We start from the raw sequence: 113,731 nt of genomic DNA, 5'->3' as shown, positions 1-113,731 counted from the left end.
ACGTCGCAATCCACACCGAACCCGGAAGGCCCTCACCCGTTCAAGACCTCTCAGCCGAGACCTGGCTCACCTGTCCACAACCTCCCCGGACAGAAAACCTAGGCCTCCCTCCGCACCTCCACCATCCGGAAGCGGTTGGCCACGAAGGCGCTGTCGGTGAGGGCCGCGTTGGCCGCGGGGTTGCCGCCGGAGCCGTGGAAGTCGGAGAAGGCGGCCGTCTGGTTGACGTACACCCCGCCGGTCAGGTTCAGGGAGAGCTGGGCCGCCTCCTCCAGGCAGACCTCCTCGACGGCCTGCTCGGTCGCGGCGTCCGTGGTGTACGCGCCGACCGTCATGGCGCCCTTCTCGCGGACGGTGCGGCGCAGCAGCTCCACGGCGTCCGTCACCGAGTCGACGGCGACCGCGAAGGAGACCGGGCCGAAGCACTCGCTCGTGTACGCCGCCTCGTCGTCCGGCTTGGCGCCGTCCAGCTTGACGATGACGGGGGTGCGGACCACCGCGCCCGGGAACTCCGGGTTGGTGATCTCACGGGAGGCGAGGGCGACCTCGCCGAGACCGGCCGCGGCCTCCAGGCGGGCCTTGACGTCCGGGTTGACGATCGCGCCGAGCAGCGCGTTCGCGCGGGCGTCGTCGCCGAGCAGGCCGTCGACCGCGCGGGCGAGATCGGCGGTGACCTCGTCGAAGGTCTTGTGCCCCTGGTCGGTGGCGATGCCGTCGCGGGGGATGAGCAGGTTCTGCGGGGTGGTGCACATCTGGCCGCTGTACAGGGACAGCGAGAACGCCAGGTTGGACAGCATGCCCCGGTAGTCGTCCGTGGAGTGCACGATCACCGTGTTGACGCCGGCCTTCTCCGTGTAGACCTGCGCCTGGCGGGCGTTGGCCTCCAGCCAGTCGCCGAACGCCGTGGAGCCCGTGTAGTCGATGATCTTGACCTCGGGACGCAGCGCGAGGGTCTTCGCGATGCCCTCGCCGGGGCGCTCGGCGGCCAGCGCGACCAGGTTCGGGTCGAAGCCCGCCTCGGCGAGCACGTCCCGTGCGATCCGGACGGTCAGCGCGAGCGGCAGCACCGCGCGGGGGTGCGGCTTGACCAGGACGGCGTTCCCGGTGGCCAGGGAGGCGAACAGGCCCGGGTAGCCGTTCCAGGTCGGGAAGGTGTTGCAGCCGATGACCAGGCCGATGCCGCGCGGGACCGCGGTGAACCGCTTGGTGAGGACCAGCGGGTCGCGCTTGCCCTGCGGCTTGGTCCACTGCGCCTGCTCCGGTGTGCGGATCTGCTCCGCGTACGCGTACGCCACCGCCTCCAGGCCGCGGTCCTGGGCGTGTGGGCCGCCCGCCTGGAAGGCCATCATGAACGCCTGGCCGGAGGTGTGCATGACCGCGTGTGCGAACTGGTGCGTGCGGTCGCTGATCCGCTTCAGGACCTCCAGGCAGACCGCGGCCCGCAGCTCCGGGCCCGCCTCCCGCCAGGCGCGCTGCCCGGCCCGCATCGCGGGCAGCAGCACGTCGATGTCCGCGTGCGGGTAGGCCACGCCCAGCTCGATGCCGTACGGAGAGACCTCCCCGCCCACCCAGTCGTCGATGCCCGGCTGGTCGGCGAGGTCCAGGCGGTTGCCCAGCAGGGCGTCGAAGGCGGCCTTGCCCGCCGCCGCGTCCAGGCTGCCGTTCTCGCCGTACGCCTTCGGGTGCTCGGGGTGCGGGGACCAGTACGCGCGGGTGCGGATCGCTTCCAGCGCCTGGTCGAGCGTGGGCCGGTGCTTCCGGAGCAGCTCGTGGGCGGTCGGTACGGCGGCCATGCGGGACCAACTCCTCGTCTGGAGAGCCTCTTCGTCGAGTCCGTGACCTGGGCAGCGGCTGCCCGTCAGAGCTAGAGTAACCGAACGATCGGTCGGGACAAGGGGGTCCGGCGCATCTGTGGAAAACGTCGTGCGGGAGGATCGCGCACATGACAGGACTCGACCTCAGCAGCCCCGTGGCCGTCGTCGGCACCGGCACCATGGGCCAGGGCATCGCCCAGGTCGCGCTGGTCGCCGGCCATCCCGTACGGCTGTACGACGCCGCTCCCGGGCGGGCCCGGGACGCGGCCGGAGCGATCGGCGCCCGGCTCGACCGGCTCGTGGACAAGGGCCGGCTCGCCGCCGGCGACCGGGACGCGGCCCGCGCCCGCCTCACGCCCGTGGACGGCCTCGCCGAGCTGGCCGGCTGCGGACTGGTCGTGGAGGCGGTCCTGGAGCGCCTGGACGTCAAGCAGGGGCTCTTCGGCGAGCTGGAGGACATCGTCGCCGAGGACTGCCTGCTGGCCACCAACACCTCCTCGCTGTCGGTGACGGCGATCGGCGGCGCGCTGCGCCACCCGGGCCGCTTCGTCGGCCTGCACTTCTTCAACCCGGCGCCGTTGCTGCCCCTGGTGGAGGTGGTCTCCGGCTTCGCCACCGACTTCTCGTCGGCCACGCGCGCGTACGAGACCGCCCGCGCCTGGGGCAAGACCCCGGTGGCGTGCGCCGACACCCCCGGCTTCATCGTCAACCGCATCGCCCGGCCCTTCTACGCCGAGGCGTTCGCCGTCTACGAGTCCCAGGCGGCCGACCCGGCCACCATCGACGCGGTCCTGCGCGAGTCGGGCGGCTTCAGGATGGGCGCGTTCGAGCTGACCGACCTGATCGGCCAGGACGTCAACGAGTCCGTCACCCACTCGGTGTGGCAGTCCTTCTTCCAGGACGTGCGCTTCACCCCGTCCCTGGCCCAGCGGCGCCTGGTGGAGTCCGGCCGGCTCGGCCGCAAGAGCGGACGCGGCTGGTACGACTACGCCGACGGCGCCGAGCGGCCCGAGCCGCACACCGCCGACAAGGAGCGGCCGCCCGCCCACGTCGTCGCCGAGGGCGGCCTGGGCCCGGCGGCCGAGCTGCTCACGCTGATCCGGGAGGCGGGCATCCAGGTCCGCGAGGAGGACGAGAACCAGGGCACCCGCCTGGTGCTGCCCGGCGGCGGGGACCTGGTGCTGGCCGACGGCCAGACCTCCGCCGAGTTCGGCGACGTCGTCTACTTCGACCTCGCGCTGGACTACCGCAGGGCCACCCGGATCGCCCTGTCCGCCTCCCCGGACACCTCGCCGCGGACCCTCGCCGAGGCCACCGGGCTCTTCCAGGCACTCGGCAAGGACGTCAGCGTCATCGGCGACGTCCCCGGCATGATCGTCGCGCGCACCGTCGCCCGGATCATCGACCTCGCCCACGACGCCGTCGCCAAGGGCGTGGCCACCGAGGAGGACATCGACACCGCGATGCGCCTCGGCGTCAACTACCCGCTCGGCCCCTTCGAGTGGGACCGCAGGCTCGGGCGGGACTTCGCCTACGACATCCTGGACGAGATGCACGAGCGCGACCCTTGCGGACGCTACGCGCCGTCCCTCGCGCTCTACCGGCACGCCTACGCCAACGACCGGCGGGAGAGCACCTCATGACCACCGCCCGACGCGACACCTACACTCCCGAGACGCTGCTCTCCGTCGCCGTGCGGGTCTTCAACGAGCGCGGCTACGACGGCACTTCCATGGAGCACCTGTCCAAGGCCGCCGGCATCTCCAAGTCGTCGATCTACCACCACGTCAGCGGCAAGGAGGAACTGCTGCGCCGGGCCGTCAGCCGCGCCCTGGACGGGCTGTTCGCGATCCTGGACGAGGAGCACGCGCGCGCGGGGCGCGCCGCCGACCGGCTGGAGCACGTGGTGCGCCGCATGGTGGAGGTGCTCACCGCCGAGTTGCCCTACGTCACGCTGCTGCTGCGCGTGCGCGGCAACACCGAGACCGAGCGGTGGGCGCTGGAGCGGCGCCGCGACTTCGACCACCGGGTGGCCGGGCTGATGAAGGCGGCGGCGGACGACGGGGACATACGCGGCGACGTGGAAGTGCGGCTCGCCACCCGGCTGGTCTTCGGGATGATCAACTCCATCGTGGAGTGGTACCGGCCGGACGTGCGCGGCGCCAGCGACCGGGACGTGGCCGACGCCGTCGTCCAGCTGGTCTTCTCCGGGCTGCGCCGGGGCTGACCTCAGCCGTCCGGCTCCAGGTCCTCCTCCTCGAATACCAGCAGCGTGCGGGTGCTGAGCACCTCGGGGATCGCCTGGAGCCGGGTCAGCACCAGCTCGCGCAGCGCCCGGTTGTCGGGCGTGTGCACCAGCAGCAGCACATCGAAGTCGCCGCCCACCAGGGCGATGTGGGAGGCGCCGGGCAGCCGGCGGAGCTGCTCACGGACCGTGCGCCAGCTGTTCTGCACGATCTTCAGCGTGATGTAGGCGGACGTGCCGTGGCCGGCCCGCTCGTGGTCCACGCGGGCGCCGAACCCCCGGATCACCCCGTCCTCGACGAGCCGGTTGATCCGGGCGTAGGCGTTGGCGCGCGAGACGTGGACGCGCTCGGCGACGGAGCGTATCGAGGCGCGGCCGTCCGCTTGGAGGATCTTCAGGATGTCCTGGTCGATGGCGTCCAGCGGGCGCGGCGGCGGCAGCGCGCCGCCCTCCCGCGGCCCGTCGGCCATTTGTTCAGGCGCCATGTCCCCCCGCTTCCTCGCCGTGGACGTCCTGCGTTCATTCCAGGCTGTGCAGAACCGTTTGTCCACAGCCGGGGGGTGCCTGTAGCCAAAATGTGCCGACGACCGAACAATCGGTAGGTGAGACGGGTCACAGCCGACCCGTCTCCGTAGCCACTCCCACGAGGAGGTGCCGTCATGACGGTTCTGGAGCAGCGGGGCGCGTACCGGCCGTCGCCGCCGCCCGCCTGGCAGCCCCGTACGGACCCCGCGCCGCTGCTGCCCGACGCCGAGCCCTACCGCGTACTCGGCACCGGGCCGGCCGCCAGGACCGCCCCCGACCTGCTGCTGCGGCTCTATACCCAGCTGGTGCGCGGGCGCCGCTACAACACGCAGGCCACCGCCCTGACCAAGCAGGGCCGGCTCGCCGTCTACCCGTCCAGCACCGGCCAGGAGGCCTGCCAGATCGGTGCCGCCCTGGCCCTGGAGGAGCGCGACTGGCTCTTCCCCAGCTACCGCGACACGCTCGCCGTCATCGCCCGGGGCGTGGACCCCGTCGAGGCGCTCACCCTGCTGCGCGGCGACTGGCACGGCGGCTACGACCCCTATGCCCACCGGGTGGCCCCCCTCAGCACCCCGCTGGCCACCCAGTTGCCGCACGCCGTCGGCCTCGCCCACGCCGCCCGCCTCAAGGGGGACGACGTGGTGGCGCTCGCCATGGTCGGCGACGGCGGCACCAGCGAGGGCGACTTCCACGAGGCGCTGAACTTCGCCGCCGTGTGGCAGGCCCCGGTCGTCTTCCTGGTCCAGAACAACGGCTTCGCCATCTCCGTGCCGCTCGCCAAGCAGACCGCCGCGCCCTCCCTGGCCCACAAGGCCGTCGGGTATGGCATGCCGGGCCGGCTGGTCGACGGCAACGACGCCGCGGCCGTGCACGAGGTCCTCGACGAGGCCGTTCGGCACGCGCGCGCGGGCGGCGGTCCCACCCTGGTGGAGGCGGTGACGTACCGCCTGGAGGCCCACACCAACGCCGACGACGCCACCCGCTACCGGGAGGACGCCGAGGTCGCGGCCTGGCGTGCGCACGACCCGGTCGAGCTGCTGGAACGCGAGCTGACCGGACGCGGACTGCTGGACGAGGCCGGCATCGAGGCCGCCCGGCAGGACGCCGAGACCATGGCCGCCTCCCTGCGGGAACGCATGAACCGGGACCCCGAGCCGGACCCCATGGCGCTCTTCGACCACGTCTACGCGGAGAGCACCCCCCAACTGCGCGAGCAGCGCGCCCTGCTGCGGGCCGAGCTGGAGGCCGAGCGGGAGCAGTCCGGCGGATCCGGCGAGGAGCCCGGCGCGCGGGAAGGCGGCGCCCGATGACCACCGTCGCCGTCAAGCCCGCCACCCTGGCCCAGGCGCTCACCCGCGCGATGCGCGACGCCATGGCCGACGACCCCGCCGTGCACGTCCTGGGCGAGGACGTCGGCACCCTCGGCGGCGTCTTCCGTGTCACCGACGGACTGGCCAAGGAGTTCGGCCAGGACCGCTGCACCGACACCCCGCTCGCCGAGGCCGGCATCCTCGGCACCGCCGTCGGCATGGCGATGTACGGCCTGCGCCCGGTCGTGGAGATGCAGTTCGACGCCTTCGCCTACCCGGCGTTCGAGCAACTGGTCAGCCACGTCTCCCGGATGCGCAACCGCACGCGCGGCCGGGTGCCCCTGCCGATCACCGTGCGCGTCCCCTACGGCGGCGGCATCGGCGGCGTCGAGCACCACAGCGACTCGTCCGAGGCCTACTACATGGCCACCCCGGGCCTGCACGTCGTCACCCCGGCCACCGTCGCCGACGCCTACGGCCTGCTGCGCCGGGCCATCGCCTCCGACGACCCGGTGGTCTTCCTGGAGCCCAAGCGGCTCTACTGGTCGAAGGACGCCTGGAACCCCGAGCGGCCCGAGGAGGTGGCGCCCCTCGGACGCGCGGTGGTGCGCCGCCCCGGCACCAGCGCCACGCTGATCACCTACGGCCCCTCGCTGCCGGTCTGCCTGGAGGCCGCCGACGCCGCCCGGGCCGAGGGCTGGGACCTGGAGGTGATCGACCTGCGCTCCCTGGTGCCGTTCGACGACGAGACGGTCTGCGCGGCCGTCCGGCGCACCGGCCGCGCGGTCGTCGTCCACGAGTCCACCGGGTTCGGCGGGCCGGGCGGAGAGATCGCGGCCCGCATCACCGAACGCTGCTTCCACCACCTGGAGGCACCCGTGCTGCGCGTGGCCGGCTTCGACATCCCCTACCCGCCGCCCATGCTGGAGCGGCACCACCTGCCCGGCGTCGACCGCATCCTGGACGCCGTGGCCCGGCTGCAGTGGGAGGCGGGGAACTGATGGCCCGGGTGCTGGAGTTCAAGCTGCCCGACCTCGGCGAAGGACTCACCGAGGCGGAGATCGTCCGCTGGCTGGTCCAGGTCGGCGACGTGGTCACCGTCGACCAGCCGGTGGTCGAGGTGGAGACGGCCAAGGCGATGGTGGAGGTGCCCTGCCCCTACGGCGGCGTGGTCACCGCCCGCTTCGGCGAGGAGGGCACCGAACTGCCCGTCGGCGCCCCGCTGCTGACGGTCGCCGTCGACGAACCGGAGGGCGGCCCGGAGGGCTCGGGCAACGTCCTGGTGGGCTACGGCACCCAGCCACCGGCGGCCCGCCGCCGCCGGGTCCGGGCGGGCACGGCCACCGCCGACGGGCAGCCCCGGCGCACCGCGGCCGCCGGGACGGCGCCCCACGCGCGCGTGGCCGCACCGAAGGCGGCACCGACACCCCCGCCCGTCGAGGGACCGGTCCCCGTGATCTCCCCGCTGGTGCGCAAGCTCGCCCGGGACAACGGCGTCGACCTGCGGCAGCTGAGCGGCTCCGGCCCGGACGGCCTCATCCTGCGCGCGGACGTCGAGGACGCCCTGCGCACCCGGGGCGCCCCCGCGGGTGCGGCCACCGGCCGGGCGGCGCCGGCTTCCGCGGGGAGCGAACCGGCCGTACCGGTCGCCGCGGCGGTTCCTCGCGGCGAGGACGGGGTGCGGATCCCGCTCAACGGCGTCCGAGGCGCCGTGGCCGACAAGCTCGCCCGCAGCCGCCGGGAGATCCCGGACGCCACCTGCTGGGTCGACGCCGACGCGACCGGACTCCTGCGCGCCCGCGCCGCGATGAACGAGGCCGGCGGCCCCAGGATCTCCCTCCTCGCGCTGCTCGCCCGGATCTGCACCGCCGCACTGGCCCGGTTCCCCGAGCTGAACTCCTTCGTGGACACCGGGGCACGCGAGATCGTCCGGCTCGACCGCGTCCACCTCGGTTTCGCCGCCCAGACCGACCGCGGACTGGTCGTGCCGGTCGTCCGGGACGCCCACGCCCGCGACGCCGAGTCCCTGACCGCCGAGTTCGCCCGGCTCACCGAGGCCGCCCGCACCGGCACGCTGACCCCCGGGGAACTCACCGGGAGCACCTTCACGCTGAACAACTACGGCGTCTTCGGCGTCGACGGCTCCACACCGATCGTCAACCACCCCGAGGCGGCCATGCTCGGCGTCGGCCGCATCGTGCCCAAACCGTGGGTGCACGAGGGCGAGCTGGCCGTCCGTCAGGTCGTGCAGCTCTCGCTCACCTTCGACCACCGGGTGTGCGACGGCGGCACGGCGGGCGGCTTCCTGCGGTACGTGGCGGACTGCGTGGAACAGCCGGCGGTGCTGCTGCGCACCCTGTGAGGGACGGGCGTGCGCATCCTGTGACCCCCGCCCGGTCCGCAAGGAGGGGGCGACGGGACATACTCGTGGGGTGACCGACGCCGCACCCGCCGCACCCGGGACACCCGCCACGTACGACGCCGTCGTCCTGGCCGGCGGGTCCGCCCGGCGGCTCGGCGGGGCCGACAAGCCCGGCGTCCGGGTCGGCGGCCGGGCCCTGCTCGACCGGGTGCTCGCGGCCTGCGCCGACGCCCGGACGACCGTCGTCGTGGCCGCGCCCCGGCCCACCGCCCGCCCGGTGCGCTGGACGCGCGAGGAACCGCCCGGCGGCGGCCCGCTCGCCGCGCTGGCGGCCGGACTGCGGCACACCACCGCCGACCGCGCCGTCGCCGACCGTGCCACCGCCGCCCGCGCCATCGCCGACCGTGCCACCGTCGGGCGCACCACCGCCGACCGCACCGTCGCCGAGTACACCGCCGTCCTCTCCGCCGACCTGCCCTTTCTCCGGTCCGCCACGATCGGGCGGCTGCTGACGGCCCTTCGGGGCACCGGCGCCGACGGCGCGCTCCTCACCGACGCCGACGGCCGCGACCAGCCGCTCGTGGCCGTCTACCGCACCGCCGCCCTGCGCCGCGAGCTGGCCGCCCTCGCCGCCGCCCCCGACGGGCTCACCGGGCTGCCCCTGCGCCGGCTGACCGGCGCCCTCCGCCTCACCCGCGTCCCGGATCCCCTCGCGTCCTTCGACTGCGACACCTGGGACGACATCGCCGACGCCAGGGCACGCATCAGGGAGCATGGGCACGTGTTGGATGAATGGATCTCCGCAGTCAAGGACGAGCTGGGCATCGACCTGGACGTCGACACCGGCGTCCTGCTCGACCTGGCCCGGGACGCCGCCCACGGCGTGGCCCGCCCGGCCGCCCCGCTGACCACCTTCCTCGTCGGCTACGCCGCGGCCCGGGGCGCGGGCGGCCCCGAGGCCGTCGCCGAAGCCGCCCGCAGGGCCGCCGCGCTGGCCCTGCGGTGGCAGGAGGAGAACGACGGCGACGGCAAGAGCGCGAGCGGCGGGGGCCCGAGCGCCCCGGACGCCGGATGACCGCCCCCGGCACCCGGGCCGCAACGCCCGCCGACGCCGACGACACCGACGACCTCGACGTCGAGGAGGCCCTGGCGCTGGTGAGGGAACCCCACAGGGAGCCCGGGGACGACGGCCCGGCAAGCGGCCCGCCCGCGGGTCCGGCCGCGCGGCAGTCCGGCGGGCCCGCCGATCGGCACACGGCCACCCCCTGGCCCCACGCCCGCGAGATCGCCGCCCGCGCCGCCCGCACCGCGCGCGCCCACGGCCGGGACGACCCGGCGGACACCCCGGCCGGACCCCGGCGCGCCCCCGTCTCCGCGGCCCTCGGCGACGCCCTCGGGCTGGTCCTGGCCGCCCCCCTGGACGCCCTCGCCGACCTTCCTTCCTTCGACACCTCCGCGATGGACGGCTGGGCGGTCGCCGGCCCCGGCCCCTGGCAGGTACGGGAGGAGGGCGTCCTCGCCGGGCACGCCCTGCCAGAGCCGCTCACCGACGGCGAGGCGGTCCGCATCGCCACCGGCGCCCGCGTCCCCGCCGACACCACCGCCGTCCTGCGCACCGAGCACGGCCGGACCGACGCCCAGGGGCGGCTGCATCCCACCCGCGAGATGTTCCACGGCCAGGACATCCGCCCCCGGGGCCAGGAGTGCCGCACCGGCGACCAGCTGCTGCCCGTCGGCACCCTCGTCACCCCCGCCGTGCTGGGTCTCGCCGCGGCGGCCGGCTACGACACGGTCACCGTCGTTCCCCGCCCGCGCGCCGAACTCCTGATCCTCGGCGACGAATTGCTGGCCGAGGGCCTGCCGCACGACGGGCTGATCAGGGACGCCCTCGGCCCCATGCTGCCGCCCTGGCTGCGTGCGCTCGGCGCCGACGTCATCGCCGTGCGCAGGATCGGCGACGACGCCCGGGCGCTGCGCAAGGCGGTCACCGGTTCCCGGGCCGACCTCGTCGTCACCACGGGCGGCACCGCCGCCGGACCCGTCGACCACGTCCACCCGGTCCTGGAACGCATCGGCGCCGAACTCCTCGTCGACGGCGTCAAGGTGCGCCCCGGCCACCCCATGCTGCTGGCCCGCACCAAGGACGGCCGGCACCTCGTCGGCCTGCCCGGCAACCCGCTCGCGGCCGTCTCCGGGCTGCTCACGCTCGCCGAGCCGTTGCTGCGGACCCTCGCCGCCCGGCCCGCGCCCGAGCCGTACACCCTGCCCCTGAAGGAGGCGGTGCAGGGGCACCCGTACGACACCCGGCTCATCCCCGTGGTGCTGCGCGGGGACCATGCCGTGCCGCTGCGCTACAACGGTCCGGCGATGCTCCGCGGCATCGCCGCCGCCGACGCGCTGGCCGTCGTGCCCCCGGGCGGGGCCCGGCAGGGCGAGGAGGCGGAACTGCTGGACCTGCCATGGGCCAGCGCCGGAATCGGGGTGTGTTTCACGTGAAACTTCCGGGCCACGACGCCATCGCCCGCCAAGCGGACGAGCATCTGGTGACCCATCGGGTGAAACTCCCGAGGAAAGTGATGGAACGCCCGGTCCGCCAGGTCGTCAAGCGACTGGTCATGGCCCTGGTGGTGCTGGTGGCCACCGCGCTGATCGTCTACTTCGACCGCGACGGCTACCACGACAACGCCGACGGCTCCGTCGACCTCCTCGACGCCTTCTACTACGCGACCGTGACCCTCTCCACCACGGGGTACGGCGATGTCACCCCGGTCGGCGACGGGGCCCGGCTCGCCAACATCCTGCTCATCACGCCCCTGCGCGTGCTGTTCCTGATCATTCTGGTCGGCACCACGCTGGAGGTCCTCACCGAACGCACCCGTGAGGAATGGCGCCTGAACCGCTGGAGGTCCACCTTGCGCGATCACACCGTCGTCATCGGCTTCGGCACGAAGGGGCGGTCGGCCGTCCAGACCGTCTGCGCGACCGGGCTGAAGAGGGAGCAGGTCGTCGTGGTCGACCCCAGCTCCAAGGCGATCGACGCCGCGAACGCCGAGGGCTACGCCGGGGTCATAGGCGACGCCACCCGCAGCGACGTGCTCAAGCGGGCCGAGGTGCACAAGGCCCGGCAGATCATCGTCGCCCCGCAGCGCGACGACACCGCCGTCCTCGTCACCCTGACCGCCCGCCAGCTCAACCGCGGCGCCAAGATCGTGGCCGCCGTCCGCGAGGAGGAGAACGCCCCGCTGCTGCGCCAGTCCGGCGCCGACGCCGTCATCACCAGCTCCGGCGCGGCCGGCCGGCTGCTCGGCCTGTCGGTGCTGAGCCCGGCCGCCGGCATGGTGATGGAGGACCTGATCCAGCAGGGCAGCGGACTCGACCTCGTGGAGCGGCCCGTGGTGCGCGCCGAGGTGGGCAAGACGCCGCGCGAGACGGACGACCTGGTGCTGAGCGTCGTCCGCGGCCACCGGGTGCTCGGCTACGACGATCCGTCCGTCGGCACCCTCCAGCTGACGGACCGGCTCATCGCCATCGTCCGGGCCACCCCGGGCAGCCAGGTCACCCCGGACACCCGCCCCCTGCCGCACGGCTGACGGGGCCGGTGGGGAGTAGCGTCACCCGCATGCATGCGATCACGATTCCCGAACCCGGTGGTCCCGAGGCACTGGTGTGGGCGGAGGTCCCCGATCCGGTGCCCGGCGAGGGCGAGGTGCTGGTCGAGGTGGTGGCCAGCGCCGTCAACCGCGCCGACATCCTCCAGCGCCAGGGCGCCTACTCCCCTCCGCCCGGTGCCTCCCCCTACCCCGGCCTGGAGTGCTCCGGCCGGATCGCCGCGCTCGGCCCCGGCGTCTCCGGCTGGGCCGTCGGCGACGAGGTGTGCGCGCTCCTCGCGGGCGGCGGCTACGCCGAGAAGGCCGTCGTACCGGCCGGACAGCTGCTGCCGGTGCCCGAGGGCCTCTCCCCCCGGCAGGCGGCGGCGCTGCCCGAGGTGGTCTGCACGGTCTGGTCCAACGTGTTCATGGTCGCCCATCTGCGTCCGGGCGAGACGCTGCTGGTGCACGGCGGCTCCAGCGGCATCGGCACCATGGCGATCCAGCTCGCCAAGGCCGTCGGCGCCAGGGTCGCGGTGACCGCCGGCACGCGGGAGAAGCTGGACCGCTGCGCCGAGCTGGGCGCCGACGTGCTCATCAACTACCGCGAGCAGGACTTCGTCGCCGAGATCAAGCAGGCCACCGACGGCGCGGGTGCCGACGTCATCCTGGACAACATGGGGGCCAAGTACCTGGACCGCAACGTCCAGGCCCTCGCCGTCAACGGACGCCTGGCCATCATCGGCATGCAGGGCGGTGTGAAGGGCGAGCTGAACATCGGCGCGCTGCTGAACAAGCGGGGCGCCATCAGCGCGACCTCGCTGCGCGGCCGCCCGCTGGAGGAGAAGGCGGCCATCGTCGCCGCCGTGCGCGAGCACGTGTGGCCGCTGCTCGCCGACGGGCACGTCCGGCCGGTCGTGGACCGGGAGGTGCCGATGCCGGAGGCGGCCGAGGCGCACCGGCTGGTGGAGGACAGCGGTCACATCGGCAAGGTGCTGCTGGTCGCGCCGTAGCGGCCCGCCGCCCCCGCGCGGTTCGCTCAGCTCCTGCGCAGTCTCAGGCCCAGCAGGGCCAGGCCGAGGCCCAGCCCGATGAGCACGAGGCCGCTGCCCAGCGGCAGGATCCTCAGGACCGGCTCCGTGGCGGCCTCGCTCCGCGGGGCCGCCTGCCGGGTGCCGGTCCGCGGCGCGGGCGGGGCGGAGTCGGCACCGGCCTCCTCGGGCGGCTCCTCGGAGGCGGCGGGCACGTCCGTGGTCTCCGGCTCCGCCGGCTGGACGGCCGGGGTGGCGGCGGCGGAGTCGTCCTCGTCCTCCGCCTCGGCCGGGGGCCCGTCCGGCCGGCCCGGACGCATCCGCCCCTCCCCGGGCCTGCTGCCCGCCCGGGTGGGCTCGGTCCAGGCGAGGGAGCGATAGGGGTGGACCGACGCCGACGCGGAGCCGGGCGGCACAGGGACGGGGGCGGCCGAGCCCTCCAGCGCGAGCCCGGCGGACGGGGAAGGCCCCCGGCCCGGCCGGCCGTGGTCCGGTCGGTCCCGGTCCGGATGATCGCGCCCGGGATGTTCCCCCTCGCCGGCGCCGCGCCCGGTGTCCGGAGGGCCGGTGTGCGGACGGGCCGCGGCGGAACGGGTCCCGGCCGAGTGGCCCGGGGCCGGGTGCCCCGGCAGCGACCACGCCGGCGGCGCGTCCCGCGCGGGTCCCGGCCGCTGCTCGCCGTAGTGCGCGGACGCGGCGGCGGGGCCCGGCTCGGCGGTGTGCGCGGGCGGGCTGCCGTACACGACGGCGATGCCGTACCACGGCAGCGCCGCCGCCGTGAGCACGGCCGGAAGCCGCAGACAGCGGAGCGTGAGTCGCAGGCGTGGAGTCACGTCGGTGACCTCCCGGAGCCCAGGTGTCGTGACCGATGGATAACCGACCGGAACCAGCCTCACATCCGATCCCGCAGAGGGCATGCCGGATTGGGCCGATGGGTCGAAGCGGCCGGACGGCGCCACGCGGGGGCGCCACGATGCCGAGGTGGGGGCGTGCGAGAGAATGTCGGCATGGAGATGCCGAGGAACGAACGGTCGCCGGAGAATCCCCAGATCCTCGTCGTGGGTCAGGACGGGATGACACTCGGCGGCGGGGACGAGGACTCCCGCGAGACCCCGGTGACGGAGCAGGTGGAACAGCCGGCCAAGGTCATGCGGATCGGCAGCATGATCAAGCAGCTGCTGGAGGAGGTGCGGGCGGCTCCCCTCGACGAGGCCAGCCGGGTGCGGCTGAAGGAGATCCACGCCAGCTCCGTGAAGGAGCTGGAGGACGGTCTGGCTCCCCAGCTGGTGGAGGAGCTGGAGCGGCTCTCCCTGCCGTTCACCGACGACGCCACCCCGAGCGACGCGGAACTGCGGATCGCCCAGGCACAGTTGGTGGGCTGGCTGGAGGGCCTCTTCCACGGGATCCAGACGACGCTGTTCGCCCAGCAGATGGCCGCGCGGGCCCAGCTGGAGCAGATGCGCCGCGCGCTCCCGCCCGGCGTGGCCGGTCCCGAGGGCGGCGACGAGCACCACGCGGGCGGCCGTTCGGGCGGCCCGTACCTGTAATCCGCGCCCGAAGCGCTCACCCGACCCGACTACGACACGAAGGGGCCCGGCGGACGACCGCCGGGCCCTTGTCCTGTCCCGTGGCCGTGGGGCGGGCGCGCGAGGGCCGCGCCCCGGCCGCCGGTCACTGCGGGGGATTGCCCGTGGACACGTTCAGCTGGATGGTGCCCACGTCGTCCGGGTCGACATCGGCGCCCTGCTCGGGGAACTGCTTGAGGACCGTGCCCTCGCCCCAGGTGTTGTCGTCCTCGTGGCCGATCTTCCACTTCCAGCCCGCGGCCTGGAGGCACTGCTTCACGGAGGCGATGTCCTTGTACCGGAAGTCGGGCAGCTCGATCTTGTCGGAGTCGCGCCAGGACTCCTGCGGGTCGGTGCACGCGCTCTTGTCGATCCGCCGCGTGGGGTCCGGCCCGCGGTAGCCCGCCCGGTGGGACGCGGACGCCGACGCCGAGGCACCGGTGCCCCCGGCCTCGGCGTCGCCGCCGTCGCGCAGCGTCAGCGCGACGACCACCCCGGCGACCACGATGGCCGCCACCGCGACCGAGGTGATGACCGCCGGCCGTCTGCCGCGCCCCGGCCCGGCGGACGGCCGGTTCTGCCGGGGCGGCTGGGGCGACATGGTGTACGGCGGCGGGGTCGGGGCGGTGCCCTGCGGGCCGTAGGCGGCGGGCGGGGCCTGGTAGCCGCCCTGCGACGGGTAGCCGTAGGCCGGGGCGGGGGCCGGGTGGCCGTACGGGTGCGGGGGCGGGGCCGGCTGGTACGGCGTCCGGACCTGCCCGTGCGGGGCGGGGGCCGCCTGGTCGACCGGCGGGAACACCGCGGAGCCGACGCCGGAACCGCTCTGCCGCGGCCCGGCGTCCGGCACGATGCTCGGCGGAGCCGCCCCCAGGGAGGCCGCGACGCGCAGGCACTCGTCGCGCATGGCCTCGGCGGTCGGGAAGCGTTCGTTCGGGTTCTTCTTCAGCGCGCGGGCCACCAGCGCGTCCACGGCGGGCGGCAGCGAGCGGTTGACCGAGGAGGGCGCCACGGGCTCCTCCTGCACATGCGCGTACGCGATCGCCAGCGGCGAGTCCGCGTCGAACGGCAGCCGCCCGGTGACCAGCTGGAAGAGCATGATGCCGACCGAGTACAGGTCGGAGCGTGCGTCCACGCCACGGCCCAGGGCCTGCTCGGGCGAGAGGTACTGCGGGGTGCCCACGACCATGCCGGTCTGGGTCATCGAGGTGACGCCGGACTGCATGGCGCGGGCGATGCCGAAGTCCATGACCTTGACCACACCGCGCTTGGTCGTCATCACGTTGCCCGGCTTGATGTCGCGGTGGACCAGCCCCATCTCGTGGCTGATCTCCAGGGCGGCGAGCACGTCGGCGGTGACCTTCAGCGCCTTGTCGGCGGGCATCGCGCCGTACTGCCGGACGTCCTCCTCCAGGACCGAGCCCAGCGGCCGGCCCTCGACGTACTCCATGACGATGTACGGCGTGGCCATGCCGTCCAGCTCGTCCTCGCCGGTGTCGAAGACGGAGACGATGTTGGTGTGCGTGAGCTTGGCCACGGCCTGCGCCTCGCGGCGGAAGCGCTCGCGGAACGCCGGTTCCCGGCCGAGTTCGGTGTGCAGGGTCTTGATCGCGACCGGACGGTCCAGCACCGTGTCGTGCGCCAGGTGCACCGAGGCCATGCCGCCCTCGCCGAGCAGGTCGCGCAGCTGGTAGCGGCCCTGGGCCAGGGCCTGCCCCGCGTACCGGCCCCGTGCGCCGTGCTGGCTCATCTCTCCGCGTCCCCCAGTGGCCGTCCGGCGCCGTGATCCAGCGAACAGGCCTTGATCGAATGTCTCATTCCCGGCCAAGTCTGCCCGAGGGCACCGGCACGTCAAGCTCGGTGCCCGTTCCGTGACCGTACGCGCAAGAAGCGTCGCGCAAGCGTTACAGGGGACGTACGACCAGCACACGGAATTTGCACGACAGCGCGTGCTGGGGGTTTCATGACCGGTCCCGTCTCGGGTCCGTCCCGGTCGCGGTTCCGGACCGGCGGCCCCCACGAAGGCTGTAGCGTGGCCGACGGAGACCGTAACAACACCGCGCGCACCGCGGGCAGAAACGACGGCGAGGACTGATGGCACAGACGCAGCGCTCTCAGGGCCCGTCCGACCCCGAGGCGACTGGCGGCGGCATGTCGGACGCGCCGGAGCTGTGGGGCAACGGCGGGCTCGTCGGAGACGGCCGGTACCGGCTCACGCACCGCCTCGGCCGGGGCGGCATGGCCGAGGTGTTCGCCGCCGAGGACGTCCGCCTGGGCCGCACGGTCGCGGTCAAGTTGCTCCGCGCGGACCTGGCCGAGGACCCGGTCTCCAAGGCGCGCTTCACCCGCGAGGCACAGTCCGTCGCGGGCCTCAACCACCACGCGATCGTCGCCGTGTACGACTCCGGCGAGGACACGGTGGGCGGTCAGTCCGTGCCGTACATCGTCATGGAGCTGGTCGAGGGCCGTACCATCCGCGACCTGCTGCTGAACGCCGAGGCGCCGGGCCCCGAGCAGGCCCTGATCATCGTCTCGGGGGTGCTGGAGGCGCTCGCCTACTCGCACCAGCACGGCATCGTGCACCGTGACATCAAGCCGGCGAACGTCATCATCACCCACAGCGGCGCCGTCAAGGTGATGGACTTCGGCATCGCCCGCGCCCTGCACGGCGCGTCCACGACGATGACCCAGACCGGCATGGTCATGGGCACCCCGCAGTACCTCTCCCCGGAGCAGGCGCTCGGCAAGGCCGTCGACCACCGCTCCGACCTGTACGCCACCGGCTGCCTGCTGTACGAACTGCTCGCGCTGCGGCCCCCGTTCACCGGCGAGACCCCGCTCTCCGTGGTCTACCAGCACGTCCAGGACATTCCGGTGCCGCCGTCGCAGGTCACCGACGGCACCTGCCCGCCGGAGCTGGACGGTCTGGTGATGCGCTCCCTCGCCAAGGAGCCCGACGACCGGTTCCAGACGGCCGAGGAGATGCGCGGCCTGGTCCAGTACGGCCTGCAGATGCTGTACGAGCAGGGCGCCCACACCGGCACCTGGAACACCGGCCCGGTGGAGGCGCACGACGGCCGGCACACCTCGTCGGCCGGCTTCGCGGGGACGACCGTCATGCCGCACCCGGTGGACGCGGGCGGCACCGCGCAGATCCCGCAGCCGATCCTGCCCACGGGCTACGGCACCGGCGACGACGGCGGCTTCGAGGGGCACGGCAACAAGGGCGGCGGCCGCGGAAAGCTGTGGATCCTGGCCGTCCTCGCGGTCATCGCGATCTCGGCGGGCGTGGCGCTGGCGCTGCACAGCGGGGGCGGGGGCGACGGCGGCAAGGGCACCGACACCAAGCCGACGACGACGCACTCCAAGGACACGAAGAAGGAGTCGCCCTCCCCGACCCCGACCGAGGAGGACACCGAGGACTCGCCGGACGTCTCCACGGACACCGGTGGTTCGAACAACACGGGCGGTGGTGGCGGTTCCGGCTGGCCGCCGGCCACCACACCGTCGTATCCCCGGTCGCACACGGCCTCCTCCACCCCGAGCACCCAGCCGTCGAGCCCGCAGACCACCCAGTCGCAGCCGACGGACCCGGTGAACGGCGGGACCGACGCGGGGACCGGGGACGGCGGCACGGACGCCGGTACGGCCGACGGCGGCACCTCGGAGGGGACCACGACCGACGGAGGCACCTCGGAGGGGACCACGACCGAGGGCGGCGGCACCACCGGCGAGACCACCGGTTGAAGCGAGCCCGCGGAGAGCGGCCCGGCGTCACCCTGAGGTGACGCCGGGCGTTCACCGCCCGCCGGCCGTTCACCCGACGCCGGGCGTCCACCGCCCGCCGGCCGTTCACCCCGCGAACGCGTCGCACACCGCGTCGTACTCGCGCGTCCACCACACCGCGAGCGCCGACGCGGCCGGGAACTGGCAGTCCGCGCGCGTGTCGCCGCGCTCGTAGTGCCAGCGCAGCATCCAGAAGTCGTTCAGCCGCTCCCACCACACGCGGTGCACGGCCGCCGCCAGCTCCGAGGGCGTGGCACCGGCCGCGCGCCGGTACGCGCGCGCGTAGGCGCGCACCTTCGGCAGGTGCAGCCGCCCGGAGGGCCGCACGAAGAAGAGGGCGGCGGCGCGGACGGCCTCCTCCGCGCGCGGCTGCACCCCGAGCCGGTCCCAGTCCACGATGGCGGCCGGGGCGTCGTCCTTGTAGAGCAGGTTGAACGGGTGGAAGTCGCCGTGCACCCAGCCCACCGGGCCGCCGCGCGGCGGGCGCCGGTCCGCGTGCCGCTCCAGCAGGGCGCGGCGCTCCAGCAGCCGGAGCCGGGCCAGCTCGTCGAAGGCGTCGGCGGGCCGGTGCCGCCGCACCCGCGCGAGCAGGTCGTCGATGAGGGCGAAGGTGCCGGCCGGGTCGGCGCTCTCCACGGGGTGCGGGCTCGTCGCCGGGCGGGTGCGGCCCTTGGGCGGCATCACCCGCTCCAGACAGGCGTGGACGGCCCCCAGGAGCGCGCCGAGGCGGGCGCTCTCCGCGCGGGTGAGCTGGCCGCCGTCGCGGTGTCCGCCGTCGATCCAGGGGTGCAGGGCATAGGCGTGGCCGCCGACGACCGCGACCGTGCGGCCCTCGCGGTGCACGAGCGGCGGGGCGACGGGGACGCCGAGGTCGGCCAGGCGCTGGGTGGCCCGGTGCCGGCGCTCGATGGCGGCCGGGTCGGCGGTGTCGGGATCGAAGTGGTGCTTGAGGAAGTAGCGGCCGCGGGTGGTGCGCAGCCGGTAGCCGCGGTTGAGCAGCCCCTGGTCCACCGGCTCGCAGGTGAGGGCGGTACCTGCGGCATACAGGCGCAGCAGGGCGCCCAGAGGGGGCGCGTGAGGCACGGAGGGTGGTACACATGAGCGCGGCACGCGCCAGATGGTAGGACACATAAGGCGGCTGTGAGCTGGGCGTTGTCACAGCCTGTCATCGCTGGTCGCTTTCGGGTACCGTTCGGGCTTTTCCTCGTGCATTTGGGTGACGGTGACGGCCGCCCGGTAACGCCCCCGCACTCCGCATTCCGCTGACCGGGCGGTAATAACGGGATTTCTCCCGCTTTGTGTACGAGTCCCGTTTCACATGAAACCCTTCCCGTGACCTGGGTCGGCGGGATAACGTGCGCTTGCTCGGGCCTGTCGCAAGGCTGTGACCAGCGCGCTTTCCCACCACCTGCATTTACTTGGAAATCCAAGCAAAATCGCAGGTCAAACGGGGTTTCACAGAAATGTGGGGCACTGGGTAACGTGATGGTTGCAGGGCGCTCGCCGGGGCACCTGTCACGCCTGTTCCCGGCCGAGTGGCACCCACCCCGTGCCCGGTGGTCGAAACAGGTGAGCCGCACTGGCCTACCGGCAACCCCGGGGGCCGGAACGACGGAGGAGCACACGTGACCGTGGAGAGCAGTGCCGCGCGCAAGCCGCGACGCACCGCCGCAGGCAAAGCCGGCACCACCGGCAGCAAGACCGGAGCCACCGGCACCCAGCGCACCACCCGTACCACCCGCAGTACCGCGAAGAAGAGCGCCGACCCCGACCTCGTGCAGCTCCTGACCCCGGAGGGCGAGCGGGTCGAGAACGCCGAGTACGACGGCTACGTCGCCGGCATCACCCCCGACGAGCTGCGCGGCCTGTACCGCGACATGGTGCTCACCCGCCGCTTCGACGCCGAGGCCACCGCCCTGCAGCGCCAGGGCGAACTGGGCCTGTGGGCCTCCCTGCTGGGACAGGAGGCCGCCCAGATCGGCTCGGGCCGCGCCACCCGTCCGGACGACTACGTCTTCCCGACCTACCGCGAGCACGGCGTCGCCTGGTGCCGCGGGGTGGACCCGACCAACCTGCTCGGCATGTTCCGCGGCGTGAACAACGGCGGCTGGGACCCGAACGGCAACAACTTCCACCTGTACACGATCGTCATCGGCTCCCAGACGCTGCACGCCACCGGTTACGCGATGGGCGTGGCCAAGGACGGCGCGGACTCGGCGGTCATCGCCTACTTCGGCGACGGCGCCTCCAGCCAGGGCGACGTGGCCGAATCGTTCACCTTCTCCGCGGTCTACAACGCCCCCGTGGTGTTCTTCTGCCAGAACAACCAGTGGGCGATCTCCGAGCCGACCGAGAAGCAGACCCGCGTCCCGCTGTACCAGCGCGCGCAGGGATACGGCTTCCCGGGCGTCCGGGTCGACGGCAACGACGTGCTGGCCTGCCTCGCGGTCACCAAGTGGGCACTGGAGCGCGCCCGCAACGGCGAGGGCCCCACGCTGGTCGAGGCGTACACCTACCGCATGGGCGCCCACACCACCTCCGACGACCCCTCCCGCTACCGGGGCGACGAGGAGCGGCTGGCCTGGGAGGCGAAGGACCCGATCCTGCGCCTGCACCGCTACCTGGCGGCGTCGAACCACGCGGACGAGGGATTCTTCGCGGAACTCGAGGCCGAGTCCGAGGCGTTGGGCAGGCGAGTGCGCGAAGCGGTCCGCGCCATGCCCGACCCGGACCGGTTCGCCCTCTTCGAGAACGTGTACGCGGACGGACACGCGCTCGTGGACGAGGAGCGCGCCCAGTTCGCTGCCTACCAGGCGTCGTTCGCCGATGAAGGGGGTCACTGAGATGGCCGAGAAGATGGCGATGGCCAAGGCCATCAACGAGTCGCTGCGCCGCGCCCTGGACGCCGACCCCAAGGTCCTGGTCATGGGCGAGGACGTCGGCAAGCTCGGCGGTGTCTTCCGGGTGACGGACGGCCTGCAGAAGGACTTCGGCGAGAGCCGGGTCATCGACACCCCGCTGGCCGAGTCCGGCATCGTCGGCACCGCGATCGGCCTGGCGCTGCGCGGCTACCGCCCGGTGGTGGAGATCCAGTTCGACGGCTTCGTCTTCCCGGCCTACGACCAGATCGTCACCCAGCTCGCCAAGATGCACGCCCGCTCGCTGGGCAAGGTCAAGATGCCGGTCGTCGTCCGCATCCCCTACGGCGGCGGCATCGGCGCGGTCGAGCACCACTCGGAGTCCCCGGAGGCGCTGTTCGCCCATGTGGCCGGCCTGAAGGTCGTCTCCCCGTCGAACGCCTCGGACGCGTACTGGATGATGCAGCAGGCCATCCAGAGCGACGACCCGGTGATCTACTTCGAGCCCAAGCGGCGCTACTGGGACAAGGCCGAGGTCGATCCCGAGGCGATCCCGGCGCCGCTGCACAAGGCGCGCGTCGTCCGCGAGGGCACGGACCTGACCCTGGCGGCCTACGGCCCGATGGTGAAGCTCTGCCAGGAGGCCGCCGCCGCGGCGGCCGAGGAGGGCCGCTCCCTGGAGGTCCTGGACCTGCGCTCGGTCAGCCCGCTGGACTTCGACGCCGTCCAGGCCTCGGTGGAGAAGACCCGCCGCCTGGTCGTGGTGCACGAGGCGCCGGTGTTCTTCGGCTCCGGCGCGGAGATCGCCGCCCGGATCAGCGAGCGCTGCTTCTACCACCTGGAGGCACCGGTCCTCAGGGTCGGCGGCTACCACGCCCCGTACCCGCCGGCCCGCCTGGAGGAGGAGTACCTGCCCGACCTGGACCGCGTGCTCGACGCCGTCGACCGCTCGCTGGCGTACTGAGGAGAGGGACGTGACGACGATGACGGATGCGTCCGTACGCGAGTTCAAGATGCCCGACGTGGGCGAGGGACTCACCGAGGCGGAGATCCTCAAGTGGTACGTCCAGCCGGGCGACACGGTCACCGACGGCCAGGTGGTCTGCGAGGTGGAGACGGCGAAGGCGGCCGTCGAACTGCCCATCCCCTACGACGGCGTGGTCCGGGAACTGTGCTTCCCCGAGGGCACCACGGTGGACGTGGGCACGTCGATCATCACGGTCGCCGTGGCCGGCGCCGCCGCGCCCGAGGCGCCCGCCGAGCAGCCGGCGGCGGAGCCCGCCCCGGCCGCCCAGGAGCCGAAGCAGGAGGCCCGCCAGCCCGTCCTGGTCGGCTACGGCGTGGCCACCACCTCCACCAAGCGCCGCCCGCGCAAGGGCCCGCAGACCGGTGGCACGGGACCGGCGCAGGCGATCCAGGCCGAGCTGAACGGCCACGGCGGCACGGTCGCCGAGAAGCCCCGCCCGCTGGCCAAGCCGCCGGTGCGCAAGCTGGCCAAGGACCTGGGCGTCGACCTGACCGCGATCACCCCGTCCGGCCCGGACGGCGTGATCACCCGCGAGGACGTGCACGCCGCGGCCGTCCCGCGGGCCGCCGAACCGGTCGCCCAGGCCACGGCCGCGCCCGCCCCGGCCACCCCGGCCGCCGCACCCGCGGCCCCGGCGCCCGTGGCGTCGTACGACACCGCGCGCGAGACCCGCGTCCCGGTCAAGGGCGTGCGCAAGGCCACCGCTCAGGCGATGATCGGCTCGGCGTTCACGGCCCCGCACGTCACCGAGTTCGTGACGGTGGACGTGACCCGCACCATGCGGCTGGTCGACGAGCTGAAGCAGGACAAGGACATGCGGGGACTGCGGGTCAACCCGCTCCTGCTGATCGCCAAGGCCCTGCTCGTCGCCATCAAGCGCAACCCGGAGATCAACGCCTCCTGGGACGAGGCGAACCAGGAGATCGTGCTCAAGCGCTACGTCAACCTGGGCATCGCGGCGGCCACCCCCCGGGGGCTGATCGTCCCGAACATCAAGGACGCGCACGACAAGACGCTCCCGCAGCTGGCCGAGGCACTGGGCGAGCTGGTGACGACGGCCCGCGAGGGCAAGACCTCGCCGGCCGCGATGCAGGGCGGCACGGTGACCATCACCAACGTCGGCGTCTTCGGCGTGGACACGGGCACCCCGATCCTCAACCCGGGCGAGTCGGCGATCCTCGCGGTCGGCGCGATCAAGCTCCAGCCGTGGGTCCACAAGGGCAAGGTGAAGCCGCGTCAGGTCACCACCCTGGCCCTCAGCTTCGACCACCGCCTGGTCGACGGCGAACTGGGCTCGAAGGTGCTGGCGGACGTGGCGGCGATCCTGGAGCAGCCGAAGCGATTGATCACCTGGGCGTGACCGCCTGCGCCGGGTAGTCCGCGATACCTCAAAGGGGCGGCCGCGACTTCGTGTCGCGGCCGCCCCTTCGCCGTGAAAGCTTCAGTCGGCGTCGGCGTCGGCCCGGGCGCGGAGCGCGTTCAGCAGGGCAGCGCCCCGTTCCGCGTCGTCCACGCTCACCGCGAAGTCGCTTCGCCGTCCCCGGCGCCGTATGACGAGGCAGTCGCCGGCGCGGAGCATGACCGTCGTGCCGAGGCCGCTGACCCGGTAGCCCCAGCCGCCGACCTGGGACGGCAGCCGGTGCTCGACGCGGACGGACTCGATGGCGGTGGGTGCCCAGCGGCGGGCGGGCCAGCCGAGCGGGCCGAAGGACACCTCCAGGCCCGCCTCGGACACCTTCGCCCGGACCGAGGAGACGGCGGCCACGGCGAGGGACGTGACGGCGGACACCGCGCACACCGGCCCCAGCGCGTCGGGCTCCCCCAGCCCGGTGGCCAGGGCGATCAGCGCGACGGCGGCCACCAGCCCCGCCACCGCCGCGAACAGCCGCAGCCAGGGGTTGGCCGTGCGGGAGAACCACACCAGCCGTGCGCCCTCGGGCAGTTCCAGCGCGGGAGCGGTCGCGGCCGGTGCGGGGGCGGGCCGCGGGGTGAGCCGCCAGGCGGCCACACCGGCGACCACCGCCAGCGCCCCGAGCAGCACCACCGTGAGGACCGGCTGACGGGCCTGGTGCCAGTCGGTGTGGTCCAGGTTCACCCGGACGACGGACACCTGGGCGCCGACGAGCACCGCTCCCGTGGGTGCCAGCGCCATCGCGCGCCAGGGGCGCGCGGTCACTGGCGAACGGCGCGGGCGCACGTTCGTGGCGAGGGCCACCAGCAGCCAGACGCCCGCCGGGACCAGGGAGGCCGCCCACAGGGGCAGTGAGCCGTCGGGGGAGCCGCCGCCGCTCCAGTGGGTCGCCAGGCGGTCGGGGAGCCGGTGCCGTGCGGCCCACGGCAGTCCGGCAAGCACGGCCGTGACGGCGATCGTCGCGCCGAGAGGCCACCACCGCGCCGTACGGCCCCGGGGCGCCGGCCCGGTCTCCCCGCCCGTCATGCCGACCCCCGGATCATGTCGATGAGATCGGTGCGGCTGTAGCCCAGCCGGGTCGCCTCCGCCACCAGCTCGCGCACCCTGAGCTGCATCCCCGAGCGCCGGGTCGCGCCCTCGGCGACGGTGATGCTCCGGCCGCGCCGGAACTCCAGCAGGCCCTCGTCCCGCAGCTCGCGCAGCCCGCGCAGGACGGTGTTGACGTTCATGTCCAGGGCGGTGGAGAGATCGCGGGCGGAGGGCAGGCGGTCGCCCGCGCGGCATTCACCCTCGGCGATGGCCCGCCGGATCGCCGCGGCGACCCGTTCGTGCAGCGGGCGGGTGTCGGTCGTGTCCCAACGCAGCAGCATGGTGCCCATGAAACCAGCACCATTGGTGTCATCGGGGAACCGGGAACGCCAAGGGGCCCGCCGCTCGTCGCGACGGACCCCTCCGGGAACGAGTGCGCGTCAGCCGAGGCGCGCGAAGCCGTAGTTGAGCAGCTTCTTGGCGTCCGCCTCGCGGTTGGCGATGGAGGAGGAGGCGAGGACGGTGCCGATGACCGTCTTGTTCTTCCGGGTCGCGGCGAAGACCAGGCAGTACTTGGCCTCCGGGCCGGAGCCGGTCTTCACGCCGATGGTCCCGCTGTAGCTGCTGAGCAGCCCGTTGGTGTTCTTCCACGGCGCCATCGTGCGGGTGCCGCCCGACTTGGTCTGGGTCTTGGCGGTGTACGACTTGGTCTTGACGATCGTGCGGAACGTGGAGCTCTTCATCGCGCTGCTGGCGATCTTCGTCAGGTCGCGCGGCGTCGAGTAGTTCTTGCCGTTGCCGATGCCGTCGAAGGAGTCGAAGTGGGTGTTCTTCAGACCCAGGTTCTTGGCGGCGGTGTTCATCTTGCCGATGAAGTTGTTCACGCGCGCCGTCCGGGTCGAGCCGGAGCCGTACTTGTCGGCGAGCGCGTAGGCCGCGTCGCAGCCGGACGGCAGCATCAGCCCGTACAGCAGCTGACGGACGGTCACCCGGTCGCCGACGATCAGGTGGGCCTGGGAGGCGTTGTTCTTGACGACGTAGTCGCTGTACGCCTTCTGGATCGTGACCTTGGAGTCCAGGTTGAGGTTCTTCTGCGCGAGCACGACCTTGGCGGTCATGATCTTGGTGGTGGAGCCGGTGGCCAGCCGGGTGTCCGCCTTCTTCGTGAACAGCGACGAGCTGTTGGCGTTGTTCATGAGGTACCCGCCCTTGGCCACGATCGAGGGCGCGGTGACGGCCTGTGCGGGCGCCGCGGTGAGGGCACCGGTGGCGGCGAGCGCGCCGGCGGTGACGGTGACGACGGCGGCTTTGCGAAGACTGGTGCCCTTGATGCCGGTAATCAACTGATGTACCCCGAATGTGTTGAATGCCCCTGGTGTGCGGCCGAGTTGAGGTGGGTGCGGAAAAGGGGCCGCATGTGTGTGACACGTAAGTAGCACAGAAGGTTGTGCGGTTCCCGGGTGAGGGGTGATGAATCGCCACGTCCGCATGATGGACGGCTCCCCCGCTTGCGTACGTGTTGTATCTATCCTGTGGGCATGAGAACGGCCGTCGAGCACTCCGCGCCCCAGTCCCTCAAGCAGCCACCCGCCGCCGAACGCGTGTACGCCCATGTCAAACAGGGCGTGCTCGACCGCCGCTACGAGGGCGGCACCCTGCTCACCGAGGGCGAGCTGGCCGAGGCCGTGGGGGTCTCGCGGACGCCCGTCCGGGAGGCGCTGCTGCGGCTGGAGGTCGAGGGCCTGCTCCGCCTCTACCCGAAGAAGGGCGCCCTGGTCCTGCCGGTCTCCGCGCAGGAGATCGCCGACGTGGTGGAGACCCGGCTGCTGGTCGAGGAGCACGCGGCCCGCAAGGCCGTACCCGCCCCGCCGGGCCTGCTGGAGCGGCTGGCCGAGCTGCTGGAGCGGCAGAAGGCACAGGCCGCCGCCGGTGATCTGGCCGCCGCCGCGGTCACCGACCGCTCCTTCCACGCCGAGATCGTGCGCAGCGGGGGCAACGAGATCCTCTCCCGCCTCTACGACCAGCTGCGCGACCGCCAGCTGCGGATGGGCGTCGCCGTCCTGCACTCCCACCCCGACCGGATCGCCAAGACGCTCGCCGAGCACGAGGAGATCCTGAACGCGCTGCGCGCCGGGGACGCCGAGGCGGCCGTCGGGATCGTGCACCGTCACGTGAGCTGGTTCTCGCACCTCGCGCGGGGTGAGGTCCGATGAGCGCGACGGCGCGCGATGCCGCCCTTCCGGGTGACCCTCCGGGGGGCCGCCGGGCGGTCGCCGTGTGGTCCACAGGCGTGGCGGTCTACTTCGTCGCCGTCATCTTCCGTACGTCCCTGGGGGTGGCCGGCCTCGACGCGGCGGACCGCTTCCACGTCAACGCCTCCGCCCTGTCCACGTTCTCCATACTCCAGCTGCTGGTCTACGCGGGCATGCAGATACCCGTCGGCCTGCTGGTCGACCGGCTCGGCACCAAGAAGGTGCTGAGCATCGGCGCGCTGCTGTTCACCGCCGGACAGCTGGGCTTCGCCTTCTCCCCCTCCTACGGCACCGCGCTCGCCTCCCGGGCACTGCTGGGCTGCGGCGACGCGATGACCTTCATCAGCGTGCTGCGGCTGGGCACCCGCTGGTTCCCGGCCCGGCGCGGTCCGCTGATCGCGCAGCTCGCGGGACTGATCGGCATGGCGGGCAACCTGGTCTCCACCCTGCTCCTGGCCCGGCTGCTGCACGGCATCGGCTGGACTCCCGCGTTCGCGGGCAGCGCGCTGGCGGGCGCGGTCGTCCTGGTGCTGACCCTGCTGTTCCTCAAGGACCACCCCGAGGGACAGGAGCCGGAACCGTCCCCGCACCGGGGCGGCGCCTACGTCCGCGGGCAGATCGCCGCGGCCTGGCGGGAGCCGGGCACCCGGCTGGGCCTGTGGGTGCACTTCACCACCCAGTTCCCGGCGATGGTGTTCCTGCTGCTGTGGGGCCTGCCGTTCCTCGTCGAGGCGCAGGGCCTCAGCCGCGCCACGGCCGGTGAACTGCTCACCCTCGTCGTGCTGTCCAACATGGCGATCGGTCTGGTCTACGGCCAGATCGTCGCCCGGCACCACGCGGCGCGGCTGCCGCTGGCACTCGGCACGGTGGGCGCGACCGCGCTGCTGTGGGCGGCGACCCTGGCCTACCCCGGGCGGCACGCGCCGCTGTGGCTGCTGGTGACGCTGTGCGCGGTGCTCGGCGCGTGCGGGCCGGCGTCCATGCTCGGCTTCGACTTCTCCCGGCCCGCCAACCCGCCCGAGCGGCAGGGCACGGCGTCCGGCATCACCAACATGGGCGGCTTCGTCGCCTCCATGACCACGCTGTTCGCGATCGGCGTGCTGCTGGACGCGACCGGGGACGACTACACCGTGGCGTTCGGCTCCGTGTTCGTGCTGCAGGCGCTCGGGGTCAGCCAGATCCTGCGGCTGCGGGGGCGGGCGGCCCGGCGGGAGCGGGAGCGGCTGATCTCGAGCCGTGTGGAGACGGTGCACGTTCCCGCGTAGGCGCCCGCCGCGCCCGGTGGCGCGGCCGGGGGCGGGGCTACGGCGTGACCGCGAAGTGGCGCAGGATCGCCGCCGCCAGTTCCTGGTCGCCCTCCGTCTTCACCCGGTCCCCCACCGCCTCCGGGGAGACCCGGCCGCAGGCCAGGCGGACATAGGTCTCCCAGTCCAGGGTGAGCGTGGCGGCGGGGCCGAGGGCGGGGACGGTCTCCACCGTGCCCCGGCCCTGGATGTCGACGCGGACCGTGCGCAGGAACTCGACCGGGCCGTGCACGTCGAACACGATCGCCGAGCTGCGCGGGGCGTCGGCGTCCCGCGCGACGACCTTGGGCAGCGCGTCCAGCAGCACGTCCCGGGTGACGTACGCGCCCGGCGAGTCCAGGTTGCCGGGGCGGCCGAGGGCCGTGCGCAGGTCCTGCTCGTGCACCCACACGTCGAAGGCCCGCATCCGGTAGGACTGCTCCAGGGTGATCTCCTTGCCGAGCGGTCCGCGCACCAGGGTTCCGGGGTCCCGGGACTCGCCCCGGAGCTGGCGGTTGCGGCGGATGACCGTGTACTCCAGCTCGGCCGTCATCTCCGGCGCGGTGTGGTGGCGGCGGACGTCGACCTGCATCTCCATGTAGCGCTGGTGCTCGGTGGCGACGTGGAAGAGGTCGCGCGGCAGGGCGTGGATGGGGCGCGGGTCCCCGAGCATCTCGCAGTCCATGCCGATGACATGGGAGACGATGTCGCGCACCGACCAGCCGGGGCACGGGGTCCGCCGGTTCCACTCGCCCTCGACGAGCGACTGCGCCATCTCGGATATCGCTTCGATGGAGTGCGTCCAGGCGTCGGCGTAGGGCTGGAGAGTGGGATGCAGACTCACGGAACGGGACCCCTCGGCGGTCGGTACACGGGCGGGTTTGCGGCGGCGTTGCCGGCGGACGGCGGCTGCACTTCGGCGGGTGTCTTGAGACGCTAAGTTACGCTGCGGAAAGGCACCCCGGCAGTGCTTTCGTGTGACGATCGTAGGCCCGTGTGGACGACTCGAAACCCAGGACGGTGGTAGTGTGCGCGCCTCGCTGATCCAGACAGCCGTGGACGAGAGGGAGCCGGTCGACTCCCGACGGCAGCGCGTGGCCGCGCTGGTGCGGGAGCAGAGCGGCGCCGACCTCGTCGTCCTGCCGGAACTGTGGACCACCGGAGCCTTCGCCTACGAGGAGTTCGGCCGCGAGGCCGAGCCGCTCGAAGGGCCGACGTACGAGACGATGGCCAAGGCGGCGAGCGACGCGGGCGTGTGGCTGCACGCGGGCTCCATCCCGGAACGAGACCCCGAGGGGCCCCTCTACAACACCTCTCTCGTCTTCTCCCCCTCCGGTGAACTGGCCGCGGCCTACCGCAAGATCCACCGCTTCGGCTTCGACAAGGGCGAGGCCGTGCTGATGGGCGCGGGCCGGGACCTGGTGACGGTCCGGCTGCCCGGCACCACCATCGGCGTGGCCACCTGCTACGACCTCCGTTTCCCCGAACTCTTCCGCTCGCTGGTCGACGCGGGCGCCGAGACGCTGGTGATCCCGGCGGGCTGGCCCGAGCGGCGACGCGCGCACTGGACGCTGCTGGCCCGGGCGCGGGCGGTGGAGAACCAGGCGTTCGTGCTCGCCTGTGGAACGGCCGGGACGCACGCCGGAGTTCCGCAGGCGGGTCACTCGGTCGTGGTGGACCCGTGGGGCGAGGTGCTCGCGGAGGCCGGCTCCGGCGAGGAGGTCCTCACGGTCGACATCGACCCCGCGAAGGTGGCCGCGACCCGCGAGCAGTTCCCCGCCCTGAAGGACCGGGTCCTGGGCCTGGAGCCGCCCCGGCACCGCGGCTGAGCACCCTCGCCGAAGCCGCGTCCGGCCGGGGTCAGTCCTCCTCGCCCTCCTTCTCGGCGAGGTGGATGACGCACACCGCCACCGCGATCAGCAGCGCCGGGTCGGCGTCCTCCCGGACGACGTCCACGCCGTAGGTGTCGCGGAGGGTCAGCCAGCGGCGGGAGATCACCGCGAGGAGTTCGCCGTCGTACTCGACGGCGAACTCACGGTCCAGGATCCTGCCGCTGACGTCCAGCTCGGTGCCGTCCACCAGGGCGACCCGGTAGTGGTGGCGCAGCAGGGACAGCCGCTTGCGCCGGATCCGGGCCAGGGCCTCGCCGTCCCGTTCGATCACCATGGTGTCGCGCAGCGCGAACATCTTCTGGTGGATGTCGATCAGGACCCGCCCCTCGGTGTCCTTCAGCTCGAAGGTGTCCCGCAGCCGCATGGCCTTGCCGTCGACGAGGTAGACCTTCCGGCCGTGCTCGTCCTCGATCCACCAGTCGTCACCGATGCCGAGGATCCGGTCGCGTACGAGGAATCTCATACGGAAGAGGCTTCCCCGGCGAGGGGCGATCGTCACAAAGCCGTCATACCCGCCGGCGTCCGCGCGCCGCGGCCGGGCGCCGCGCGCTCCGCGGCGAGCCGGCCGGCGGGGCCGTGCCGCGCCCTCGGGCGGCCGGCCGGTGGAATCCGGCGGGCCGTGCGGTGACGGCCGGATGAACTTCCCGTGCGCATCGCGCAGTTGCCCAACCGGAGGGGTGGGAACCGAGTCGGAAGGTACGTAAGGCGCACGACCGCGCCCGTCCTCCCGGAGGTTTCCCATGCCCGTTCGTCCCGCCCGCCGCCGGGCGCTCCGCGCCGTCCCGGCGGCGATGCTGGTCCTCGGCACGGCCCTGGCCGTCCCGCTCACCCTGGCCGGCGCCGCCGGCGCCGCCACGGCCCCGGCCACCGCCGAGGTCAACGAGTACGACTGGCAGCTCACCTACCAGGCCGCCGCCGGCCAGACCAACAAGGCCACCGTCACCGCGACGCTCACCGCGGACCGCACGGGCATCACCTATCTGATCGACGACGTGGTGCCGGTCGAGGCGGGCCACGACTGCGGCCATCCCGTCGCCGCGGACCGCACCAAGGTCTCCTGCACGGTCACCAGCGTGGACAGCCAGGACCCCTACGCCGCCCTGGTCATGAACCTCGGCGACCGCGACGACACGGTCGCGTACAAGAACGGCACCGACCAGATCTACTCCTACGCCCAGATCTCGCTGGGCGCCGGCAACGACAGGGCGGCCGACTCGGGCCGCCTCGACGGCGCCTACGTCTCGGGTGACGCGGGCAACGACACCCTCACGGTCGGCAAGGAGGGCCTGGCCTGGGGCGGCGACGGCAACGACACGATCAACGCGTCCGGCGGCGGCAACATCGCGCAGGGCGGCAAGGGCGACGACACGCTGCACGGCGGCTCCGGGGGCCAGTACCTGTCCGGCGACGACGGCAAGGACACGATCACCGGCGGGGCCGGCGCCGACAGCCTCTACGGCGGCAAGGGCGACGACGTGCTGTACGGCAACAGCGGCAACGACACTCTCTACGGCAACAGCGGCGACGACCGGCTCTACGGCGGCGCGGGCCGCGACACCCTCTCCGGCGGCCCCGGCCGGAACGTGGTCCGCCAGGACTGACGACCCGGGCGGTCATCCCCGGCCGGATCCCGCCGGGCCGGGTCGTCCACAGGCGCCCGAACGTCCGTCGGCGCCAGGTGGCACCCTTGGATCCATGACCGACTCCGCACCCCGACGCGCCCGAGTACGCGCCCCCGAGCTGATCGGCAAGGGCGGCTGGCTGAACACGGGCGGCCAGCAGTACACCCTCGCCGACCTGCGCGGACGCATAGTCGTCCTGGACTTCTGGACCTTCTGCTGCATCAACTGCCTGCACGTCCTGGACGAGCTGCGCGAGCTGGAGGAGAAGCACCGGGACACGCTGGTGGTGATCGGGGTGCACTCGCCCAAGTTCGTGCACGAGGCCGACCACCGGGCGGTCGTGGACGCCGTCGAGCGCTACGGCGTGGCGCACCCCGTCCTGGACGACCCGGAGCTGGCCACCTGGAAGCAGTACGCGGTGCGCGCCTGGCCCACCCTCGTGGTGATCGACCCCGAGGGGTACGTCGTCGCGCAGCACGCCGGCGAGGGCCACGCGCACGCCATCGAGCGGCTGGTCGAGGAGCTGGAGGCCGAGCACGGGGCGAAGGGCACCCTGCGCCGCGGCGACGGCCCCTACGTACCTCCGGAGCCCGAGCCGACGACGCTGCGCTTCCCCGGCAAGGCGCTGCTGCTGCCGTCGGGGAACCTCCTGGTCAGCGACACCACCCGGCACCAGCTGGTGGAGCTGGCCGAGGACGGCGAGACGGTCGTGCGCCGGCTCGGCACCGGCACGCGCGGCTTCGCCGACGGCGGCCCGGACCGGGCGTCCTTCAACGAGCCGCAGGGCCTCGCCCTGCTGGACGACGGCTCGGTGGTGGTCGCCGACACCGTCAACCACGCCCTGCGCCGGCTGGACCCGGCCACCGGCGAGGTGACCACCCTGGCGGGCACCGGCAGGCAGTGGTGGCAGGGCTCGGCGACCTCCGGCCCGGCCCGCGAGGTGGACCTCTCCTCCCCGTGGGACGTGGCGGTCTTCGGCGGCAAGGTGTGGATCGCGATGGCGGGCGTCCACCAGCTGTGGACGTACGACCCGGCCGGCCGGACGGTCGCGGTGGCGGCCGGCACCACCAACGAGGGCCTGGTGGACGGTCCCGCCGCCGAGGCGTGGTTCGCGCAGCCCTCCGGCCTCGCGGCCACCGCCGACCGGCTGTGGCTCGCCGACTCCGAGACGAGCGCCCTGCGCTGGGTGGACACCGACGGGCGGGTGCACACCGCCGTCGGCACCGGCCTGTTCGACTTCGGCCACCGGGACGGCGCCGCGGAGCAGGCCCTCTTCCAGCACCCGCTGGGCGTCACCGCCCTGCCGGACGGCTCGGTCGCCGTCGCCGACACCTACAACCACGCGCTGCGCCGCTACGACCCCGCCACCGGCGAGGTCACCACGCTCGCCACCGATCTGCGCGAGCCGAGCGACGCCGTCCTCGTCGGCGAGGACATCGTGGTGGTGGAGTCGGCCCGGCACCGGCTGACCCGGCTGCGGCTGCCCGAGGAGGCGGTGCGCGTGGAGTCGGTCGCCCACCGCACCCGGCGGGCGGCCACCGAGGTCGCCCCCGGCCGCCTGGCCCTGGACGTGATCTTCCAGGCCCCGGCCGGCCAGAAACTCGACACCCGTTACGGCCCCTCGACCCGTCTGCTGGTCTCCGCCACCCCGCCCGAGCTGCTGCTCAAGGGCGAAGGGGCGGACACGGACCTGTCCCGCGAGCTGGAACTGAACCCGGCCGTGCCCGAGGGCGTCCTGCACGTCTCCGCGATGGCCGCGAGCTGTGACGACGATCCCGCCAACCCCTACCCCGCCTGCCACGTGCACCAGCAGGACTGGGGCGTCCCGCTCCGCCTGGCGGCGGGCGGGACGGACCGCCTTCCGCTCGTCCTGGCGGGCATGGACGAGCAGTAGGCGAAGTCCGTCAGACGCCGTAGCCGTCCGTGTAGCCGTCGACGCGGTGGTGGTGGCGGTGGGGCTCCTCCTCCACCACCGGTGTCGTCGGCGGGACGACCACGCGGCGGCGGCGGGCGATCCCGCTGAACGTCGCGACGCCGATCAGGCCGACGGCCATGAGGATCAGGCCGACGACGGTGACGTTGACGCCCTTCATGTGCCAGTCGGTCGCGAACGTCAGAATGGCCCCCACGCCGATGAGGATGATGCATCCGCCGAGACCCATGAGACCTCGCCTCCCCTTCCGGTTCCGGAATCTCCGGTGCCGTCCGGGTACCCGGCGGGGTCGCGGCTAGGCCCTGCCGCCGAATCCGGTGCGCACGGCGGGAGTTCGACGACGGGTCCTAGCCCTCCAGGAAGGCCGTCAGGGCGTTCGCGAGGAGGAACGGGTCGTCGGCGCCGCACAGTTCGCGCACGCTGTGCATGGAGAGGATCGCCACGCCGATGTCCACCGTGCGGATGCCGTGCCGGGCCGCGGTGATCGGGCCGATGGTGGTGCCGCACGGCATGGAGTTGTTCGAGACGAAGGTCTGGAACGGCACGCCCGCCTTCTCGCAGGCCGCGGCGAACACCGCGCGTCCCGAACCGTCGGTCGCGTAGCGGTTGTTGACGTTGACCTTGAGGATCGGGCCGCCGTTGACCCGCGGGTGGTGCGTCGGGTCGTGCCGCTCGGCGTAGTTGGGGTGCACGGCGTGACCGGTGTCGGAGGACAGGCAGACCGAGCCGGCGAAGGCGCGGGCCCGGTCCTCGAACGTGCCGCCGCGCGCGAGCACCGAGCGCTCCAGGACGGAGCCGAGCAGCGGGCCGTCCGCGCCGGTGTCCGACTGGGAGCCGTTCTCCTCGTGGTCGAAGGCGGCCAGCACCGGGATACGGGGCAGCGGGGCGCCGGAGGCCGCGACGGCGGCGAGGGCGGCGGCACCGGCGTGCACGGACAGCAGGTTGTCCATGCGCGGACCGGCGACCAGCTCCCGGTCCCGGCCGAGGTAGGCCGGCGGTTCCACCGGGTGGGTCATCAGGTCCCAGCCGGTCACCGAGCCCTCGGCCAGCCCGGCCTCCCGCTCCAGGAAGGCGATGAGGTCCCCGTCGCGCACGTCGTCGCCGAGGCCCCACACCGGCTGCAGATGCCGCTGCTTGTCGAGCTTCAGCCCCTCGGAGCCGACCGTCCGGTCCAGGTGGATGGCGAGCTGCGGCACCCGCAGCAGCGGCCGGTCCACGTTGACCAGGACCGGGGAGCCGTCGCGCAGGGACAGCCGGCCGGCCAGCCCGAGGTCGCGGTCCAGCCAGGAGTTGAGCAGCGGGCCGCCGTAGATCTCCACGGCGGCCTGGCGCCAGCCGTGCGCTCCGCTGTCCGGGCGCGGCTTGATCCTCAGGCTCGGCGAGTCGGTGTGCGCGCCGACGATGTGGAAGGGGGTGTGCGGCTCGGCCCCCTCGGGCACGTACCAGGCCACGATCGCGCCGCCGCGCAGGACGTACTTGCCGCCGTGCGTCCCGTCCCAGGCGTCCGTCTCCGCGACCTGCCGGAAGCCCGCCTTCTCCAGCCGCTCGGCGGTGTTCGCCACGGCGTGGTACGGCGACGGGCTCGCCGCCAGGAAGGACATCAGGTCGTCGGTGTGGCCGCGGTCGAAGCGGGCTGGTGCGCTCATGGGATTCACCTTAACGACGTGCACGGGCCCGCTCCCGGAAAGAGAGCGGGCCCGCGCGAGGAATCGACGGGGACGTCCGGAACGTCGGAAAACCGGACGCCCGGAACGCCGGGACCTAGAAGGCGGCCTCGTCCAGCTCCATCAGGTCCAGCTCGACGTTGCCGGCGACCTTGCGGGCGAGAGTGACGCCCGGCAGGACGTTCGCCGCGAAGAACTTCGCCGCGGCGATCTTGCCGGTGTAGAACGCCTTGTCCTTCGCCGGGGCGGTGGCCAGCTTCTCGGCGGCGATCGCGGCGCCCTTGAGCAGGAGGTAGCCGACGACCACGTCACCGGAGGCCATGAGCAGCCGGGTGGTGTTCAGGCCGACCTTGTAGATGTTCTTGGTGTCCTGCTCGGTGGCGGCGAGGTCGGTCAGCATCACGCCGACGATCGCCTCCAGCTCCACGGCGGCCTTGGCCAGCTGCTCCCGGGCGCCGGCCAGCTCCTCACCGCCGGTGCCGAGCGCCAGGAACTTCTTGATGTCCTCGGCGAGGGAGTTCAGCGCGGCGCCCTGATTGCGGACGATCTTGCGGAAGAAGAAGTCCTGGCCCTGGATCGCCGTGGTGCCCTCGTACAGGGTGTCGATCTTGGAGTCCCGGATGTACTGCTCGATCGGGTACTCCTGCAGGAAGCCGGAGCCGCCGAAGGTCTGCAGCGACTGGGCGAGCTGCTCGTAGCCCTTCTCGGAGCCGTAGCCCTTGACGATCGGCAGCAGCAGGTCGTTCAGCGCGTGCTCGGCGGAGGCGTCCTCGCCGTTCGCCTCCTTGATCTGGATGGCGTCCTGGATCGAGGCGGTGTACAGCACCAGGGCGCGCATGCCCTCCGCGTAGGCCTTCTGCGTGATCAGCGCGCGGCGCACGTCGGGGTGGTGGGTGATGGTGACCTTGGGCGCGGTCTTGTCCATGAAGTTCGCCAGGTCCGGACCCTGGACGCGCTCCTTGGCGTACTCCAGCGCGTTCAGGTAGCCGGTGGACAGCGTGGAGATCGCCTTCGTGCCGACCATCATGCGGGCGAACTCGATGATGCGGAACATCTGGCGGATGCCGTCGTGCTTGTCGCCGATCAGCCAGCCCTTGGCGGGGTGCCGGTCGCCGAAGGTCATCTCGCACGTGTTGGACGCCTTCAGGCCCATCTTGTGCTCGACGTTGGTGGCGTAGACGCCGTTGCGCTCGCCCAGCTCGCCGGTCTCGAAGTCGAACAGGTACTTCGGCACGAGGAAGAGGGACAGGCCCTTGGTGCCGGGGCCGGCGCCCTCGGGGCGCGCGAGCACGTAGTGGAGGATGTTCTCCGACATGTCGTGCTCACCCGAGGTGATGAAGCGCTTCACGCCCTCGATGTGCCAGGAGCCGTCCTCCTGCCGGACCGCCTTGGTGCGGCCGGCGCCCACGTCCGAGCCCGCGTCGGGCTCGGTGAGCACCATCGTGGAGCCCCACTGCTTCTCGGTGGCGATCTTCGCGATGTGCTTCTGGACCTCGTTGCCCTCCTCGAAGAGGATGCCGGCGAACGCGGGGCCCGAGGAGTACATCCACACGGCGGGGTTGGCGCCCAGGATCAGCTCGGCGTAGGCCCAGATCAGGGAGCGGGGCGAGGTGGTGCCGCCGATCTCCTCGGGCAGGCCGAGCCGCCAGTACTCGGAGTCCATGTAGGCCTGGTAGCTCTTCCTGAACGACTCCGGGACCGGCGCGGTGTTGGTCTCCGGGTCGAAGACCGGCGGGTTGCGGTCGGCGTCGGCGAAGGACTCGGCCAGCTCGTTCTCCGAGAGGCGGGTCATCTCCTCCAGGATGCTCTTGGCGGTCTCGACGTCCATCTCCTCGAACGGGCCGGTGCCGTACACCTTGTCGCGCCCGAGTACTTCGAAGAGATTGAACTCGATGTCGCGGAGATTCGACTTGTAGTGCCCCATGGCGACGGCTCCGTAGAGGGATCGGCGAGGCACTGACTCCTCGCACCTAGTTCACGTACCAACAAGTAGCTACGATGATGCTACCCGCCGGTAATAAGACGCAACCCCGATCCGGTCATCTGTGACGCGTCTCAAGTACCGCCGCGGGTGCCTTGTACATGCCAGGTGCATGCCCCTTCGGGGCGCGCCGTGAACGCCTTCGGGGGCGAGGTTTCGGCGCCGTGGCCCACCCGGGGGGCGGGGTGGCTCGGTACGCTTCTGCCCATGTACGGCTACGACCAGAACGTGGGCGCCCAGCAGCAGTACGCCCCGCCGCAAGCGCAGATGCCGGGCGGGTACGGCCAGCAGCCGCCGCTCTATCCGGAGCCGTCCCCGCCCTCGCTCGCGGACGCGGTGCGCGCCTTCACCACCGGGCAGATGGCCGCCGAGGACTTCCAGCAGATCTTCGCCACCTCCAAGGTGTACTGCCCGCGCGGCGACACCCCGGGCTTCCTCGCCCTGCACAACACCCAGCAGCCGGTGATCCCGATGTTCACCTCGCTGAAGGAACTGCGCCGGTACGCGGGCAAGGAGTCCAAGTACTTCGTGATCACCGGCGCGGAGGTGATCGACCTGCTGCCGACCGGCTACGGCTTCGTCCTGGACATGGAGGGCGAGCACCGGATCGTCTTCGACGCCAAGGCGGTCGAGCAGATGGTCGACTTCGCGATGCGCCGCATGTACGGCGGCGGCTGAGCCGTCACCCGGACGCGGGCCCGGAGGGAATTCCCTCCGGGCCCGTACCGTTGTGGGTGACAGAAAGTTCAACGCTCAACTAAAGTGGGCGTACCAAGGAGGTACCCGCCATGCCCGCAGTGACCGTCGAGAACCCGTTGACGCTGCCCCGTGTGACCGCTCCCGCCGACGCCGTGGCACGTCCCGTGCTGACCGTCACGACCGCCCCGGGCGGTTTCGAGGGGGAGGGATTCCCGGTGCGCCGGGCGTTCGCGGGGATCGATTACCGCCACCTCGACCCGTTCATCATGATGGACCAGATGGGGGAGGTGGAGTACGCGCCGGGCGAGCCCAAGGGCACCCCCTGGCACCCGCACCGCGGCTTCGAGACCGTCACCTACATCATCGACGGCGTCTTCGACCACCAGGACTCGCACGGCGGTGGCGGCACCATCACCAACGGGGACACCCAGTGGATGACGGCCGGCTCCGGCCTGCTGCACATCGAGGCGCCGCCGGAGTCCCTGGTCGTGTCCGGCGGTCTCTTCCACGGCCTCCAGCTGTGGGTGAACCTCCCCGCCAAGGACAAGATGATGGCCCCGCGCTACCAGGACATCCGCGGCGGCACCGTCCAGCTGCTCGCCTCCCCCGACGGCGGCGCGCTGCTGCGGGTCATCGCCGGCGAGCTGGACGGCCACCAGGGCCCCGGCGTCACCCACACGCCGATCACGATGATCCACGCGACCCTCGCCCCCGGCGCGGAACTCACCCTGCCGTGGCGGGAGGACTTCAACGGACTGGCGTACGTGCTGGCGGGCAAGGGCTCGGTCGGTGCCGAGCGCCGTCCGATCCACCTGGGCCAGACCGCGGTCTTCGGCGCCGGCGGTTCGCTGACCGTCCGCGCGGACGAGAAGCAGGACGCGCACACCCCCGACCTGGAGGTCGTCCTGCTCGGTGGCCGGCCCATCCGGGAGCCGATGGCCCACTACGGCCCGTTCGTCATGAACACCAGGGACGAACTGGTGCAGGCCTTCGAGGACTTCAAGAAGGGCCGCTTCGGGCGGATTCCGGCGGTGCACGGCATGACCGAGGGCGGCATCTGATCCCTCCCTGCGTCCGGACGGGCGGACTTCGCCCGTCCGGACCCGTGCGGCGGGACAGCCGGCGGCCGGCGTGATCGGCTGGGACCGTGCTCCTGCTGCCCGAACCCGTGCGCCGGCTCGCCGCCTGGTGCGTCGTCCTGCTGCTCGTCGCCGCGGTGGGCTGGGTCGGCGTACAGCTCTGCGGCGAGCTGCGCACGGCCGTCACGCCGGTGCTGCTCGCCCTGCTCGGCACCGCGCTGCTCGGGCCGCTGTACCGGCGGCTGGTGCGGGCCCGGGTGCAGCCCTCGGTGGCGGCCGGGCTCACCTGCGTCGCCGTGGTGGCGGTCGTCGGCGGCGCCGTCTACATCGTCGTCGCCGCCCTCGTCGACACCGGCGCGCAGATCCTCGCCTCGCTGCGCAGCACCGCCCAGGCCGTCGCCCGGCACTTCGGGGCCTCCGGTACCGGGCTCGACGACCTCGCCTCCCACGCGCGCGAACTGCTGCGCAGGTTCGGCGGGACGGCCGCCTCCAACGTGATCAGCGGGGTGAGCCTGGTCGCCGAGAGCATCGCCATGGCCGTGCTCGCGCTGCTGCTCGTCTTCTTCTTCCTGCGCGACTCGCACCGGGCCCTCGCCGCCCTGCGCGCCCTCGCGCCCGGCGACAGCGCCGACACCGCGGAGGCCGTCGCCCGGCGGGCCTTCGCCGCGGTGGAGGGGTTCATGCGCGGCACGACCCTCATCGCGCTCATCGACGCCGTGTGCATCACCGTCGGCCTGCTGGTCCTGAGGGTGCCCGGCGCGATCGGGCTCGGCGCGCTCGTCTTCGTCGGCGCCTACATCCCCTACCTCGGCGCCTTCATCTCCGGCGCGGTGGCCGTGCTGGTCGCCCTCGCCGACCGGGGCTTCGTGATCGCGCTGTGGGCCTTCGGGGTGGTGCTCGCGGTGCAGGTGCTGGAGGGGCACGTGCTGCAACCGGTGATCCAGAGCCGGACCGTGCAGATGCACCCGGCCCTGGTCCTGGTGGCGATCACCGCGGGCGCCTCCGTCGCGGGCATCCTCGGCATGCTCCTCGCGGTACCGGTGACCGCGGCGGCCTTCGGGGTCTGGGCCGAACTCCGGGACCGCCGCGGCGAACGGCCGGCCGACGGCCCGGGCACCACGTGACGCGACCCGGGCGTGCCGGGACCTAGGGGACGTACGACCCCGGCGGTCTGCCGGGCGCCCCCGCGCCCGCGCCCTCCCGGAGTTCGAACCAGATGCTCTTCCCCTCGCCCCTGGGGGCCACCCCCCACGCGTCCGCGAGGAGTTCGATCAGCATCAGGCCGCGGCCGGAGGAGGCCAGTTCGCCGGGGCGGCGCTTGTGCGGGAGGTCGTCGCCGGTGTCGAAGACCTCCACCCGCAGCCGCCGCCCGTCCTCGCCGCGGAGCACCTCGGCGAGCAGCAGCGCGTCGGCGTCGGTGTGCACCAGCACGTTGGTGACCATCTCGGAGACCAGCAGCACCGCCGAGTCCACCTGCTCCGCCGAGGCCCAGTCGTGCAGCAGCTCGCGCAGGTGCTGGCGGGCCTCGGCGATCCGGTCCGGCTCGTCCTGGGCCACCGACAGCAGGGTGCGCCGCACCGGCGGTCCCTCCGTGACGGTGCCGCCGGGCCCGCGGCCGGCCGCCGGCCGGCACAGCAGCAGGAGCGCGATGTCGTCCTCGCGCCGGTCGGCCAGCGGGCCGGGGGTGTGGTGCGAGGACGGCCCGTGCACCGCCTGCACCAGGGCGTCGGCCAGCGCCTCCAGGTCCTCCTGGCGGTACTCGCCGGCCCGGTGGTCCTCCAGCGGCTCGCGCAGCCTGCGCCAGCCGCTCTCCAGGTCGTGCCCGCCGGTCTCGATCAACCCGTCGGTGCACAGCATCAGCGTCTCGTCGGGTTCGAGCGTGAACCGGGTCGTCGGGTAGTCGGCGTCCGGGTCGACGCCCAGCGGCAGCCCGCCCGCCGTCGGCCGCATCATCACCGTGCCGTCCGCCATCCGGATCACCGGGTCCGGGTGCCCGGCGCGGGCGATCTCCAGCATGCCGGTCACCGGGTCGGCCTCCACGTACAGGCAGGTCGCGAACCGCGGGTCGGCCAGGCCGTCGGGCCCGCTGCCGTCCGTGACCCCGTGCAGGAAGCGGGCCGCGCGGGAGAGGACGGCGTCCGGGCGGTGTCCCTCGGCGGCGTAGGCGCGCAGCGCGATCCGCAGCTGGCCCATGATCCCGGCCGCGCGCACGTCGTGCCCCTGGACGTCCCCGATGACCAGCGCGAAGCGGCCGGAGGGCAGCGGGATCATGTCGTACCAGTCGCCGCCGACCTGGAGTCCGCCGCCGGTCGGGATGTACCGGGCGGCGATCCGCATCCCCGGGATCTCCGGGCCCAGCGACGGCAGCATGGAGCGCTGGAGGCCCTCCGCCAGCTCCCGCTCGGACTCGGCGGCGCCGGCCCGCGACAGCGCCTGGGCGAGCATCCGGGCGACCGTGGTCAGGACCGCGCGCTCGTCGGGGGTGAACGCCACCGGGTAGGTGAACGCGGCCATCCAGGCGCCCCTCGTGCGCCCGGCGGCCGTCAGCGGCAGGAACGCCCAGGAGCGGCGGCCGAAGCGCCGGGCCAGCGGCCAGGCGGCCGGGTAGCGGTCCCGGTACTCCTCCGGGGAGGACAGATAGACGGCCCGCCCGGTGCGGACCACCTCGGCGGCCGGGTAGTCGGTGTCCAGCGGCATGTGGGAGAAGGGGCCCATGTCGCCGGGCTGGTGTCCGTGCTGGCCGGTGATCGTCAGCCGGTCGCCCTCCACGCCGTAGACCACGAGCCCGTCCGGGGAGAAGCCCGGCATCGACAGGCCCCCCGCCACCCGCAGCACCTCGGCCGTGGACCGGGCCTCCGCCAGCGCCCGGCCCGCGTCCAGCAGGAACGCCTCCCGGGAGCGGCGCCAGTCGCCGGTGACCGCGCTGCGGGCCGCCGCCGTGCCCGGGGCGGGCTCGGTCACCTCCTGGAGGGTGCCGATCAGTTCGTAGGTGCGCCGCTCGGGGTCGAAGGAGGGCTTGGACCGGCTGCGGACGACCCGCAGGATGCGGCCGTCGGCGTCCATGACCCGGATGCGGACCTCGGCGAGGGTGCCCTCGGCGACCGCGAGCCGTACGACCCCGTTGATCTCGTTCCAGTCGACGGGGTGCAGCCGGGCCCGGACCCGCGCCTCGGTGAGGGTGCTCCGCTCGGCGGGCAGCCCGAGCAGCCGCGCCGCCTCCGCGTCCAGGGTGACCAGCCCGGCGGCCGTGTCCCAGTGCCACAGCCCGGTCGCGAGGGCGGCGAGGACCTCCCCGACGGACGGCAGGGGCTCGCCTGTACGCATTGACCCACTTTATGGAGAGGTGAGCGATGGGTGCCACCTGATGGGACGACGGCTGCCGTCCGGCGGGCGGGCGGTAATGATGGGGAGCCGTTCTTGGGGTGGCCGGTACCCTTGGGATGGCCTAGGCCGTACCCGCCTGGCGACACCCGATCCGCACAGACTGGATGAACGACGATGCATCGGTACAGGTCCCACACCTGCGGCCAGCTCCGCGCCTCTGACGTCGGCACCGACGTCCGGCTGAGTGGCTGGCTGCACAATCGGCGCGACCTGGGCGGCATCCTCTTCATCGATCTGCGCGACCACTACGGCATCACGCAGCTGGTCGCCCGCCCCGGCACCCCGGCGTACGAGGCCCTCGACACGATCTCCAAGGAGTCCACGGTCCGCGTCGACGGCCGCGTCGTCTCCCGCGGCACCGAGAACGTGAACCCCGACCTGCCCACCGGCGAGATCGAGGTCGAGGTCGCCGAGGTCGAGCTGCTCGGCGCGGCCCAGCCGCTGCCCTTCACGATCAACACCGAGGACGGGGTCAACGAGGAGCGGCGCCTGGAGTACCGCTTCCTGGACCTGCGCCGCGAGCGCATGCACCGCAACATCATGCTGCGCACGGCGGTCATCGGCGCCATCCGCCAGAAGATGACCGCGCTCGGCTTCAACGAGATGGCCACCCCGATCCTCACGGCGACCTCCCCCGAGGGCGCCCGTGACTTCGTGGTCCCCTCCCGGCTCCACCCGGGCCGGTTCTACGCCCTGCCGCAGGCCCCGCAGCAGTTCAAGCAGCTGCTGATGATCTCCGGCTTCGACCGCTACTTCCAGATCGCGCCCTGCTTCCGCGACGAGGACGCCCGCGCCGACCGCTCGCCGGGCGAGTTCTACCAGCTCGACGTCGAGATGAGCTTCGTCGAGCAGGAGGACGTCTTCCGGCCCATCGAGCAGCTCATGACCGAGCTGTTCGAGGAGTTCGGCGGCGGCCGTCACGTCACCTCCCCCTTCCCGCGCATCCCGTTCCGCGAGGCGATGCTCAAGTACGGCTCCGACAAGCCGGACCTGCGCGCCAAGCTGGAGCTGGTGGACATCACCGACGTCTTCGAGGGCTCGGAGTTCAAGGCGTTCGCCGGCAAGCACGTGCGCGCCCTGCCCGTGCCGGCCGTCCAGGACCAGCCGCGCAAGTTCTTCGACCAGCTCGGCGACTTCGCCGTGTCGCTGGGCGCCAAGGGCCTGGCCTGGGTCCGCGTCGGCGAGGACGGCACGCTGTCCGGCCCGATCGCGAAGTTCCTCACCGAGGAGAACGTCGCCGAGCTGACCAAGCGCCTGTCGCTGGCCCCCGGCCACGCGGTCTTCTTCGGCGCGGGCGAGTTCGACGAGGTCTCCAAGATCATGGGCGCGGTCCGCGTCGAGGCCGCCAAGCGCGCCGGCCACTTCGAGGAGAACGTCTTCCGGTTCTGCTGGATCGTCGACTTCCCGATGTTCGAGAAGGACGAGGAGACCGGCAGGATCGACTTCTCGCACAACCCGTTCTCGATGCCGCAGGGCGGCATGGAGGCGCTGGAGTCCCAGGACCCGCTGGACGTCCTGGCCTGGCAGTACGACATCGTCTGCAACGGCGTGGAGCTGTCCTCCGGCGCGATCCGCAACCACGAGCCGGACATCATGCTGAAGGCGTTCGAGATCGCGGGCTACGACCGCGAGACCACCGAGCGCGAGTTCGCGGGCATGCTCCGCGCGCTCCGTTTCGGCGCCCCGCCGCACGGCGGCATCGCCCCCGGCGTGGACCGCATCGTCATGCTCCTCGCGGACGAGCCCAACATCCGCGAGACGATCGCCTTCCCGCTCAACGGCAACGCCCAGGACCTGATGATGGGCGCCCCGACCGAGCTGGAGGAGTCCCGCCTGCGCGAGCTGCACCTGGACATCCGCAAGCCGCAGCCGAAGTAAAAGGACCCACGGGGCTCAGCCGCCCTGCTCGTCGGACGGCGCGTCCGGGGACGCGCCGTCCTCCAGCAGCCGTTCCGCGATGTCGTCGGACCACTGCTGGGCCCAGACGCGCAGGGCGGCGATGTCGTCCCCGGACAGGCCGTACCGGAGGAAGTCCCGGTCGGCGTAGAAGTCCGTGCCCGTCAGCCGCGACTGGAGGGTGGGCAGGTCGAACGGGTCGTGGGCGTGCCGGCGGCCCAGTTCCTCCAGGTCCGGCAGCGAGAACCGGGCCGCGCAGGCGCGGGCGTCGACGAGGTCGACGGCCGCGCCCCGGTCGTACAGCGCCCGGATCTTCGTTCCCACGGCGTCCGCGAGGCAGAGCGCCGGCCCGTACCCGGTCCGCTCCGGCGGCTGCCAGAACGTCTCCTTGTGCAGCGCGAGCGCGCACGGCTCGCCGGTGGGCGGGTCGGTGACCGTCAGCCGCGCGGTCAGCGCGGTGACCGCGCCGGTGTCCACCCGCCGCCCCCGTTCCTCCAGGGCCGCGCCGACGGCGGCGGCGAGCCGCTCCATGGGCTCGGGGCTCTCGGTGGCCAGGTCCACGTCGGAGTGCGGCCGGCCGAGCAGTCCGTGCGCCTGGAGGGCGTAGCCGCCGGCCAGCACCAGACCGTACGGGCCGCCCGCCCGGGCGGCGTCCGCGAGGAGCCGGCGATGGGGTTCGGGGATGTCCACACGGACGATTCTGCGGCCTTCCGCCCCCGGCGGGCGACGCCCGGCCGCCGGTCGCGGAAGATTCCCGCGGCGACGGCAACCTCCGGGCTCCCGGCGGCCACTGAGGAGTCGTAAGGCATGTACGACAGAACCTTAAGGACTCCTCCGTGGCAGCTCCCTCCCACCGCCGGTCCCTCCGCAAGCGGCGCGCCCTCGCCGTGTCCGCCGCCGTCGTGGCCGCGGCCGCCGGCGCCGGGGTGTTCGTGCTGAACGCGAACGCCGCCGCCGTCGACCTGTACCACCAGACCCTCGCCGCCGAGGACGGCTGGGCCGCCTCGGGCACGGGGACCACCGGCGGCGCGAAGGCCGACTCCGCGCACACCTTCACCGTCTCCACCCGGGCCCAGCTCGTGAAGGCGCTGGGCTCGGTCTCGGACACCACGCCCCGCATCGTCAAGGTCAAGGGCACGATCGACGCCAACACCGACGACAGCGGCAGGAAGCTGACCTGCGCCGACTACGCCTCCGGCACCGGCTACTCGCTGTCGGCGTACCTCAAGGCCTACGACCCGGCCGTCTACGGCCGCTCCAAGCTGCCCTCCGGCACCCAGGAGAAGGCCCGCGCCGCGGCCCAGGACAAGCAGGCGAAGAACATCGTCTTCAAGGTGCCGGCCAACACCACGATCGTGGGCGTGCCCGGCACCGGCGCCGGGATCACCGGCGGCAGCCTCCAGGTGAAGAACGTCGACAACGTCATCATCCGCAATCTGGCCTTCTCCGCCACCGAGGACTGCTTCCCGCAGTGGGACCCGACGGACGGCGACGACGGCAACTGGAACTCCGCGTACGACTCCGTCACCCTGCGCGGCGCCACGCACGTCTGGGCGGACCACAACACCTTCACCGACGCGCCCCACTACGACAAGGCCAACCCCGAGTACTACGGCCGCGAGTACCAGATCCACGACGGCGCCCTCGACATCACCAACGGCTCGGACCTGGTGACCGTCGAGCGCAACCGGTTCACCGACCACGACAAGACGATGCTGATCGGCTCCAGCGACAAGGACAGCACCGGCAAGCTGCGGGTGTCGATTCACCACAACGTGTGGAAGGGCATCGTGCAGCGGGCCCCGCTGGCGCGCATCGGCCAGATCCACCTCTACAACAACGTGTACGACACGACGACCGTCGACGGGTACGCGCCCCTGTACAGCATCAATTCCCGCGCCAAGGCGCAGGTCGTCGCGCAGGCCAACTACTGGACGGTGCCGTCCGGGGGCAAGGTCGCCAAGCTGCTCAGCGGCGACGGCACCGGCTCGGTCGCGGGCAGCGGCAACCTGGTCAACGGCACGGCCACCGACCTGGTCGCCGCGTACAACGCCGCCGGCTCGAAGAAGATCAAGACGACCGTGAACTGGACCCCGGCGCTCACCGCGGGCCTGGAGCCCTCGGCGAAGAACCTGCCGGCACAGCTGGCGGACACGACCGGCGCGGGCGTCCTGAAGTAATCCCGTTTCACGCGAAAGGGTGCCGGGCCCGAACGGCCCGGCACCCTCCGCACGCGGACGGGAGGCGGCGGGGTCAGCCCTCCTCGCCGCCGAAGCGCTCCTTGTACGCCTGAAGGTCCTCGTCCGTCAGCTTGGCGAACAGGACCGGCGGCACCGTGAACGGGGTGCCGGCCGGGACGGCGGTCAGGGCCCTGGCCTCCTCGGCGGTGACCCAGGCGGCGGTGTCGTCCGGCAGGGCGAAGGCGGCGCGCATCGCCGCCGAGGTGGCGGGGATCAGCGGCTCGGAGACCACCGCGTACAGGTGGATCAGGTTCATCGCCGTACGCAGGGTGAGGGCCGCGCCCTCCTTGTCCGTCTTGATCTCCAGCCAGGGGGCCTTCTCCTCCAGGTAGGAGTTGCCGGCCGACCACAGGGCGCGCAGCGCGGCGGCGGCCTTGCGGAACTGGAGGGCCTCCATCTGCTCCTCGTACTCGGCGAGCAGGCGGGCGATCTCCTCGCCGAGCCGTGCCTCCGCCTCGCCGGGCTCGCCGCCGGCCGGGACCTCCTCGCCGAACCGCTTCTTGCTGAAGGACAGCACGCGGTTGACGAAGTTGCCGAGGGTGTCGGCGAGGTCCTTGTTCACCGTGGCGGTGAAGTGCTCCCAGGTGAAGGACGAGTCGTCCGACTCCGGGGCGTTGGCGATCAGGAAGTAGCGCCAGTAGTCGGCGGGCAGGATGTCCAGCGCCTGGTCGGTGAAGACGCCCCGCTTCTGCGAGGTGGAGAACTTGCCGCCGTAGTACGTGAGCCAGTTGAACGCCTTGACGTAGTCGACCTTCTTCCACGGCTCGCGCACGCCCAGCTCGGTGGCCGGGAACATCACCGTGTGGAAGGGGACGTTGTCCTTGGCCATGAACTCGGTGTAGCGGACGGCGTCGTCGGCGTCGTACCACCACGCCTTCCAGTCCCGGTTCTCCGGGTCCTGGCCGGCCCACTCCTTCGTCGCGCCGATGTACTCGATCGGGGCGTCGAACCAGACGTAGAAGACCTTGCCCTCGGCGGCCAGCTCCGGCCAGGTGTCCGCCGGGACCGGGACGCCCCAGTCCAGGTCGCGGGTGATCGCGCGGTCGTGCAGGCCCTCGGTCAGCCACTTGCGGGCGATGGAGGAGGCGAGCTGCGGCCAGTCGTCCTCGTGCCGGGCGACCCACGCCTCGACCTCGTGCTGGAGCTTGGACTGGAGCAGGAAGAGGTGCTTGGTCTCGCGGACCTCCAGCTCGGTGGAGCCGGAGATCGCCGAGCGCGGGTTGATCAGGTCGGTCGGGTCCAGCACACGGGTGCAGTTCTCGCACTGGTCGCCGCGGGCCTTGTCGTAGCCGCAGTGCGGGCAGGTGCCCTCGACGTAGCGGTCCGGCAGGAAGCGGCCGTCGGCCGGGCTGTAGACCTGGCGGATCGCCCGCTCCTCGATGAAGCCGTTCTCGTTCAGCTTGCGGGCGAAGTGCTGGGTGATCTCGACGTTCTCCTGGCTGGAGCTGCGGCCGAAGTAGTCGAAGGCGAGCGCGAAGCCGTCGTAGACCGCCTTCTGCGCGTCGTGCGCCCGGGCGCAGAACTCCGCCACGGGCAGGCCCTGCTCCTTGGCGGCCAGCTCGGCGGGGGTGCCGTGCTCGTCCGTCGCGCAGATGTAGAGCACGTCGTGGCCGCGCCGGCGCAGATAGCGGGAGTAGACGTCCGCCGGGAGCATGGACCCCACCATGTTGCCCAGGTGCTTGATCCCGTTGATGTACGGAAGGGCGCTGGTGATGAGGTGTCGAGCCATCGTGGCTGCTCCCAGGTCGCTGCTTTTCTGCGGTTTCGAACCTTCAAATCGTAGCCGACACGGGTGGGCCGCCCGCTTCCCGTTTCGCGGGGTGGGAAGGGGCGGCCAGGTGACTACGGTCCGTTACGGGCGCCAGTCCGCGAGGACGCCCTCGTACAGCTCGGCGTCCGTCAGCTCGCGGGGGGTGGGGCCGGCGTGGAAGAACGACGCGTTGGGGGTCTTCAGTCTGCGGAGGTAGTCGAACGCCTTGTTGTCGTGGTCACCGAAGGCGACGAAGGAGAAGAAGACGCCGGGGTGGGTCTCCGCGGCCTGGGTGAGGGCCTGGGTGGCGGGGGTCTTGGCGTCGGGGGCGCCGTCGGTCTGGAAGACGACGAGGGCGGGGGCGCGGGTGGCGTCGTTGCCGCCGTGATGGCTGTCGTGGTGGTCGAGTACGGCGGTTACGGCGGCGTGGTAGCTGGTGCGGCCCATGCGGCCGAGGCCGGCGTGCACGTCGTCGATCTTCGTGTCGTGGCCGGGGGCGAGGGTGAGGTCGGTGGTGCCGTCGACCTCCGTGGAGAAGAAGACGACGTGGACCGTGGGGTCGGGGTCGAGGTGGGCGGCGAGGGCGAGGGCCTGGTCGGCGAGGGACTGGGCGGAGCCGTCCTTGTAGTACGGGCGCATGCTCGCGGAGCGGTCCAGCACGAGGTAGAGCTTCGCTCGGGTGCCGGTGAGGTTCTTCTTCCGCAGGGTGGTCGTGGCGGCCTTGTAGGCGGCGGTGAGGGCGGGGGCGCGGGACTTCACCCTGCTGAGGGGGGTGGCGGGTGTGGGCTTGGGCGCGGTCGCCCCGCCTTCGGCGTCCGTGTCGTTGCCGCCCGCACCACCCGTGCGGGTCTCGTCGGCGGCGGCGTGCGGGTCGTTGTCGGCCGACGCCTCGGCTTCGCCTTCGGCGTCCGTGTTCCCACCCGCACCACCCGTGCGGCTTTCGCCGTCGGGTGCGGGTGGCCCCTGTGGGGCGTCCTCGCCGTCGGCGGCCCGCGGGTCCGTCTCCGCCCGCGATCCGGACTCCTGCTCCACGGCGGGCTCCGCGTCCGCCTTCGGCTTCGCCGTGGGCTTCGGTTCCGCGGGGGGTTCCGCGTCCGCCTTCGGCTCCGCCGTGGGCTCGGCGTCCGCCTCCGGCTTCGCCGTGGGCCCCGGTTCCGCCGTGGGCTCCGCGTTCGCCTTCGGTTCGGACCCGGCTGCCGCGTCCGCCTGCGGCTCAGGCCTGGCTGCTGCCTCCGGCTTGTGCTCCGGTCCGGCCTCTGCTGCCGGCTCGGGCTCCGGGTCGGTCGCGGCTGCCGGCTCGGGCTCGGGTGCGGTCTCCGGGGTCGCCTCCGGTTCCGGGGCGGTCTCCGTTGCCGCTTGCGGGTCCGGATGGGCGGGGGTCGGCGTGCCCGGTGCCGTTTCCGGCTCCGCAGCGCTCTCGGGCGCCGACTCCGGTGCTGCCTTCGGCTCCGGGGCGGGCTCGGTTACTGCCTTCGGCTCCGCCGTCACCGGCTCTGCCGGCTTCGGCGCTGCCAGCTTCAGCTCTGCCGTCACCGGCTCCGGTGAAGGGGGGTCCGTCGGTTCCGGAGGGGTCTGGTGGGGGACCTTGACGTGGTCGAAGGCGGCTGCCACCAGGTCGTGTTCCTCGGTGGGGGACTGGCGGGGCTCCGGGGCGGGCGGCTGCTCGGGGGTCTCGGGGGCACCCTCCGGCTCGGTGGCTCGTGGCTTGCGTGAGCGGCCGAACGCGTTCCGCAGGAGAGTGAGAATGCCCATGTGCGCAACCCTTCGCATGAGTTGTAGCCCGTCGATCGCTGGCCAGGACGGACACGTAAGGTTAGCGGCCCGATGGTGCGGGACCGGTCAGCGCGGGGACGTGATCGAGCGGGCCGCCGCCACCTCCTGGCGCAGCGGCTCCAGCACACTGTCCGCGGGCCCGGTGAGATCGGTGCGGACGGCGGTCAGGGTGCGGGCTCGCCGTACCCCGTCGGCCAGCTCCCGCAGTTGCAGGGTCACCTGCGTGATCTCCGCCGGTGACGGGGGCGCCGCGCCGTGCTTGACGCGGACCCGGGCCGCCGTCGTGGCGTCGACGATGCGCTCCACCGCCACCACCAGCGGCCACCACGCGGCGGCCCGCCGCCCGGTCGGCGGCGGTTCGGTCAGGGCCCGCTGGAACTCCGTGCGGACGACGGACAGGTCGCGGTAGAGCCGGCGGCGCATCCGGGCCCGCGCGGCCGGGTCGGTGCCGGGGCCGAACGCCTCCTCGACGTAGACCGCCGTGTCGGCCACCGCGTCGGCCAGCCGGTCGCCCACCCGGGTGTGCCAGCTCTCCGGCCAGCACAGGTAACCGGCCGTCAGGGCGATCGCGCAGCCCAGCAGCGAGTCGTTCAGCCGGGGCAGCAGCAGGGCCGTGCCCTGGCGGTTGAGGACGTCGGACAGCAGGAGGATCACCGGGGTGATGGCCGCGGTCTGGTAGCCGTAGCCCCGCGGGGTCAGGGCGGGGATCAGCGGCGCGAGGAGGAACAGGACCGGGACGTCCCACCAGCCCAGGGGCACCTCGGCGAGGACCACCGCCGCCACCACCAGGCCGGCCACCGTGCCCAGGGCGCGCAGGAGGGCGCGGGAGAACACCGAGCCGAAGTCCGGCTTGAGGACGAAGGTGACGGTCAGCGCGACCCAGTAGGAGCGCGGGACGGGGACCAGCGACACCAGCGCCTGGGCGAGGCCGATGCAGACCGCCAGCCGGACGCCGTAGCGCCAGGAGTTGGCGGACAGCATGACGTTGCGCGCGGCGCGGGCCGTGCGGATGCCGAGCGTGGCCGGCCGGCCCAGGCGGTCGTCGATGCCCCGGGGGTCCACGTCGGGCGCGGCGACGACCTCGGCGGTGTGGCGCAGGGCGTGGTCCACCGCCCGGGCCGTCTCCGTGGTGGGCACGGGGAGGTCCAGGGCGGGCAGGGGGGCCGCGTCCGTCGCCACTCGGCGGGCCAGGGCGCGGACCGCTTCGGGGATCCGCGCGGGCAGCGGGCGGCCCGCCAGATGGGCGGCGGGGGCCGCCTCGATCACCGGGGTGATCGCGTTCAGCCGGGCCAGCAGGCGGGTGAGGTCCGGGCTGCGGCCGTGGTGGCGGGCGCGCCGGGCCAGGATCAGGTCGTAGGAATCGTTCAGCGAGCGGGTGACGGCGCGGCGGGCCTCCTCGTACGCCTCGGCGCGGTCCGTGCCGGCGGTGGCGAGCAGGTCGGCGACCGCGCGGTAGGTGGCGGCGACCGCGGTCCGCTCGGGGATCCCCGCGCGAAGCGGCCAGGCCAGCAGGGCGAGGAGCAGCACCAGCAGGCCGCCGCCGGTCATCAGGGCCGGGGCCAGCCACCAGGGGGACGGCAGCGGCAGGCCCGCGCCGACCACGCAGTTCAGGAGCAGGAGCAGGCCCGACACCGAGGCCACCGCGCCGATCGTGGAGATCATTCCGGAGACCAGCGCGACGCCGGTGACCGCGGCCACCGCGTACCAGCCGTGGCCGTACGCCAGGGTGCCCAGCGTCACCCCGACGGCGCCGAAGAGCTGGGGGACGGCGATGTTGAGGATGCGCATCCGGTAGGCGTCGGCGGTGTCGCCGATGACCCCGGACAGGGCGCCCATGGAGGCGAGGGCGCCGTAGGCCGGGCGGCCCGCGGCGAGGCCGGCCGCCAGCGGGAGGGCCATGGCGACGGCGGCGCGGATCACGGCGGACCGGTTCGCCGGTGCCTGCTGGGGTCTGAGGTTCGCCACCAGCCAGTCGGGAGGGGTCAGGCCGACGGGGAACTCTCGGGGCATGTGCCCATTATGGGTGAGTGGTGGATTTCGGGGGGTTTCCGGGCGACGGGTGAGGGCGGGCCCGGCCAGGGCCTACGCGTCCTCGTCCAGCCGGGTCAGGAACGCGGCGAGGTGCCGGTTGAACTCCTCGGGGCGCTCCAGGCTGGGCAGGTGGGCGGCGCCCTCGACGACGTGCAGGGTGGAGTCGGGCAGGGCCGCGTGCATCTCCTCGGCGTCGGTGACGGGGGTGTAGGTGTCGTCGGCGCCGACCAGCACCAGGGCGGGCACGGTGACCTTCGTCAACAGCGCGCGGTAGTCGGGGCGTTCGGCCCGGCCGCGCAGGGACGCCGCGGCGCCCTCGGGCGGGGTGGCCGTCATCATGCGGTGCACGTGCGCCTTGACCTCGGGGTCGGCGTAGGGGGCGACCATCTTCTCCAGCACCTCGTCGGCGTAGCCCCGCATGCCCTCGGCCAGCAGCCGGTCGGCCATGGCGTTGCGGCCCCGTCTGCCCTCCGGGGTCTCGGCGGCGGGGAAGGTGTCGGCGAGGACCAGGCCGCGGATCCGGTCGCCGAAGCGGTCGTAGCACTCCATGACGATCTGGCCGCCCATGGACAGGCCGGCCAGGACGAAGGAGTCCACGGAGAGGTGGTCCAGGAGGTCGGCGATGTCCTCGGCGTGGCGGGAGAGCGGGACCGTTCCGGGGGTCACGGGGGAGGCGCCGTAGCCGCGCAGGTCGGGGGCGATCACCCGGCGGCCGGCGGAGAACTCCGCCAGTTGCGGGTGCCACATCGTGCGGTCGAAGGGATGGCCGTGGACGAGGACGAGGGGAGGCCGGGAAGAGTTTTCGGGGCCTTTGTCCTCGAATGCGAGGAAGGGGGGCATGGTCACGACCCTAGGCGCGGGCGCTTGCTCGGCGCAATAAGATCTTTGCCCTCGGTGCAATTCAACGCGCCGGAGAACAGGGGTGCTTGTGGACGACTACCGGCGCATCGCGGACCGGATCGCGGCCGACATCACCGGCGGGCGGCTCCGCCCCGGTGAGCGGCTGCCCCCGCAGCGCGCGTTCGCCCGGCGGCACGGCATCGCGCCGTCCACGGCCGGCCGGGTCTACGCCGAACTCGTGCGCCGGGGGCTGGTGGTGGGCGAGGTCGGGCGCGGCACCTTCGTCCGGGCCACCGCGCCGGACGGGCAGCCGGGGCTCGCCCTCACCGAGGCGGCCGGCGCCCCGCTGGTGAACCTGGAGCTGAACTACCCGTCCGCGCCCGGCCAGGCCGAGCTGCTGGCCCCCGCCCTCGCCGCCCTGCTGCGGCCGGACGCGCTCGGCCAGGCGCTGCGGCCGGCCGCCGCCACGGGCACCCCGGCGGCCCGGGAGGCGGTCGCCGCGCTGCTGGCCCGGGGCGGGCCGCGGTGCGGGCCGGAGCGGATCGTGTTCACCGGCAACGCCCGCCAGGCGATCGCCGCCGCGCTCGCCTCGCTGGTGCGGCCCGGCGGCCGGGTCGGGGTGGAACCGCTGACGTATCCGCTGGTCAAGGAGATCGCGGCGCGTCTCGGCGTGCTCCTCGTGCCGCTCGCCACGGACGCCGAGGGGCCCGTGCCCGAGTCGGTGGCCGACGCCCACCGCGCCGCGCCGCTGTCCGCCCTCTACCTCCAGCCCGCCCTGCACAATCCGACCTCGCTGACCACGAGCGCCGGGCGGCTGCGGCAGCTCGCCGACTGTGTCCACAGGCTGGGGATACCGGTGGTCGAGGACCGCATCTGGGCCTTCCTCCAGCCGGGCGGCACACCCGCGCTCGCCGCGCTCGCGCCCGGCCTGGTGCACCTCGTCGACAGCCTGTCCAAGCGGGTCGCGCCCGGGCTCACCGCCGGATTCGTCGTCGCGCCCCCGGGCCGCGTCGAGGCGGTGGCGCGGGCCGTCCGGTCCGGCGGGTGGAGCGCGGGCGGCTTCGCGCTGGAGGCGGTGGTGCGCTGGCTCGGCGACGGCACCGTGGACCGGCTGGTGGCCGCGAAGCGGCAGGACGCGCGGCGGCGGCAGCGGCTGCTCGCCGAGAGGCTGGCCGGGTTCTCCGTACGCTCCGACCCGGCCGCCTACTTCGCCTGGTGGGAGCTGCCGGCGCCGTGGCGGGCGGACACCTTCACGGCCGCCGCGCTGGACCGCGGGATCGCCGTCACCCCGGGCACGGCCTTCGCCGTCGGCACCGGCCGGGCCCCGGACGCGGTCAGGCTCGGCCTCGGCTCGGCACCGGAGCGCGAACTGGCACGGGCACTGTCGACGCTCGCCGGTCTCGCGCGGGAGGGGGCGGGCGCGGGCGGCGGGTGAGCCGGGGGGAGAGGCCGAGGCTTCGGTGCGGTCGTGGGCGGGTGCGGGTGACGCTCGCCGGTCCCGCGCGGGAGGGGGGCAGACGCGGCCGGCGGGTGAGCCGGGGGGTGAGGCCGAGCGGCGGGTGTGGTCGTGGCCGCCGTGTCGGCCGGCGAGCGCTGTCACTCCGGGGACGGCCTTCGCGTGCGGACCGGCGGGCTCGGGCGCGGTGGGGCGAGGGTCGTGGGTCCGGCGCGGGAGGGGTGGGCGCGGGCGGTGTGTGAGCCGGGTGGGGGCGTGGGCGTGGCTGTGGGGTCGGCGGGGGCGCGTTGTGGCGCCGGAGACGGCCTTCGCGTGGGGACCGGTGGGCTCCGGGCGTGGGCGGGTGCCGCGGGTCCGGCGCGGTGGGCGCGGGCGGTGTGTGAGCCGGGTGGGGGCGTGGGCGTGGCTGTGGGGTCGGCGGGGGCGCGTTGTGGCGCCGGGGGACGGCCTTCGCGTGGGGACTGGTGGGCTCCGGGCGTGGGCGGGCGTGGGCGGGGGTCGCGGGTCCGGCGCGGTGGGCGCGGGCGGTGTGTGAGCCGGGTGGGGGTGTGGGGTCGGCGGGGTCACCGTCGCGGTGGGCGGTGGGTGGTCAGGCCCGGGCCCGGGTCGGGGCCGGGGTGGGTGCCGGCGCGGGGGACGGTGACGCCCGCCGGTCCCGGGCGGGGCGGGGCAGGCGCAGCCGGCGGGTGAGCCAGGCGGCGAGGGCGACGGTGAGCCCGAGGCCGAGCAGCAGCCAGGCGGCGTCGCGCAGCGGAGCGGTCAGGGCGTCGTAGACCGCGCCCGCGGCGGCGCCGTGCGACACCCCGGCGGGCAGGTCGGCCAGGGTCAGGGCACGCCCGACGCGGAGCGCGAGGACCAGCAGCACGCCGCCCAGGGCCGTGCCCAGGGCGGTGGCGGCCACGGCCCGGCGCCGGCGGACGGCGAGCGCGATCCCGCCGGCGGCGAACGCCACGGACGCGGCCGGCAGCCAGGAACCGGCGACTTCGAGCACGTGGTACCCCTTCCGGAGGGCGGTCAGCCGGCCCGCCGGGAGCACGGCGACCATGGTGTGCTCCACCGGGATGCGCGCGGCGAGCGGCACGTGGTCGTGCGTGAGCTGGCGTTTGACCTGCGCGGTGACGGGGGCCAAATCGATGGTGACGGCGCGTTCGTCCCGCCCGCGCAGGGCGCGCAGCACGGCGTCGTGGGTGACCCGGTTGCCGGTGTCCCAGCCCAGCCGGAAGGCCCGGGTGTGGGTGAAGGAGCGCACCGCGTCGCGCACGTACGGGCGCACCGCGTCGCGCACGAACGGGCGCACCGGGCCGGGCGCCGGACGGACGTCCAGGTGCTGGTCGACGGCGCGCAGGAGGCCGTCGCCGACGGTGTCCGCGACGGCCTCCCGCACGGCCGGGTCGGCGGCGAGCGGCGCCATGGCGGTGACGTACCGGCCCGTGTCGGCCAGCCCGTACGCCGCCCAGGCCGCCAGCGCGCCGAACGGGACGAGGAGGCAGGACAGGGCGATCAGTACGGCCGACAGGGCGCTCCTGAGGCGTCGTGGGGGCACAGGTCCAGGCAAGGCCCTCCGGGGCCCGCGCGCGAGCGGGAGCACTGCGTTCGGGCGGCGCAAGGACCCGCTTGGCGGAACGGGGACCCCGCTCGGCGCGAGGGAGCGTTCCGCGCCCGGGCGTACGCCGACGTACGCCGACCCGCGGGAACGCCGACGTGCGCCGCACGCACGCCGGCGTGAGCCCGGGCGCCGCCGCTCAGCGGACCCGGCGCCCGAAGGCGTCCTCCCGCGTGTAGTAGCGGTAGAAGAACGCCATGAAGGTGCCCGCCGCGACCAGCAGGGACATCACCAGGGAACGCAGCACCGGCTTGCCGGTCTGGGCGTACAGGAAACCGAACGCGCAGCCGACGAACGCCGTCCACAGCAGCGCGTGCACCTCCCGCGGCATCCGGGGCGCCAGCGCCAGCAGCGCCATGCACAGCACCGCGAACACCAGCGCGCTGACGAAGCCGAGCAGCAGGTTCCAGCCGGTGATCGGGCCGCCGGAACGGTTGTTGGCCGCCACCCAGTAGCCGTAGACGAGGCCCAGCACGACCGGCGCGGCGAGCCGGGCCAGCCGGTGGGTGCGGGCGTCGAAGACGTCGGGCGGGCGGGCGCGGACATCGGTCGCCCGGCCCTCCACCTCGGGCGTGCGGCCGGGCCGGGACATGCCGCCGGGCGCGGGTGCCGCTTGAGCCATGAGGGCACTCCTCTCTCCTCGCCCCCGATCCGCCCCCGCTACCAGGGCACACCGGCGGACAGGGCACGGCAACTCGGCCAGGAGGGTGGACGGTGCCCGGATGCGTGCGGATCTCCCCCGTGCTTCGCTGAGGACATGGAGGGCTGCCGGCCGTGACGTGGATGGAGTACGGGCGGCGACCGCTGCTGCGGGTGCGCGGACGGAGCGTCGCCTGGCTGCTCCCGCTGCTGCTCCTCACCGGCGTCGTCCTGCTGGACTTCGCCACCGGGGAGAGACTGCGGATGATCTCCTGGATCGTCCTGGTCCCGGGCATCTCCTCGGCGATCTGCGGGGCCTGGACGACGGCCGGGTACGGGCTGCTGGCCGTCGCGGCGTACGTGCTCGTGGACAGTGCCTGGCCCGAGCAGTACCAGGCCGGGCTCGGCGACTTCATCCTGGTCGCCGTCGGCGGCGCCCTGGCCACCCTCGCCGCCGCCGTGCGCGTGCGCCGGGAACGGCAGGTCGTGCACATCCGGGACATCGCCGACACCACCCGGCGCACCGTGCTGCGCCCGCTGCCGCCCGACTGGGCCGGGCTGGAGCAGGCCGGGGTGTATCTGGCGGCCGACGTCGAGGCCCGGGTCGGCGGCGACTTCTACGACATCCAGCCCAGCCCGCACGGCACCCGTGTCCTGGTCGGCGACGTCCAGGGAAAGGGCCTCGGCGCGGTGGAGGCCGCCGCCGCGCTGCTCGGCACCTTCCGCGAGGCCGGCTACCACGAGAAGGATCTCGCGACCGTCGCCGAGCGGCTGGAGACCCGGATGCTGCGCCACCGCTCGCACACCGTCGCGCTCGGCGGGGCCGACGGCGACCGGTTCGCCACGGCCGCGCTGATCGCGTTCCCCGCGGACACGCCCGGGACCGTCGAGATGGTCAACTTCGGCCACGAACCGCCGCTCGCCGTCGGCCCGCACGGGGTGCGCGAGCTGCCCAGCGGCGACGGGATGCCGCTCGGCTGCGCCGACCTCGCGGGCGGCCTGCCGCCCGTGCGGCGGGTGCCGCTGGCCCCGGAGGAGACACTGCTGCTGGTCACCGACGGGGTGACCGAGGCCCGCGACGGGTCCGGCGACTTCTACGACCTGACCCGCGAGGTCGCCCGCGCGGTCCGCGCCGACCCGCGCCGGGCCGCCCCGCACCGGCTGGTCCGCCGGGTCCGCGACGGCGTGCTGCGGCACGGCGGGGGCCGGCTGGCGGACGACACCACGATCTTCGCGGTGCGGCGGCTGGCGGGCGGCGGCGGCCCGCCGGGCGAAGACCTCGAACAGGGGCGTTTGCGGTACTGAGGCCCCGGTGCGCGGCGCCAGCGGTTACGGTGCTGGCTGGAGAGCGGATCTACGAGGGCCTCGGGACCGGAGGGCCCCACGGGCTCCGCAGGGTGACAGGGGGAGGCACGATGCCCGGAACCGTGCTGCTGCTCGCGGCCTCGCCGGTGGGCCGCGGGCGCCTGGTGGACGCGGCCGGTGTCCTGCCGGTGCTGGCGGCCGTCGCCCCCGCCGTGCTGTCCGGCACCGACACCGCGAACGTCGTCGAACTCGCCGACCCGCTGGAACCGCAGGCCGTCCTCACCCGGCTGCGGGCCGCCGCGGCGGCGCCCGGGCCGCTCACCGTGTACCTCACCGGGCAACTCCACCTGGACCGGCGCCAGCACCGGCCCCATCTGGCCCTGGCCCGCACCACCGCGGCCACCGTCCGCTACACCGCGCTGCCCTGGCACTGGATCCGCGAGGAACTGCGCCTGCGCTCGGCCGCGGACACCGCGCTGATCGTCGACCTGCACGCCGACGCCGAGACCTGGCGGCACATCACCGAGCGCGGCCTCGACTGCGGCCCCTCCACCGCCGTGTACGGCCGGGTCGCCCCGCCGGCCGGCCGGCGCCTGGCCGAACCGGCGTACATGAAGACGGTCGCCACCCTCCTGCGCAGCGGCCGCCGCCCCCCGCTGGGCACCCTCCACGAACAGGCCCTGAGCCGCGTCCCCGAGGAGACCAGGGGCAACCTGCTGCTGGCGCACCCGGGCGGTCACGCGGCGGGCCCCCTGTTTCCGCCGGACCGGGTGCCGGTGGCCCCGGCGCCGTGGGGGCCCGCCGGGGAACCGCCCGGCGCGGTGGCCGGTGGTGTGCCGGGCCGCGCGGCGGAGCGGTCCGTGCCCGCCGACGGCCCGCCCGAGGCGGCTCCCGCCGATCCGCACGCCGCCATCAGCGCGGCCGTGCGGGACGGGCGGCACCGGGAGGCGGACGGGCTGGCCGCGCGGTACGAGGAGGACGCCGTGCGGGCGTACGGCGACGGCTCCGAGCAGGCGCTGCACTGGCGGGAGGTCCGGGCCGACCTGGCGATGTTCGCCGGGGACCCGGTGCGCAGCTGCCGGGCCTGGCTGGCGGTGGCCGAGGCCCGCCTCGCCGCCGGCCAGGCGGCGGACGCGCCCGCCGTGGAGGCGGCCGTGGACCGCGCCCACCACCAGTGGGGCCGCATCGAGGACACGGCGCGGGCCCGGGAGATCGGACCCGCGCTCGCGGAGCTGCGCCTCAGGGTGCCCGGACGCCGCAGCGGCGCCCTGGAGAACATCCGGCGCCAGCTGGGCCGCCTCCAGGCCGCCCCCTAGGCCCCGTCGTCACTTGGTGAAGGTGAAGTACTGCCAGGCGCCGTGCGTCGTGGAGTTCACCGTGTCACCGGACGAGCCGTTGACGTACGACGAGCGGACCCGGAAGCGCCAGCCGACGTCCTCGCCGTGGTCGCCGGTGATGCTGACCTTGGACACGCCGTCGGAGCCCAGCTTGAAGTACGCCGGGTCGCTCGGGTACCAGCGGCCCTGGTAGTACACCTCGAACTCGAACTTCTGCGCCCGCTCCCGGTAGTACGACATCCTGGTCGTGACCAGCGGGTTCTTGTTCTTGTGGAAGAAGTGGTACGTGTGGCCCCACGTCGACTTCTTCTTGTAGTGACCGGAGAGCGAGGTGGACACGCCGACCTTGGCGCCGACCGTGCTGGACGCGGCGGCCGACGTGTACCGGGAGTCGCCCGAGAACTTGGCGGTGACCTTGGTGTCCCGCTTCAGGTCGAGGGTGACCGACAGGTTGCCGTCGGCGTTGACCTTCCCGGACTTCACCAGCTTGTTCGGCTGGTCGGAGCCGAAGGGGTCGGCCCAGATCTCCACCGTGCGGTTCTTGTACGTCTTGCCGAGGTGCGCGGTGAACTTGACGTCCTTGCCGTACGCGTACACCTTGCCGTTGTTGTCGACGGTCAGCGCCGGCTTGGCGCGGGAGACGTTCACCGAGTCCGAACCCGAGCCCGCCGTGTGCCCGGCGTCGCCCGCGTAGGCCACCGTGTACTTCACCTTGCCGCCGGCCGGCGGGGTGTCGGTGAAGGAGAACGTGCCGTCGGCCTTGGTGACCGCCGCAGGCAGTGCCTTGCCCTTCGGGGACTCCAGGTCGGTGCGGGTCACGGTCAGCTTCGTCCCGGCGGGCAGGGCGGTCTTGGCGGTGGCCTTGCCCTTGACGGCGAGCTGCTTGGCGCGGGTCGCGGTGGCCGGCGCGTCCACGGTGACGGTGGTGGCCGCCTTGGCGGGCGAGGTGAGCACGCGCAGCGAGATCACGCCCCGGCTGTCGGTGGTCACCGCGAACAGCCGGGAGCCGTCCGGGGCCCAGGCCAGACCGGCGCGGACCAGCAGGTCGGAGCCGGAACCGGTGCCGGTGTTAGGGAAGTCGTAGGTGCGCACCGCCTCGCTGCTGCCCGGCCGGAAGATGTACACGTCCGGGTCGTATGTGCCGTCGATGCCGGCCGCGACCGTGCCGTCGGGCGCGATGGCGACCGAGTTCGGGTACGCGTCCGTGACGTACTTGCCGTCCTCGTTCAGGTCGGCGGTGCGGAACACCTGCTGGTAGTACGGCGCGCCGCTGGCCACCACGACGTCCTTGCCGTCGGGGGTGACCTGGAGGTCGCCGAGGTTGCTGCCCGCCTCGCGGGTGCTCGCCAGCTTGGTGGCGGTGCCCGAGGAGACGTCGTACGAGGCCAGTTCGACCGGGCTCTGCCCGAGGGCGCCCGCGACGAGCGTGTCCGAGCCGGGCGCGGCGTCCAGCAGCGGGGCCGCGTACCAGTCGCCGTCCTGGCCGAGGGTGACCTTGTGGTCCTCGGCGGTCAGGTCCACGGAGCCGAGGTTGCCCGCGGCGGCGCCGCCGTAGCCGAACCACAGCCTGCCGCCCGCGAGGGCGATGCTGAGCGGCTTGTCGCCGACCTCGTAGCGCGTGGTCTCGGTGTCGGTGGCGGTGTCGAAGACCGCGATGGCGTCGAGGTCCTGCACGGCCGCGTAGAGCGTGCCGGAGTCGGCGGACAGCTCCAGGCCGTGGACGCCGGACAGGTTGGTGGTGATCTGCTTGACGACCTTGCCGGCGAAGTCGGTGACGACGATCTTGCCGTTCAGCGGATCGCTGACGAAGACCTGCCGGTGCACGGCGTCCACGACGATGTCACCGGTCTGCCGCACCGGCAGGACGGCGCTGGAGTCGGCGATCGCCGGGGTGGCGGCCAGGGCCGCCGAACTGATCAGGACCGCCAGGGTGGTGGCGGCCGTGAGAGAGCGCTTGCGCACGCTGATTCGAACCCCCCGGAACGAATGAAAGACATGGGTGCCCGCGCGGATACGGCTGTCCGTGGGTCCCCTGTGCGTGAGCCGTGGGCCGCGCGTGACGAGTGAGCAAAGCGTAGGTCATGTCACTGACAAGGGGCATCCGGGTTCCTGGGGCGGGAGTGGCTTTCGGACGTGCGGGGAGACGCCGTTGTCCCCACCCGCGGAATCTTCACCCGCGACCGCTGAGAGCGGCGGGCCTCGCGTCCGTACCGCCTGGGCGTACCGGACGCGCGTACGGGCACGCGGCGCTGGACAGCACCTGCCGGAGGACCGCCCCCCTGCTGAACGTCACGCTGCCCGACGAGGCGAGCCCCCAGCAGCGGGGCTTCGCGCGGCAGCCGAACGGGGAGAGCGGCAGGCGGTCCGGCACCGACTTCGCGCTGGTCGACTTCGACCAGACCCTGTTCCGGCGGACCGCCCCGCCCAGGCTGCCGGACTCCGACCCGACCCCGCCGCCCCCGGCCGCCGGCCGGCCGGAGGTGGTCCTCACCCCGCCGCCGTCGGCCACCTCCACCCCGGTGGACATCGACGGCACCGCGGCCGGCACCACTCCCGGCCCCGGGGCCGGGACGAGCCCGTCCCCACCGGCCGGCTGACCACCCCCACGGCGACCACGCCCGGCCGGGCCTGTCGCCGGGGGGCCGCGCCCGGTCGGGGCGGTCACGTGACCGTGGCCGGTTACGCCAGCCACACGGTGGTGTCCGGTGGCAGCACCCCGCCGCCCGGCAGCGGCGTACTGCTCAGACGGACCTCGCCGGGCGGCAGCGGCACCGGCTCGCCGCCCAGGTTGGTGACGCTGCGCCAGGCCCCGGTACGGGTGAAGTCCAGCACCCCGGCGGGCGCGTGGGGCGTCCAGGTCAGCGTCTCGCCGTCCAGCAGCTTGCGGCGCAGCCGCAGGGCCGTGCGGTACAGCTCCAGCGTGGAGCCCTCCGTACCGGCCTGCGCCTCCACCGCGTACGCCGCGAAGGACGCGGGCTGCGGCAGCCAGCCGGCGCCGGGCCCGAAGCCGTACGACGGTCCGGTCGGCGTCCACGGCAGCGGCACCCGGCAGCCGTCGCGGCCCTTGCGGGTGTGACCGGTCTGCTCCCAGATCGGGTCCTGGAGCACCTCCGTGGGCAGGTCGGCGACCTCGGGCAGGCCGAGTTCCTCGCCCTGGTACAGATACGCCGAACCGGGCAGCGCCAGCATCAGCAGGGTCGCCGCCCGGGCCCGGCGCAGCCCGGCCGCCGGATCGACCGCGGGCGCCGTGCCGTGGGTGAGCAGCCAGGCGTCCGGGTCGGTGCCGGGCGGCAGCACGAGCCGGGAGGCGTGCCGTACGACATCGTGGTTGGACAGCACCCAGGTCGCGGAGGCCCCGGCGGCGTGGGCCGTGGCCAGCGCGTCGGCGATGACCCCGCGCAGCTCCTCCGCGTCCCAGCCGGCCTCCAGGTACTCGAAGTTGAACGCCTGGCCGAGTTCGTCGGGCCGGGCGTACAGGGCCCGCCGCTCGCCCGGCACCCAGGCCTCGGCGACGGCCATGCGCGGCGGGCGGTAGGCGTCGAAGATCTTGCGCCAGTCCCGGTAGATCTCGTGCACCTCGTCCCGGTCCCAGTACGGGTGGCTGCCGGGCGGCAGGTGCCGCAGGGCGGACTCGCCGGTCGTGCTGTGGGCGCCGAGGTCCCGCAGCGGCTCGGTGAGGTCCTTGGCCAGGCCGTGGGCGACGTCCACGCGGAAGCCGTCCACGCCCCGGTCGGACCAGAACCGCAACGTGGTGCGGAAGTCGGCACGGACCTCCTCGTTGTCCCAGTTCAGGTCGGGCTGCTCGGGGGCGAACAGATGCAGGTACCACTCGCCGTCGGGCACCCGCCGCCAGGCGCTGCCGCCGAACACCGACCGCCAGTCGGTGGGCGGCAGTTCGCCGTGCGCGCCGCGCCCCGGGCGGAAGACGTACCGCTCGCGGGCGGCCGAACCGGGCCCGGCGCGCAGCGCCTCCCGGAACCAGGGGTGCAGATGGGAGGTGTGGTTGGGCACGAGGTCCACGACGACCTTCAGACCGAGCCGGTGCGCCTCGGCGGCCAGCGCGTCGAAGTCGTCCAGGGTGCCCAGGCGCTCGTCGACACCGCGCGGGTCGATGACGTCGTAGCCGCCGTCGGCGAGTTCGGAGGGGTAGAAGGGGCTCAGCCACAGGGCGTCGACGCCGAGCGCGGCGAGGTGGGACAGCCGCTCGGTCAGGCCCCGGAGGTCACCGAGGCCGTCGCCGTCGGCGTCGGCGAAACTGCGCGGATAGACCTGGTAGACGACGGCCTGGCGCCACCAGTCGGGGTTCCTGGACGAGAGGTCCGGCGGGCGGTCTGCCATACGGGCTCCCAAGGGACGGACGACAGTAGGGAATCTCTATCTGTCCACATTGCCCGGAAGGGAACCTTTTCGGGGGCGCTCAGGCGCCGCAGTGCTCCAACAGGCCCCGTACGTCCTCGTCCACCACCCGATAGCGCACCACGCGCCCCTCTTTCTCGCCCGCCACGACCCCGGCCGCGCGCAGCAGCCGCAGGGCCTGGGAGACGGCCGGGTCGTTCATGCCCGTGGCGATCGCGAGGTCGGAGACGGCCAGCGGCCCGGTCCGGTGCAGCGCGAGCAGCAGGGTGAGCCGGTTGGCGTCGGCCAGCAGCGAGAAACGGTCGGCCCAGGTGCGCAGACGCCCCGCGTCGCCGATGGCGGCGATCGCCTCGCACACCCGGTGACCGTCGATGGTCCGGCGCTCGGCACGGTCGGCAGGCACGAGATGCATGCCCCCATCCTGGCAGGCCCCGATGTGATCTTGAATACCTGCCCGACTGCGCAGCTATGCGGGAAACCGCGGGCCCCTCTACGGTGGGCGGGCCGTGGTGTTCGGGAAGTCGATGCAAGGTCGACGCGGCCCTCGCCACTGTGATCGGGGAGTTCCCGTTCCGTCCGGCACACCGCCGGGCCACTGGTCGTACGACCGGGAAGGCAGGGACGGCGGACGTGTGACCCGTAAGCCAGGAGACCGGCCACGGCAGCTCACGAAGTGATCCACGAGGTGCTGGAGCGTGAACCCGATGGCCGATGCCGCTTCTTTCCGCTGGCGACGCGAGGACACCCTGAAGACGGCGGGGCTGCTGGTGGTGATCCTCGCCCTGCACGTCGTCGCGTTCGCCATTCTCTATCTGCTGGTCGCGCCCCGGCACTACAAGGTCGGGACCGAGGTGTTCGGTGTGGGGCTCGGCATCACCGCCTACACCCTCGGGATGCGGCACGCCTTCGACGCCGACCACATCGCGGCGATCGACAACACCACCCGCAAGCTGATGGCCGACGGCAAGCGGCCGGTGTCGGTGGGGTTCTGGTTCGCGCTCGGGCACTCCAGCGTGGTCGTGCTGCTGGCCCTGCTGATCGCGGGGGGCACCTCGCTGGCCGGGAAGGTGATGAACGAGGGCTCCGCCACCCACCAGGTGCTCGGGGTGCTCGGTACGACGATCTCCGGGTCGTTCCTCTATCTCATCGCCGCCCTGAACCTGGTCGCCCTCGCGGGCATCCTGAAGGTCTTCCGGGCGATGCGCGCGGGCGCGTACGACGAGACGGAGCTGGAACGGCACCTGGACTCGCGGGGGTTCATGAACCGGCTGCTGGGCCGGCTGACCCGGTCCGTGTCCCGGCCGGGGCAGATGTACCCGCTGGGCTTCCTCTTCGGCCTCGGCTTCGACACGGCCACCGAGGTCACCCTGATGGTGATGGCGGGTTCGGGCGCGGCGGCCGGCCTGCCCTGGTACGCCATCCTGTGCCTGCCGCTGCTGTTCGCCGCCGGGATGAGCCTGTTCGACACCCTGGACGGCACGTTCATGAACTTCGCCTACCAGTGGGCGTTCGCCAACCCCGTCCGCAAGGTGTTCTACAACCTCGCCATCACCGGTCTGTCCATCGCCGTCGCCTTCTTCATCGGCACCATCGAACTGGTCGGCGTCCTGCACGAGAAGTTCCACCTCGACGATCCGGTCACCGGCTGGGTGTCCGGCCTGGACCTGGGCAACGTCGGCTACCTCATCGTCGGCCTGTTCGTGGTGGTGTGGGCGGCGGCGCTGGGGTACTGGCGGCTGGCACGGGTGGAGGAACGCTGGGCGGTGCGGGCGGCGCCGTCCGACTGAGCCGGCGGGCGAGCGCGGCGCAGACCACCAGCTGGAGCGTGTGGTAGAGCATCAGCGGCAGGACGGTCATGGCGACCTCGTCCGCCGGGAACAGCACGGAGGCCATCGGCAGCCCGCTGGCCAGGCTCTTGGTCGCCCCGCAGAAGACCGCCGTCACCCGGTCCTCGCGGGGCAGCCGCAGCGCCCGCGCCGAGCGGTCGGCGAGCAGCAGGGCGACCGCGAGCAGCACCGCCACCAGCACGCCGAGCAGGAGCAGGCGGCCGGGGGACACCCGCTGCCAGATGCCGGTGGTCATGCCCCGGCTGAACGCCGCGTAGACGACGAGCAGGATCGAGCCCCGGTCACAGATCCCGATGACCTTGCGGTGCCGGCCGAGCCAGCCGGAGATCCAGCGCCGCACCGCCTGCCCGGCGAGGAACGGCAGCAGCAACTGGACGGCGATGTCCCCGAGTTGGCCGAACCCGACCGGCACGCCGCCGCCCTCGCCGCCGCCGGTCAGCGCGACGGCCAGTACGGGGGTCAGCACCACGCCCAGCACCGTGGAGAACGACGCGGAGCACAGCGCGGCGGCCACGTTGCCGCGGGCCAGGGAGGTGAGGGCGATGGACGACTGGACCGTGGACGGCAGCACGGCCAGGAACAGCACGCCGGCGGTCAGCTCGGCGCCGAGCGCCCCGTCCGGCAGCAGCCGCGCGGCCAGCCCGAGCACCGGGAAGACCGCGAACGTCAGGGCCAGCACCGGCAGATGCAGCCGCCAGTGCCGTACGCCGTCCAGCGCGGCCCGGGGGGAGAGCCGGGCGCCGTAGAGGAAGAACAGCAGGCCGATCGCCAGCCTGGTCAGCCACGAGACGGTCTCGGCCGCCGTGTCCTCGGCCGGGACGAGCGCGGCGATCCCGATCGCGCCGAACAGCGCGACGATGTACCAGTCGACGCGGCGCGCCAGGCCGCGGACCGTTGCGGTGGGCATCTGGGACATGCGCTCCTGCCTTGGAAGCGGGTGGCATGGGACGGGGCCCGGTCGGCCGCGGGACCCGGTGGGCGGGGCCCGCGCGGGTGGCGCGCGGGCCCCTGGGGCGGCTCAGGTCACGCGGGCGCGTGGACGTGGTGGCGGCTGATGTTCTTCTCCAGCAGCGCCAGGCACTCGGCGACCCCCACGCTGTCCGGGCCGGTCTGCGGCAGGCGGCCGTCGGCCTCCTTCAGGTCGGTCAGCGCCCGGTCGATGGCGGTCTGCGCCGCGAACAGGCAGGGCGTGCTGTAGATGGCGACGTCGACGCCCAGCCCGGTCAGTTCGCCCAGGGACAGCCGCGGCGACTTGCCGCCGGCGATCTGGTTGAACAGCAGCGGCTTGTCCCCGATGACCCGGCGCACCTTGTGGATCCAGTCCACGCTGCGCACCCCGTCGACCAGCACCACGTCGGCGTCGGTCGCGGCGAGCGCCTTGGCGCGGCGCAGGATCTCGTCCTCCTCGGTGGCGTCGGTGCGGGCCACCACCACCAGGTCCCGGCGGGACCGGAGGACCATGTCCAGCTTCTCCAGGTACTCCTCCAGCGGCAGTACCTGCTTGCCGTCGACGTGGCCGCAGCGCCGGGGCCGCTTCTGGTCCTCCAGGATGACGCCGGAGGCGCCGACGGCCTCCAGGTTCTGTACGACGTGGCACGCGGTCTCCGGGTCCACGTAGCCGTCGTCGATGTCGACCAGCAGGTGCTGCGCGGGGAACGCCATGCGCAGGCGCTGGACGAAGGCGATGATGTCGGGCCAGGCGATGAAGCCGATGTCCGGCAGGCCGTAGTGGGACGCGGCGAAGCCGAAGCCCGAGACGAACATGCCGTCGTAGTGCCGCGCCGCCACGGACGCGGAGAACATGTCGAACACGCCGATCAGCGGCGTGGTCCCGTCCGCGTGGATGGCATCGCGTAGCCGGTTGGGGTGGCTCACGGTATCCTCCGGGGTTACTGGTTGCGTGGGCGTGGTGCCGCCGCGACCCTCTGCCCGCCAAAGCCTTGGGCCGCGCGGCGTGTTCCGCACCAGACCGGCCGGGTGCCCTCCCTCGGGAGGCACCCGGTTTTTCGTTGCCCGATCCAGTGGCCGCAGAGTAAAAAAGGTTTTGCCCAGTCACAACCATCCCTTTGCGGTTCCGGGCCGAAACGCGGCGCCGGACCACCCCCGGTTCAGGCCCCTGAACGCACGCTCACCCATGTGACCGACGGGGGGAGGGCCGTACGGACGGGCGGGACGATGACCAAAAAGGCCCTCACCGCGGAAGCCGGACCCCCTTTTTGTGCCGGGCCGAGGGCGGCGTCCCGGCACGGGAGCGCTCCCTCAGGGCCGTTCCACCGTCTCCAGGTACAGCTTCACGTACCGGTCGACGTCCACGTCCAACGCCACGTCCACGAGCGGCCGTTCGCGTCCGTCGCCGTGGATCTCGGACTCGCCGGGGCGGGGCCGGAGGTCCACGACGGTCTGGCCACGGGACGGGCCGGGTGCCAGGGAGACCTCGACCGGCAGCAGCCGGGTGGTGAGGCCCGCCGGGTCGGCGACCGCGCACACCGCGCCCGCGTCGCCGAGCCCGCCCGCCTCCTCGGCCTCGGGCGGCTCGCCCTGGTGGGCCGGCCGGTGGGCGAGGAGGTCACCGGCCAGCCGGGTGCCGGGCTCGTCGCTCGCCCGCAGCCGGCGCACCTCGGGGGCGGGGACGACGACCCGCCGGAACACGTCCAGGCCGTACATGGTGATCGGCACCCCGGCGGTGAGCAGCACCGCCGCCGCCTCCGGGTCGTGCCACACGTTGAACTCGGCGACGGGGGTGGCGTTCCCGGTGGTCACCGCCCCGCCCATGAACACGATCCGCTCGATGTTCCGGGTGACCTCCGGATGGGTGCGCAGCAGCAGCGCGATGTTGGTGAGCGGGGCGGTCGGGATCAGTGTCACGGGGCGCGGGGAGGCGAGGATCTCCCGGCGCAGCAGGGTGACCGCGTCCACGTCCGCCGGGCCCCGGACGGGCGCCGGCAGGCCCAGGTCGCCCATGCCGTCGGCGCCGTGCACCGGCGCCGGGCGGGCCGGTTCGAGCAGCGGGCGCTCGGCGCCCCGCGCCACCGGGACGCCGGGGGCGCCCGCCCGGTCCAGCACGGTCAGGGTGTTGCGGACCACCCCGTCCACGTCGGTGTTCCCGGCCACGCAGGTCACGGCCCTGAGGTCGAGGCCCGGGTGGCGGACGGCGAAGAGCAGGGCCAGGGCGTCGTCGACGCCGGTGTCGCAGTCGATGATCACGGGTATGGGCTGTCCGGTCACGGCGGACTCCTTCCGTCGTGCCGACCTTAGGACAGGGGGGCGGAGCCGGCCGGTCCGTCCCGCGAGGCGCTGGAGCGGGCGCCGCCCGCCCGGCGATCCGGCGCGTCGGCTCCCACACCGGCGGCGCACCCGGCCGCCGTCCGTCCGGCGGCTGTCCGCCGTCCGTCCGCCACCTGTCCGTCCGGCGGCTGTCCGCCACCACCCGTCCGCCACCTGTCCGTCCGTCCGCCGTCCGCCGTCCGTCCGCCACCCGTCCGTCCACCGTCTGTCCGCCACCCATCCGTCCGGCGGCCGTCCGGCGGCCGGAGCGGCGCCGGCCCTCCCCGGGTGCCGCTCTCCGCCTGGTACGGCACGAGCCGCGCGGCCCGGATCCCGGCCCCGGGAGTGCGGGTCCGGCCGGTTCGGCGCGACCGCCGAGCGCGACCGCCGCCCGCACCACCGCCGCCCGCACCACCGCCGCCCGCACCACCGCCGCCCGCACCACCGCCGCCCGCTCCGGCTGCTCCCCGGCCACCGGCGGCACGACCGGCTGGACGGGCACCGGCCAGGACGGGACCGCGCCGCCGCGGGGCTCGACGGGGAGCGGGCGCCGGCGCCGTACGGCCCGTTCGGCGGGATGTCCCGCCGGCGCCCGCTCCCGCGGAACGGCGCCCCTCACCCGTACGGCCCCGAGCGCTGGTGCCCGGCCCGGCCCGGTGGTGCCGTGAGACCAGGACCCCGCCGGCCGCACGCGGCGCGGGACCGTCGCACCCGCACAGGAGGCCCCGATGTCCCCCGCGATACCCCCGCGCGTCCCCCGCCTCCCCCGTGCCGTCCTGCGTCCCCTCCTCGCCACCGGTCTGCTGCTCGGCGGCGGCTGCGCGGCCCTCGGGCTGCACCACCCGGCGAGCGCGCCGCACCCGCTGCCCACGGTGGACCGGCAGGCGGTGGCGTCCAAGGCGCCCCGGCGGGCCGACGGCTCCACGCTCGGCGACGAGCAGGCCGAGGCCGCGCTGATCAACCCGACCGATCTCGGGGCCCCCTGGACCGCGACGCGCGGCGCGGCCACCTGGCGGGACGGGCTGCTGAAGAGCCGCACCACGGCCGGGGAGTGCCAGCGGCTGCTGGACGCCCTCTACAGCGACGAACTCCTCGGCGCCCCGGCGCGCGTCGCCGTCGGCCTGGACGACGCCGACACGGAGGCGCAGCTGCGGTTCCAGATCGGCGCCCGCCGCCCGGCGGACGTCGACGCCACGCTGGAGTGGCTGGGGGAGATGCCGGTGCGCTGTGCCCGGTTCACGGCCACCACCCAGCTGGGGCTGGTGGAGGACGTGCGGGTGACGGCCGCCGCGCTGCCGGAGGTCGGGGACGCCCGCCAGGGGCTGCGCGTCACCTGCGCGACGACCGGGCCGGACGGGCAGCGGTATCTGCTCACGATGGACGTGGCCGCCGTCCGGGTCGGCGAGGACGCCTTCGCGCTCACCAACGGCGGCCTCGGCGACGTGCCGAACGAGGCGACCCAGGCGGCCGTCCAGATCGGCGCCCTGCGCCTGGCGGACATCCGCAGACAGGGCCGTGCACAGGTGTGAGCGCCCCCGGGGCACAGGTGCGCCGTGGGCCTGGGCGCCAAGGCGTGGCGCGATCGGCGCGCGGGGTCACAGCGGGGGCTGGGCCGGGGCCGGGCCGAGGGTGGTGGTGCCGGGGGCGGTGCGGTGGCCCAGGCCGGTGCGGTAGGCGTCCAGGGCGGCCTCGGTGCGGCCCGTGCGGCGCAGCAGGTCGCCCAGCAGCCGGCACAGGTCGGCGAGATCACCGGCGGCGCCCGCGCGCTCCAGCAGGCTGAGGGCGCGGACGTAGTGCTCCTCGGCGGCCTCGGTGTCCCGGGCGTCCTCGGCGATGATGCCGAGGAGGCGGTGCGCGGCGGCGGCGTGCACGGCGCCGCGCTCGGAGGAGAAGTCCCCGAGGACGTCCTCCAGCAGCTCGGCGGCCTCCTCGGACCGGCCCCGGCGGTGCAGCACGTCGGCGAGTTCGACGGCGGCCTGGCTGCGGTACAGGGTGGCCCGGGACCGCGCGAGCATCCCGTACGCCTGGCGCAGCTCCTCCTCCGCCCGGTCGAGTTCGCCGTTCTGCGCGCAGACGTAGCCGCGCATCCAGTGGCAGTTGGCCAGCTCGGTGCGCAGCCGCAGCTGGCGGTACAGCTCGGCCGCCTTCGCCAGGGAGGCGTCGGCCTCGGCGAGCCGGCCCTCGGCGAGCAGGGTGCGGGCGACCGAGCGGTGCATCCGGGCGATCAGCGCGGGGTCGCCGGCCCGCGGGGCGAGCGCGAGGGCGAACTCGGCGGCCTGGGCGGCCCGGGCGTGGGCGCCCATGTCCATGTACGGGCCGATGACGCCGGCGTAGAGCAGCAGCAGCGCGTCGGGGTCGTGCAGTCCGCCGCGGTTCAGCTCGTCGAGGGTGGACTCCAGGAGGTAGACGGCGTAGCGGAGTTCACCGGCGAGGTAGTGGGCGACGGCCCGGCCGCGCACGGCGGGCACCCGCACCGGCAGGGCCTGGTCGGCCAGTCGCTCCTCGGCCCGCTCGAAGTACTCCCGCGCCCTGCTCAACTCGCCGGTCTCCAGCGCGCATTCACCGAGTCCGAGCAGCGCGGCGGCCTGCTCGCCGACGAGCCCGTGGGCCTCGGCCTCGGCGCACACCACGCCGTACTGCGCGGCGGCCTCCTCGGCCCGGCCGTCGGCGAGGATCCGCTGGGCCTCGGTGAGCCGCAGCCTCAGGCCGGTGGCGAGGTGGGCGGGGCGGCCGACGGTCAGCTCCTCGAAGGCGACCCCGAGCCGGTCCGCGATGTGCCGGAGCGCCTCGTCCGAGGCCCGGACCCGGCCCGCCTCCAGGGTGGAGATGTAGGCGGGCGTGTACGCGGGCTCCGCCAGCTGCCGCTGGGTCAGTCCCCGCTGGGCGCGCAGCCGCTGCACCCGCCGCCCGACGACCTCCGGATCGTCCCGCTCCCGCATGCCTCCATGCCCCCCAACTCCCCGGGCCGCCCTTGCCGTCGGGCCGCGACAGCACCTAGGTTAAACGGCGGATTAAGCATGCTTGACACTCCGCTGTTGTGTTGCGAGGTCGCCGTGTCCGGACGTACATCCGCACCTTACGCACCCCACACCCACACCCCCGTCCGGCCGGCCGGACGGGCCTCCGCCGCCCGGGGCGTCGCCGCGGCCGTGATCGCCGCGTCCGGTCTCCTCCTGGCGGGCAACGCGGGCCCGGCGGGGGCCGCCGGCACCCCACCGGAACCGGCGTCGGCCGCCCAGCACGCGGGCGGCTGAGACCCCGGCCCCCTTCTTCGCGGGTCGCCCTTGCGGGTGGCCGGGAAGCGTTCGCCCTGCGGCGAGTGACGTTGTGCGCCAATATGGTGACATTGGCCGCATCGCTCTCGTCAAAGGGGGCCCCATGGCTGTGGACATCCCTCCGCTCGTCAAGCCGTCCCGTCTCAGGAGCCGGGGCGGTCTGCTGGGCGAGTGCATGGCGGAATTCCTCGGGACCTTCGTCCTCATCTCCTTCGGCTGCGGCGTGGTCGCGATGGCGGTCGCCGCACTGCCGGGTTCCGGCCGGGCCGCCACGCCCACCACGATCTTCCTGGCGGCCGGCGACTGGCTGCTCGTCGCCTGGGGCTGGGCCTTCGCCGTCATGTTCGGCGTCTACGTCGCCGGCGGGATCAGCGGCGCCCACCTCAACCCGGCGGTCACCCTGGCCATGGCCCTGCGCCGGGGCTTCTCCTGGGCCAAGGTGCTGCCGTACTGGATCGCCCAGGTCGTCGGCGCCCTCACCGGCGCGGCGCTGGTCTACCTCGTCTACCACGCCGCGATCGACGCCTTCGACGCCACCGTGACCGGGCCGAAGGTGAACGGGCACACGAACACCACGTTCTCCGTCTTCGCCACCTTCCCGGCCCCCTACTTCCACGGCGGCGTCTGGGGCCCGCTGATCGACCAGATCGTCGGCACGGCCTTCCTGCTGATGCTGATCGCCGCCGTCCTCGACCTGCGCAACCAGGCCGTGCAGGCCAACCTCGGCCCCCTGATCGTCGGCCTCGTCGTCGCCGCCATCGGCATGTCCTTCGGCGCCAACGCCGGCTACGCCATCAACCCGGCCCGCGACTTCGGCCCCCGCCTGTTCACCTACGCGGCGGGCTGGGGCAGCCTGGCGTTCCCGGGCAGCGTGTCCGGCGCCTTCAGCGGCTACTGGTGGATCCCGATCGTCGGCCCGCTGATCGGTGGCGCGCTCGGCATCCTGGTCTACGACCTCTTCATCGGCGACGTCCTGCTCACGCGCAGCCGGCTGGCCCAGCTGCCGCCGCCGGGCCGCTCCACCCCGACGCGGACCACCCACGGGGAGGAGTGAGCATCCGGCCGTCCGCGTGAACGCGTTCGCGCACGCGCGGCGGCCATTCCCCCTGGGGAGACGGCGGCCTCGGCATCCCGCCCGGAGGCCACGGGCCGGCCCTCCCGGGGGTGCGCGCACTTCTGCGATAATCGCCCTCCATCGATGACGAGGCGTCAACTCGCGGCGCGCCGGGGGGAGTAGGCACGATGACCGCCGGTCGACGGCGGGCCCTGCTGATCGCGGTGCCCGGTTATCCGCAGCTGGAACGGGTGGAGGAGCTGAAGGACCACTTCCCGGGCCTGCCCTTCACCGTGCGGGACGTCGCGACCCTGCGCGCCACCCTGCTGCGCAGCGGCTACCAACCCGAGCACGTGACCGTGCTCGACGACGAGGACACGACCGGCGAGGGCGGCATCCGCGACGAGCTGGGCCGGTTCCTGCACTCCCTGGAGGACGGCGACAGCGGTCTCGTCTACTTCTCCGGTCACGGCGTCCGGTCCGGCGAGACCGACTACCTCGTGCCCGGCGACATCCGCGCGGGCTGGGGACGCGCCGGGGAGCGGACCCTCGGACCGCACGGCCTCATCGAGGTGGCACCCGACGACCTGCTCGCCCCCTTGCGCTCCGACGCCACGGTGCTGCTCTGCCTCGACGCCTGCCGCGGCGGCGGAGACGAGCCGCCGCCCGCCTTCGACGAGATCACCATCGGCCGGCACTGGGACAACGTCGCCCTGCTGAGCGCCTGCGCCCCCGGCGAGGAGGCCCTCGGCAGCGACACCGGCAGCCTCCTGGCCACGGCCCTGAGCGAGACCCTGGCCCCGGAGTCCCCCGCCCGCACCTTCGGCCAGGTGATCGCGCGGGTGGAGCGGCGCGCGGAGGAGATCGCGGCCCACTACACCCACCGCAGGCCGCCCACGGTCGACGCCCGGTGGCTGGGCCGGGACCGGACGGGCGGCGCCCACGCCGACGTACCGCTGTGCGAGGCCGTCGAGTCCGCCGGGCCCTGGACGGACGCCGTCCTCAGCTCCGGTCTGTGGGAGCGGACCGAGGGCACCACGGCCGCCCGGCGCGGGCGGGCCAAGGAGCACCTGGCACAGGTCGTGCAGAAGACCATCGCCCTCCGCGCCCTGCGGGAACCCGAGGCCGACCCCTGGGACGACCCGCTCGTCCCGCGCCGGCTGATCGAGCGGCTCGACCAGCTCGTCGAGGCCGCGGGCGCCCGGCTCGGCCTGGTCGAGACCGTGGTGCTGCTCGGCGCGCCCTTCCTGCGCGAGGCGGCGCTCTCCTGCGGCCTGGCCGCGCTGCGCACCCTGTACGGCGACGGCCCGGACGACTCCGCCCCCGCGCACGACCTGCCCGAGGACGGCTTCCTCGCCCACCTCGACCGGGACATGGGCGACGTCCGGCGTGCGCACCGGCAGATCGAGGCCACCCGCCGCACCCTGCTGCGCCGCGGGCACAAGGCCGACGCCCGCGCCGCCGAGTACTGGCTGCGGCACCGCTTCCTCGCCGACTGGGACCTGCTGTGGGAACAGCGCGGGGACGCCGAGCTGGACAGCCTGCGCGCCGCGCTGGACCTGCTGGTGGGGGCCGCGGAGAGCGCCGCCGGCCTCACCCTGGGCGCCGACGAGCGCGGGGTGCTGCGGCGCGCCGTCGTCCAGGTCGTCTCCCAGCTCGGCACCGGCGCCCCGGCCGACGCCGTCGCCCCCGACGGCACCCCCTGGGACACCGACCTGTGCGCCTACCTGTGCGGAGAGGCGGACCGCTGGAGCTGGCGCCCCCGGGAGCTGGCCACCCTGCTGCCCCTCGCCGGACTCCTCGCGATCGACCCGCGCCGGCTCGACGGCGTCCTCGTCGACCACCTCGGCCCGCGCGAGCCCACCCAGGTCCGGCCGCAGGGCGTCAAGGCCGAGATCGCCGCGAACGACGGCTTCCGGCCCGCCTCCGGCCCCTGGCCGCCGGGGAACGGAGCGCCCGGCCCCGCCCCGGGCACCGTCTGGCGGCTGGTGTTCAAGTGCGGCAGCGCGGCCCTGTACACGGCGCTGGACCGGCTCGCCACCCGTATCGCCACCGTCTCGGACGCCACCCGCCGCACCCGGGGCACGCTGCGCCACGGCGACCTCCTCCACGGCCTGCCCCAGCTGGTCAAGACCGAGGGCCTGCTGCCCCGCCACCGCGGCTTCGACAAGCCCCCGCCCCGGTTCCGGCTCGCCGAGGACGAGGTCAAGCCGCTCATCATGGGCACCCAGCTCTACGGCGACCGGATGCTGGCGGTGCGCGAGCTGTACCAGAACGCCCTCGACGCCTGCCGGGTGCGCCAGGCCCGCCGCCGCTACACCGAGGGCGACCCGCGGGCCGGCGACCGCCCCGAGCGCGAGCAGCTCGCCGGGTGCCGGATCACCTTCACCCAGGGCACCGACCCGGGCACCGGCCGCACCTACATCCAGTGCGAGGACAACGGCGTCGGCATGACGGCCGAGGAACTGCGGGACCTCTTCGCCCAGGCCGGCCGCCGCTCGGAGCAGTCCGCGGCCCGGATGCGGGAGATACGCCGCTGGCGCCGCCGGGGCATCACCACGGAACTCAACAGCCGCTTCGGCATCGGCGTCTTCAGTTACTTCATGCTGGCCGAGGAGGTCGAGGTGACCACCCGGCCGGTCGACATGACCGGCGGCCTCCCGCTCGACGGCCACCGGGCCAGCGTCACCGCCGGTTCGGGCCTGATGCACCTGAGCCGGGAACAGGGCGCGCTGCTGGGCGGCGGCACCCGGGTCCGGCTCTACCTGCACGACGCCCCCGAGGAGACGGACGAGGAGCGCCCGTCCCTGATCGCGGCGCTGCGGGAGTTCCTGTGGGTGAGCCCGGTGCGGGTGACCGCCACGGAGTACGACGGCGATCCGGCGGTGTGGCGGCCGGGGGAGCTGTACGGCGACTCCTCGGTGCCGGGGGCGCGCATCGCCGCCACCGAGGGGGTCTGGTGGGTGCGGGGGGAGGGGATGCTCCTCGCCGACGGGCTGCTGGTCTCGAAGTCCATGCGTCCGGACGGATACGTCGTCAACCTGCGCGGCAGGCACCGGCCGGAGCTGAGCGTCGACCGCAACCGCTTCCTCGGGTATGACGAGGCCCGTGTGGAGGAGGACCTGAAGGAGGCCGTGCCCGCGCTGGTCGGCTCGGCATGGCAGCCGTTCCCGCTGGACTGGCTGTGGGACCTCGCCAACTCCTGGCCCCGGCTCGCCCAGGACGTCCTCGCCGGGCTGGGGGCGAAGGACGTGCGTGTGCTGGTGCCGCCACGACGCCTCGGCAGGGCGACGGGACGGTCCGTCGTCGCCTTGCGTGACGTCGGCTGCCTGCCCTCCGACGCCGAGATCCTGGAGGAGGAGTTCGAGGTCACCCACCTCGACACGCACTTCTTCGAGGCGTGGCGCCTCGGTGCGCTCGGCGCCGACCGGCAGGGGGAGCCGTTCCCCACGCCGCCCGGTCTGCCACGGCCCGAGCCCCTCGACGCGGCTCTGTTCGGCCGTGTGCCGGGCGGGTCCTTCAAACAGCCGCTGCGGGCCGCGGCGCACACCGGGTGTTCGCTGCGGGAGACGACGCGGCGTCTGCGCCGGTACGCCGTCGTGGGCGTGCGCGTCCCGGAAGCGGCGGACATCCGCGCCCTGGCCGGCCTCGTGCCCAGCCGCCTCATGGCCGCGCTGTACGGACAGTTCGAGCAGGCGGCCGGACCGGGTCCGGGGGAGACGGGCCCGGCCGGGCAGCACGCGGTGCGGCAGGCGCTGGTGCGGGTCTCCGCCCGGGAGAAGGTGAGCCTGGGAGTCCTGGCCGAGTTGTGCCAACGGCTGTCGTGGCTCGACCCCGCGCTTCCCGCGCCACCGGACCTCGGCGAGTTCGCGGCCCATCGCGTGGACGCGAGGGAGGCACGGGTCCTGCTGGGAGACCGGTCGGGCGGGGTGTCCTTCGAGATCTCGCCGTTCTCCGCGCTCGTGCGGCCGGTGGACATCGCCTGGAGGGCTCACCACACGGGCATCCCGCCGGCCGAGATCGAGGCGGTCGTACGCCGCTTCGCCCCCCTCGGCTACCGGCTCACCGGTCCGGAACTGCCGTACCTCCTGGACGAGTCGCAGCTCACCGCGCTCAGCCGCGACGTGGACGCCGAGCCACCCTTCCTGCCCCCCGACCGGATCGGCCTGCGGCACCTGGTCCGGCTGGCCGCCCGGCGCGAGGAGGCGGTCGGGGCCACGGCGTCCTGGCTGGCCGAATGGGCGCGTCCGCTGGGCGTCGAGGTGGCGGATCCCGGCCCGCTCGCCTCGTTCGTGCCGCCCACCTGGTGCGGGCCCCTCCCGGCGCAGCGGCCCGGCGCCGGGGACACGGCGATGACGGTCTGGGAGCTGTTGAGGATCTTCGAGAGACTGGGCAGCGCCGTCGTACCGCCGGGGGATCTCGCCGCGGTCGAAGCGCTGGCGGACGCGGGCCTGGTCGAGCGCCGGGCGGTCGAGGCGGTCCGCGTGTGGTACGCCGAGCCGGGCCCCGCGCGGTCGTTCCTCCGGCAGGGGCAGCCGTTGCCGCCGAGCGGGTTCCGCCGGCGGTCGGGGTTCCCCACCCTGGCGGGGAGCGTCGGGCGGCACGACCGGTTCTCCCCGGCTTCCCTCGTGGGGCTGGCCGCCGCCTACCAGGAGAGCGTCGGCACCATCGCGGAGCTGCTGCGGAGCCGGACACCCGGCTACGGCTTCGAGGTGCCCGAGGTGCCCGGGGCCGTCGCCGCGCTGGAACCGAACGGCCCCGTGCGCGAGGCGCTGTGCGACGGCGGGAGGTGGCGGCCGTTCGTCTCGCTGACCGACCTCACCGTCCTCGCCGACAACCTCGGCCTCGACCTCCCCACCGCCGCCGCCGAACTCAACGCCTACGCCCCCCTCGGCGCCCCCACGGTCCCCGTACGGCCCGGACGCGTCCGGCCGCCCGAACCCCTGGAACGCGACACCGCCGCCGAGTACGCCCTCCTCCAGTCCTGTCTGGAGGACTCCTGGACCCTTCCCCCGCTCGGCCTGGTCGTCGCGGCCGCGCGGCTCGGCGGCGGGCTGCGGGAGACCTACCGGCGGCTCGGGCCGTTCACCGAGGTCGGGCTGGAACTGCCGTACCCCGAACCGGACTGCGACCGCGTCCCCGGCTGGCAGGACGTGGTGCTGCTCACCGCCCGGCTCACCGGCAGGGAACCGGTGCTGTCCGAAGAGGTCGGCGTGGACCACCTGGACCTGGCGGCCGAGGAGACGGGCCTGACGGTGGACGAGGTCCGCGCGCGGCTCACCGACTACGCGCCCCTGTTCGGTTTCCGCCTGCCGCCGCACGAGAGGACCTGACCGCGTGTCGCACGACCCCAAGCCCTTCGAGTCCCGGCACCTGCCGGACCAGAGCGGATTCGTCTGGGAGATGTCCGGCGGCCGGCTCGTCATCACCGGCACCTGCCCGGCCTGCCGCGGCGCGACCAGCCATCCGGTGCCGGACATCAGGCCCGGCTCGGTGGCGAAGGGGCTGCCCCTCGGCAGGTCCGGGCGGGACGAGGTGCCGAACGAGGTGTACATGCGCTGCCGGTGCCGGCTGCCCCATCCCGGGGACCAGCAGGAGACCGGCGGCTGCGGGGCCAAGTGGGTGGCGGTCCGCCGGCCGGGCACCGGCTCGTGACCGCGGTGCGCCGGTACGAGCCCGAGGAACTGGAGCGCGCCCAGCGGCGGCTGGACGCGATGGCCGAGGCCCAGCTGGAGATCGCGCGGGCGCAGGCGGAGGGCTGGCGGAACTTCCTCGGCGTCGCCACCGGGCTGCTGGCCGCGGTGCTGGTCCTCAAGGGCCGGGAGAACGTCGCCGAACTGCCCGGCGGCTACCGGCCGGCGGTCGTCGTGCTGGTGGCGGCGGGGCTGGTGCTGCTGCTCGGCGCCGCGTTCCTCGCCGTGTCCGCCGCGCACGGCCGGCCCGGCGACGTGCTGAGGTACGCCCACGCCGCGCGGCTCCTCGACTGGGAGGAGCGGGAGCTGGACCGGATCGAGGCGCGGATCGGCGCCGCGCGCTGGGCGGCGGTGCTCGGCGTGCTGGCCACCGCCGCCGGGATCCTGCTCACCTGGGCGGCCCCGGGACCGGACGACCCGGCGCCGACGGTCCGGGTGCACACCCGCGGGCAGTCCCTGTGCGGTGAACTCCTGGCGGTCGACGGCTCCGGTGTCACGATCAAGGTCGAGCCGAAGGGCGGCGAGGACGGCAAGGGCGGCAAGGGCGCCGTCTCGATCCGCCATCTCGCCTGGGAGCGCGACGCGGTGAGCGTGGCCCCGGCCGCCACCTGCTGACCCGGCCCGGCCGGCTACGTGCCGCCGCCCGTGATCACCACCCGGGCGCCGGCCTCGGCGTGCTCGCACAGCCAGCGGGCGTCGTCGGGCCGCAGGCCGATCAGGCCCGGGGCGGACGGGCCGGTCCGGATGTCCTCGACGATCTCGCCTGGTCCGAGTGGCCGGCCCACGGCGCGACCCGGCCGGGCGGCGCGGACCGGTGAGGTCTCACACGCAGAGCAGCAGCGCGGCCAGTGCCGTGCAGCCGGCGCACACCGCGAGCACCACGGCCAGACAGCGCCGCCGCAGCTCCTGGTAGCGGTGCTCGTACTCGGCCCGCAGCGACACGCACCGGGCCGCGACGCGCTCCAGGTCGGCCCGGGCCCGGCGCAGGCTGTCGGCGGTGTAGTGCCGCTCGACCTCCTCGCGCTGGGCCGTCGTCAGCCACTCCAGGGGGCCGGTGAACTCGCGGGCGCGCTGCTCCGCCTCGGCGATACGGGCCTGCCACAGCAGATAGCCCTCGACCTCGTTGCCGAGATCACCGCCCGTGCCGGTCCCCCGCTTGCGCAGGCCGCTCATCCGCGGGGCCGGTCGCTGGTGGCGATCTCGTAGCCCTCCTGCTCCCGCGCCGCGATGTCCGGGTGGTGCAGGTCGAAGGCCGGGGACTCGCTGCGGATCCGGGGCAGGGTGACGAAGTTGTGCCGGGGCGGCGGACAGGAGGTCGCCCACTCCAGCGAACGGCCGTAACCCCAGGGGTCGTCGACGCCGACCGGCCGGCCGAACTTGGCGGTCTTCCAGACGTTGTACAGGAACGGCAGCATGGACAGGCCGAGCAGGAAGGAGCTGATGGAGGACAGCGTGTTCAGCGCGGTGAAGCCGTCGGACGCCAGGTAGTCGGCGTAGCGGCGCGGCATGCCCTCGGCGCCCAGCCAGTGCTGGACCAGGAAGGTGCCGTGGAAGCCGACGAACAGCGTCCAGAAGGTGATCTTGCCGAGGCGTTCGTCGAGCATCTTCCCCGTGAACTTGGGCCACCAGAAGTGGAACCCGGCGAACATCGCGAAGACGACCGTCCCGAAGACCACGTAGTGGAAGTGGGCCACCACGAAGTACGTGTCGGAGACGTGGAAGTCCATGGGCGGCGAGGCCAGGATGACGCCGGTCAGCCCGCCGAAGAGGAACGTCACGAGGAAGCCGGCCGCCCACAGCATCGGTGTCTCGAAGGACAGCGAGCCCTTCCACATCGTGCCGATCCAGTTGAAGAACTTCACCCCGGTCGGCACGGCGATCAGGAAGGTCATGAAGGCGAAGAAGGGCAGCAGCGCGCCACCGGTGACGTACATGTGGTGGGCCCACACCGTGACCGACAGCCCGGCGATGGCGATGGTCGCGGCCACCAGGCCCATGTAACCGAAGATCGGCTTGCGGGCGAACACCGGGATGATCTCGGTGACGATGCCGAAGAACGGCAGGGCGATGATGTACACCTCCGGATGCCCGAAGAACCAGAACAGGTGCTGCCAGAGCAGGGGGCCGCCGTTCGCGGGGTCGTACACATGGGCGCCGTAGATGCGGTCCGCGGCCAGCGCGAACAGGGCGGCGGCCAGCACCGGGAAGGCCAGCAGGACCAGCACACCGGTCAGCAGGACGTTCCAGGTGAAGATCGGCATGCGGAACATGGTCATGCCGGGGGCGCGCATGCAGACGATCGTGGTGATGAAGTTGACGGCACCGAGGATCGTGCCGAAACCGGAGAAGGCCAGGCCGAGGATCCACAGGTTCCCGCCGATCCCGGGGGTGCGGGTGGCGTCCGACAGCGGGGTGTAGGCGAACCAGCCGAAGTCGGCCGCGCCGTTGTTGGTGAGGAAGCCGCCGACCGCGATGAGCGAGCCGAACAGGTAGAGCCAGTAGGCGAACATGTTCAGCCGGGGGAAGGCCACGTCGGGCGCGCCGATCTGGAGCGGCATGATCCAGTTGGTGAAGCCGGCGAACAGCGGGGTGGCGAACATCAGCAGCATCACGGTGCCGTGCATCGTGAACATCTGGTTGAACTGCTCGTTGGAGATGATCTGCAGCCCCGGGCGGGCCAGCTCGGCGCGCATGAGCAGCGCCATCACACCGCCGAACAGGAAGAACGCGAACGACGTCGTCAGATAGAGCGTGCCGATCGTCTTGTGGTCGGTGGTCGTCAGCCACCTCACCACGACGTTGCCGGGCTGCTTGCGCCGGACCGGCAGCTCGTTCTCGTACGAGTCCTCGGCTGCCGCGCCACCGCCCTGGGGTTCGTTCAGGATGCTCACAAGTCGTCCCACTCCCGATGCTCGCGTCCGCCCGTGCCACGACGGCGGTGTCACCGGCCATCCTCACCGCCCGAGTGCGCCCCGGGGGCCCTGGGCAAGGCCGCCACACGGCCGTCCGGGTGAGGGATGCACCCGGACGCAGTAACCATGCCGCGTGTCACGGCGGCCGGACGGGGTCCCGGTGGTGCCGGTCGCGGGGTGCGCTCGGGAAGGGTGTCGCGGTGGCCGGGCCGGGGCCCGGTGGCGTGGCCTTCGCCGTGTGCTCACGCCGTGTCGGGCGACGGCGGGGCGCGGGGACCGGTGGCGCGGCGCGCGCCGCGCTCACGCCGCGCGGACCCGGCGGGCGGGGGGCGAGGGCACCGGGGTCTCCCGTGCGGCCTCGCCGGCGAGGGCCGCGAAGAGCCGTACGGTGCCGCTCGCGTCGCCGGCCCGCCACATCACGCCGTAGCGCAGCGGCTCCTCGCCGACGACCGGCACGTACGAGACGCCGGGCCGGCCGTGGTAGAGGGCGGTGTGGGCCGCCGTGAGCAGGGCGCCCCGGCCGCCGGCCACGAGGGTCAGCGCCTCCGCGAAGGTGGTGACGGACGGCCCCCGCCCGATCGGCCGGCCACCGGGCGTGCGGTCCGGTGTCCGGTGCCGCCGCCAGTGCTCGGGGACGTCGTCCCCCTCGGCGGCCAGCAGGGCGACCCCGGCCAGGTCCTCCGGTGTCACCGTGTCCCGCCCGGCCAGCGGATGCCCCGCCGCGACGGCGAGCACCCGGCCCTCGGTGAGCAGGGCGGGGCCCTGGCGCAGATCGGCGTCCCGCGCGGGGAAGTCGGTCAGCTGGACGTCGAAGTCGCCCCGGCGCAGCAGGCCGTAGGGATCGCCGAACGGCACCTCGCACACCTCGACCGTCACCCCGGGGCGGGCGGCGCGCAGCCGCTCGGCCGTCTTCAGCGCGATCTCCCCGGCCAGCGGGGTGGAGAAGCCGACGTGCAGGACCCCGGCCGACGCGCGCGCCGCGGCCACGGCGTGCGCCAGGGCGTCCTGCATGCCGCGGTAGTGGGGTTCCAGCTCCGCGCGCAGCCCGCTGCCCAGGTCGGTCAGGGCCACCCGCCGGCTCGTACGGGTGAACAGAGGTGCCCCCACGCGCCGTTCGAGCCGCTGGACGAGCTGGCTCACCCGGGCCCGGGACAGCCGCAGCCGGTCGGCGGTGCGGCCGAAGTGCAGCTCCTCGGCGAGGACGAGGAAGCAGGCGAGTTCGTTGTGGTCCACGTACCTCTCCCGGGGCCGCGGACGGGGGTCCCGGCATCGATCGGTAAGCCTGGCTGAACGAACGTCGCGCACTTCGCCGTTGTTCCCGGACGGCCCCCGGCGAAGGCTGGACCCATCCCCTAACCCCCTTTGCTCCGGGAGGAGTTCATCGTGGTCACCACCCCGCGCGCCATGACCGGACCGGGCGCACGCCGCCGGGGCGTGCTGCTCGTGCTGTGCGGCGCGATCTTCCTCGAAGGCATCGACGTGGCCATGCTCAACGTGGCCCTGCCGTCGATCCGTTCCGACCTCGGGATGTCCACGGGCGAGCTGCAGTGGGTCATGAGCGCCTACGTCCTCGGGTACGGCGGCTTCATGCTGCTCGGCGGCCGGGCGGCCGACCTGTTCGGGCGCCGGCGGATGTTCGTGCTGTGGCTCGCCGTGTTCCTGCTGTTCTCCGGGCTCGGCGGACTGGCCACGGAGGGCTGGACGCTGGTCCTCGCCCGGTTCGTCACCGGCGTCGCCGCCGCCTTCATGACCCCGGCGGGGCTGTCCGTCATCACGACGGGCTTCCCCGAGGGCCCCGAGCGCGACCGGGCCCTGCTCGTCTACTCGGGCACCGCCGCCGGCGGCTTCACCGTCGGGCTGGTCGCCGGCGGGCTGCTGGCCGCCGTCCACTGGCGGTGGGTGTTCTTCGCGCCCGTCCTGCTCGCGGCCCTCATCCTGGCCGCGGCCGTCGTCTGCGTGCCCCGGGACGCGCGCCCCGGCGGACCCGGCCGGCGCGTGGACCTCGCCGGCGCGCTCACCGTGACCGCCGCCCTGGTGCTGATCGTGCTGGGCGTGGAGCGCGCCGCCCACGCCGGGGCCGCCGTCACCGCGGGCACGCTGCTGGCCGGGCTGGCGTTCCTCGCGGCCTTCGTCCTGATCGAACGGCGGGTCGCCGAACCCCTCGTCCGCCTGGGCATCCTGCGCGACGGCACGCTGGTGCGGGCCAACCTCGCGGCGCTGCTGTTCTCCGGCGGGTTCTTCGGCTTCCAGTTCCTCGTCGTGCTCTACCTCCAGGAACTGCGCGGCTGGTCCACGCTCCAGACCAGCCTGGCGATGCTGGTCGCCGGCATCGACGCGGTGCTCTCGCCGACCCTCACCCCGCGCCTGACCGCCCGCTTCGGCAACGCCCGGGTGATCACCGGCGGCCTGCTCCTCGCGGCCCTGGCCTACGGGCTGTTCCTGCCGGTGCGGGCCGACTGGACCTACGCGGCGATGTTCCCGAGCCTGCTCCTCGTCGGCCTGGCCTTCTCCCTGGCGTACGGGCCGCTGACGATCACGGCCACGGACGGCGTCGCGGAGCAGGAGCAGGGCCTCGCGGGCGGCCTGCTCTACACCGCCTTCCAGTTCGGCGCCGCGCTCGGTCTCTCCGCCGTCACCGCGGTCGCCACCCACGCCGACGCCGCGGCCGGGCGGCTGGACGGCTACCGGGCGGGCCTGCTGGTGCCGTTCGCGGCGGCCCTCCTCGCCGCCGCGGTCAGCGTCCTCGGCGGGCGCTCCCACCGGGCCGCGTCCCCCGCGTCCGCCGGGGAGCCGCCGGCGCGGCCGGAGCCGTCCCGGGTGTGACGCACGCGGCCCGCCCCGGCCGCCGTCCCGGGGCCGGGTCCCGGAACGTCCGCCGCGACGGCTCTTGACCTGGAGCGCGCTCCAGATCGAAGAATCGGCGGCATGAACACGACCGATCCCCAGATCGTCCTCGGCACGATGGACTTCGGCACCCGCGTGGATGCCGACCGGGCCTTCGCGATCCTCGACGCCTTCGTCGCCGGCGGCGGTGTCTGGCTCGACACCGCGAACTGCTACTCCTTCTGGGCCGACCCCAGCGGCGTCGGCGGGGCCAGTGAGCGCGTCATCGGCGCGTGGCTGCGGGCCCGCCCGGGCGCGCGCGACGCGGTGCGGATCGCGACGAAGGTCCGGCAGAACCCGCTCGTGGCGCACTCCTGGCCGGAAAGCGCCGAAGGGCTGTCCGCGCGCGCCGTCCACGCCGGCGTGGCCCAGAGCCTGGAACGTCTGGGCGTCGATCACGTCGACCTGCTCTGGGCCCACGCCGAGGACCGCGCGGTGCCGCTGGAGGAGACGGTCGGCGCCTTCGGGGAACTGGCCGCGAAGGGAGTGGTCCTGCGGACCGGGGCGGCGAACCACGCCGCCTGGCGCGTCGAGCGGGCCCGGACGCTGGCGCGGGAGCGGGGCGTGGAACCGTGGACGGCCCTGCAACTGCGCCACTCGCTCCTGCGGCCGCGCCCCTTCACCGCGCTCGCCGAGGCCGGTCACCGCATGCTCGCCGACGAGGACTTGGACCTCGCGCGGTCGGAGGGGCTCGCCGTGTGGTCGTACAGCTCGCTGATCTGGGGCTCCTACGAGCGCGCGGACAAGCCGCTCCCGCCGACCTATGATCACCCCGGGACCGCCCGGGTGCTCGCGGTCCTGGACGACATCGCCGCCGAGCTGTCGGCCACGAGGAACCAGGTCGTCCTCGCCTGGCTGATGCGGCAGGGCATCGACCCCATCGTCGGCGCGAGCCGGGTGGAGCACGTCGAGCAGGCACTCGCCGCACGCCGGGTGCGGCTCGGCGACGCGCACCTGGCGCGCTTCGCCGAAGCGCGGTAGCGGCCCTCACCGAAGGAGCACCATGACCACCCTGACCCCGGCGGCGGCCGCCGACCGCACCGGCGTCTCCCTCGACACCCTGCGCTACTACGAACGCGAGGGGCTCATCGGCCCGATCCGGCGCTCCGCCGGCGGGCGCAGGGAGTACACCGAGGACGACCTCTTCTGGATCGGCCTGGTCACCTGCTTCCGCGAGGCCGGCCTCGGCATCGCGGACCTGCGGGGGTTCATCGCCATCCTGCGCGCCGAACACGCCCCCCAGGAGCGCGTCGCCTTCCTCCGCGAACGCCGGGAGGCCCTGGAGCAGCGGGTGGCGGCGCTGCGCCGGGCCATGCGGGTGCTCGACGAGAAGATCGCCTACTACAGCTGAGCGCCGGAGGACGGGAGGCCGGTCCTTTCCGGCTTTTCGCCCATGGTGGTGGTCGATACACTGCGCGCGTGGGACTCGACCAAGCCTCGCTGACGGCACTGGCGGCCCTCGGTGACGCCACCCGGCGCCGGATGTTCGACTTCATACGGCGTGCGCGACGGCCGGTGACGCGCGAGGAGACGGCCGAGACTCTGGGGATCTCCCGCAAGCTCGCGGCCTTCCACCTCGACAAGCTGGTGGACGCGGGCCTGCTCCGGGCCCGCTACGAAGCGCCCGCCGGCATCCGCAAGGTCGGCCGCCGCCCCAAGGTGTACGAGCCGGTGGACGAGGCGATCGCGGTGAGCGTCCCCGAGCGCCGCTACGAGATGCTGGCCGACGTCCTCACCGAAGCGGTGCTGACCGAGGCCGCGGGGGAGTCGGCGCGCGAGGCGGCGCTGCGCGTGGCGCACGAGCGCGGGCGGTCGCTGGGCGAGGCCGACCGCGAGCGGGTCCGGCCCGGCCGGCTCGGCGCCGAGCGGGGGCTCGGCCTGGCCGCCGAGGCGCTGGAGGGCTTCGGCTACGAGCCCGAGCGTGCGGCGCCCGCCCTGCTGCGGCTGCGCAACTGCCCCTTCCACCCGCTGGCCGCCAGGGCGCCGGGCCTCATCTGTGCCGTCAACCAGTCCTTCCTCGCCGGTTACCTGCGGGGCCTGGGCAGCGACCGGACCACGGCGGTGCTGGCCCCGCGCCCCGGCGCGTGCTGCGTCGAACTGCGCGGCGACCGTCCGCCGGGCGACTCCCCGCGGACGGACGCCGCCTGCGAGCGCTGAACCGGCCACCCGCCCCCGTATCGCTCCGCTGTACGAGCCTCACCCCGAGGGGTGAGGTGTCTCTTGACCCGTGCCTCGAATAACGCCAACAATCGTTGGTGAAATAGCCGGACGGGCAGCTCACGGGCGAGGTGCCGTATGACGACGCACAGCGACAACCACCTTCTGCGCCAGGCGAAACAGCCGGTCAGCGGCGCGTTGGCGGGGCCTTACGGACATCCGTTCCATCCGATACTGGTCACGGTCCCGATCGGGGCCTGGGTGGCGAGCCTGGTCTTCGACATCGCGTCGCGGATCGTGCACCGGCCCGCCTTCCTCGCCCACGGTTCGGCCTGGCTGATCGCGATCGGCGTGCTGGGCGCGCTGGCGGCGGCCTGCGCCGGGTTCCTCGACCTGTTCGCGGTGCCCACCGGCACGCCGGCCTTCCGCACGGGTCTGCTGCACATGGGGCTGAACCTGGCCGTGACCGCCGCGTACGCGGCCGGCTTCGCCTGGCGGCGGAGCGCCGGCTACCCGGAGGGACACGGCGTGGGATACGGGCCGTTGGCGCTGTCCGCCGTCGCGCTCGCCGTCCTCGGTGTGTCCGGCCATCTCGGCGGCAAGCTCGCCTACCGCTACGGCGTGCGGGTCGCGGAGGAGTCCGCGCAGGCGGACGGCTACCGCGTCCGGCGCCCCACCTGACCGTCGCCCTTCCGGGACGGGCGGGTCTCCCGGGGCCGGGCGGTCCGCCCGGCCCTCCCCCCACCATCACTGGAGCACGTCATGGACATCGCCGCTCTCGTCGCCTGGGTGGTCACCGCCCTCGGCGGATTCGTCCTCCTGGCCCGCTGGATCTCCCGCGGCGGCCTGCGGCAGCAGCAGACCAGGCGGACCCGCTTCCCGGCGGCCCTGGTCTTCGGCCACTTCCTGCTCGCGGCGGCCGGACTGGTCGTCTGGATCGCGTATCTGGTCGCCGACCGAAGGGCCCTGGCCTGGGCGTCCTTCGGTGTCCTCGTCGCCGTGGCACTGCTGGGCTTCGCCCTGTTCGCCCGGTGGATCCCCGCGGTCCGGGCGCCCGCCGCCGACCCGGCGGGGGACGGGACGGCACCCGCGGAACGGCAGCTGCCCGTGCCCGTGGTGGTGGCCCACGGGCTGCTGGGCGCCGCGACGCTGGTGCTCGTGCTGCTGGCGGCCCTGGCGGCGGGCGGCCGATAGGGGGCGGTGCTCCTCAGCGCTCCCACGTGGCGCCGGCGAGCGCCAGCATGTGCGGGGCGCTCAGGGCGTTCCCCGGGTCGGCGGCGGTGGTCAGCAGCCAGCGCGCCGCGTCGGCCACCTCGCCGGGCGGGACGACCAGCAGCTCGCGGTGCTCCCCGGTGCCGTAGCCCAGGCAGATGGTGTGGGCCTCGGTGTCGACGGCCGACAGGGACACCAGGATGACCCGGCCGGGCGCCGGCACCCGGTGCGGGGCGTCCGGCCAGGCCGCGGTGTCCACGGTGACGTGGGTGACCGCGCCGAGGCCGGCGGCCAGCGCGCCGACCAGGGCCGGCAGTTCCAGTTCCAGCGCGTCGCAGCGGGGCCACCACGCCCCGGCCAGCGGACCGTGGCCGCCGTCCGGGGTCAGGGTGAGCCGGGGAAGGGGCATCCGGTAGGTGTGCGCTCCGGCCGGAGAGACGTGCCCGGCAGGGCTTCCGTTCCTGTCCATGCGTACGATCCCGTCCCGGACGGACTTCCGCCGCCCGTTTCTGTCGTGGCGCCGGTGCCGCTCTAGGCCAGCGGGTTGTCCGCCCAGGGAAGCGACGAGGCCGCGCGGTGCTCCGCGGGCGGCGTGGCCGCCACCTCGTGGCAGGTGAAGCCGAGCCGGGTCAGCGCACGGCTCACCTCGGCCGCGGTGAAGTCGCGGCGGTCCTGCCCGGTGATGATCTGCCCGATCTGCTTGACCGGGTAGACCCGGCCCTCGACGGTCGCGCAGAGGCCGACGGCGGGCTCCGGCGGAACGCCCTCCATCGACCGCTCGACCTCGGACTTGGTCAGGTCGAAGGGGAAACGGGCGATGACACAGCGCATGGTGCCTCCAGCTGAGCGGTCGGGATGCGGATGGGGACGCCGAGGGCGCGGGGCCGCTCGACGACCGGGGGGAGGGATACGGTCATCGGCTCCCCTCCGGAGCGGGACGCCCGGACGGGGCGCGCCGGGGACCGCGGGGCCGCCGGGACCGTCCGCCCCGGCCGCGTCCGGGGGCGCCGGCGGACTGGGGACGTTCGGCGGCCGGGGCGGTGAGGGTGACGGGGACGCCGGAGGGGGTCCGGGCGCCGGTGATCCGGGTCAGCTCGGGCTCGCCCGGGCGGACGCGGGTGGTGCGGGCGGTGATGTCGGCCGCGCTCATGAGACGGTCCACCGCCCGCCGCTGGTGCGGCAGCACCAGGGTGACGACGGTGCCGGACTTGCCGGCCCGGGCGGTACGGCCGCCCCGGTGCAGGTAGTCCTTGTGGTCGGCGGGCGGGTCGACGTTCACCACGAGGTCGATGTCGTCGATGTGCAGGCCGCGGGCGGCGACGTTGGTGGCCACCAGGACCGTGACCTCGCCGTCCTTGAACCGGGCGAGGGTGCGGGTGCGCTGCGGCTGGGACTTGCCGCCGTGCAGCGCCGAGGCCCGGACGCCGACCGACAGCAGGTGCTTGGCCAGCCGTTCCGCCGCGTGCTTGGTGTCCAGGAACATGATCACGCGGCCGTCGCGGGCGGCGATCTCGGTCGCGGTGGTGTGCTTGTCGTCGTCGTGGACGTGCAGCAGGTGGTGCTCCATCGTGGTGACCGCGCCCGCCGACGGGTCGACCGAGTGCACGACCGGGTCGTGCAGGTAGCGACGCACCAGGAGGTCGATGTTGCGGTCCAGGGTGGCCGAGAACAGCATCCGCTGACCGTCCGGGCGGACCTGGTCGAGCAGGGCGGTGACCTGGGGCATGAAGCCCATGTCGGTCATCTGGTCGGCCTCGTCCAGGACGGTGACGGCCACGCGGTCCAGCCGGCAGCCGCCGCGGTCGATGAGGTCCTTGAGCCGGCCGGGGGTCGCGACGACGACCTCGGCTCCGGCGCGCAGCGCGGACGTCTGGCGGCCGATGGACATGCCGCCGACGACGGTGACCAGACGCAGGCGCAGCGCCCGCGCGTAAGGGGTGAGGGCGTCGGTGACCTGCTGGGCCAGTTCCCGGGTGGGGACGAGGACCAGGGCCAGCGGCTGCCGGGGCTCGGCCCGCTGCCCGGCCAGCCGGGCCAGCAGGGGGAGGCCGAAGGCGAGCGTCTTGCCCGATCCGGTGCGGCCGCGGCCGAGGACGTCCCGGCCGGCCAGCGTGTTCGGCAGCGTCGCCGCCTGGATGGGGAAGGGCGCCGTCACGCCTTCGGTGCGCAGCGCGGTGTGCAGCGGCTCGGGCAGGTCCAGTTCGGCGAACGTCTCGGCCGGCGGCAGCGCCTCGGTGAGGGTGACCGGGAGGGCGAACTCGCCGCGCGGCGCGCGTCGGGCGCCGGGGCTCTTGCCCTGCGGGCCCTTGCCGCGCGTGTTGGTCCGCGACGAACGGAAAGAGGCGGAGTCGTTGCCGCCGCGGCGGCCGGTGCCACCGGTGCCGGCGGCGCCCCGGGTACGACGGGTGGGGTTCATGATGAGGAACCTCCTCGATGTGCGCGGCACGTGTCGAGGAATTCCTTTCGGCGGTGCGCAGCCGCGGCAGAATTCACAAGAATGAGCCGAAGGGAAAGCCGAAAGGCGCCAGGGGGCCCGGACGGCGGGTAAACGGGGCCGGGGTTACCCGGAAGAGGGCAAACGGACCGGGGCCCGCGCCCCATGAGCGCGGGCCCCGGCCTCGTAGAACGCGTCAGCGTCAGGCGGGAACGATGTTCTCGGCCTGCGGGCCCTTCTGGCCCTGCGTGACGTCGAAGGTAACCTTCTGGCCTTCCTGAAGCTCGCGGAAGCCGGAGGTGGCGATGTTCGAGTAGTGCGCGAACACGTCGGCGCCGCCGCCGTCCTGCTCGATGAAGCCGAAGCCCTTTTCCGCGTTGAACCACTTCACGGTGCCAGATGCCATATTGATTCTCCCTAGGGGCAGTGCCGTGATCCGCACTGTGCGGATCACGAGTCGCCGCGATGATCGCCCCACAGGGGTCCCGGAAAAATCCGGCAATCAAAACTGCAACTGTTATCACGGTAACACGGACCGCCCCGGCACACCCAGGTTTTCTTTCGCGCCGTGTCGTCGGGGGCGGATTCTGGGGTGCCCTCAGCGCAAAACCTTTCGGCGTCCAGCGGGCAATTCTCCAGTCGCGAGAACAGATATGGTGCCGCCGCCCGGCCCCGGCGCGGGCGGCGACGCGCAACCGGTGGCGGGAGGACCGGCGGTGGCCGCCCTCCGAGCGCGGGGGCGTGATCACGGCCCCGCCTCGCCGACGGGCCGGAGGAGGGCGGGCGTGGTGCCGAGGAGGCCGGCGGGCGTGGCGCTTCGGGGACACGGCTCCGTGTGGTGCCCCGTGCCCCGGTGTCCCCACCCTGGCGTCGGCGCGTGCGCCTATGTGGGGCCGCCGCGACAGGATTGCCGCCGGCGGGCCCGGTCGCACGGCGGTGCGGGGGTGCCCGGGCGCGGGCGGCCGGGTGAGGGGCCTCACGTCCCCCCGGGGGGGCGGCGGGCCGTCCGGCGCGTCGGCGCACCCCGGTGCGCGGAGGGCGCACCGGGGGCATGAGGGGCCGAAGGAGTGGCGCTTTTCGGCCCCGTGATGGCTGTTTCCGGACGGAGAAAGCGCTAACTCTTGGCAAATGCACCCAATATCGACTGACAATGTGTCAGGATATGGGGTTGAAGTTACTGGCTGGTACGGCTGAGCACGCCACTCACGTTCAGGACCTCGTGGCACCCCTGCGCCTGACGTCCGGACGCCGGTGTACCGGGCTTCTCGCACGTCACTTCGACGCTCACGGTGTCGTTCTCGGGGATCTTGATGGGGGTCACCCAGTGGTAGTCCTGGTTGCGGAAGGTCTCCAGCGCGATGGTGGTGATCTTGCGGTCCCCGAAGCTGATCGTCATCAGCCCTTCGTCGCCCTGGAAGTTGGCGACGACGATGTCCGTGACCCCGAAGACGCTGTCCTTGGGCACCTGGTAGACGCCGGGCTTGGTCTCCCCGCGGGTCGACTGCACGTCGATGGTCTGCGAGGTCTGCCGGCCGCCGCCCACCACGGTGCCGCCGTCGCCCGATGTGCCGTCCTCACCGGACGTGCCGTCACCACCCGTGCCCGGAACGCTCGACCGCCCACCGCCGGGCACGGTGCCCTTGCCCGTACCGGTACCCGTACCCGTACTCGTGCCGGGACCGGTGCCCGGGGTCTGCCCGGCGGCGTCCTCCTCCCCGGCGGGCGTGGGCCGCGGCTGGACCGCCTCGGTGGCCGCTTCCTTGGCGGCGCTGCGCACCGCCGGACGGACCAGCATGAACCAGGCCAGCAGCAGCGCGAGCAGCGCCGCGAGCAGGGCGAGCAGCCACTTCGGGAAGATCGGGATCTGGACGAACTCCGCGTCCAGCGGCGCCCGCACGGCGAATTCGTCCCGCAGGGGCTCGTCCTGCTCGCCGGTCTCGGCGGCGTCCACGGTGAACGGCCACACCACCGGGGCGCCGAACCACACCGGTTTGCCCGTGCGCACCCGCAGGCCGATCTCCGCCGACTCGCCGGGCTCCAGCGGCTGCTGCGCCGGGGCGAAGGCGAACGCCAGCTCCTCGCCCGCCTGTCCGGCGGTGAAGCCCACCCGCACCGGGGTGTTGCCCTGGTTGCGCACCGCCAGCCGGTAGCGGCCGCGCAGCCAGCCGCGCCGCCGGCGCGGGGCCAGCTCGCTGTGCAGCTCGTGGAACGCCCCGATGTGCACGATGGTCTCGAGGACCCGCACCGACTCCGGGTGCTCGGCCGGCAGCACCCGCACGCCGAGGGGCACCTCGCCCGCCCGCACCTCGGGGGACCGCGGCGGCTCCAGCCGTACCGTCACCGTCTCGGACGTGCCCGGATACAGGGAGACCCGGGCGGGCTCCACGGTGGTCCAGGCGGCGCAGTCCCCCACGATCTCCAGGCTGTACGCCTCGACGATGTCGCTGTCGTTGCGCACGGTCACGGTGGTCGTGGCGATGTCCCCCGGCGCCACGGTCACTTCCGGGATGTCGAGGCCGGGAGCGCCGGGGCTGGAAGAGGCTGCAGAAGGCGTCACGCCAGCACGCTAGACCGGGCCCGGGAGCGCGGCGAGAAGCGCGAGGGCAACGCCCGGGCAGTCCCGGTGCCCCTCAGGTCACCCTTCAACTCCCCGAGGGAGACGAACGGTTGAGGCCGCCGTCGCCCCGGGTGCGCCGCCCGACGGCGCTCGTCCCCGTCCCCGTATACCCCGACCAGCACTCTTGAGACAGGTAAACCGCTATGTCCAGCACTGAGACAGCCGGGCCGGCCATGCCCACCACCCCGTCCGGTGGGCCGGCCCCGGCCTGGACCACGCACCGGACCTCCCGTACCGACCGGCCCGAACGGGTGACCGTCGCCGTCTACGCCGCCGACCCCGTGCTGCGCCTGGGCGTCGTGCAGCAGCTGCGGCAGCGCCCCGAGATCGAACTGGCCGCCGAAGCCGACGCCGAGCGGGCCCAGGTGTCGCTGGTGGTGGTGGACCACGTCGACGACGACGTGGCCGCCCTGCTGCACCGCCTGCGGCACAACACCGCCACCCGGACCGGCCTGGTGGTCGCCACCCTCGGCTCCGGCTCGCTGCAACGCGTCATCGAGTGCGGGGTGGCGGCGGTGCTGCGGCGCGCCGAGGCCGACCAGGACCAGCTGCTGCGGCTCGTCCTCGCGATAGCCAACGGCGAGGGCGTCCTTCCCGGCGACCTGCTCGGCAAGCTCCTCAGCCACGTCGGCGGCCTGCAGCGCTCGGCGCTCGACCCGCGGGGGCTGTCCCTGTCCACGCTGACCACCCGCGAGGCGGACATGCTGCGGATGGTGTCGGAGGGGCTGGACACCGCCGAGATCGCGCGCAAGACGTCGTACTCCGAACGGACCGTCAAGAACATCCTCCACGAGGTCATCACCCGGCTCCAGCTGCGCAACCGGGCCCACGCCGTGGGCTACGCGCTGCGCAACGGCCTGATCTGACGGACCGTCCCGTTCCCGGCCGCGGCCCGGCCGGGAACGCGCGCTGCCCCAAAGCACACCGAGCGTTTCCCCCGGGTATGGCCCCGCCGCCCTCCCGTGCCGGGCGCGGCCCGGACAGGGTGGCGGGGGCGCACCCGGATTGCCGCAGGGGTACACCCGGACTGCCGCACCAGACTGCGAGGGGGACCTTGATGGGAACCGCTGGCCCCGGCGGGCGGTACCGCCTGGGGCGGCTCGGCGCGTCGGCACTGCTGCTGGTCCCGCTGCTCGGGGCGACCGCGGCCTCCGGTGTGGACGGCACCGCCGACGCCTCGCCGCGGGTGGCCACCACCGCCCCGGAGACCCGGATCGCCTTCGCCGGCACCCGGCACCGCAGTCTCGGCGTACCCACTTCCGACAGGACCAGCGTCCCGTTGTTCGACGAGGGCCCGGTCTACAACGACATCCCGGTCCACAACGACATCCAGCCGTCCGCCCTGGGCGACCAGCTGGTCTTCGCCAGCCGCCGCGACGAGAAGGACCCGCAGATCTATCTGCGGACCGCCGGCGGTTCCGTGCGCCGTCTCACCTTCGGCATGGACGCGGCCCACCCCCGGCTGACGCCGGACGGCGCCTCCGTGGTCTTCGACGCGGCCGGGCCCGGCGGCCCGGACGGCAAGGACCAGCGCGATCTGTGGCGGGTGGGCACCGACGGCTCCGGGCCGAGCCAGCTCACCAAGACCTCCGCCGACGAGACCTACCCGACGGTCTCCCCGGACGGGACGCGCCTCGCGTACTCCAGCGACGAGGACTCGGCGGACGGCGCGCAGATCTACGTACGACCCCTGGTCAAGGGCATGCCCACCCGGGACACCCCCACCCGGGTCACCGATCCCGCGAACGGCACGGCCACCGAACCGGTGTGGAACCCGGTCGACGACAAGGACCACCGGGACCTCATCGCGTACACCGCCACCAGGAAGGACCGCCCCCAGCTGCGGGTGACGGACGGCACCAACGGGAGCACCGACGGGCCGCTGCTCGGCGGCGACCGGGAGCAGTGGCGCGCCCACGCGCCGGCCTGGATGCCGGGCGGGAACGAGGTGCTGTTCCTGAGCCCCGAGATCACCTGCCAGTGCGAGGGCAAGTACGACCACGTGTTCCGCGCGCAGACGCACACCACCGGTACGCCCGGACTGGTGCTGGACGAGGACCGGGAGGTCGGCTCGCCCACCTGGCTCGGTCCGCTCGACGGCGGCCGGGCGGTGGTGGAGCACATCACGGCCGACGGTCCGCACACGGTGACGCTCCAGGACATCCGGGCGGACGGGGCCGACCCCCGCGACCTGAACCTGACGATCCTGAACGAGGACCCGGAGGCGGACACCAACATCGACCCCGCGAAGGACCCGCTCTTCCAGCCCCGGTCCGACTACGACCCGTGGACCGAGCGGCAGAGCTACACGCCGGACGGCCGCCGGATCGTCGTGACCCGCTTCGTCGGCGAGCGGGGCAGCCGGGTCGAGCAGATCTGGCTGGCGGACGCCGACGGCACGCACCCGGAGGAACTGCGGCTCGCCGGACGCGGACCGCGCGACCGGGACACCGACCCGGCGTTCTCCCCGGACGGCAAGTACCTCGCCTTCACCCGCATCTCGCCGGGCACCGACGGGGCCGCCGGAACCAGCCAGGTGCTCATCGCGGACGTCGCCTCCGGCGCGATCACCGGCAGGATCGTCCCGCCCGACGGGGAACTCCAGGGCCAGGACGCCCAGCCCACCTGGTCCCCCGACGGCACGATGCTGGCCTTCACCCGCAACGAGCTGGTCTACGGCGCCGGCGGCAACAAGCACATCTGGACCGTGCCCGTGAAGACCCCGGCCCGGCAGGTCGACCTGAGCGACAGGATCTGCCCGGACGGCTGCGCGGTCATCGACGACAGCCCCGCGTTCTCCCCCGACGGACGCAGCATCGCCTTCAACCGCAAGAACGACGCCACCCGCATCGACGAGCACAACGGCATCATCGTGACCTCCGTGTCCGGTGACGCCTGCCGGGTGCTCCTCCCCGGCTCCGCCCGCGACGAGGCCGACGCCTGCCACCGCGAGCTGCCGGACAACCCCGGGCCGTTCCAGCCCCGGGACGCCGCCTGGACGCCCGACGGCACGTCCCTGGTGCTCAGCTCCCGCCCCGGCCAGCGGGTCAACAGCCCGGAGAAGCTCAAGGTGCTGAACGTCGTGACCGGCGAGCTGACCAAGCTCACCAACGACCTGCCCGGCCGGCACAAGGAGCCCAGCGTCCAGCAGTCCGTCGACCTCGCCGTCCGGGCGCCCGGCTCCGTCCCGGACGTGACCATCGGCGACTCCACCACGGTCCGCGTCGACGTCGTGAACAACGGCCCCGCCGCGTCCCCCGGCACCCGGCTGACCATCGCGCCGCCGGCCGGTGTCGTCGTCACCCGGATCACCCGGCCCGGCGGCACCTGCGACGCCACCTCCCTCCAGTGCGACCTGGGCGTGGTGCCGCCCGGTACGACGGTCCCGGTGGACGTCACCCTCACCGGGCTCACCCCGGGTGACGCGCCGGTCGGCTGGTCGGTCACCGGGACGGTCCTGGACCCGCGGCCCAGCGACAACGCCGGGCGGACCGTGGTGCCGGTGCGCACGGCCCCGCCGCCGACCCCGACACCCACCCCCACGCCGACCCCGACACCCACTCCGACCCCGGCTCCGCCCACGACTCCGCCCCCGGTTCCGACGCCGCCGCCCACCGTGCCGCCGGTGCCGCCGCAGCCGCCGGCGCCGAAGGCCGGGCCCGGCGTGCGCGTCACGGCCCAGCCGAACCCCGGCTACGTCGGCGGGCGGGTCGTGGTGACGTACACCGTCCGCAACGGCCGCGACGCGCTGGCCACCGGGCTGCGGCTGCGCATCGGGCTGCCCGCCGGCATCCCCGACAGCGGACCGCCGCCGGGCTGCGACGCCTCCTGGGTGTGCGCGCTGCCGGACCTGGGACCGGGCGCGAGCACCGTCGTACGCGTCGTCCTCAGCCCGAAGAAGGCGATGACCGGCCAGGTCACCGGCGTGCTCACCACCACCGGCACGGACGCCGACCGCGGTGACAACACCGCGCGGCAGCGGCTGCGCATCCTCCAGCCGCGCATCGTCGCCGTACCCGGCATCGGCAAGCCCGGCTTCGTCACCTCCGTGCGCGGCAAGGACTTCCCGCCCGGGGCGCCGGTGCGGTTCACCTGGAAGCCGGGGATCACCGCGGCGGCGGCACCGACCGTGCCCAAGCCGGACGGCACCTTCATCGGCCAGCTGCTCATCCTCGCCAAGGACCAGACCGGGCCGCGCGAGATCTTCGCCAAGGGTCCCGGTTTCTCCCCGGTGAAGACCGACTTCCTGGTGGTCAGCGGCAGCATCCAGCCGCCCGACGAGGTGACGCGCCGGTGATCCACGAGGTCGACGAGGGGCTGCGCCGGCTGCTCGGCGAGTGCGGCCTGGAGGCGTCGGGCGTCGAGGTCGTCTTCGACGCCCCCACCCGGGACTGGGCCGCGCGCCGCAGCGCGCCCACGGTCTGCGTCTTCCTGTACGACATCCGCGAGGACGCCGCCCGGCGCGGCAGCGGCGCCGGGGAGGTGTACGACGCGGACGGACAGCTCGTGGCGCGGCGCACCCCGCCCCGCTGGTTCGATCTGACGTACCTGGTCACGGCGTGGGCGAGCCGCCCCCAGGACGAGCACCGGCTGCTGTCGCAGGTGCTAGCCTGCCTGGTTTCCGCCGACACCCTGCCCGCGCGGCTGCTCACCGGCACGCTCGCCGAACTCGGCCTGACCGTGGGCCTGGACGTCGCCGGGACCGCCGCCGACGTGCCGGCCGCCGCCGACGTGTGGTCGGCGCTCGGCGGGGAGCTGAAGGCGTCGCTGGGGGTACGGGTACGCGCCCCGCTCGCCGGCGCGGTCACGGCGGTCGCGCCGCCGGTCACCGAGGGGCTCGTCGTACGCTCCGCCGCCCGGAGCGCGGACGGGGAGGCCGATCCGGGACGCCGGCTGCGCTACAAGGAGACCACCGACCCGGGCCGGCAGGGCTTCGCCGGCCCCCGCGAACGGGGCCCGGCCCCCGCCCGCCGCCGCCACCGTGGAGACCGCCAGCCGTGACCCGCACGACCGAACCCCCCGCGACCGACCGCACCACCCCCGAGCCCCCCGGGGACCCGGGCGACGGAACCGCCCCCGAGCCGGCCGCCACGGCCGGAGCGGCCGGGCCGAGCGCGCCCGGCACCGCGCCGGACGCCGGAGCCTCCGCCGAGCCGGCAGCCGGGGTCTTCGCGGCGGGGCCGGGCGGCGAAGGCGTCGCCGGGGACGGCGCAGACCCTCTCTGGGACCGGCTGCGGGCCGTCGAGGAGCGGGTGCGGTGGGCGGTGGGGGTGCGGCGGGCCGGGGATCCCGATCCCGACGACCCGTACCGGGGGCAGTACCTGACCCCCGAGGCGGCGGCGCGCATCCTGGACGAGCCGGGCGGGCTCGGCGTACCCGCGCCCGGGCCCTGGCAGCCGCCGGCCGGTTCCGTGCTCGGCGCCCTCGCCGCCCGGTTCGGGCTGACGCCGCTGGACCTGGACCTGCTCCTGGTCGCGGTGGCGCCCGACCTGGACGCGCGGTTCGAGCGGCTCTACGGCTACCTCAACGACGACCTGACACGCCGCCGGCCCACCGTCGGCCTCGCCCTGGAGCTGTGCGGGCTCGCCGGCGCGGCACCCCGCAGGTTCCGGCTCGCCCCCGGCGCCCCGCTGGTCGCGGGCGGTCTGGTGGAGGTCACCGAGCCGGACCGGCCGCCGCTGTCCCGCGTCCTCGTGGTCCCCGACCGGATCACCGCCCACCTCCTCGGCAACACCCGGCCCGACGCCCGGCTCGCCGGCGTGCTCGACGAGGCCCGCGAGGACCCGACCGCCGAGCCCGCCGAGGTGCGCCGCACGGCGGCCGCGGCCCGCACCGGCACCGGCCTGGTCCATCTGCGCGGCCGGGGCGGCGACGCCGGGGGACTGGCCGTCGCGGCACTGCGCGCGGCCGGGGCACACCCGCTCGTCCTGGACGCGGCGGCCCTCGCCCGGCGCCCCGGCGACATCCCCGAGCTGGCCCGGGTCGCCGCCCTCGAAGCCCGCCTGACCGGCGCCGGGGTCGTCCTCGGCCCCCTGGAGTCCCTGCCCGACGAGCCCGCCGAACGCGCCCGCGCGCTGCGGGCGTCGTGCACGGCGCTGCGGGGCATCCCGCTGCTGACGCACGGCGCCGTCGGCTGGGACCCGGGCTGGGCCGCCGACACCCCCGTCGTCCTGACCGTGCCGGCGCCCTCGCCCGAGCGGCAGGCCGTCCGCTGGCGGCACGCCCTGGAGCGGGCCGCCGGCGACGGCTCCGTCCCCGGCGACACCGAGGCGCTCGCCCGGGCGGTGGCCGCGCACCGCCTGGACTCCGGGCAGGTGCGCCGCGCCGCCGACGTGGCCGTGCGCACGGCCCGCCTGGCCGGCCGCCCGGTCCGCCCCGACGACCTGCGCACCGCCGTACGCGCCCAGAACGGCGCGGGCCTGGACCGGCTGGCCCGCCGGGTGGAGCCCTCGGTCGGCTGGGACGACCTGGTGCTGCCGCCGCTCACCCACCGGCGGCTGCGCGAACTCGCGCTGCGCGCCCGCCACCGCGAGCAGGTGCTCGGGCAGTGGGGGATGCGGCCCGGCGGCGGACGCGGGCGCGGGGTGATCGCGCTGTTCGCGGGCGAGTCGGGCACCGGCAAGACCATGTCCGCCGAGGTCGTCGCGTCGGACCTGGGCATGGACCTGTACGTGGTGGACCTGTCCACGGTCGTCGACAAGTACGTCGGCGAGACCGAGAAGAACCTGGAGCGGATCTTCACCGAGGCGTCGGCGGTCAACGCCGTGCTGCTCTTCGACGAGGCCGACGCGATCTTCGGCAAGCGTTCGGAGGTGAAGGACGCGCACGACCGGCACGCCAACATCGAGTCGGCGTACCTGCTCCAGCGCATGGAGTCCTTCGACGGGATCGCAGTGCTGACCACCAACCTGCGGGCCAATCTGGACGAGGCGTTCACCCGCCGGCTGGACGTGATCGCCGACTTCCCGGTGCCCGACGCCACCCAGCGCCTCGCCCTGTGGGAACGCTGCCTGGGCGACCGGCTGCCCCGGGCCGGGGACCTGGACCTCGGCTTCTGCGCCGACCGCTTCGAACTGGCCGGCGGCTCGATCCGGGCCTGCGCGGTGACCGCCGCCTACCTCGCGGCGGAGTCCGGGGAGCCGCTCACCATGGGCCAGGTGGTGACGGCGATCGCCCAGGAGTACCGCAAGCTGGGCCGGCTGGTCCTGGAGACGGAGTTCGGTCCGTACCTGGCGTCGGCCGTGGGCGCCTGAGGGACCGCACCGGGACCGCACCGGGATCGTCAGGGCCCCGCGGCACGCCGGGAACCCGCCGCCCGCCGCCGCGCTTGCCGACGGCGTCACGGGGAAGCAGGTGCCCTGCGTGGTGCCGACGCGGACCCGGGACTCGTCGCCGGGCGCGGGGTCCGCGTCCGTCTCCGCCGCCTGATCACGGGCGTTCCCCCGCCGGCCTCCGGGGGCCCGTGCGGGCGTCCAGGGCCGTAGGGGCAGCGCGGGGGCAAGTCAGGGTGGCGGCGGGGCCCTCGGGGCGGGCTGGGAGAGGCAGTGTTCCTGCCCCCGGTCGGGTCCGCACGTCCCTGTGCCCGCGGCACGTACGCCCCGCAGACTCGGCCTGGACACAGGTGAACCACCCCGCAAGGACCCGAAGGAGCGAGCATGCCGACGTACCTCACCCCGGGCGTGTACGTGGAGGAGGTGCAGTCCGGTGCCCGCCCGATCGAAGGGGTCGGCACCGCCGTCGCCGCGTTCGTCGGGTTCGCCGAGACCGGCCCGTTCCACACTCCGACGCTGGTCACCAGCTGGGACCAGTACACCCAGCTGTTCGGCGGCTTCACCGAGGGCGCCTACCTGCCCCACTCGGTCTACGGCTACTTCGCCAACGGCGGCGGCGCCGCGTACGTGGTGCGCGTCGGCGGCTCCGCCGAGGACGCCTCCGCCCCGGCGGCCGGCACCGGCGGCCGGCGCGAGACCCGGGCGGCCCAGCCCGTCGAGCTCGGCGGCTTCCTGGTCGCGGCCCGGCCGGGCGCCTCCGGGGTGTCGGTGGAGATCGCCGACGCCGACGGCGAGAACCCGCCCGAGGACCGCTTCAAGGTGCTGGTGCGCCAGGGCGACCAGGTGGCGGAGACGTACGAGGCCTCCACCCGGAAGAACGTCAAGGGCTACCTGGTCACCCAGGCCCGCGGCTCCCGGCTGATCGAGGTCGCCGAGCAGCAGGGCGCCGCCCAGACCCGGCCCGCCAACCAGACCGTGCCGCTCGCCGAGGCCCCGGCCGCCGCCCCCGCCCCGTCGGGCTCCGGCGCGGTGGCCCGCCTCGACCCGGCGGAGTACGTCGGCGACCCGGCGGCCCGCACCGGATTCGGCGGCCTGGAGACCATCGACGAGATCACCATGGTCGCGGTGCCGGACCTGATGAGCGCCTACCAGCGCGGCGACATCGACGCCGAGGGCGTGCGCACCGTCCAGCTCGCCGTCATCTCGCACTGCGAGCAGATGGGCGACCGGGTCGCGGTGCTGGACACCCCGCCCGGGCTCAACGCCCAGCAGGTGCGCACCTGGCGCAACGACGAGGCGGGCTACGACTCCCGGTACGCCGCCCTCTACTACCCGTGGGTGCGCGTCTTCGACCCGGCCGCCGGACGCAACACCACCGTCCCGCCGAGCGGGCACATCGCCGGTGTGTGGGCGCGCAGCGACCACGAGCGCGGCGTGCACAAGGCCCCCGCCAACGAGGTGATCCGCGGCGCGGTCGACCTGGAGCTGCGGCTCAGCAAGGGCGAGCAGGACCTGCTCAACCCGATCGGCGTCAACTGCGTACGCGCCTTCCCGGGCCGGGGCATCCGGGTGTGGGGCGCCCGCACCCTCTCCTCCGACCCGGCCTGGCGCTACCTGAACGTGCGCCGGCTGTTCAACTACCTGGAGGAGTCGATCCTCCTGGGCACCCAGTGGGTGGTCTTCGAGCCGAACGACGACCGGCTCTGGTCGAGCATCCGGCGCAACGTCACCGCCTTCCTCACCGAGGAGTGGCGCCGGGGCGCGCTGTTCGGCCGCACCGCCGAAGAGGCGTTCTACGTCAAGTGCGACCGGGACAACAACCCGCAGGAGTCCATCGACCAGGGCCGGGTCGTCTGCGAGATCGGCGTCTCGCCGGTCAAGCCCGCCGAGTTCGTGGTGTTCCGGCTGGCCCAGTTCTCCGACAGCACCAGCCTCATCGACGAGTGAGATCGAGCCAGAACAACGACCCGCGGGTCGGCAACGGAAGGTGACAGACAGTCATGGCAACGGGCGATGCTCTTTCCACCCACGTCTTCGGCGTGCAGCTCGGCGGCTACCTGGTCGAGTCCATCCAGGAGATCAGCGGCCTGACCGTCGAGGAGGACGTCGTCGAGGTCAAGCAGGTCACCGCGGAGGGCAAGCAGATCATCCGCAAGCAGCCCGGTGGCCGGCAGGCCGGTGAGATCACGATCACCCGGGGACTCGACCAGAGCAGCGAGTTCACCAACTGGATCAAGGAGACGCTGAACAACGGCGCCGTGAACGCCGCCCGGCAGAACCTCACGATCGAGATCAAGGACACCGAGGGCAACACGGTCCGCCGCATCCAGCTGATGCAGGGCTGGGCCTCCAAGTGGGAGGGGCCGTCCCTGAAGGCGGGCGATTCGGCCGCGGCCACCGAGTCCGTCACCATCGTGTTCGAGGAGATCATCGTCGAATGAGGCGCCGTACCGTGACGGCGGGCAACCTGGAGGAGATCCTCCAGGCGACGGCGCCCGCCCCGGCGACCGAGCAGGCGGCGGCACCCCCCGCCGCCGCCCCGGCCCCCCCGCCGCCCCGCGAGGAGCGGCACGGGCTGCGCACCGAGTTCGAGTTCGTGCTGCCGCGCGGCTACGTCGACGAGGCGGGCACGGTGCACCGCGAGGGCGCGATGCGCCTGGCCACGGCCCGGGACGAGCTGCGGCCGCAGATCGACCTGCGGGTCAAGGAGAACCCGGCGTACCTGAGCGTGGTGCTGCTGAGCCAGGTGATCACCCGGATCGGCTCCATCACCGATGTGCACGCCGGGATCGTCGAGCGGATGTACGCCACCGACGTCGCCTTCCTCCAGGACTTCTACCGCCGCGTCAACAGCGAGGGCCACACCCGGGCGGCGGTGACCTGCCCGCACTGCGAGGGCGGCTTCGAGGTCGACCTCTCGGGTGGGCGCCTGGGGGAATCGTGACGTACGCCCTTCCCCGGCTCCGGGAGGAGATCGCGTACATCGCCTATCACTTCCACTGGGCGCGCGAGGAGATCCTCGACCTGACCCATGACGAACGACGGCAGTGGGTGGCCGAGATCGCCCGTATCAACACCCGCGTGAACGAAGGCGGTTGAGCACATGGCATGGCGGGACAGGCTGCGCCGCCGGTCCGCCGGAACGGAGGGCCCGCGGCGCGGGGAACACGACGGCGTCCCGGCCGCCGCCGCGCCGGCAGCCCCGGTCCCCGTCGCGCCGGACGCCCCGGCCACCGCCGTGCCCGCCGACTGGGACGGCGGCTGGCGCCGTACCGCGCCGCCGGAACTGACCGTGTCCCGCGCGCCGCTCGGCGTCAGCGACGGCCTGGCCTTCCGGTCGGGCCTCGCGGCCTGGCAGAACCCCTCGTTCGACTCCGGGCTCGCCCACGCGCTGCTGCCCACGGCCCCCACGGGCCTGGTCCACGGCGTCACCCGCCGCCCGGCCACCCCCCGGCCCGAGCGCACCGAGGGCGGCCCGCTGCTGCTGCGCGCGCTGCGGCGGGAGGGGGAGCAGGAGCCGGCGGACGGTTCCGCCGCGTCCGGCCCGGCTTCTTCGGCCGTACGGCCTTCCGGTGCCCCCCGTGCCTCCGGTGCCACCCGTGACGGTTCCGTGGGGCCGGGGCGGCCGGGCGCCGCCGCGCCGGACCGTTCCCTCACGTCCACGGATTCCCCCGCCGTGCCGTCCCCGTCCTCCCCCGCCGTCCAGCGGGCGGTCGCGCCCGGCACCGGCCCGGTGGTGGCCCCCGCCGACGCCGGCCGCGGGCCCACCGCACCGGAGATCCCGCTGGTGCGGCGGGTGACGCCGGTCCCGGGCGCGGTCACCGGCGGGACGCGGTCCGGCTCCGTGAGCGGCGGGCAGCCACGGGCGTCCCGTACCGCCGGGGCCGACGCACCCCGTCCGGTGGTCCGGCCCCGCCCGGCGAGCCCCACCCTGACCGTGGCCCGCCGCCCGGCCGGCCCGGCGCGCCGCGTCACCGCGCTGCGGCCCACCGCTCCGTCTCCGGACCGGGCCCCCGAGGCACCGGTGCGCCCGGCCGCCGCGCGCGGCCCCGAGGCTCCCGCCGGCCCGGCCTCCCCGGCCGACGCGGCGCAGGGTACGGCGAGCCGCGCGCCCCTCGGCGCCCCGCTCGGCGAACTCCCGTCCACCGCTCGCCCGCTGACGGACGGCGGACCGGTCCGGCGCGCCACGTCCGGTACCGGCTCCGCGCCCGGACCGGCGCTCCCCGTCGTGCAGCGGCAGGCCGACGGCGCCTCCGGCACCTCGGGCGCGTACGACGCCGGGACGAGGGGGACCACCCGGCCCGCCCCGGACGGATCCGGCGCCCCGGGCCGTCCCTCCGCGCGCAGCGGGGCACGCGCACGCGGCGGCCTGGGCGCGCCGCTGCCCGAGCTGCCGCCCAGCGCCGACATCCCCGGCTCTTCCGGGTCCGGCGCCCGGGGCGGCCGACGTGCCCAGGCACGACCGGAGCGGCCGTCGGGAGCCACGCCGGAGCAGGGACGTACGTCCACCGGGGCCACGCCCCGCGCGACCACGGGCACCGGTGCGGGCGCACCGCTGCCGGGCCCGGGCGCCGTACAGCGCCGCCCGGCGACGGACGCGATGGGCGAGGGCACCCCGGCGGAGGCCGGCGCCCGGCCCGAAGGGGGCCCGTCGGCGCCGTTGTTGGGGGACGGCACCGTGCAGCGGAGCGTGACGCCGGACGCGGGCGGCACGGGCACGCCGGAGACCGGTCCCCACGCCGGGAGCGGCCTGGACGCGCCTGTGGTCGGGAAGCCCGGCGTGCGGCGGAGTGCGGCGGGGGACACGGGTATTGCGGAGCCGGGGCGTTCGTCGCGTTCCGGCAGCGGTCCGGATGTGCCGGTGGCGGGGAAGCCCGCTGTGCAGCGGAGTGCGGCGGGGGACACGGGCATTGCGGAGCCGGGGCGTTCGTCGCGTTCCGGCAGCGGTCCGGATGTGCCGGTGGCGGGGAAGCCGGCTGTGCGGCGAAGTGCGGCAGCGGACAACGGTGTTCCCGGGTCCGGGCGTTCGTCCGCTTCCGGCAGCGGTCCGGACGTGCCTGTGGCGGGGAAGCCGGGCGTGCGGCGGAGTGCGGTGGGGGACACGGGTGTCGCGGAGCCGGGGCGTTCGTCGCGTTCCGGCAGCGGTCCGGACGCGCCTCTGCTGGGGAAAGCCGAGGTGCAGCGCGGTCCGGCGGCGGACTCCGCCGGCGGAAGCGCCCCGGGGCCCGGCGACACCTCGTCGCAGCCCGGAAACGGCCCTGCCACGCCCCTGGTGACGGCGCCCCGGACCACCGCGTCCCAGAACCCGGCCGCCGCGGGCGGGACCCAGGCCACCGCGTCCCGGGCCGCCGCCCTGAGCGGGCCCCCGGCCACGGCGGCGCAAGGGACGTCCCCGGCGCCGACCGCCGGCCGGGCAGGCGACACGCGGCGCCCCGGTACGGCACCCGGCGCCCGGCCGGGCACCGGCGCACGTGGGCCGTCCGGCCCCGCCGGGACCCCGGTCGTCGTCGCCCGGGCCGTGGCCGACGGCTCGGCCGGTGCTCCCGGTGCTCCCGGTGCTCCCGGTGCTCCCGGTGCTCCCGGTGTCCCGGGTGCCCGGCGCCCCGGACCGGCCGGGCAGCCCCCGCTCACCGTGGCCCGTTCCGCCCCGGCGGCCCCCCGTACCCTCTCCCTGCTCGCCGCGCGCCCGCTCACCCTGAACACCCGGCCCCCGGGAGGCGCGGCAGCACCCGCCGCTCCCCGCCCCGCCGGGCGCCCCGTGGTGCCCGCACGCTGGCCGGGCACCCCGGCCCCCACCTCTTCCGCGGGCGCGACCGCCCCCGGCACACCGCCGATCCAGCGGGCCGCGCCCGCCCACCCCGGCCCGCAGGCCCCGGCCGCACCGTCCTCCGTCTCCGCCAGCCCGGTGCGCGGCGCCCCCGGACCGGCGGGTGGACGCACTCCCGCCCCCGCCCGGCCCGCTCACCGGTCCGCGCCCGCGGTCCAGCGCGTCCCCGTCGTCCGGCCCGCCCCGCCTCGCGCGCAGCCGTCCGGGCCCGGCGCGCCCGCCGCCCCCGCGCGGTCCCTCCCGGTGACCACCCCGCAGGCGCCGCCGCTCGCGGACCGTCCGGCGGGCACGCCGGCGGTGGCCCCGGCGGCGCCCGTGCCCGTGGTGCGGTGGAAGAACCCCGCCCGGGCCGGTGCCACCGGGGGCACGCCGCCCGTGGTGCAGCGCGCCGGCGAGGCCGCGGGGCCGGCCGCGCCGAAACGCGGTCACCGCCGGTCGGCCTCCGCACCCGGCACGCCGTCGTCCGGTACGCCGGCCGGCTCGTCGTCCGCCGCCGGCAAGGACGCGGCCCGCCGGTCCCCCGAGGCCCCGCCCCACGATCCCGGTCTCGACCTGGACGACCTGGCGCGCCGCCTGCTCGACCCGGTGGCCCGGCTGCTGCGCGCCGAACTGCGGCGCGGCCGGGACCGCACGGGCCGTCCGCACGACGGACGCCGCTGAGACCACGGAACCGATGAGGCGACCCATGAACGACGCCACGCCACGGATGAGGCACGAGGCCACGGAACGGATGACGGATCAATGACGGACAGCATCTTCGCGACGAGCGTGTTCTTCCGGCTCGCGATCGGCGGCAACGACCTCGGGGCCTTCCACACCTGCTCCGGGATGGGCGCCGAGGTGGAGATCGAGAGTTACGCCGAGGGCGGCAACAACGGCTTCACCTGGCAGCTGCCCGGCCGCGTGACCTGGTCCAACATCACGCTCACCCGGCCGGTCACCGCCGACACGGCGAAGATCGGCCGCTGGCTGGACGAGACGCTGAAGCGGGTGGAGCCCAAGGACGGCGAGATCGTGGCGCTGAGGCCGGACCGGACCCCGATCATCAGCTGGCAGGTGTTCGGGATCGTCCCGGTGCGCTGGCAGGGGCCGTCCTTCGACCCGGGCAGCTCCGAGGCGGCCGTGGAGACCCTGGAGATCGCCCACGAGGGCCTGCGCCCGTCCTGACCCGCCCGCCCGCCTCATGAGCCGTACCCGCCCGCGCCCGTAAGAAAGGAAGTCCCGGCATGTCCCCAGCGTTCCGTTCCAGCCGGGCCAGGGCCCAGCTGACCCTCATGGAGCCCCCCGCCTCGGTCGGGGCGAAGCCCGGCGGCACGATCGCGCGGCTCGACCTCCAGTTCAACCCCTCCACCCTGGAGCTGCGCAAGACCACCGAGTGGCGGCGCACCCCGTCCCGGATGGCGGGCCAGTCGGCGCTGCCCGAGTTCGTCGGCAGCGGCCCGCGCGAGCTGAGCCTGGAGGTGTTCCTGGACGCCACCGCCACCCACGACAACTCCGTGGAGCAGGCGGTGGAGAAGCTGATGAAGGGGTGCGTGCCGACCCCGGCCAGCCTCGGCCGGAAGAAGCCGGCGAGTCCCTGGGTGCGGTTCGAGTGGGGCACCGCGCGGACCACCTCGTTCGACGGGGTGCTCTCCAGCCTCTCGGTGTCGTACACCCTCTTCGACGTGGACGGCAGGCCGCTCCGGGCCACCTGCGCGCTGTCCATCGAGGAGGCGAGCGTCGACCCGGCGGGCCAGAACCCGACGTCCGGCGCACGCACCGCCCGCAGCACGCACACCGTGGTGGCGGGCGACAGCCTGGCGATGCTGGCCTGGCGGGAGTACGGCGACGCGACGGCCTGGCGGGTCATCGCGGAGGCGAACGGAATCGACGACCCGATGGCGCTCGTGCCCGGCACCGAACTGGTGGTGCCGGGGCTGCGGGACGCCGGCGGTGAGGAGGAGCGGTGAGCACACCGGAGGCGCGGGGCGGCCGGTCCTTCGCGGCGGACCCCGTCATCGAGACGCCCGGCGAGCTGCCGCCGGTCTGGGCCGCCCAGCTGGTCAGCTGCGTGGTGGACGAGAACGTGGGCCTGCCGGACGCGGCGCAGCTCACCTTCCGCGACCCCGACCACGAGTTCCTGCGGGCGGCCGGCATCACCATCGGCACCCCGCTCAGGGTGTCGGTGGTGACCGTGAACGGGCAGGCCCGCGAGCGGCTGTTCAACGGCGAGGTCACGGCCCTGGAGGTGGACCGGGACCGTACGGGCTCGTTCACGGTGGTGCGCGCCTACTCCAAGGCGCACCGCCTCCAGCGCGGCCGGAAGGTGGTGGCGTACCGGAACATGACGGCGGCGGCGATCGTCCGCAAGGTGGCCGCCGGGGCCGGGCTGGCCTGCGGGAAGGTGGAGGCCGCGCCGGTTACGTACCAGCAGCTGTCGCAGGCGAACGTGTCCGACTGGGACTTCCTGCAGTACCTGGCGGCCGAGAGCGGCGCCCAGGTCCGCGTGGACGACCAGGGGCTGCTCCAGTTCACCAAGCCGGAGAAGGCGTCCGGGGCGCCCGCGCCGTCGACCCCGGCCACCCGGAACCCGATGGTGCTGGAGTACGGGCGGAACCTGCTGGCGCTGCGCGCCGCGCTGTCCGCGGCGGACGGCGCCTCGCAGGTGGAGGTGCGCGGCTGGGACGTCACCACGAAGCGCCCGCTGGTGGCCCGGCAGCCGTCGGTGGAGAGCGACACGGTGGTGCCGGGACTGAGCCCGGCGTTCGCCGCCCGGTTCGGCACGTCGTCGAAGCTGACCGTGACCGACACCCCGTACCGCACCCAGGCCGAGACGACCGCGGTCGCCGGCGCCGTGGCCGCGGACGTGAGCGCGGGCTTCGGCGAGCTGGAGGCGGTCGCCGAGGGCAACCCGAGGCTGCGGGCGGGCAAGCCGGTGGCGCTCGGCAACGTCGGCCCGGCGTTCTCCGGCAAGTACACGGCGACGGCCGTGCAGCACGTCCTGGAGCCGCACGGCGGGTACCGGACCACGGTGTGGGTGAGCGCCAGCCCGGACCGCTCCCTGACCGGCCTGGTGACCGGTGCCAACGCGCCGAGCCGCGGTCCGCGCATGCCGGGGCTGGCGATCGGCGTGGTCACGGACGTGCGCGAGCCGGGCGGCGCCGAGAGCGGCGCGGTGAGGCTGCGCTTCCCCTGGCTGGACGACACGTACACCACCGACTGGGTGCGCACCGTGCAGTGGGGCGGCAAGGGCGGCGGAGGCGTGGTGAGCCCCGAGGTCAACGACGAGGTCCTGGTCGGCTTCGAACAGGGCCTGCTGGACAGCCCGTACGTCATCGGCGGGCTGTACAACGGCGTCGACAAGCCCTCCCCGCACGACGTCCCGCTGATCGACGGCACCACCGGGAAGGTCAACCGCCGCTCCGTCGTCTCCCGTTCCGGGCACCGGGTGGAGCTGCTGGACGCCCGGGCCCCGGGACCCTCCGGGGTGCGGCTGAGGACAGCCGACGAGCGCCTCGAAGTCTTCCTGGACGACCGGCGGGACCGGATCGAGCTGACGGTGTACGCAGGGAAGAGCCGGCAGCCGCTCACCTCCGTGGTGCTCGACCGCAAGGGCATCACCCTGGACGCGGGGCGCGGCGACGTGAGCGTGTCGGGCCGCAACGTCGACATCCAGGGCCGGGTCGGGGTGAAGGTCGGCGGCCGGTCGGTGAGCGTCACCGGCAGCTCGGACGTCACCGTCGACGGCGGCCTGCTCGGCGTCCTGAAGGCCAAGCTCATCCGCATCAACTGACCCGTGACCACCACCAGTTCTCCGAGTACCCAGAGTTCCCCGAGTTCCCTAGGAGCGACAGATGCCGGCCGCAGCCCGTACCGGTGACCCCACCAGTCACGGCGGGGTGATCGCCACCCCGCCGCCCGGCGCCGCCGCGGCCGTGGCCCGTGTGCTGATCGGCGGCCGGCCCGCCGCCGTCGTCGGCAGCCTGCACACCTGCCCGATGCCGCCGCACGCGCTCATGGGCCCGGCCAACGTGATCCTGCCCAACCCGCTCGCGGCCACCGTCCTCATCGGCGGGCTGCCGGCCGCGCGGGCGCGCGACAAGATCGCCTGCGGCGCCATGGTCGTGACCGGCGCCCCCAACGTCCTGATCGGGGGCCTGTGATGAGCGAGCGGTTCATCGGCCGCGGCTGGGCGTTCCCGCTGCGGGTCGGCCCCACCGGCGGCATCGCCCTGGTCGAACGGGAGCGGGAGATCGAGGAGGCGATCCGCCTGGTGCTCGGCACCGCGCCCGGCGAGCGCCCCATGCGCCCCGAGTTCGGCTGCGGCATCCACGACTACGTCTTCGCCCCCGGCGACGGCGCCACCGCCGGACGCATCGCGCAGCAGGTGCGCGAGGCCCTGGAACGGTGGGAGCCGCGCATCGCGGTGGAGGACGTGGTCGTCGCCTTCGACGCCGTCGAGGACGGCACCCTCTACATCGACGTGCACTACACGGTGCGCTCCACCAACGACCGGCGCAACCTGGTCTTCCCCTTCTACACGATCCCCTCCGAGGAGGGGGCCGAGGACGGGGGCGGGAACTGATGGCACTGCCCTCCCCGAACCTGGACGACCGGCGGTTCCAGCAACTCGTCGACGAGGCGAAGCGGTACGTGCAGCAGCGCGCCCCGGAGTGGACCGACCACAACGTCTCCGACCCGGGCGTCACCCTGATCGAGACGTTCGCCTACCTCGTGGACCAGCTGCTGTACCGGCTGAACCGGGTCCCGGACAAGAACTACACCGCCTTCCTCGACCTGCTCGGCATCCGCCTGTTCCCGCCGGCCGCGGCCGTGGCCGACGTCGACTTCTGGCTGTCGGCGCCGCAGCCCGACACGGTCGCGCTGCCCGCCGGCACCGAGGTGACCAGCGCGCGCGGCGAGAGCGACGAGGCCGTGGTGTTCACCACCACCGACCACCTGGACATCCTGCCCAGCGAGCTGACGCGCCTGGTGACCGCGCACCGCACCGGTGAGCAGACCGACCGGACCGGGACGCTCTCCGAGGGCCGGGACATCCCCTGCTTCCAGTCCGCGCCCGAGCCGGGCGACGCCCTGCTGTTCGGCCTGCCGACGGCGGTGCCGCGGTGCATCGTCGCCGTGCGCCTGGACAGCCGGGTGGAGGGCGTCGGCGTCGACCCGCGCCAGCCCCCGCTGGTGTGGGAGGCGTGGGACGGCGGCGGCTGGCGGGTGTGCGAGACCGGCACCGACACCACCGGCGGACTGAACCGGCCCGGCGAGGTCACGGTGTACGTCCCGGCCGGGCACACGGCGTCGGTGATCGGCGGCACCCGGGCCGGCTGGCTGCGCTGCCGGGTCACCGAGCCCGAGCCGGGCCAGCCGTTCTACTCGGAGTCCCCGACCGTGCGCGAGGCGGCGGTGTTCACCGTGGGCGGCACCATGACCGTCGAGCACGCCGAGACCGTCACCGACGTCCCGCTCGGCACCTCGGAGGGGGTGCCCGGGCAGACGTTCCGGCTCGGCCGCCCGCCGGTCCTCCTCGACCGCGAGCCCCCGGTGGTGGAGGTGTCCACGGCCGAGGGCTGGCAGCAATGGGACCTGGTCGAGCACTTCGGCCGCTCCGGCCCCGCCGGACGGCACGTCACGGTCGACGCCACCACCGGCGAGTTCGCCTTCCCGCCGGCGCTGCGCGAACCGGACGGCACGCTGCGGCAGTGCGGCGCCGTACCGCCGAAGGGCGCCCGGATCCGGGTGGCCCGCTACCGCACCGGCGGCGGCCCGGCCGGCAACGTCGCCCGGGGCGCGATCTCCGTGCTGCGCAGCTCCGTGCCGTACGTCGCCCGGGTCGTCAACCGGGAGGCGGCGCGCGGCGGTGTCGCCGGGGAGACCGTCGAGAACGCCAAGCTGCGCGCCCCGCAGGCCCTGCGCATGCAGGAGCGCGCGGTGACCGCCGAGGACTACGAGATCATCAGCCGCCAGGCCGCGCCCTCGGTGCGCCGGGTGCGCTGTCTGCCCGCCGCCGAGGACGCGGGCGCGGTACGGGTCCTGGTGGTGCCGGACGCGGTGGCCGACGAGGGTGACGACCGGCTCCGCTTCGAGCAGCTCATCCCCTCCGACCAGGTGCTCCAGGCGATCACCGCGTCCCTCGACGAGCGGCGTCTGATCGGCACCCGGCTGGTGGTGGAGCCGCCGGTCTACCAGGGCGTCACCGTGGTGGCCAGGCTCGCCGCGGCACCGGGCGACACCGACCGGGTGCGCGACGCGGCGCTCGCCGCGCTGTACCGCCACCTCAACCCGCTGCACGGCGGCGTCGACGGCACCGGCTGGCCGTTCGGCCGGCCGGTGCAGTACGGCGAGCTGTTCGGCGTGCTGCAACGCGCCACCGGCAACGCGCTGGTGGAGGAGATCCGGCTCTTCCCGGCCGACCCGATCACCGGCCGGCGCGGCGCCCCGACGGACCGCATCGACCTGGTCCAGGGCGCGCTGGTCTTCTCCTACCAGCACCAGGTGGTCGTCACGGCCGTGGACCCGGAGGGACGGCGGTGAGCCGCGCCGCCGTCCCCGGCCTGCCGAGCCGCCATCCGATCGGCGAACAGCTGCCGGCCCTGTACGCCGACGACGACTTCGCCCAGCGCTTCACCGCCGGCCTGGACACCGTCCTCGCCCCGGTCTTCCTGACCCTGGACACCCTCCCCGCCTACCTCGACCCCCGGCTGGCCCCCGCCGACTTCCTCACCTGGCTGGCGTCCTGGGTGGGCGCCACCGACGACCCCCAGTGGCCCGTGGACCGGCGCCGCGAGGCCGTCACCCGTGCCGTGGAACTCCACCGCCGGCGCGGCACGGCCAGGGGTCTGACCGAGGCGCTGCGCCTCGCCCTGGGCGTCCACGCGGAGGTCACCGGGGCCGGCGCGGCGACGTGGTCGGCGACCCCGGGCACGGATCTGCCCGCGCGGTCCCCCGAGGGCCCGCTGGTACGGGTGTGGCCGGCCGACGGACCGGCCGGCGACCGGCGCACGGACCCCTCCGGGGCTCGGGGGACGGCGTCGCATCCGTACGAGGCCGGCGACGACGGGCCGGGCCGGCCGCCGGTGGATCCGGAGCGGGTCCGCGAGATCGTCCGGGTCATGTGCCCGGTGCACATCGTCTGCCGGGTGGAGATCCTGCCCGGCCCGCCCACCGACGAAGGGAGGTGACGCCATGCGCGCGTGTCCCTCGTGCGGGGCGTCCAACGGCCCCACGGACGACTTCTGCGGCAACTGCGGCGCGTACCTGGGCTGGTCGGACTCGGGACCGGCGACGAGCCGGCCCCCGGAGCCCACTCCCACGCCGTCGCCGGAACCCCCGGAACCCCCGGCCGCACCGGACCCCACGCCCGCCCCCGCGCCGGACCCCGCCCCGGCGGACGAGCCGACGCGGACCGCACCGCCGCCCCGCGCCTCGTCGCTGCGCTCCCGCCTGACGTCCCGGACCCGTGGCGAGACGGGGGAGGAGCGACCGGGGCCGGCCGGGAGCCGCGCGGCGGACGACACCCCCGCCGCCCCCGCCCGGACCGGGCGCACGGGCACACCCCCGGCCGAGGCCGGCCCCGAGCCCCCGGCCGCCACACCCGCTCCGGCGCCCCCGCCCGCCGAGGGCCCGACGAGCGCGCCCCGCCCGGCGACCGCGTCCACCGATCCGTCCGCGACCGCCCGCACGACCGGGAGCCGTGCGACGCCCGCGCCCACCGGACCCCGTACCACCGGGA

General features: G+C 74.1%; 93 protein-coding genes and 1 riboswitch. Of the genes, 56 read left to right on the top strand and 37 right to left on the bottom strand.

All coding sequences use genetic code 11. The features are described 5' to 3' along the window. Nucleotides 1-98 precede the first annotated feature (98 nt). A complete protein-coding gene (gene paaN, locus ACZ4W9_RS15080) occupies nt 99-1,793 on the bottom strand; it encodes a phenylacetic acid degradation protein PaaN (protein WP_467935713.1) in 1,695 nt (564 codons plus the stop codon). Between the two features lie 149 nt (nt 1,794-1,942). On the opposite strand from paaN, the gene ACZ4W9_RS15075 reads away from it, so the two are divergent. Both ACZ4W9_RS15075 and ACZ4W9_RS15070 read left to right on the top strand, forming a co-directional pair. Further along, entirely contained in the window at nt 1,943-3,457 is a 1,515-nt protein-coding gene (locus tag ACZ4W9_RS15075; RefSeq protein ID WP_467935712.1) for a 3-hydroxyacyl-CoA dehydrogenase, read from the top strand. Continuing rightward, the gene (locus ACZ4W9_RS15070; protein WP_467935711.1) at nt 3,454-4,041 is read left to right on the top strand and encodes a TetR/AcrR family transcriptional regulator; all 588 of its coding nucleotides are present in this window, start codon (nt 3,454-3,456) and stop codon (nt 4,039-4,041) included. The genes ACZ4W9_RS15075 and ACZ4W9_RS15070 overlap by 4 nt, the downstream gene beginning before the upstream one ends. Before the next feature lie 2 nt (nt 4,042-4,043). Here ACZ4W9_RS15070 and ACZ4W9_RS15065 read toward each other — a convergent pair whose 3' ends face one another. Next, nucleotides 4,044-4,544, bottom strand: a complete 501-nt coding sequence (locus ACZ4W9_RS15065) for an Lrp/AsnC family transcriptional regulator (RefSeq protein WP_467935709.1) — start codon at nt 4,542-4,544, stop codon at nt 4,044-4,046. 174 nt (nt 4,545-4,718) lie between these two features. On the opposite strand from ACZ4W9_RS15065, the gene pdhA (ACZ4W9_RS15060) reads away from it, so the two are divergent. The 7 genes from pdhA (ACZ4W9_RS15060) (at nt 4,719) to ACZ4W9_RS15030 (ending at nt 12,856) form a co-directional block, all read left to right on the top strand. Continuing rightward, nucleotides 4,719-5,894 (top strand): pyruvate dehydrogenase (acetyl-transferring) E1 component subunit alpha, encoded by a 1,176-nt coding sequence (pdhA, locus tag ACZ4W9_RS15060; RefSeq protein ID WP_467935708.1) that lies wholly within the window; start codon nt 4,719-4,721, stop codon nt 5,892-5,894. Beyond that, a complete protein-coding gene (locus ACZ4W9_RS15055) occupies nt 5,891-6,895 on the top strand; it encodes an alpha-ketoacid dehydrogenase subunit beta (RefSeq protein WP_467935707.1) in 1,005 nt (334 codons plus the stop codon). The genes pdhA (ACZ4W9_RS15060) and ACZ4W9_RS15055 overlap by 4 nt, the downstream gene beginning before the upstream one ends. Continuing rightward, on the top strand, nt 6,895-8,256 hold the full coding sequence (locus ACZ4W9_RS15050) for a dihydrolipoamide acetyltransferase family protein (protein ID WP_467935706.1): 1,362 nt from the start codon (nt 6,895-6,897) through the stop codon (nt 8,254-8,256). The genes ACZ4W9_RS15055 and ACZ4W9_RS15050 overlap by 1 nt, the downstream gene beginning before the upstream one ends. Before the next feature lie 70 nt (nt 8,257-8,326). After that, a complete protein-coding gene (locus tag ACZ4W9_RS15045) occupies nt 8,327-9,331 on the top strand; it encodes a DUF6457 domain-containing protein (protein WP_467935704.1) in 1,005 nt (334 codons plus the stop codon). Further along, nucleotides 9,328-10,752 carry a molybdopterin molybdotransferase MoeA gene (locus ACZ4W9_RS15040; protein ID WP_467935703.1) on the top strand — a complete coding sequence of 475 codons (1,425 nt, stop codon included), beginning with the start codon at nt 9,328-9,330 and terminating at the stop codon, nt 10,750-10,752. The genes ACZ4W9_RS15045 and ACZ4W9_RS15040 overlap by 4 nt, the downstream gene beginning before the upstream one ends. Further along, complete coding sequence (locus tag ACZ4W9_RS15035; protein WP_467935702.1) at nt 10,749-11,846, top strand: potassium channel family protein; 1,098 nt, start codon at nt 10,749-10,751, stop codon at nt 11,844-11,846. The genes ACZ4W9_RS15040 and ACZ4W9_RS15035 overlap by 4 nt, the downstream gene beginning before the upstream one ends. Nucleotides 11,847-11,875: 29 nt before the next feature. Then, entirely contained in the window at nt 11,876-12,856 is a 981-nt protein-coding gene (locus ACZ4W9_RS15030; RefSeq protein ID WP_467935701.1) for an NAD(P)H-quinone oxidoreductase, read from the top strand. Between the two features lie 26 nt (nt 12,857-12,882). On the opposite strand, the gene ACZ4W9_RS15025 is transcribed toward ACZ4W9_RS15030, so the two are convergent. Further along, nucleotides 12,883-13,707: a hypothetical protein gene (locus ACZ4W9_RS15025; RefSeq protein WP_467935699.1), complete on the bottom strand. Its 825-nt coding sequence runs from the start codon at nt 13,705-13,707 to the stop codon at nt 12,883-12,885. Nucleotides 13,708-13,881: 174 nt separating this feature from the next. On the opposite strand from ACZ4W9_RS15025, the gene ACZ4W9_RS15020 reads away from it, so the two are divergent. After that, a complete protein-coding gene (locus ACZ4W9_RS15020) occupies nt 13,882-14,421 on the top strand; it encodes a bacterial proteasome activator family protein (protein WP_467935728.1) in 540 nt (179 codons plus the stop codon). A 124-nt stretch (nt 14,422-14,545) separates the two neighbouring features. Here ACZ4W9_RS15020 and ACZ4W9_RS15015 read toward each other — a convergent pair whose 3' ends face one another. Further along, nucleotides 14,546-16,186 (bottom strand): Stk1 family PASTA domain-containing Ser/Thr kinase, encoded by a 1,641-nt coding sequence (locus tag ACZ4W9_RS15015; protein ID WP_467935698.1) that lies wholly within the window; start codon nt 16,184-16,186, stop codon nt 14,546-14,548. A gap of 344 nt (nt 16,187-16,530) precedes the next feature. Here ACZ4W9_RS15015 and ACZ4W9_RS15010 point away from each other — a divergent pair, with 344 nt between their 5' ends. Beyond that, nucleotides 16,531-18,183, top strand: a complete 1,653-nt coding sequence (locus ACZ4W9_RS15010; RefSeq protein WP_467935697.1) for a protein kinase domain-containing protein — start codon at nt 16,531-16,533, stop codon at nt 18,181-18,183. 105 nt (nt 18,184-18,288) lie between these two features. Here the strand turns inward: ACZ4W9_RS15010 and ACZ4W9_RS15005 are convergent, their stop codons facing one another. Continuing rightward, nucleotides 18,289-19,305 carry a phosphotransferase gene (locus tag ACZ4W9_RS15005; RefSeq protein WP_467935695.1) on the bottom strand — a complete coding sequence of 339 codons (1,017 nt, stop codon included), beginning with the start codon at nt 19,303-19,305 and terminating at the stop codon, nt 18,289-18,291. A 542-nt stretch (nt 19,306-19,847) separates the two neighbouring features. Here ACZ4W9_RS15005 and pdhA (ACZ4W9_RS15000) point away from each other — a divergent pair. Genes pdhA (ACZ4W9_RS15000) through ACZ4W9_RS14990 form a run of 3 tightly spaced genes read left to right on the top strand, consistent with a single transcriptional unit; the run spans nt 19,848 to nt 23,467 of the window. Next, nucleotides 19,848-21,065 (top strand): pyruvate dehydrogenase (acetyl-transferring) E1 component subunit alpha, encoded by a 1,218-nt coding sequence (pdhA, locus tag ACZ4W9_RS15000; RefSeq protein WP_467935694.1) that lies wholly within the window; start codon nt 19,848-19,850, stop codon nt 21,063-21,065. A gap of 1 nt (nt 21,066) precedes the next feature. Next, complete coding sequence (locus tag ACZ4W9_RS14995) at nt 21,067-22,044, top strand: alpha-ketoacid dehydrogenase subunit beta (protein WP_467935693.1); 978 nt, start codon at nt 21,067-21,069, stop codon at nt 22,042-22,044. Between the two features lie 10 nt (nt 22,045-22,054). Further along, nucleotides 22,055-23,467, top strand: a complete 1,413-nt coding sequence (locus ACZ4W9_RS14990; RefSeq protein ID WP_467935691.1) for a dihydrolipoamide acetyltransferase family protein — start codon at nt 22,055-22,057, stop codon at nt 23,465-23,467. A gap of 81 nt (nt 23,468-23,548) precedes the next feature. On the opposite strand, the gene ACZ4W9_RS14985 is transcribed toward ACZ4W9_RS14990, so the two are convergent. From ACZ4W9_RS14985 to ACZ4W9_RS14975, 3 genes are all read right to left on the bottom strand, one after another. Then, nucleotides 23,549-24,544 carry a DUF1648 domain-containing protein gene (locus tag ACZ4W9_RS14985; protein ID WP_467935690.1) on the bottom strand — a complete coding sequence of 332 codons (996 nt, stop codon included), beginning with the start codon at nt 24,542-24,544 and terminating at the stop codon, nt 23,549-23,551. Continuing rightward, on the bottom strand, nt 24,541-24,888 hold the full coding sequence (locus tag ACZ4W9_RS14980) for a GntR family transcriptional regulator (RefSeq protein WP_467935727.1): 348 nt from the start codon (nt 24,886-24,888) through the stop codon (nt 24,541-24,543). Before ACZ4W9_RS14980 ends, ACZ4W9_RS14985 begins: the two co-directional genes overlap by 4 nt. Before the next feature lie 99 nt (nt 24,889-24,987). Continuing rightward, nucleotides 24,988-25,890, bottom strand: a complete 903-nt coding sequence (locus tag ACZ4W9_RS14975; protein ID WP_467935689.1) for a D-alanyl-D-alanine carboxypeptidase family protein — start codon at nt 25,888-25,890, stop codon at nt 24,988-24,990. Nucleotides 25,891-26,085: 195 nt separating this feature from the next. On the opposite strand from ACZ4W9_RS14975, the gene ACZ4W9_RS14970 reads away from it, so the two are divergent. After that, on the top strand, nt 26,086-26,760 hold the full coding sequence (locus tag ACZ4W9_RS14970; protein WP_467935688.1) for a GntR family transcriptional regulator: 675 nt from the start codon (nt 26,086-26,088) through the stop codon (nt 26,758-26,760). Continuing rightward, nucleotides 26,757-28,064, top strand: a complete 1,308-nt coding sequence (locus tag ACZ4W9_RS14965) for an MFS transporter (protein ID WP_467935686.1) — start codon at nt 26,757-26,759, stop codon at nt 28,062-28,064. The genes ACZ4W9_RS14970 and ACZ4W9_RS14965 overlap by 4 nt, the downstream gene beginning before the upstream one ends. A 37-nt stretch (nt 28,065-28,101) precedes the next feature. Here ACZ4W9_RS14965 and ACZ4W9_RS14960 read toward each other — a convergent pair whose 3' ends face one another. Further along, on the bottom strand, nt 28,102-28,926 hold the full coding sequence (locus tag ACZ4W9_RS14960) for a maleylpyruvate isomerase family mycothiol-dependent enzyme (RefSeq protein ID WP_467935684.1): 825 nt from the start codon (nt 28,924-28,926) through the stop codon (nt 28,102-28,104). A 184-nt stretch (nt 28,927-29,110) separates the two neighbouring features. Between ACZ4W9_RS14960 and ACZ4W9_RS14955 the strand changes: the two genes are divergently transcribed. After that, nucleotides 29,111-29,911, top strand: a complete 801-nt coding sequence (locus ACZ4W9_RS14955) for a carbon-nitrogen family hydrolase (RefSeq protein WP_467935683.1) — start codon at nt 29,111-29,113, stop codon at nt 29,909-29,911. Nucleotides 29,912-29,942: 31 nt separating this feature from the next. Here the strand turns inward: ACZ4W9_RS14955 and ACZ4W9_RS14950 are convergent, their stop codons facing one another. Then, nucleotides 29,943-30,437 carry an LURP-one-related/scramblase family protein gene (locus ACZ4W9_RS14950; RefSeq protein WP_467935682.1) on the bottom strand — a complete coding sequence of 165 codons (495 nt, stop codon included), beginning with the start codon at nt 30,435-30,437 and terminating at the stop codon, nt 29,943-29,945. A 277-nt stretch (nt 30,438-30,714) separates the two neighbouring features. On the opposite strand from ACZ4W9_RS14950, the gene ACZ4W9_RS14945 reads away from it, so the two are divergent. Both ACZ4W9_RS14945 and ACZ4W9_RS14940 read left to right on the top strand, forming a co-directional pair. Next, entirely contained in the window at nt 30,715-31,575 is an 861-nt protein-coding gene (locus ACZ4W9_RS14945) for a calcium-binding protein (protein WP_467935680.1), read from the top strand. Nucleotides 31,576-31,669: 94 nt separating this feature from the next. After that, nucleotides 31,670-33,490, top strand: coding sequence for a thioredoxin-like domain-containing protein (locus ACZ4W9_RS14940; protein ID WP_467935679.1), 1,821 nt, complete (start codon nt 31,670-31,672; stop codon nt 33,488-33,490). 10 nt (nt 33,491-33,500) lie between these two features. Here the strand turns inward: ACZ4W9_RS14940 and ACZ4W9_RS14935 are convergent, their stop codons facing one another. The 3 genes from ACZ4W9_RS14935 to ACZ4W9_RS14925 form a co-directional block, all read right to left on the bottom strand. Next, complete coding sequence (locus tag ACZ4W9_RS14935) at nt 33,501-33,758, bottom strand: hypothetical protein (RefSeq protein ID WP_467935678.1); 258 nt, start codon at nt 33,756-33,758, stop codon at nt 33,501-33,503. Nucleotides 33,759-33,876: 118 nt separating this feature from the next. Next, nucleotides 33,877-35,175, bottom strand: coding sequence for a M18 family aminopeptidase (locus ACZ4W9_RS14930; RefSeq protein WP_467935676.1), 1,299 nt, complete (start codon nt 35,173-35,175; stop codon nt 33,877-33,879). Nucleotides 35,176-35,290: 115 nt separating this feature from the next. Beyond that, entirely contained in the window at nt 35,291-37,117 is a 1,827-nt protein-coding gene (locus ACZ4W9_RS14925) for an acyl-CoA dehydrogenase (protein ID WP_467935726.1), read from the bottom strand. Nucleotides 37,118-37,381: 264 nt separating this feature from the next. Here ACZ4W9_RS14925 and ACZ4W9_RS14920 point away from each other — a divergent pair, with 264 nt between their 5' ends. From ACZ4W9_RS14920 to ACZ4W9_RS14910, 3 genes are all read left to right on the top strand, one after another. After that, entirely contained in the window at nt 37,382-37,852 is a 471-nt protein-coding gene (locus ACZ4W9_RS14920; RefSeq protein WP_467935675.1) for an SseB family protein, read from the top strand. Nucleotides 37,853-37,962: 110 nt separating this feature from the next. Continuing rightward, entirely contained in the window at nt 37,963-38,934 is a 972-nt protein-coding gene (locus tag ACZ4W9_RS14915) for a pirin family protein (RefSeq protein WP_467935674.1), read from the top strand. A gap of 86 nt (nt 38,935-39,020) precedes the next feature. Further along, nucleotides 39,021-40,076, top strand: coding sequence for an AI-2E family transporter (locus ACZ4W9_RS14910; RefSeq protein WP_467935672.1), 1,056 nt, complete (start codon nt 39,021-39,023; stop codon nt 40,074-40,076). A gap of 22 nt (nt 40,077-40,098) precedes the next feature. Here the strand turns inward: ACZ4W9_RS14910 and ACZ4W9_RS14905 are convergent, their stop codons facing one another. Next, the gene (locus tag ACZ4W9_RS14905; RefSeq protein ID WP_467935671.1) at nt 40,099-42,276 is read right to left on the bottom strand and encodes a SpoIIE family protein phosphatase; all 2,178 of its coding nucleotides are present in this window, start codon (nt 42,274-42,276) and stop codon (nt 40,099-40,101) included. Nucleotides 42,277-42,450: 174 nt separating this feature from the next. On the opposite strand from ACZ4W9_RS14905, the gene aspS reads away from it, so the two are divergent. Next, nucleotides 42,451-44,214, top strand: a complete 1,764-nt coding sequence (aspS, locus tag ACZ4W9_RS14900; RefSeq protein WP_467935670.1) for an aspartate--tRNA ligase — start codon at nt 42,451-42,453, stop codon at nt 44,212-44,214. A 15-nt stretch (nt 44,215-44,229) separates the two neighbouring features. On the opposite strand, the gene ACZ4W9_RS14895 is transcribed toward aspS, so the two are convergent. Continuing rightward, a complete protein-coding gene (locus ACZ4W9_RS14895) occupies nt 44,230-44,922 on the bottom strand; it encodes a nucleotidyl transferase AbiEii/AbiGii toxin family protein (protein WP_467935668.1) in 693 nt (230 codons plus the stop codon). Nucleotides 44,923-45,068: 146 nt separating this feature from the next. Here ACZ4W9_RS14895 and ACZ4W9_RS14890 point away from each other — a divergent pair, with 146 nt between their 5' ends. Then, complete coding sequence (locus tag ACZ4W9_RS14890; RefSeq protein ID WP_467935667.1) at nt 45,069-46,412, top strand: pectate lyase family protein; 1,344 nt, start codon at nt 45,069-45,071, stop codon at nt 46,410-46,412. 73 nt (nt 46,413-46,485) lie between these two features. Here the strand turns inward: ACZ4W9_RS14890 and metG are convergent, their stop codons facing one another. The 4 genes from metG to ACZ4W9_RS14870 all read right to left on the bottom strand — a co-directional run bounded on the left by metG (nt 46,486) and on the right by ACZ4W9_RS14870 (nt 52,866). Then, entirely contained in the window at nt 46,486-48,201 is a 1,716-nt protein-coding gene (metG, locus tag ACZ4W9_RS14885) for a methionine--tRNA ligase (protein WP_467935666.1), read from the bottom strand. A 123-nt stretch (nt 48,202-48,324) separates the two neighbouring features. Beyond that, a complete protein-coding gene (locus ACZ4W9_RS14880; protein WP_467935664.1) occupies nt 48,325-49,974 on the bottom strand; it encodes a VWA domain-containing protein in 1,650 nt (549 codons plus the stop codon). Between the two features lie 87 nt (nt 49,975-50,061). Further along, entirely contained in the window at nt 50,062-52,005 is a 1,944-nt protein-coding gene (locus tag ACZ4W9_RS14875; RefSeq protein WP_467935663.1) for an FUSC family protein, read from the bottom strand. Between the two features lie 72 nt (nt 52,006-52,077). Further along, nucleotides 52,078-52,866 carry an alpha/beta fold hydrolase gene (locus ACZ4W9_RS14870; RefSeq protein WP_467935662.1) on the bottom strand — a complete coding sequence of 263 codons (789 nt, stop codon included), beginning with the start codon at nt 52,864-52,866 and terminating at the stop codon, nt 52,078-52,080. Nucleotides 52,867-52,954: 88 nt separating this feature from the next. Here ACZ4W9_RS14870 and ACZ4W9_RS14865 point away from each other — a divergent pair, with 88 nt between their 5' ends. Further along, a complete protein-coding gene (locus ACZ4W9_RS14865; protein ID WP_467935724.1) occupies nt 52,955-54,301 on the top strand; it encodes an aminotransferase-like domain-containing protein in 1,347 nt (448 codons plus the stop codon). 610 nt (nt 54,302-54,911) lie between these two features. On the opposite strand, the gene ACZ4W9_RS14860 is transcribed toward ACZ4W9_RS14865, so the two are convergent. Next, a complete protein-coding gene (locus ACZ4W9_RS14860; RefSeq protein WP_467935660.1) occupies nt 54,912-55,865 on the bottom strand; it encodes a hypothetical protein in 954 nt (317 codons plus the stop codon). A gap of 199 nt (nt 55,866-56,064) precedes the next feature. Continuing rightward, on the bottom strand, nt 56,065-56,547 hold the full coding sequence (locus ACZ4W9_RS14855; RefSeq protein WP_467935659.1) for a hypothetical protein: 483 nt from the start codon (nt 56,545-56,547) through the stop codon (nt 56,065-56,067). A 161-nt stretch (nt 56,548-56,708) separates the two neighbouring features. On the opposite strand from ACZ4W9_RS14855, the gene ACZ4W9_RS14850 reads away from it, so the two are divergent. Together ACZ4W9_RS14850 and ACZ4W9_RS14845 are read left to right on the top strand one after the other, a co-directional pair. Continuing rightward, nucleotides 56,709-57,869 carry a PP2C family protein-serine/threonine phosphatase gene (locus tag ACZ4W9_RS14850; RefSeq protein WP_467935723.1) on the top strand — a complete coding sequence of 387 codons (1,161 nt, stop codon included), beginning with the start codon at nt 56,709-56,711 and terminating at the stop codon, nt 57,867-57,869. Between the two features lie 110 nt (nt 57,870-57,979). Continuing rightward, nucleotides 57,980-59,185, top strand: a complete 1,206-nt coding sequence (locus ACZ4W9_RS14845; protein ID WP_467935658.1) for a hypothetical protein — start codon at nt 57,980-57,982, stop codon at nt 59,183-59,185. A 9-nt stretch (nt 59,186-59,194) separates the two neighbouring features. On the opposite strand, the gene ACZ4W9_RS14840 is transcribed toward ACZ4W9_RS14845, so the two are convergent. Next, nucleotides 59,195-61,168, bottom strand: a complete 1,974-nt coding sequence (locus ACZ4W9_RS14840; protein ID WP_467935657.1) for a YncE family protein — start codon at nt 61,166-61,168, stop codon at nt 59,195-59,197. Between the two features lie 158 nt (nt 61,169-61,326). Between ACZ4W9_RS14840 and ACZ4W9_RS14835 the strand changes: the two genes are divergently transcribed. After that, nucleotides 61,327-61,803: a hypothetical protein gene (locus tag ACZ4W9_RS14835; RefSeq protein ID WP_467935655.1), complete on the top strand. Its 477-nt coding sequence runs from the start codon at nt 61,327-61,329 to the stop codon at nt 61,801-61,803. An 82-nt stretch (nt 61,804-61,885) separates the two neighbouring features. Here ACZ4W9_RS14835 and ACZ4W9_RS14830 read toward each other — a convergent pair whose 3' ends face one another. Together ACZ4W9_RS14830 and ACZ4W9_RS14825 are read right to left on the bottom strand one after the other, a co-directional pair. Next, nucleotides 61,886-63,544, bottom strand: a complete 1,659-nt coding sequence (locus tag ACZ4W9_RS14830; RefSeq protein ID WP_467935654.1) for a glycoside hydrolase family 13 protein — start codon at nt 63,542-63,544, stop codon at nt 61,886-61,888. Between the two features lie 79 nt (nt 63,545-63,623). Beyond that, entirely contained in the window at nt 63,624-63,974 is a 351-nt protein-coding gene (locus tag ACZ4W9_RS14825; protein ID WP_467935653.1) for an ArsR/SmtB family transcription factor, read from the bottom strand. 78 nt (nt 63,975-64,052) lie between these two features. Continuing rightward, a riboswitch (cobalamin riboswitch) is annotated at nt 64,053-64,237 on the top strand. 29 nt (nt 64,238-64,266) lie between these two features. Between ACZ4W9_RS14825 and nicT the strand changes: the two genes are divergently transcribed. Further along, on the top strand, nt 64,267-65,349 hold the full coding sequence (nicT, locus tag ACZ4W9_RS14820) for a Nickel transporter NicT (RefSeq protein ID WP_467935652.1): 1,083 nt from the start codon (nt 64,267-64,269) through the stop codon (nt 65,347-65,349). Here nicT and ACZ4W9_RS14815 read toward each other — a convergent pair. The 3 genes from ACZ4W9_RS14815 to ACZ4W9_RS14805 all read right to left on the bottom strand — a co-directional run bounded on the left by ACZ4W9_RS14815 (nt 65,246) and on the right by ACZ4W9_RS14805 (nt 68,634). After that, on the bottom strand, nt 65,246-66,316 hold the full coding sequence (locus ACZ4W9_RS14815) for a bile acid:sodium symporter family protein (RefSeq protein ID WP_467935650.1): 1,071 nt from the start codon (nt 66,314-66,316) through the stop codon (nt 65,246-65,248). The genes nicT and ACZ4W9_RS14815 overlap by 104 nt on opposite strands. A 116-nt stretch (nt 66,317-66,432) precedes the next feature. Continuing rightward, nucleotides 66,433-67,284, bottom strand: coding sequence for an isocitrate lyase/PEP mutase family protein (locus tag ACZ4W9_RS14810; RefSeq protein ID WP_467935649.1), 852 nt, complete (start codon nt 67,282-67,284; stop codon nt 66,433-66,435). Between the two features lie 384 nt (nt 67,285-67,668). Then, the gene (locus ACZ4W9_RS14805; protein WP_467935648.1) at nt 67,669-68,634 is read right to left on the bottom strand and encodes a nucleoside hydrolase; all 966 of its coding nucleotides are present in this window, start codon (nt 68,632-68,634) and stop codon (nt 67,669-67,671) included. 767 nt (nt 68,635-69,401) lie between these two features. Here ACZ4W9_RS14805 and ACZ4W9_RS14800 point away from each other — a divergent pair. Beyond that, complete coding sequence (locus tag ACZ4W9_RS14800) at nt 69,402-70,202, top strand: hypothetical protein (RefSeq protein WP_467935647.1); 801 nt, start codon at nt 69,402-69,404, stop codon at nt 70,200-70,202. 66 nt (nt 70,203-70,268) lie between these two features. On the opposite strand, the gene ACZ4W9_RS14795 is transcribed toward ACZ4W9_RS14800, so the two are convergent. Beyond that, a complete protein-coding gene (locus ACZ4W9_RS14795; protein WP_467935645.1) occupies nt 70,269-71,612 on the bottom strand; it encodes a helix-turn-helix domain-containing protein in 1,344 nt (447 codons plus the stop codon). Nucleotides 71,613-72,051: 439 nt separating this feature from the next. Here ACZ4W9_RS14795 and ACZ4W9_RS14790 point away from each other — a divergent pair, with 439 nt between their 5' ends. The 4 genes from ACZ4W9_RS14790 to ACZ4W9_RS14775 all read left to right on the top strand — a co-directional run bounded on the left by ACZ4W9_RS14790 (nt 72,052) and on the right by ACZ4W9_RS14775 (nt 79,310). Continuing rightward, nucleotides 72,052-73,002: an MIP/aquaporin family protein gene (locus ACZ4W9_RS14790; RefSeq protein WP_467935644.1), complete on the top strand. Its 951-nt coding sequence runs from the start codon at nt 72,052-72,054 to the stop codon at nt 73,000-73,002. A gap of 188 nt (nt 73,003-73,190) precedes the next feature. Beyond that, the gene (locus ACZ4W9_RS14785) at nt 73,191-78,335 is read left to right on the top strand and encodes a wHTH domain-containing protein (protein ID WP_467935643.1); all 5,145 of its coding nucleotides are present in this window, start codon (nt 73,191-73,193) and stop codon (nt 78,333-78,335) included. Between the two features lie 4 nt (nt 78,336-78,339). Continuing rightward, nucleotides 78,340-78,657 carry a hypothetical protein gene (locus tag ACZ4W9_RS14780; RefSeq protein WP_467935641.1) on the top strand — a complete coding sequence of 106 codons (318 nt, stop codon included), beginning with the start codon at nt 78,340-78,342 and terminating at the stop codon, nt 78,655-78,657. After that, a complete protein-coding gene (locus ACZ4W9_RS14775) occupies nt 78,654-79,310 on the top strand; it encodes a hypothetical protein (RefSeq protein WP_467935640.1) in 657 nt (218 codons plus the stop codon). The genes ACZ4W9_RS14780 and ACZ4W9_RS14775 overlap by 4 nt, the downstream gene beginning before the upstream one ends. Before the next feature lie 14 nt (nt 79,311-79,324). Here the strand turns inward: ACZ4W9_RS14775 and ACZ4W9_RS14770 are convergent, their stop codons facing one another. The 4 genes from ACZ4W9_RS14770 to ACZ4W9_RS14755 form a co-directional block, all read right to left on the bottom strand. After that, complete coding sequence (locus ACZ4W9_RS14770; RefSeq protein WP_467935639.1) at nt 79,325-79,480, bottom strand: hypothetical protein; 156 nt, start codon at nt 79,478-79,480, stop codon at nt 79,325-79,327. 37 nt (nt 79,481-79,517) lie between these two features. Continuing rightward, nucleotides 79,518-79,868, bottom strand: a complete 351-nt coding sequence (locus tag ACZ4W9_RS14765; RefSeq protein ID WP_467935638.1) for a cytochrome C oxidase subunit I — start codon at nt 79,866-79,868, stop codon at nt 79,518-79,520. Beyond that, on the bottom strand, nt 79,865-81,586 hold the full coding sequence (gene ctaD / locus ACZ4W9_RS14760) for an aa3-type cytochrome oxidase subunit I (RefSeq protein ID WP_467935637.1): 1,722 nt from the start codon (nt 81,584-81,586) through the stop codon (nt 79,865-79,867). The genes ACZ4W9_RS14765 and ctaD overlap by 4 nt, the downstream gene beginning before the upstream one ends. Nucleotides 81,587-81,907: 321 nt before the next feature. Beyond that, the gene (locus tag ACZ4W9_RS14755; protein ID WP_467935636.1) at nt 81,908-82,840 is read right to left on the bottom strand and encodes a LysR family transcriptional regulator; all 933 of its coding nucleotides are present in this window, start codon (nt 82,838-82,840) and stop codon (nt 81,908-81,910) included. A gap of 171 nt (nt 82,841-83,011) precedes the next feature. Between ACZ4W9_RS14755 and ACZ4W9_RS14750 the strand changes: the two genes are divergently transcribed. The 6 genes from ACZ4W9_RS14750 to ACZ4W9_RS14725 all read left to right on the top strand — a co-directional run bounded on the left by ACZ4W9_RS14750 (nt 83,012) and on the right by ACZ4W9_RS14725 (nt 87,841). Beyond that, complete coding sequence (locus ACZ4W9_RS14750; protein WP_467935721.1) at nt 83,012-84,430, top strand: MFS transporter; 1,419 nt, start codon at nt 83,012-83,014, stop codon at nt 84,428-84,430. 102 nt (nt 84,431-84,532) lie between these two features. Further along, nucleotides 84,533-85,471, top strand: coding sequence for an aldo/keto reductase (locus tag ACZ4W9_RS14745; protein ID WP_467935635.1), 939 nt, complete (start codon nt 84,533-84,535; stop codon nt 85,469-85,471). Nucleotides 85,472-85,493: 22 nt separating this feature from the next. Continuing rightward, nucleotides 85,494-85,841, top strand: coding sequence for a MerR family transcriptional regulator (locus tag ACZ4W9_RS14740; RefSeq protein ID WP_467935634.1), 348 nt, complete (start codon nt 85,494-85,496; stop codon nt 85,839-85,841). 68 nt (nt 85,842-85,909) lie between these two features. Continuing rightward, the gene (locus ACZ4W9_RS14735) at nt 85,910-86,647 is read left to right on the top strand and encodes a helix-turn-helix transcriptional regulator (protein WP_467935633.1); all 738 of its coding nucleotides are present in this window, start codon (nt 85,910-85,912) and stop codon (nt 86,645-86,647) included. 138 nt (nt 86,648-86,785) lie between these two features. Continuing rightward, nucleotides 86,786-87,328 carry a DUF2231 domain-containing protein gene (locus tag ACZ4W9_RS14730; protein WP_467935632.1) on the top strand — a complete coding sequence of 181 codons (543 nt, stop codon included), beginning with the start codon at nt 86,786-86,788 and terminating at the stop codon, nt 87,326-87,328. A gap of 81 nt (nt 87,329-87,409) precedes the next feature. Further along, nucleotides 87,410-87,841, top strand: coding sequence for a hypothetical protein (locus ACZ4W9_RS14725; RefSeq protein WP_467935631.1), 432 nt, complete (start codon nt 87,410-87,412; stop codon nt 87,839-87,841). Between the two features lie 13 nt (nt 87,842-87,854). On the opposite strand, the gene ACZ4W9_RS14720 is transcribed toward ACZ4W9_RS14725, so the two are convergent. From ACZ4W9_RS14720 to ACZ4W9_RS14700, 5 genes are all read right to left on the bottom strand, one after another. Further along, nucleotides 87,855-88,328: a DUF5994 family protein gene (locus ACZ4W9_RS14720; RefSeq protein ID WP_467935630.1), complete on the bottom strand. Its 474-nt coding sequence runs from the start codon at nt 88,326-88,328 to the stop codon at nt 87,855-87,857. Between the two features lie 62 nt (nt 88,329-88,390). Further along, nucleotides 88,391-88,690: an SCO5918 family protein gene (locus ACZ4W9_RS14715; RefSeq protein WP_467935629.1), complete on the bottom strand. Its 300-nt coding sequence runs from the start codon at nt 88,688-88,690 to the stop codon at nt 88,391-88,393. 82 nt (nt 88,691-88,772) lie between these two features. Further along, on the bottom strand, nt 88,773-90,275 hold the full coding sequence (locus tag ACZ4W9_RS14710) for a DEAD/DEAH box helicase (protein ID WP_467935627.1): 1,503 nt from the start codon (nt 90,273-90,275) through the stop codon (nt 88,773-88,775). Nucleotides 90,276-90,495: 220 nt separating this feature from the next. Next, complete coding sequence (locus ACZ4W9_RS14705; RefSeq protein WP_007383480.1) at nt 90,496-90,699, bottom strand: cold-shock protein; 204 nt, start codon at nt 90,697-90,699, stop codon at nt 90,496-90,498. Nucleotides 90,700-91,467: 768 nt separating this feature from the next. Continuing rightward, complete coding sequence (locus ACZ4W9_RS14700) at nt 91,468-92,850, bottom strand: COG1470 family protein (RefSeq protein WP_467935626.1); 1,383 nt, start codon at nt 92,848-92,850, stop codon at nt 91,468-91,470. 203 nt (nt 92,851-93,053) lie between these two features. On the opposite strand from ACZ4W9_RS14700, the gene ACZ4W9_RS14695 reads away from it, so the two are divergent. The 16 genes from ACZ4W9_RS14695 (at nt 93,054) to ACZ4W9_RS14620 (ending at nt 113,180) form a co-directional block, all read left to right on the top strand. Beyond that, nucleotides 93,054-93,776, top strand: a complete 723-nt coding sequence (locus ACZ4W9_RS14695) for a helix-turn-helix transcriptional regulator (RefSeq protein WP_467935625.1) — start codon at nt 93,054-93,056, stop codon at nt 93,774-93,776. 191 nt (nt 93,777-93,967) lie between these two features. Beyond that, nucleotides 93,968-97,207 carry a hypothetical protein gene (locus tag ACZ4W9_RS14690; protein ID WP_467935623.1) on the top strand — a complete coding sequence of 1,080 codons (3,240 nt, stop codon included), beginning with the start codon at nt 93,968-93,970 and terminating at the stop codon, nt 97,205-97,207. Next, the gene (locus tag ACZ4W9_RS14685; protein WP_467935622.1) at nt 97,204-97,911 is read left to right on the top strand and encodes a Pvc16 family protein; all 708 of its coding nucleotides are present in this window, start codon (nt 97,204-97,206) and stop codon (nt 97,909-97,911) included. Before ACZ4W9_RS14690 ends, ACZ4W9_RS14685 begins: the two co-directional genes overlap by 4 nt. Nucleotides 97,912-98,141: 230 nt before the next feature. Beyond that, nucleotides 98,142-100,163, top strand: coding sequence for an ATP-binding protein (locus tag ACZ4W9_RS14680; protein ID WP_467935720.1), 2,022 nt, complete (start codon nt 98,142-98,144; stop codon nt 100,161-100,163). 402 nt (nt 100,164-100,565) lie between these two features. Continuing rightward, nucleotides 100,566-102,128 carry a phage tail sheath family protein gene (locus ACZ4W9_RS14675; RefSeq protein WP_467935621.1) on the top strand — a complete coding sequence of 521 codons (1,563 nt, stop codon included), beginning with the start codon at nt 100,566-100,568 and terminating at the stop codon, nt 102,126-102,128. 53 nt (nt 102,129-102,181) lie between these two features. After that, the gene (locus ACZ4W9_RS14670) at nt 102,182-102,622 is read left to right on the top strand and encodes a phage tail protein (RefSeq protein WP_318202314.1); all 441 of its coding nucleotides are present in this window, start codon (nt 102,182-102,184) and stop codon (nt 102,620-102,622) included. After that, a complete protein-coding gene (locus ACZ4W9_RS14665) occupies nt 102,619-103,125 on the top strand; it encodes a hypothetical protein (RefSeq protein WP_467935619.1) in 507 nt (168 codons plus the stop codon). Before ACZ4W9_RS14670 ends, ACZ4W9_RS14665 begins: the two co-directional genes overlap by 4 nt. Beyond that, nucleotides 103,122-103,280 (top strand): DUF6760 family protein, encoded by a 159-nt coding sequence (locus tag ACZ4W9_RS14660; protein WP_318202312.1) that lies wholly within the window; start codon nt 103,122-103,124, stop codon nt 103,278-103,280. Before ACZ4W9_RS14665 ends, ACZ4W9_RS14660 begins: the two co-directional genes overlap by 4 nt. Nucleotides 103,281-103,284: 4 nt before the next feature. Continuing rightward, complete coding sequence (locus ACZ4W9_RS14655; RefSeq protein WP_467935618.1) at nt 103,285-106,668, top strand: hypothetical protein; 3,384 nt, start codon at nt 103,285-103,287, stop codon at nt 106,666-106,668. A gap of 81 nt (nt 106,669-106,749) precedes the next feature. Then, a complete protein-coding gene (locus tag ACZ4W9_RS14650) occupies nt 106,750-107,175 on the top strand; it encodes a phage tail protein (RefSeq protein WP_467935616.1) in 426 nt (141 codons plus the stop codon). A gap of 59 nt (nt 107,176-107,234) precedes the next feature. Further along, nucleotides 107,235-107,957 (top strand): CIS tube protein, encoded by a 723-nt coding sequence (locus ACZ4W9_RS14645; RefSeq protein WP_318202309.1) that lies wholly within the window; start codon nt 107,235-107,237, stop codon nt 107,955-107,957. Beyond that, nucleotides 107,954-109,780: a VgrG-related protein gene (locus tag ACZ4W9_RS14640; protein WP_467935615.1), complete on the top strand. Its 1,827-nt coding sequence runs from the start codon at nt 107,954-107,956 to the stop codon at nt 109,778-109,780. Before ACZ4W9_RS14645 ends, ACZ4W9_RS14640 begins: the two co-directional genes overlap by 4 nt. A gap of 61 nt (nt 109,781-109,841) precedes the next feature. Further along, nucleotides 109,842-110,150: a PAAR domain-containing protein gene (locus tag ACZ4W9_RS14635; RefSeq protein WP_318202307.1), complete on the top strand. Its 309-nt coding sequence runs from the start codon at nt 109,842-109,844 to the stop codon at nt 110,148-110,150. Beyond that, a complete protein-coding gene (locus ACZ4W9_RS14630) occupies nt 110,150-110,572 on the top strand; it encodes a GPW/gp25 family protein (RefSeq protein ID WP_467935614.1) in 423 nt (140 codons plus the stop codon). Before ACZ4W9_RS14635 ends, ACZ4W9_RS14630 begins: the two co-directional genes overlap by 1 nt. After that, a complete protein-coding gene (locus tag ACZ4W9_RS14625) occupies nt 110,572-112,533 on the top strand; it encodes a putative baseplate assembly protein (protein ID WP_467935612.1) in 1,962 nt (653 codons plus the stop codon). Before ACZ4W9_RS14630 ends, ACZ4W9_RS14625 begins: the two co-directional genes overlap by 1 nt. Continuing rightward, nucleotides 112,530-113,180 carry a phage tail protein gene (locus ACZ4W9_RS14620; protein ID WP_467935611.1) on the top strand — a complete coding sequence of 217 codons (651 nt, stop codon included), beginning with the start codon at nt 112,530-112,532 and terminating at the stop codon, nt 113,178-113,180. The genes ACZ4W9_RS14625 and ACZ4W9_RS14620 overlap by 4 nt, the downstream gene beginning before the upstream one ends. Nucleotides 113,181-113,731 lie beyond the last annotated feature (551 nt).

The sequence above is a fragment of the Streptomyces sp. NPDC029296 genome (assembly GCF_055569255.1).
Note: the sequence above shows the minus strand (reverse complement) of the source record. Positions and strands in the feature narration are given on the sequence as shown.

What these genes read in the sequence shown, in the direction of transcription:
- paaN (WP_467935713.1), bottom strand. Translation starts at nt 1,793, where the DNA reads ATGGCCGCCGTACCGACCGCCCACGAGCTGCTCCGGAAGCACCGGCCC.
- ACZ4W9_RS15075 (WP_467935712.1), top strand. Translation starts at nt 1,943, where the DNA reads ATGACAGGACTCGACCTCAGCAGCCCCGTGGCCGTCGTCGGCACCGGC.
- ACZ4W9_RS15070 (WP_467935711.1), top strand. Translation starts at nt 3,454, where the DNA reads ATGACCACCGCCCGACGCGACACCTACACTCCCGAGACGCTGCTCTCC.
- ACZ4W9_RS15065 (WP_467935709.1), bottom strand. Translation starts at nt 4,544, where the DNA reads ATGGCGCCTGAACAAATGGCCGACGGGCCGCGGGAGGGCGGCGCGCTG.
- pdhA (WP_467935708.1), top strand. Translation starts at nt 4,719, where the DNA reads ATGACGGTTCTGGAGCAGCGGGGCGCGTACCGGCCGTCGCCGCCGCCC.
- ACZ4W9_RS15055 (WP_467935707.1), top strand. Translation starts at nt 5,891, where the DNA reads ATGACCACCGTCGCCGTCAAGCCCGCCACCCTGGCCCAGGCGCTCACC.
- ACZ4W9_RS15050 (WP_467935706.1), top strand. Translation starts at nt 6,895, where the DNA reads ATGGCCCGGGTGCTGGAGTTCAAGCTGCCCGACCTCGGCGAAGGACTC.
- ACZ4W9_RS15040 (WP_467935703.1), top strand. Translation starts at nt 9,328, where the DNA reads ATGACCGCCCCCGGCACCCGGGCCGCAACGCCCGCCGACGCCGACGAC.
- ACZ4W9_RS15030 (WP_467935701.1), top strand. Translation starts at nt 11,876, where the DNA reads ATGCATGCGATCACGATTCCCGAACCCGGTGGTCCCGAGGCACTGGTG.
- ACZ4W9_RS15020 (WP_467935728.1), top strand. Translation starts at nt 13,882, where the DNA reads ATGGAGATGCCGAGGAACGAACGGTCGCCGGAGAATCCCCAGATCCTC.
- ACZ4W9_RS15015 (WP_467935698.1), bottom strand. Translation starts at nt 16,186, where the DNA reads ATGAGCCAGCACGGCGCACGGGGCCGGTACGCGGGGCAGGCCCTGGCC.
- ACZ4W9_RS15010 (WP_467935697.1), top strand. Translation starts at nt 16,531, where the DNA reads ATGGCACAGACGCAGCGCTCTCAGGGCCCGTCCGACCCCGAGGCGACT.
- ACZ4W9_RS14995 (WP_467935693.1), top strand. Translation starts at nt 21,067, where the DNA reads ATGGCCGAGAAGATGGCGATGGCCAAGGCCATCAACGAGTCGCTGCGC.
- ACZ4W9_RS14985 (WP_467935690.1), bottom strand. Translation starts at nt 24,544, where the DNA reads ATGACGGGCGGGGAGACCGGGCCGGCGCCCCGGGGCCGTACGGCGCGG.
- ACZ4W9_RS14980 (WP_467935727.1), bottom strand. Translation starts at nt 24,888, where the DNA reads ATGCTGCTGCGTTGGGACACGACCGACACCCGCCCGCTGCACGAACGG.
- ACZ4W9_RS14970 (WP_467935688.1), top strand. Translation starts at nt 26,086, where the DNA reads ATGAGAACGGCCGTCGAGCACTCCGCGCCCCAGTCCCTCAAGCAGCCA.
- ACZ4W9_RS14965 (WP_467935686.1), top strand. Translation starts at nt 26,757, where the DNA reads ATGAGCGCGACGGCGCGCGATGCCGCCCTTCCGGGTGACCCTCCGGGG.
- ACZ4W9_RS14950 (WP_467935682.1), bottom strand. Translation starts at nt 30,437, where the DNA reads ATGAGATTCCTCGTACGCGACCGGATCCTCGGCATCGGTGACGACTGG.
- ACZ4W9_RS14945 (WP_467935680.1), top strand. Translation starts at nt 30,715, where the DNA reads ATGCCCGTTCGTCCCGCCCGCCGCCGGGCGCTCCGCGCCGTCCCGGCG.
- ACZ4W9_RS14940 (WP_467935679.1), top strand. Translation starts at nt 31,670, where the DNA reads ATGACCGACTCCGCACCCCGACGCGCCCGAGTACGCGCCCCCGAGCTG.
- ACZ4W9_RS14935 (WP_467935678.1), bottom strand. Translation starts at nt 33,758, where the DNA reads ATGGGTCTCGGCGGATGCATCATCCTCATCGGCGTGGGGGCCATTCTG.
- ACZ4W9_RS14930 (WP_467935676.1), bottom strand. Translation starts at nt 35,175, where the DNA reads ATGAGCGCACCAGCCCGCTTCGACCGCGGCCACACCGACGACCTGATG.
- ACZ4W9_RS14925 (WP_467935726.1), bottom strand. Translation starts at nt 37,117, where the DNA reads ATGGGGCACTACAAGTCGAATCTCCGCGACATCGAGTTCAATCTCTTC.
- ACZ4W9_RS14920 (WP_467935675.1), top strand. Translation starts at nt 37,382, where the DNA reads ATGTACGGCTACGACCAGAACGTGGGCGCCCAGCAGCAGTACGCCCCG.
- ACZ4W9_RS14915 (WP_467935674.1), top strand. Translation starts at nt 37,963, where the DNA reads ATGCCCGCAGTGACCGTCGAGAACCCGTTGACGCTGCCCCGTGTGACC.
- ACZ4W9_RS14905 (WP_467935671.1), bottom strand. Translation starts at nt 42,276, where the DNA reads ATGCGTACAGGCGAGCCCCTGCCGTCCGTCGGGGAGGTCCTCGCCGCC.
- aspS (WP_467935670.1), top strand. Translation starts at nt 42,451, where the DNA reads ATGCATCGGTACAGGTCCCACACCTGCGGCCAGCTCCGCGCCTCTGAC.
- metG (WP_467935666.1), bottom strand. Translation starts at nt 48,201, where the DNA reads ATGGCTCGACACCTCATCACCAGCGCCCTTCCGTACATCAACGGGATC.
- ACZ4W9_RS14880 (WP_467935664.1), bottom strand. Translation starts at nt 49,974, where the DNA reads ATGGGCATTCTCACTCTCCTGCGGAACGCGTTCGGCCGCTCACGCAAG.
- ACZ4W9_RS14875 (WP_467935663.1), bottom strand. Translation starts at nt 52,005, where the DNA reads ATGCCCCGAGAGTTCCCCGTCGGCCTGACCCCTCCCGACTGGCTGGTG.
- ACZ4W9_RS14870 (WP_467935662.1), bottom strand. Translation starts at nt 52,866, where the DNA reads ATGCCCCCCTTCCTCGCATTCGAGGACAAAGGCCCCGAAAACTCTTCC.
- ACZ4W9_RS14855 (WP_467935659.1), bottom strand. Translation starts at nt 56,547, where the DNA reads ATGGCTCAAGCGGCACCCGCGCCCGGCGGCATGTCCCGGCCCGGCCGC.
- ACZ4W9_RS14850 (WP_467935723.1), top strand. Translation starts at nt 56,709, where the DNA reads ATGGAGTACGGGCGGCGACCGCTGCTGCGGGTGCGCGGACGGAGCGTC.
- ACZ4W9_RS14845 (WP_467935658.1), top strand. Translation starts at nt 57,980, where the DNA reads ATGCCCGGAACCGTGCTGCTGCTCGCGGCCTCGCCGGTGGGCCGCGGG.
- ACZ4W9_RS14830 (WP_467935654.1), bottom strand. Translation starts at nt 63,544, where the DNA reads ATGGCAGACCGCCCGCCGGACCTCTCGTCCAGGAACCCCGACTGGTGG.
- ACZ4W9_RS14825 (WP_467935653.1), bottom strand. Translation starts at nt 63,974, where the DNA reads ATGCATCTCGTGCCTGCCGACCGTGCCGAGCGCCGGACCATCGACGGT.
- nicT (WP_467935652.1), top strand. Translation starts at nt 64,267, where the DNA reads ATGGCCGATGCCGCTTCTTTCCGCTGGCGACGCGAGGACACCCTGAAG.
- ACZ4W9_RS14815 (WP_467935650.1), bottom strand. Translation starts at nt 66,316, where the DNA reads ATGCCCACCGCAACGGTCCGCGGCCTGGCGCGCCGCGTCGACTGGTAC.
- ACZ4W9_RS14800 (WP_467935647.1), top strand. Translation starts at nt 69,402, where the DNA reads ATGTCCCCCGCGATACCCCCGCGCGTCCCCCGCCTCCCCCGTGCCGTC.
- ACZ4W9_RS14795 (WP_467935645.1), bottom strand. Translation starts at nt 71,612, where the DNA reads ATGCGGGAGCGGGACGATCCGGAGGTCGTCGGGCGGCGGGTGCAGCGG.
- ACZ4W9_RS14790 (WP_467935644.1), top strand. Translation starts at nt 72,052, where the DNA reads ATGGCTGTGGACATCCCTCCGCTCGTCAAGCCGTCCCGTCTCAGGAGC.
- ACZ4W9_RS14785 (WP_467935643.1), top strand. Translation starts at nt 73,191, where the DNA reads ATGACCGCCGGTCGACGGCGGGCCCTGCTGATCGCGGTGCCCGGTTAT.
- ACZ4W9_RS14765 (WP_467935638.1), bottom strand. Translation starts at nt 79,868, where the DNA reads ATGAGCGGCCTGCGCAAGCGGGGGACCGGCACGGGCGGTGATCTCGGC.
- ACZ4W9_RS14750 (WP_467935721.1), top strand. Translation starts at nt 83,012, where the DNA reads ATGACCGGACCGGGCGCACGCCGCCGGGGCGTGCTGCTCGTGCTGTGC.
- ACZ4W9_RS14745 (WP_467935635.1), top strand. Translation starts at nt 84,533, where the DNA reads ATGAACACGACCGATCCCCAGATCGTCCTCGGCACGATGGACTTCGGC.
- ACZ4W9_RS14740 (WP_467935634.1), top strand. Translation starts at nt 85,494, where the DNA reads ATGACCACCCTGACCCCGGCGGCGGCCGCCGACCGCACCGGCGTCTCC.
- ACZ4W9_RS14730 (WP_467935632.1), top strand. Translation starts at nt 86,786, where the DNA reads ATGACGACGCACAGCGACAACCACCTTCTGCGCCAGGCGAAACAGCCG.
- ACZ4W9_RS14725 (WP_467935631.1), top strand. Translation starts at nt 87,410, where the DNA reads ATGGACATCGCCGCTCTCGTCGCCTGGGTGGTCACCGCCCTCGGCGGA.
- ACZ4W9_RS14720 (WP_467935630.1), bottom strand. Translation starts at nt 88,328, where the DNA reads ATGGACAGGAACGGAAGCCCTGCCGGGCACGTCTCTCCGGCCGGAGCG.
- ACZ4W9_RS14715 (WP_467935629.1), bottom strand. Translation starts at nt 88,690, where the DNA reads ATGCGCTGTGTCATCGCCCGTTTCCCCTTCGACCTGACCAAGTCCGAG.
- ACZ4W9_RS14710 (WP_467935627.1), bottom strand. Translation starts at nt 90,275, where the DNA reads ATGAACCCCACCCGTCGTACCCGGGGCGCCGCCGGCACCGGTGGCACC.
- ACZ4W9_RS14705 (WP_007383480.1), bottom strand. Translation starts at nt 90,699, where the DNA reads ATGGCATCTGGCACCGTGAAGTGGTTCAACGCGGAAAAGGGCTTCGGC.
- ACZ4W9_RS14695 (WP_467935625.1), top strand. Translation starts at nt 93,054, where the DNA reads ATGTCCAGCACTGAGACAGCCGGGCCGGCCATGCCCACCACCCCGTCC.
- ACZ4W9_RS14690 (WP_467935623.1), top strand. Translation starts at nt 93,968, where the DNA reads ATGGGAACCGCTGGCCCCGGCGGGCGGTACCGCCTGGGGCGGCTCGGC.
- ACZ4W9_RS14675 (WP_467935621.1), top strand. Translation starts at nt 100,566, where the DNA reads ATGCCGACGTACCTCACCCCGGGCGTGTACGTGGAGGAGGTGCAGTCC.
- ACZ4W9_RS14670 (WP_318202314.1), top strand. Translation starts at nt 102,182, where the DNA reads ATGGCAACGGGCGATGCTCTTTCCACCCACGTCTTCGGCGTGCAGCTC.
- ACZ4W9_RS14665 (WP_467935619.1), top strand. Translation starts at nt 102,619, where the DNA reads ATGAGGCGCCGTACCGTGACGGCGGGCAACCTGGAGGAGATCCTCCAG.
- ACZ4W9_RS14655 (WP_467935618.1), top strand. Translation starts at nt 103,285, where the DNA reads ATGGCATGGCGGGACAGGCTGCGCCGCCGGTCCGCCGGAACGGAGGGC.
- ACZ4W9_RS14650 (WP_467935616.1), top strand. Translation starts at nt 106,750, where the DNA reads ATGACGGACAGCATCTTCGCGACGAGCGTGTTCTTCCGGCTCGCGATC.
- ACZ4W9_RS14645 (WP_318202309.1), top strand. Translation starts at nt 107,235, where the DNA reads ATGTCCCCAGCGTTCCGTTCCAGCCGGGCCAGGGCCCAGCTGACCCTC.
- ACZ4W9_RS14635 (WP_318202307.1), top strand. Translation starts at nt 109,842, where the DNA reads ATGCCGGCCGCAGCCCGTACCGGTGACCCCACCAGTCACGGCGGGGTG.
- ACZ4W9_RS14630 (WP_467935614.1), top strand. Translation starts at nt 110,150, where the DNA reads ATGAGCGAGCGGTTCATCGGCCGCGGCTGGGCGTTCCCGCTGCGGGTC.
- ACZ4W9_RS14625 (WP_467935612.1), top strand. Translation starts at nt 110,572, where the DNA reads ATGGCACTGCCCTCCCCGAACCTGGACGACCGGCGGTTCCAGCAACTC.